The organism is Bacteroides sp. An19 (assembly GCF_002160215.1).
Taxonomy (GTDB): Bacteria; Bacteroidota; Bacteroidia; order Bacteroidales; family Bacteroidaceae; genus Phocaeicola; species Phocaeicola intestinalis.
In genome coordinates this window covers 1-101,292 of record NZ_NFKD01000009.1, presented here as the reverse complement: position 1 = coordinate 101,292, position 101,292 = coordinate 1, and the positions used below count along the sequence as shown (strand labels likewise).

Here is a 101,292-nt window from a genome sequence, read left to right as displayed (position 1 = left end):
TATTGCACGATAACTCATACCCTCCTGACGTAATTGGTACGCCAAAGATAAATACTCTTTCTTTAAAGTTTTTCTCATATTTCTTCTTTTTATGAGTCAACTTTTTTTAGGATAAGACATTCCCAGCCGATGGTAATGCTTTGTCCGGTTTTCTTGCGGCTGTATTGTAGCGTTCCGTTCCAGATGTCGTCTTTCTTCAGGTAGGCCAAGTCCACGAACGAGATGCCCTGCAGGTAGACAATCAGCATGAACATGTCCCTTGCGAAGGCGATGGCGGAGTCCTCCGGCAGCCGTAGATGCCTGATGGCACGCAACGGACCCAACGGAATGGCGCGCTTGGCTGTCTTGGCGAAGCCGGTGAATACGTGACGGAAAATGTCCTTGTCGGTTGTCAGTCCGGCTTCTACGGCCTTGCGGTAGAGGGTGCGCAAGGTGCGCAGGTAGCACGACGAGGAGTTGCGCTTCACGCCCTTCCCTTTCAGCCATGCCTCATACAGGTTCATGGTCTCGGCGTCCAGCGCGTCGATGGCAATGTCTTCGCCACCCCGGAAGCGGAAGAAGCTCGCCAGAGCATCGTGGTAGGTCTTGGCGGTTCCCGTCCTGCCGACCCGCAGCTTTTTCGCTGTCATGCCGTGGATAAAACTAAACCACGTCTGGCAGGGCGGCAGGCGACGGAATGCCGACACGATGTCGTCCGCCGTGTATTCCACCATTGCCAGTTCCTTTTCCGTAATCAGCGAGGTAATCTGTTTGCAGTCCCACCGCAGTTTGGAGGCAATCAGTTGCAGTTCCGCCCGCCGTTCCGGTGTGCCGGTGATGCGGATGAACGAAGTCCGCCCGTCCCATTCTTCGGGCATGACGCGGTAATCGGTGTAAACTGTTCTCGTGCTTCTGCGGTGAGTCACTTGGAAATACATAGTGCCAGGCTTGCCTTCAGCGGTGGAAGGGCGGAATTTCAGTTTGAATGTTGCCATAATTTCTGATTTTTAGTTTGTTATTAAACTGAAAATACACAGTGTAACCATTGAAAAACTCCGTCATTCCGTGCCGTATTGTTTGCAGATGGTTTAGTCTTTTTCTACTTGTCATGGCTCAAACAACAGGGCGAGTTCCACCCGTCGGCGCCTTTCTATGCTTGGGATAACCCGGCCTTTCCATTTCCGAAAAGACACATATTCCTTATGGATCTCCCTGTTGCCGCGTTCCAGCTTGCGTATCAGTCTGCTTTTGGGATGCTTCCCGCCTCCCAAAAGACGGTACGGGCCCACCTGATAGGCAAGGCAGGCAAGCAGTGTCGAGTCACGACCGAAGCGGCGGAACATACGGCACAGCTTCCGCATATCGGCACGGAGCAGGCTGTCGCCCTGTGCGCGGCTTATCTTATGGGTCAGCCGTTCACCGGGCAACAATTTGTGCCCGTATCCTATGTAAGGCAGATGCTTATGGCTTCCATGCCAACCCTCGTAATGCTTGGTGCAGAGTATGGCACGCTCGAACGGTGGCAATTCGTATATTCTCAACCGCTTTCCTTTGTCGGAAGCTTGCGCTGTCAAGTTGAGTGAAAACAGGAACAGCAGGGATAAAACACATAAAACCAATCTCATCTTGCCCCTTTCTTGTTTACCACGTCCTTTATCATCTCCTTCACGTCCTGACCTACTTTCACAAAATTCCGGTACAGGATGCGTTCCCTTTCTTCTTTCGATGGAAAAGTATAGAACTTGGGAAGCGGCACATACCCGTCTTCCTCTTTCTTAATCTCTTCCATGTCGAAATCTGTCTTGCAGAAAAATTTCGAAGTCTTGAACTCTTCGGCTTCCTGTATATTCATGCTGCCGCCCCGTCCGGTTTTGGTCTTCACGAAATCACGGGCTACCTGTCCGCATATCCATCCCGTAGGCAGGTCGCTTATCTTCGAGGCCGGCACGAGATTGTCCATGTTCTCGTTCAGGTTGATGCTGGTCTTGTCGCGGTCGATGGTCACGCCACGTTTCAGCTGTACCACCTTGCCAAAGATGTCGTTGCTCAGCCATTCAAGCGTTTCTTTAGAGCGGGCGGAGCCTGAAACCACGTTGCCCACTGTGGTGATAATCTTCTGCATACCCACTTTCCCGTAATCGGCTTCCAACTGCGGCAGTTCCTGAAAGCCCAATGCCACGCTCACTTTGTTGCTTCGTGCCGTTCCGATAAGTCGGTCTATCTTGTGAAAATACAGCGTGGGCAGCTCGTCCACGATGATACTTACGGGGATGTTCTTTCCCTGCCCTGTATTTACACGTGTCACAAGTCTGTTCAGTATCAGGGCGTTCAACGCCCCGATGATGCTTTCCATCTCCGGGTCGTTGGCTATCAGCAGGTAGCTGGGATTTTTCGGGTCACTCACTTTCAGGTCGAAGTCGTCTCCGTCCTTATGGAATATCCAGTACGATTCCTTGGTGGCAAGTCGGGAAGTATAGACACGCAGCGTACCGATCATGCCTTCCAACTGTTCCATAGCCTTGTTCTGGAATGCCGTCTGAAACGGGCCAAGCAGCGGTGCCACCTCGTTGTCGGTCTGCAGCACCTCGAAGATGGTCTGGTAGCTTTCATTGAGGAACGACAGGATGTGCGGCATATCCGAGTATTTGCCCAGCCAATAGGCAGGTTCCACGATGTTGCCGCCCTTGCGGTCGCGCACCACGCCCGTAGGCTTCCAGAACTTGGTCTCCTTGTCCTGCACTTTCTCCGCATACAGTTTGTTGCCGTCCTTGTCGTAAGGCTCCCGTTCGTAGTTCACGAAGAAATAGATGCAGGCGGCCAAGAAGTTCACTGCCGAGGTCTGGAAGAACTGGTCGCTACCTCCGCCACCTTCTTTCTTGCCTTTCTGCAAAGACTCCAGCAATGTTTCCGCCGTTTCGCTGGCAGCGGCAAGGTTGGGGATGTACTTCGCCTGTATCGGGTTCACCCTGCGACTGTATTCCACATTCACAAAGTTGATAATATTGAATTTGCATCCTTTGGGCAGTTTGCCCAGCTTCTGGTTCTTTTTGTAATGGTAGTACAGCTTGGTCGCCAATGTAGGGAACTTATAATCGTAAACTACTAAGGCAAAGCCTTTTGCGGAATGTTGCCGGATGAACGGCTCGATGATGGAAAAGGTCTTTCCGCTACCCGGAGTGCCGACCACCCAAGTTCCCCTAAACGGATTGCTGATGTTCACCCATCCCTTGCGGAACTTGCCTTTGTAATAGTAACGCATGGGCACATTGACCGAGTATTTGTTCTCCACTAACTCCGTGCATTGTTCGAAGCTCTCGTTCTCCAGGTTGAAGCGGTCTTTCAGCAAACCTTCCTTCAGGTATTTGGAGATGTTGTCCAATGCCACGTGAACCAGTATCGTACCGACCACCGATGCCGCCATGTAGAGGATGACGTTCAGGCGCATGGAGTAAAGGCGGACATCCATTTCATACCCGAACAGCCACACCGCAAGCACCAACAGCCCAATGCCCGACACCAGCGGGTAAAGCACCTGCCTCCGTGCATCGAACTCCAAGTGTTTCTTGTTCCTCGTACCCACGCAGGTGATGCAGATAAGCAGGAAGGTGGCAATCTTGCTGTACACAAGGTTGCCGTCATGGTAGATGAGCCACGTCTTCATGCGGTCGTGCACGTCACACACGATGCCGTTCCAATAGTCGAACACAGCCGGGTCGAACGCATACATGAAAAACTCCAGCAGGACGGACACGTACACCACCGTCCGGAATATCTTGTAAGCGCCTTGCAGTTCCTTGCTTTCTTCCATCTCGTACTTTCCTTAATCCTTAATTATTCATTCATCATTCTTCATTATACAGAGTGACTATCGCCCTCACCTTGTGCCCTTGCAGTTTGGGCGTTTCCTGTATGGCACCGCTCCCCATCGAGAACAGCCAAGCTTTGGCGGTTTCCTGCCCCTCCACTTCGGTACTCGTCCAATACCAACATCCATCGGCTTCGTTCGGCAGCGGGTCGCCGCCGCAAGCCTCTATGTAGGGATTTACAAACTCCTTGGCGGCATAGAGCAACCGCATCTGCGCCACCGAAGGTACGTAGGCACTCTGCCCGTACCGCCACATATCAAACACCTGCATGGCCATAGGTGAAGAAACATCGTCTGTGTCATACAAGGCAAAGGTATTCTCGTTTCCATCGTAAGTCGCCAAGTCGGCAGACGTTCCTTGCGCAATGCCCAAACTGTCAGCAAAGGCTTCCGGGGCAAGGTCGTGCAAATAGACCGCATAGCCTGTGCCATTTATTTCTTCATCGTGGTTCACATGGAACACCACGGCTATGGCTTCCTTGCCGGAACCCGCATAATCTTCGTAGCTTCGTGTCTTGCCGTCCGTGCAAAGTATATGTCCTACTTTCATCGAGGTGTCCAACGGGTCGTGATGCCCGTCACAGCCCACAAGGACGGCAACCAGCATTAGCACTACTGCCGCCCACGCTTTTCCTATCTTCTTCATCTTTCCTTTCATACCTTAATTATATATTCCGTAAAATTTGTCTGCTTCACGTGCCGGATTCTTCATTCTTAATTCTTCATTTTGTCGGTATCTTCACGCCGATGACAATGCCTGTCCGGAACAAATCTTCCCCTTTTATCATCAGGTCGCACTTGGCCTGCCAAAACAGCTTCCAGCCCTTGCGCAACGCATAGCTATGCTCATACCCCACATGGATGCCGCCCAGCACCTTGTCCCTATCCGAGCCCAGCGACCCGCCCAAGCGCAGGTTGCCGTGGTGATTACGGCTACGGAACACGCAGGGTTTGTAGGCAGCACCCACACCCCACGTATTGTAATGGTTCCAGAACAATTCGGGGCAGACGTGTCCGCAATCCTCACATTCGTCCCATTTCAGATAGACATTTCCGAAGAACTCCCACGCATGGTGGTAGTTCGTTTCGTACTCATAGCCGATGGTCAAGTCCATGCCCCTTTCATACAGCAATCCCGTTCCAATTAGTATTCTGCCATGCCGGTCATCAGCAAAGCCGGGCAGTATGGCTGCCAACAAGAAAACCAGTGCGACAAAGCCTTTTCGCACAGCCAAATTCTTAATTATTAATTCTGCATTCTTCATTTCCCTTACTCCTCCTGTAATAAGACCTCATTGAAACTGTCCGCGCAAAGCACGTCCTCATAGTCAATGTTCAGGGCGATAGTACGTCCTGAAATCTGTTTTTCGCTGACCTCGATAGTCAGTACCTTGTCATTGGGAAAAGTCATTTTCCTTACCACCAGTACATTGCGGTATCCGTGCAGGAACGATCCCTTTTGTTCCAGTTCCATTTCCGGCTTTAGCTCGATGACCTGTGAGTTGGTGGCTTTCGATACTTTCTTATCTGCCAGCTTGACGCGGATTTCGTCAATATCAAAGCGGATGTCCGTGCGGTTCTCAATGGAGAAGTCGATAAAGAAGTAGTCACCTACAGCGTAGATGTTGTTCAGTCGCATGGTCATCCGGTGCTGCCTGCGACTTACGTTCCGGTAGCGGGCAGGCGAAAGCCATACCTGACGGGCGAACCGGTACATGTCTTCGGTAGAAAGCGATACCGCCGGATTGTGGTAGGCGGTCATCTCTACCGGTTGTACCTCCTTGTCTGTCACGGCCTCCTGCAAACGGGTCGTATAAAGCAGTGCGTATTGTGTGCGGTAGCGTTCCGTTACAATGGTGACGATGGCAAGCACTTCGCCGTCTTCATGTCCGGCCTCCTTTGGTTTCAGGCGGATGGTGTTGTTTATCGGCTGGTCACCCGCTATCTTGTCCGTGGAGATGTCCACGAAGCGGATAGGTTCAGTGGCGGTAATGACAGTCGTCACCTGCTCGTTCACTGTCAGCTGTTCCATTTCATTGTAGGTCTGCTGCGCCTTGGCCGCGTGTCCTGCCAGCAGTGCGGCAACGGCCAGGATTCCTGATGTCAGTTTCATCTTCTTATTGCTTATGGTTGTTGTGTCTAACGATTATTGTCCCTTTTATCCCTGCCGTTCACCAGATAGACGAACGTGCCGTATTTCAGCTTCGCCTTGTTCTTGCGCACGGCCTTTGACAAAGCGTTGCTCGTGCGCTGATAGGCGTTCTGTATGGCCTGCATTCCCCATTGGGCAAAGGTGTTCCCGGTATTTCCGTTGTTAATGCTCATCGTGCTGCCGAGGGCGTTGGATGCCACATCCTGCGTGGTTTCCCTGAAGGAACTACCGGGTACATAAAGCCCCTCCAACCCATCCGTATCGTAGAGGGAGAGGTTCACTTTCACCAATTCGTCCTCCACCAGCAAGCTCTTGATGCTCCCTTTCACGCGCTGGCTGCCGAAGCCGCTCATCGTGGCATACAGGTACGAGCCTTTGGTCACCACCTTGCCGTCTATCTCCACGTCGTCCAACAGGCGCAAGCGCACCCGCGAGCCTTCCACCGCCTTGATGTCCTCGTCGATGATGGCCTTTATCAAGCGGGGTTCCGGTTCGTTTTCGGCCAAGGTGTTGAAGTAGTCCGAAGAGGTCTTCACTTTTTTTACCACTTGCTCGTTCTCGGCATTCTCGGCAAGCTCGTTCACGGCATTTTCGTTGATTTCCACCTTGCCGCCTATGGCGACACTGCCGGTGGGGGCGAGGTTCTCCGTGTCCGTGCTGTCCACGTCCTGCAATCCTTTTTGCCCTTGCTTTCTGGCTTCTGCCAGTGCCTTGTCCAACTCCGCCAAGGCCTCCTTGCGCCGTTGCTCGCTTCGCGCTAGGCGTTCTTCTTCGCTCAACGGTTGCACCCCGGTGGTGTCCGCCACCATCGCTTCGCCTCTTTCGGCGCTTTGCCGCAGGCGTTCCTGCATCTCACGCAAACGTTCCAGTTCCTCCGACCTTGCGGCTGCTTCCGAATCGAGCAGGGCAAGGTCTTCATCGGTATAGCGGGAATCGTAATCTTCTTTCTCTGTTTCATTGTTGTTCCGTTCAATGTTTTCTACAGCGGAATAGTCCTGTATCCGGCCGTAGGACTTAACCATGCTCTCATACTTGCCTCCGATACCGTCATCGCGCATCTGCGCCTCCGGCAATTCCGGGTTCAGGTACTCGGTGGTTTGTAGGGAGGTGGGCGATTCTGCTACCTCCGTGTCGAATATGTCAAACACTAAATACCCCGTCACCAGCAACAAAGGGTAGAGGATGGCCGGCAACACGTACTTGGGTTGTCTGAAGTTAATCCTGTCCGTCATCATGGTTCATAGGTTGTTTTTGTTTCAAAAGAATCTCCTGCCGTTCGGTGGCCGTGGCGTGCCTGCCATTGTCCGGTAATATGCATACCGATACCATGCGATACACATTAAGTGCCAGGCATCCCAATACGATGCCGAACACGATACCGAGAAACCACTTCGGATGCTTGCAGGCAAAGCGTTGCGCACACCCTGCCATCTTGTCTATCCGCAGGAAACGTGCGGCTTTCCGTCCTGCCTCCACTTCCTTCTTATACCGTTTCTCATACTTCGGGTCGTCCTTGTCAGGCATCTTCTCTCCGAAAATCAGTTTCTTCCATCCCATAATCGTTATGTTTTTGAATTTGAATTGTCAATTATCAATTGTTAATTGTTAATTGGTTAGTAGTTGTTCTTCGCCCGTTGCTCAATGTCTTTGTTGAGCAAGGTACGCCAATTCACAATCAGCAGCCCATGCGGGTTGTTGTCCGTCCGTGGTACACGTTTCAGTTGTCCAGCTGTCACCAATTCACGCATCAGGATGCTGGTGCGCCGCTCAATGCGCTGCCGTCCATAATAGGTAAACTCCATCTTTTCCTTATCGAATTTGATGCTGTCGCAGAAAATGCTGAACACGGCACTCGTACCCATAATGTTGTTGTAGAATCCTTTTTCCTTCAAAGTGTTGTACTGAGCCAATCCCGTTTCATCCACTAAATACATCGCCTTCTCCATCGTGTACTGGATATACTTGTCGTCCGGTGCAAGGGTGAAGAAGTAGTGGTGGAACATTTCGACATGGCTGCGGGCTTCTACATCGAGCGTTTCTTCCATCGAGGTGCGCTGCACCAGTATCGGCACATTGCCGTCCAGCACATAGATTTTCTGCTGTGCATCGGCTACCATGCCCCTTGCCGTCCAAATGCTCGACAAACTGATGACCACGCATCCCACGATGACCGCCACACAGACAATCCCCACCAGTTTGATTTTGTTCTCTAAGTTTTTTATGACCATAATCTTAACAGTTATAATCGTCGTTCACTATTCTTCTTTTATCTCATCAACGAGTGCATAGCCCCGGTGGCCGACATTTTCGCCTGTTGCGCCACGCCCTCACCGAAGTTTCTCGTGCTGAATGCCGTGTCACCCTCCGGTATCATCCATGCCGCAAGGTCTGGTACAAGGTTCAGGCATTTCAATGCCACGATGCTGGCCGCCATCAGGTAGCCCGCCGAGAAGAACGAGTTTTGCAAGTATGCCGCCATCGTTGTCTCGCTGGCGGTTATCGCCGTCAGGTTCTCCACTTGGATACACAATACGATGTCAAACAGTAGCAGCACATAGAAGCCCACGAAGTACAACATCGCCCCATAAAAATGTACCGTTAAGTACCTTGTCATCCATTTGGCCCAAGCCCCTTCCCATTTGGGCAACAGCGAGAAAGCCCATTGTATCGGGCCGAATATCGTCAGCATTCCAAGTAATATTTGCTGACAGTAAATGGTCGCCCACCAACCGATTCTATATACAATTAAGGCGATTACCATCACGATTTTATCCAGACAGACGGTCGCCCCGCTCACCAAGGAGGTGAACCACAGGCGGCTGGCATCTTTCTCCATTTCCGTCACTTCTTCGACACCCGTCTGTTCCATCGTCGATTCCACCAACGCCGGGTCCATCGTGCCCGAACGGGCAATGTCGGCTTGTGCCTGAAGGCTGGTGTACATGGTATCACGCACGTAAATGAGTTGCTGCACTTCCTCGAATTTGTCCGTAATCTGCAAAGCTTCAGCTTGGTAGAGGTCGTGGGTGTACGAGCCTATGGCGTTTGGGATATAGGACAGGAAGTCCAACACGCACCAACTGCTCCCGCTGTTGGTAATACTCGTGTCGGCGGGCGGATACCACCACGACATGATGACCGCCACCGCCAACGGCTTGAACAGTTTCATCACGTCCAATGGTTCTTTCTTCACCATCATCTTGTACGCCATGCCCGCCGCCATGATGATGGCGAACAGGGCAGCCAATGCCATGCACATCTGCAAGATCCACCAATTACTCCAGACGGGTAAAACCATTGGAAAACATATCTAACTTAATCGGTTAAATAGCACTGATTTATAGTTAGTTATGACTGTAGGCCGTTTTTTGATTGGATAGTTATATTTGCCTAATTTGGGATATAAAAGCACGTTTTTTGTCCCGTTTTTGTCCCGCCGTTAATTACCTTTGTAACGCTTGCAAGTGACTGATAAACAATATAGTAACAAATCCAAGAATCGGATAACACAGAAAAGAAAATGGGACGAAAGAAGAAAGAAATCAAAATCAAGGAGCCTGTCCGCATACGCGAAAAGAGGCTCAACGATGGCAATGTAAGCCTGTATCTTGACATGTACTATCGTGGCGCAAGGAAGAAAGAGGGTCTGAAACTCTACCTCGTGCCTGAAACGGATGCCGCCGCCAAGTTGCAGAACAGGAACACGCGCAAGCTGGCAGAGCAAATAAAGGCGCAACGCATCCTCGACATTCAGGAAAAGGGTCTTGTGAACTGGGAGGACGTGAAAAAGGCACGGATGACGCTCAGCGCATGGGTGGCGAAGTACACCGCCGAGGAAAACGGGTTAAGCCCGGTCAGCATGAGGTCGAAGCGAAACGCACAGGCAAGGGTGGAAGAATACCTATTATATATAGGCAAGCCAACCCTCGCCCTGAAAGAGGTTGACAAGGATTTCTGCAAGGGCTTCATCGCCTTTCTGAAAACCTGCACGTTCAACCAAGGCAAAAAGACGTTGAGCAGTACGACCTGCCGCATCTTCATGAACCGCCTTGCAGCCGCGCTGAACAAGGCCGTAAGCGAAGGACTGATAGACCGCAATCCTTTCAAACTGTTGGAAACAAAGGAGAAGCCGCAGAAGTTGAGCGCCATGCGTGAGTTCTTGACCATTGAGGAGCTTCGCCAACTGATGGCCACACCGTGCCGCTACGACATTGTGAAAAAGGCATTTCTGTTTTCCTGCTTCACAGGGTTACGGTACAGCGACATGATGACCTTGAAATGGGGCGAGATACACACGGCGGCGGACGGAAAGACGCTTTACATCGAACATCAACAAGTGAAAACCAAGAATACGGTGACGATACCGCTCTCCAACGAAGCCTTGAAATGGATGCCCCGAAAGTCAAAGGACGAAGAAAGGGTATTTCACCAGTTGCGCATCACCTCTACCACGGTGGAAGTGGTGTTGGGCGAATGGATGCAGGAGGCTGGCATCACGAAGCACATCACCTACCATTGCAGCAGGCATACGGCGGCGACCCTGTTGCTGACCCTCGGCGCAGACCTTTATACGGTGAGCAAGATACTCGGACACCGAAGCATCCGCATGACCGAAGTCTATGCCAAGATAGTGGATAAGAAGAAAATCGAAACGATGAACCTCGTGAACAATATGTTTGTATAACCCAAAATAGAAAGGAAGAATTTTATGAAAGTAGAAATCAAAGTGAGAATGTTGACAGCCGGGAACCGCAGTCTGTATCTGGAATACTATGAAACAGGCTTTCGCAAGAGGGAGAACCTGCATCTATACCTTGTTCCCGATGATGCGCCCAATGCAATGGTGCTAAACGAGCAGACCTACCGAAAGGCGCAGGAGATACAAGCGCAACGCATCTTAACCCCTCCGTCTTTCGAGAAAAAGAAAAAGGGGGAAGAATACGGAGCGGCCAAGTCCATGACCTGGCTCCAGTGGTGCGGTGATTATGTACAGTGCGCAATACTGAACGGCAACTGCAAAAAGATGATACAGCACAAGGATGTTGTGCGCAGACGGATTGAGGCTTATTTGAAACGAGCCAAGAAAACGGATATTCTGTTGAAAGACGTGGATAGGGACTTGGTATGTGGCCTGTTTGGATATATGCGCAATTACAGCAACCGAAAACAGATAAAGGCAAATGGTGGCAAGCTGGCGGCTTATACTCTCGTGCTGTTTGAGGAAACGGTAAAGGCTATTTTCAACAAAGCCATACGTGACGGTCTAATGACTTTCAATCCCGTTCAGGAACTTACAAGGGAGGAGCGTTTTCATGCGCCGGACAAACACCGTGAATACTTGACGGCTGACGAACTGAAACGCTTTCTTGCCGTACAGCCGCAAACCTATATGGAAGAAGTGGTGCAGAGGGCTTTCGGCTTCTCGTGCATGACGGGGCTTAGGCTCGGTGACATGCAACGGCTACGGTGGAGTGACATCAAGGACGTGAACGGCGTACAAACGGTGTCGGTCATCCAGCACAAAACCAAACGGCCTGTTGCCGTGCCGCTTAATGCGTTGGCTCTTTCGTTGCTTCCGGCACGACCCGAAAACGGAGAGGACGGCATCATCTTCCCGTTGGTGAAGAAGCCCGACAACGTGGCGAAATACGTGCGCCGCATCAAGGACAAGGCAGGGATAGAAAAGGACTTCACTTATCACAGCAGCCGCCATTCGGCGGCAACGCTGGCGATAACGGCAGGTGCAGAACTCTACTCGGTCAGCAAGATTTTGGGGCATGGCAGCATAGCATCCACGCAGGTTTACGCAAAGGTGAACATGGAAAAGAAAGTTGAAGCAATGAACCTGACAAACGGTGTGTTCTAACTTGAATGATAGCCCAAACAGGGGGGTGTTGAAATGACATCCCCCTATGTTTGAAGTAGAAGTTGTTTAGAGGGCGCTAAATCAACGACCCCTATAATGTTTCATATTTATTGAGAAGAAAACATTTTTGCAAAAACACAACTCGTTGGTTGTGCTTTCTCGAATAATTGTATTACCTTTGCATCCAGACAAGATAAGGTAATCTTTCAATGAATACAACGACAGATAAAATGCCTTGTATGGCTTTGGAAGCCGTAAGGCAGGAAACTGGTGTGAAACAGGATAAAAAGGATTGGGCGGAATACTCGCAGTTGATTGCCGCCGCCATGTCAAAACGTATGACGGAACTCGGCTTGACACAACAGATGCTTGCCGAAAAGATGAACTGCACCCAGCAATACATATCCAAAGTGCTGAAAGGCAAAAAGAATATGTCGTTGGAAACCATTTGCAAGATAGAAAACGCATTGGGAATTGAGATTATCAGAAGTCTGAATGATAATAAGTAACGCATAAAAGGTAGAACAGGAATATGTCTATACAAAGTGAAGCGGCATTGGAAGCCGGACTTATCGCCACGCTCCAGCAAATGGACTATGAATATGTCCAAATTGCCGAGGAGGACAATCTTCAAGCCAATTTCAAGAGGCAGTTGGAGATACACAACCGTAAGCGGTTGGCGGAGCATGGCCGTACCGAATTTACGGATGAGGAATTTGACAAGATACTCATCTACCTTGAAGGAGGCACACGCTTTGAAAAGGCGAAGAAGCTCCGCGACCTTTATCCGCTTGACACGGCGGACGGCAAACGCATCTGGGTGGAGTTCCTTAACCGTCAACAGTGGTGTCAGAACGAATTTCAGGTTTCCAACCAAATCACGGTGGAAGGGCGTAAGAAGTGCCGCTACGATGTGACCATTCTTATAAACGGTCTGCCTTTGGTACAGATTGAATTGAAACGTCGGGGCGTAGAGTTAAGGGTGGCATACGACCAAATCCAACGCTATCATAAGACTTCTTATCACGGGTTGTTTGATTACATTCAACTGTTCGTGATTTCCAACGGTGTCAACACACGCTACTTCGCCAACAATCCAAACGGAGGCTATAAGTTCACGTTCAACTGGACGGACGCAGCCAATGTGCCGTTCAATGAATTGGATAAGTTTGCAGCCGCATTTTTGGAGAAATGTACGCTCGGCAAAATCATAGGAAAATACATCGTGCTGCATGAGGGCGACAAGTGCCTGATGGTGCTTCGTCCGTACCAGTTCTATGCCGTGGAGAAGATATTGGATAAGGTGAAGAACTCCAACGACAACGGCTATATATGGCATACAACAGGAGCCGGAAAGACCTTGACTTCATTCAAGGCGGCACAGCTTGTTTCCGAACTGGACGATGTGGATAAGGTAATGTTTGTGGTTGACCGTCACGACCTTGACACCCAAACCCAATCGGAATATGAAGCCTTTGAGCCGGGTGCGGTGGACGGCACGGACAACACGGATGAGCTGGTGAAACGGTTGCACAGCAATTCTAAGATAATCATTACGACTATCCAAAAGCTCAACGCCGCAGTCAGCAAAACGTGGTATAGCAACAAGATTGAGGCCATACGTCACTCCCGTATCGTGATGATATTCGACGAGTGCCACAGGAGCCACTTCGGGGAAAGCCACAAGCGCATAATGAAGTTCTTTGACAACGCCCAAGTGTTCGGCTTCACTGGTACGCCCATCTTCACGGAGAATGCCATTAACGGGCATACCACCAAAGAGATATTCGGCAACTGCCTGCACCAATACCTTATCAAGGATGCCATAGCCGATGAAAACGTGCTGGGCTTCCTTGTGGAGTATTATCACGGAAGCGAAGAAGTGGAAAAGGGCAATGCCAACCGCATGGAGGAGATAGCCAAATTCATCCTTAATAATTTCAATAAGTCAACCTTTGACGGTGAGTTTGATGCTCTGTTTGCCGTGCAATCCGTACCGATGCTTATCCGCTATTACAAGATATTCAAGTCGTTGAAGCCGAAAATCCGTATCGGCGCAGTATTTACATACGCTGCCAACAGCAGCCAGGACGATGAACAGACGGGAATGAATACGGGGCAGTATGTCAGCGAAAGCACAGGCGAGGCGGACGAACTGCAAGCCATCATGGATGACTACAATGAAATGTTCGGCACAGCGTTCACGACCGAGAATTTCCGTGCTTACTACGATGACATCAACCTGCGCATGAAAAAGAAGAAAGCGGACATGAAGCCGCTTGACCTCTGCCTTGTCGTGGGTATGTTCCTGACGGGCTTCGACAGCAAGAAACTCAATACGCTCTATGTGGATAAGAATTTGGTATATCACGGATTACTGCAAGCGTTCAGCCGCACGAATCGTGTGCTGAACGAGAAAAAGCGTTTCGGTAAAATTATATGCTTCCGTGATTTGAAAAGCAATGTTGATACGGCCATCAGGCTTTTCAGCAACTCCAACAATCCCGAAGAAATAATACGACCTCCGTTTGAGGAAGTGAAAAAGGAATACCAACAGTTGGCAACGGATTTCTTGCGGAAATACCCAGAGCCAAGTAGCATTGACCTGCTACAGAGCGAAAAGGACAAGAAAGACTTTGTGCTTGCTTTCCGTGACATCATTCGCAAACATGCGGAAATCCAGATATACGAGGACTACAGCGAAGATGCTGATGATTTGGGGTTGACCGAACAGCAATTTAACGACTATAAGAGTAAATACCTTGACATTACGGTCGGGTTTATCGAGCCTCCTGTCTATCCTTCGGTTGTCGCTGAAGATCTGGCACCTTATGGTGATGAACAAGGACTGGAAGATATTGATTTCTGCCTTGAACTCCTGCATAGCGACATTATCAATGTGGCATATATCCTCGAACTGATTGCCAACCTTGACCCGTACAGCACGGACTATGCAGAACGGCGCAAGAACATCATAGATACGATGATAAAAGACGCTGAAATGCGTAACAAAGCGAAACTTATTGACGGCTTCATCAAAAAAAATGTGGACGAAGATAAGGAGAACTTCATGATGCAACGGCAAAAGGCGGACGGTACAAACGAACTGGAAGAACGCCTGAACCGATATATCTCCGCTGAACGAGAAAAAGCCGTGAACTCATTGGCACAGGATGAAGGTCTTGCCACAGACGTGCTTGACCATTACCTGAAAGAATACGACTACCTGCAAAAAGAGCAGCCAGAGATTATACAGAAAGCTCTCAAGGAAAAGCATCTTGGACTGATTAAGACCCGTAAAGCTCTGACACGGATAATGGATAGGTTGCGTAGTATAATAAGAACTTTTAGTTGGAAATAAAATGTATTGTAAATTTTGTGGAAAAGAAATCTCGGATGATTCAAAATTTTGTTGCTATTGTGGTCAACAAGTTAGTGAAGTACATAATAATTCTAAGAATGAACATTCAGATGTCAAAAATGATTCTCAGGTTATACCAGTAGAAATAAAGAAAACCGTAAACGTAAGCATTTCAAAAAAAGAGCATGTAAAGAAATCGACAATAGCAAATGAGATTATTGCTAATCTAAAAATGTGTGGTTTTGCTTTGGTCGTATTAATCACCTTTGTTGTAGGTTTCTATTTATATCATGCAAATGACATAAAACCAATGGATGAGTACAATCCTTGGGGTTATAGTTGTTATGATAGGGTTGTCCCTGGTCTTGTAGAAACTCCATGGGAACATATTTATTACGATGATATTTATGCTTCTCTTCCTTATTCAGAATGGGGTGAATTAGAAAAGAAAACTGGTATTCCTGCTAGAGATTTTTCTACGCCAAGTAATCTCAATTTATTTGGATATGTAAAACCCCAAGAGGCTCTTAAGCGTGCAGAAAATATGGCTGATGCTAAAAACATACCAATTTCAATCAGAGAGAAAATGAAAAAGTCTGCTAAAGAAAGTGCAGAAAGTATTAAGGAAAACGTCAGGGAACTTGGTACATTGTATAGAAAGGAAGGATTTGAAAGTGATCGAAATGAAAAAGTTAAATGGTGTGCTATAATATCTTTTTGTTTTTTTATATTAGGAAGATATGTAATTAAAATGGGAAAATGGATAGTTATAAACAAATCTGAAAACTAAATATGAGCGAAGAATTACAACAGAAACTCCGTGACCAACTTTGGGAAGTAGCCAACAAGCTGCGTGGTAATATGTCAGCCAGTGATTTCATGTATTTCACTTTGGGCTTCATCTTCTACAAATACCTTTCGGAGAAGATAGAAGCATACTCAAACAACGCCTTGGTGGATGACGGCGTATCGTTCAAAGACTTATGGGATATGGAGGATGAAGATGCCGTTGAACTACAAGAGGAACTGAAAAAGCAATGTTTGGAAGGTGTCGGTTACTTTATAGAACCGACTTACCTCTTTTCATCCGTGATTGACCGAATCAAAAAGAAAGAGAATATATTGCCAATCCTTGAACGGTCGCTGAAACGGATTGAGGACAGTACATTGGGACATGACAGTGAGGAAGATTTTGGAGGTCTGTTCTCAGATATTGACCTCGCTTCACCCAAGTTGGGTAAGACGGCTGATGATAAGAATACGCTCGTCAGCAATGTGCTGTTGGCATTGGACGATATAAAGTTTGGTGTGGAGGCATCGGAAGAAATAGACATCCTTGGCGATGCCTACGAGTATATGATTGGCCAGTTTGCCGCTGGAGCCGGAAAGAAAGCCGGAGAGTTCTATACACCGCAAGAGGTTAGTCAGATATTGGCTGAAATTGTGTCTATCGGTCATGCGCGGCTTCGCAATGTGTATGACCCGACTTGCGGTAGCGGCTCGTTGCTTCTTCGTGCGGCAAAGGTGGGTCATGCCGTGGATATTTATGGGCAGGAAAAGAACCCGACAACTTACAACCTTGCCCGAATGAATATGCTGTTGCATGGCATTAAGTTCAGCAACTTCAAGATAGAGAACGGCGATACATTAGAATGGGATGCCTTTGGCGATACGCAGTTTGACGCAGTGGTGGCAAATCCTCCTTTCTCCGCAGAATGGAGTGCCGCCGATAAGTTCAACAACGATGACCGTTTCAGTAAGGCCGGACGGCTTGCGCCGAAGAAAACAGCCGACTACGCCTTTATCCTCCATATGATTTACCATTTGAATGAGGGTGGCACAATGGCTTGCGTAGCTCCGCATGGGGTGCTGTTCCGTGGAAATGCAGAGGGGGTAATCCGCCGTTTCCTCATAGAGAAGAAGAACTACATAGATGCTATCATTGGTTTGCCTGCCAATATCTTCTATGGTACGAGCATACCGACTTGCATCCTTGTGTTTAAGAAATGCCGCAAGGAAGATGACAACATCCTGTTCATTGATGCCAGCAAGGAGTTTGAGAAAGTCAAGACGCAAAACAAGCTCCGTCCGCAACATATCCAGAAGATTGTGGAAACCTACCGTGACCGCAAGGAAATAGAAAAGTACAGCCACCTTGCTACGCTGCAAGAGATAGCCGACAACGATTATAATCTGAACATCCCTCGTTACGTTGATACGTTTGAGGAAGAAGAACCGATTGACATCAAGGCTGTAATGGCGGAAATCAAAGAATTGGAAGCTAAACGTGCCGAGTTGGATAAGGAGATTGAAGTTTATCTGAAAGAATTGGGCATTGTATAATTCTGAATGTGAAATTTGAAGTCGCAAATTGCGACATCAAGGTTTATAAGCTATGGCGAAAGACAGGGAAAAGATAGAGGGTAAGGCAAGCGAACCGGTCGCAAATTGCGGCCAGTTACCAGAGGTTATTGACATAAAGCCGATGATTCGGGTAATCAGAGGCCAACAAGTCATAATTGACAGGGATTTGGCTCTGTTATACGGTGTGGAAACCAGAGTGTTGAACCAAGCTGTAAAACGAAACAGTGAGCGATTCCCAGATGACTTCATGTTTCAACTCAGCAAAGAGGACGTTGAAATCTTGAAATCACAAAATGTGACTTCAAGTTGGGGCGGCGACAGAAGATTGCCTTACGCATTTACAGAACAAGGTATTGCCATGCTTAGCTCTGTCTTGAAATCACAAACTGCCGTAGATGTGAATATCCGCATTATGCGAGACTTTGTGTCCATGCGCCGTTTCATTGCCACTAATGCCCAACTGTTCCAACGGCTTGAAACGATAGAATATCATCAACTGGAAATGAAACAGCATCAAGAGGTAACGGACAAGCGCATTGACGAGGTTTTCAAGCGACTTGACGCAAACATTCCACCCATACAAGGCATATTCTATGATGGACAAGTGTTTGATGCTTACCGTTTCGTGTCTGATTTGATGCGAAAGGCCAAACGTTCAATCGTGCTTATTGATAACTATGTGGATGACACCGTGCTTACCTTGCTTGACAAGAGGGAGAACGGAGTGACGGCAACCATCTACACACAACGTATCAGTAGCCAGTTTCAGTTGGATGTTGACCGTCACAACGCCCAATATCCACTCATAGAGATAAAGCTATTTAATAAAGCGCATGACCGCTTCTTGCTTGTGGACGATGAGGTTTACCACATAGGAGCATCCATCAAAGATTTGGGTAAAAAGTGGTTTGGCTTTACCCTGATGCGTGACATCACGGCAACTGAACTTATCAACAAAATTAAAGAGTAATGACTATGGCAGACAATAAAGATAAGAAAGTCCTTAATGTTCCGGCTTTGCGATTCCCGGAGTTTAGTGGGGAGTGGGATGAATATGCTATTGGCGAGATTTTGTCTATTGGAAATGGGCGTGATTATAAGCACCTACATAATGGAGACATTCCTGTATTTGGAACAGGTGGATATATGACCTCAGTAGATGATTTTCTTTATGATGGAGAGTCTGTATTTGTTGGTCGCAAAGGGACTATCAATAAGCCATTATATTACAACGGGAAGTTTTGGACTGTTGATACCTTATTTTATACTTATAATTTTACCGATGTACTTCCTAAATTTGTATATTGCTTATTCCAAACAATAAACTGGTTAAAATATAATGAAGCATCAGGTGTTCCCAGTTTATCAAAAGCAACTATTGAAAAAATCAAAGTTCGTATTCCATCAATGGATGAGCAGGACAAATTGTCAAATCTATTATTCTTGCTCGACAAACGTATAGAAGTACAGAACAAAATCATTGAGAAATACGAATCCTTAATTCAGGCGATTATTTATAAAGCAAAGATAGATGGGATAAGTAAAGGTACATGGCGAAGAATAGACCTATGTAAAGTTTTGCAAGAGCGGAATGAGAAGAATGTTAATGGAAGAACAATCTGTTCTGTTTCTGTCAGCCAAGGGGTAGTGAATCAGATTGAGTATCTTGGACGTTCTTTTGCTGCAAAACAAACGAGCCATTATAATGTTGTCAAATACGGTGATATTGTTTACACGAAAAGTCCGACTGGTGATTTCCCGTATGGCATAATAAAGCGCAGCAACATTAGAGATGATGTAGCTGTTTCGCCTTTGTATGGAGTTTATATTCCTGTTAATGATAGTATAGGTGTGATTTTGCATTTTTATTTTATGCGACCAAGCAATGCCTTCAACTATTTGCATCCACTTATACAAAAGGGTGCAAAGAATACTATAAACATAACTAACGGAAGATTTTTGGAAAATTCCATCCCTCTCCCGATTTCAGAAAATGACACCAACACTATAGCTGGAACCTTGAAATCTATTCAAGAAAAAATTGAGATAGAAAAAAGTTTATTGCAATCATACACCAAAGAGAAAGAGTATCTGTTACGTCAGATGTTCATATAAACAACTGGCGTAGCAGATAACACTTTTGATTACAAAGCAATCTCATTATCTGTTTTTCAACAATTAGTTTGTCTGAATAGTTTTTGAGGAATGAGTATATTATGCGTTGCTTTTCTATCACCGGGAAAGAAAATTTTTTCTTCATAAAGTCACTTTTCTGCAAATTGAAACGTGTACTACCTTGTGCCAATGGGTAAACGGCTTTTCTAAATGATTGTGATGAAACATAGTAAGCCAAAAATGGAGGATATATTTTAGCTTCATCGGTTATATGAATACCAAAGCAAAAACTATTCAGATACAAAGGATAAGTTTCTCCCAAATATACGGCACCCATTCCAACTTCTTCCGGCGTTTCAGAAGATAACGTAAGAAGAATATCTCCATAACGGACAACTGATTGTTGTTCTGTTTCATTGATTTTCACCAAACCTACATCGGTTGAATCAATGATTTGATTCTGATAGACATTCATGTAAGTTATGAACGGATAGCCGTCACCAAAATCTTCTGCACTTTTCCCTGATAACCCTGAATATGATTGTCCAAAGTCGCCAAAAGATAATGTGACTTGCTGCGTTTCTCGTTCAATCAAAGTATCGCACATCGCCTGAATTAAGGATTTTCATAGTTATATTAAGGGGATTATCGAAACTGTCATTTCTTTGCAAAAGCCTAATACATTTATAAAAGATTGCCTTGAATGTAATTCATCCATATTGCAAGAAAGCCAAGTTGCAGAATATGGCGCTTCCCCTGTCTATGGAGCAACTGGTATAACAGGCTATACAGAAGCAGCAGATGTAAACGGTGAATCCATTTTGATAATCAAAGATGGTTCAAGTGTTGGTACGGTTAAGTATGTGACTGGAGAATACAGCTACATCGGAACTCTCAACCGCCTAATAGCAAAAGATGGCTATTATTTAAAATACATATACTTCGCCTTGCAAGGATTTAGTTTTGAACCATATAAAACAGGAATGGCTATACCACACATTTATTTTAAAGATTATGGTAAAGCTAAGATTTACTGTACATCCCTTAGTTTGCAAACATTGATTGCTCAAAAACTTTCCCTTATAGAGAATAAAATGGAGGTAGAAAAACGAATAATTTTATGCTATCAACTGCAAAAATCTTATCTACTTTCACGAATGTTTATCTAAACATCTGTGACAATAAAAACTCTTTTTGCTTCTGCAACTTCATTTGGAATATTACTTCATTTTCCAATTTTTCAGACAAAGTAGATAGCAATTTTGCAATTTCATCCTGTTTGACAGAACAAGGAACAGGGCATGGAATGTGATTTATATCTTTTAGATATGCAGTTCGCATTGTTCCTTCTGTTACAATTCGTTCAACGGCCTTGGTAAACGCTGTTGATGTCATAAAGTAATATAGAAACTCCACGTTTATATCTGCTTTGGGAACAACGCCCAAAATGCCTTGTTTTGTACAAACAGGGAACAGATTTATTGATATTGCTCCAATAGTAGCACCATTGGAATAGATTATAGAATTTGCGGGAACAATCCAAGCTGATGACTTTTGTAGTCCAAGTTCTGTAATACAATCTTTATTAGTCTTTATATACTTGTTTTGTAAGTCATCTATTTTTATAAATGGAATAGTCCCGTTATCATAATATTCAGGATTTGAAGTTGCAGGAGTTCCACCTTCACCAGCCCGAACATAGATTTCTTTGAATGGTACTTTAGGAAATTCGTTAGCTGTAAAAATGGAATCAACAATCCCCTTAATTAAGGTTTCAAGTTTCTCAATGATTTTGTTTTGCAATTCCATGCGCTCATCAAGCATAGACAACAATTTTACTATCTTCTGTTGTTCCTGCAAGCATGGATTATATGTCTTAATAGCCTTTATATTATCACCATATAAATGTACAACAGATACACCTTGTGCTAATTTGGCTATATCAATCTTCCGCTTGCCATTTAGCTGATAGGCCATAAACGCACCATCATCTTTGTGTAAACGGATGATATTCAAATCTCCTCCCAATAATATATTATCAAATGGAACACACCGAGCGACAGCTATATCTATGGCAGTTTCACCCGAACATGGAATAATTACATCATTTCGTTTACTATGCTTGAGATTTGATGATTCTATATTCGTTTTGCTTATCACTTTATGGATAATTTCAGATTTATATTTGGTATAAAGTTCACCATACAAAATACAAGGCTCACCATCTTCCGATAATTGTTCTTTGGATATACCAACTCCTTTAGATAATTCCGCAATCTCATCTAACCGTTCTTCTTTCCATTCTCCCGTAAACTCCGGGAATCGCAAAGCCGGAACATCACACACTATATTTCTCTAATTATAAGAACCAATTATTTAGAAATCATGATTCATAAAACAGTTAGAGAAATTGCGACAGCTTGGAAAGAGTACAAGCGTCCTTATGTGAAGCAGTCCACGATGGCAGCTTATGTGTTAATTTTGGAGAACCACGTTCTTCCTTATTTCGGAGATGGTGATTCGCTCCGCGAACAGGCAGTACAGACTTTTGTCTTGCAGAAGTTGGAACGTGGTTTGAGTGTCAAAACAATCAAGGACATTTTGATAGTCCTTAAAATGGTGATGAAGTTCGGGGTCAAAAACGAGTGGATGACCTATTACGAATGGGATATAAAGTACCCCACGACCTCCACCAGCAAGGAACTGGAAGTACTGTCTGTCGCCAATCACAGAAAGATTCTGAACTACATCCAAAGCCACTTCACTTTTATGGGGCTGGGGATTTATATCAGCCTTAGTACCGGATTGCGCATCGGAGAAATTTGCGCATTGAAGTGGAGTGACATCAATGTAGCAGACGGCACAATAACCGTAAGTCGTACGATTGAACGCATCTATATCATTGAGGGTGAGAAAAAGCATACTGAACTTATTATCAACACACCCAAAACAAAAAACTCCTACCGTGAAATACCCATGAGCAAGGAATTGTTAGCCATGATTAAGCCATTGAAAAAAGTGGTCAATGAAAATTTTTATGTACTTACCAATGATGAGCATCCAACAGAACCACGCACGTATCGTAACTATTACAATGGTTTGATGGCGAAGCTCGACATCCCCAAACTAAAATACCACGGCCTGCGTCATAGCTTCGCCACCCGTTGCATTGAAGCTGGGTGCGACTATAAAACAGTGAGCGTGTTGTTAGGCCATTCCAACATTTCAACCACGCTCAACCTATACGTCCATCCTAATATGGAACAAAAGAAACGTTGCATTACCAAAATGTTCAAATCATTGGGGAAATAAAGTAATTGTATTCTGTCATTTGCATATAGCCCATAAGATTACAGCAAGATAACTGACAGCCAAAGCTATTACCAAAAATATGAGCCAACGGTTGGAAAGCCAAATGCCTTCATTGCTTTGGAGGCGTTTGGCCATTTTATTGCTGTGCTTCTCCAACAGTTCTTCTTCGGCTTTGATGTGTCGGACAGTGCATTGGTGTACTTTCGTCAGCTCATCGGTGCCGATTTTTGCACGGATGACTGTGTGCTGTTCCGCCTTGACAATGGCGTTGCTGATGCCCTCCACTATGTTGTCCGCACTGTCTTTTGCCGCAACCAAGGCATTGAAGGCAGTCCGTTCCCGTTGAACGGTATGCTTCAAGCTACCGTGTATGCCGTGCAGTTCTTCTTTGAGCGAATTGATTTCACTAAGCAGATTACGAAGTTCAATTAGTTGACAGTTGACTTCCTGAAGCAGTCCTTCAAGTTCCTGTTTGTCCTGTTCCAACTCATCTTCAGGTGTATAATTGGCAAGCCGTTCACGTAGTGCCGCTGTATCGGGTCGTTTCATTGCATTGCTGTTTTTAGTTCGTTTGTCATTTACGTTTCATTCCGCCTTTGGGATGCCTGCCGATTCTGTTTGAAGCGGCCATCGCACATCTACGGGCAAACTCAATCTCATCCTCTTTTGGGTCGCGTCCCCATTTCAAGTCTGACTGCGAACCGCCGCCACCTCCGCCCGATGTCACTTCATAGGGTGATGTTATCAAGGTGAAGTAAGCCATTGCCAAGTTCTGCAAGTCCTGCCAGTTGGCCAATTCCCGGTAATCAAACTCGTCATTGAAAAAATCAAGCACCTTGTCCGGGAGATAACGTTTGTAGGTCTTTCCGTCATGTTCAAACTCCGTGGGCTGGCTGTTCAGCTTATAGGCTGTATAGTCCTCGAATATAGGATTGCTTTGGCGTATAATAGGCTGTGGCTTTTGTTGCGTACCATTGGGAATGGACGGCTTCGGCGTAGATACAACTGGTTGTTTGGTAGCAGGACGGACTTGTTGCGCCTTGCCTTGATGCAGCTTCTCCCATGTCTGCCTGATACGGGATGCAGTCAGGTTGCGCCCCTTTCCAAGTTCCGAAGCCTTGAATTTCGTGTTGCCTTTAAGAAGCACATAGCCACGAATGACATCTTTCTTATCTTTCCGCAAATATAACTTGTAACCTTTGGCGGCAAGCCTTTCTTGATAGCCGTCCCATGACCATTTGTCAAGCTCGCGCAAGGCTTCCATGCAGTCGGCACTGACTTGGGGTATGTTCGTTTCGTGTATGTGCTGTGCCGTAGTCCATCCCCTTTGCCGGGCAATCATTTCAGCCGCCCGTTGTGCGCGTAAGTGTATGGCATGGTCGTTGTTAATGTTCCCGTCCTCGTCCACACGACTGACGATGGCATGAAGATGCGGTATTCCGCTGTTGGATTCCTCATGCAGCCATATGGAGGACTTGCTGCCTGATATGTTCGTCTGCGCGGAAACCACCTTGCCGTCCTTGTCGCGGATTTCCTGAATGTCGAAAGCGGCGGCAAAGTCCTGCCACAGTTGCCGCCAATCTTCCAAAGTGAAGTTCTCGGTATTCTCCATCGCCGGGCTTATCTCCATGCGGATGACATTGTTCTTGATGTTCGGATGGTTCATCGTGGCAAACTTCATTTCCGTAAAAATGCCTGTCGCGTCCATGCCCTGTGGCATAAAGTTGTCACAGATACGGATAATCCTTTCGGGATGCTTCTTGTTCCTCGATTCTCCCGACATATACAGCATCGCCCTTATGCCGTGGGCTACGGCTTTTGCCTTGGCTATCATGCTTAGTCCTCCTTTGCATCTTCATTTGTTGTTCCTGCCGGATAACTGTTGGCTGTCTGTGCGAACTGCAAGAAGTCGGTGACACGGTCTGTGACATACGCCACTTTCTCGTACCAATCGAGCATAGTCGGCTGGTGCCGGAAAAGTTTTATCTTCTCGTTGTCGGTCAAACCGTGCAGGGCGTTAGCGAAGTTCACCATGTCCGTCCTGCAAGCCGCAAGCTGCCTAAGACCGTCCAGTTCCTTGTCGGAAAGCCTTTGCCGTGGCTTGTAGCCGAGTGCCCTCGCACGGATGAAATCGCTGCGTGTCATGCCGCACTGGTCAGCGGTACTTTTGATTTGTGCAAGCTCCTCTTCCGTGACTTTGGTGACAACCACCCTGTCACGTCTTATAACAGACTTTCCCTGACCAAATTGTTGTTTGGAAGTATCTTTTTCATGTGCCATAACTAATGTCGCTAAAATAGTCGTGAAACGGTATCTACAAAAGGGATGGTGCGAGCCTGCGAGCGGCAAGGACAACAGGTTGCCAGACTGTTGCGAGAGTGTCGTGGTAATACCGTCCGAAGGCGGTAATACCTCGGCATATCTCGCAACTGAACGCTGACGCTCCACGCCATTCCTCCCTTGCGTTAGCCATCGGAAAGCCTTATGTGCGCCGGATGGTTTGCCGGATAGAGGAACAACGGAATCGTGGGAAATCAGCCAGTCTGCCCGTTTGCCGCCATTCAGAGCGGTTCTATCCTTTCCCTTTGTTTGTGGATGAACCGATTAGAAACTACGCTGCCATCCTTTGCCATCCATTGCAGGAGGCATGGAAAGGTCATTACTGACGCAACTCTTGAACGGTAAGTGTCTATGAGTTCCAGCTTTGCCAGTTCGTCCAACAGACGGCGTATGCGCTTCCTGCCCATGTTCCATTGCGTTGAAAGCTGTTCCTCGGAATACTGTGCTTGACAGACTGAAAGCATAAGCGGTCGGTGGAAACCTTTGGCCGTACCGTCAGCAAGAGCCATCCTTGCCAAGAGGTCGCCAAACAATGTGAAGTTACTGATTTCCCTGCCGTCATCATCGCTCGTTGTTCCGTACAGCCATTGCAATGCACCTGCGGAGAATACGAACGCAAATGTTTCAATCCCTGTCGGGCGCAAGAAACTGTATTTTTCCTTGTCCATAAAATTTTGTTTCTATAAGTGTGATATATGTGATATAAATGTTATGCTTCTGTTGTAAGAATTGAATGAAGCCGTAAAAAAGTATGTACGGAATAGACTGTTAGCTTTTCGTTGTTCCCTGCACGGCTTCATCCTTTTGTGTAATGCGTAAGCGAAAAACTGTTTTGCCGATAAGCAGCACCCGTTCCTAAACATGTTCCAATCCGAAATAAGGGAAGGAAAGGAACGGAATGCAGCCATATCCATATTGGATTTCATATTGGCAATTCAGGTTTTCCCAAAGCATACGGTCACTTTCCTGCGCCACTGGTGCCAGTATTATTGGGGAACGGTTGCCCTGATGCAGGACGTTTGTCAAGTGAGGAAACGGCACGGCTGATGTCCGCCACATCCACGGCGATTGATAGCAACGACCTGTTTACTGAAACTAATTGCCGCTTGTCGCAAAACTCCGCCACACGCTCCAATAACTGAAACGCACGGTTCAGCCGATGTTCCTGTGCATTGTCCGCAGTCATACGCTCGTTGTCCTTTCCGCTGTTGAGATAGCGGTTGAGTGCAAGGCGGTCATCCGATGAAATGTTTGTTGCCGTGGCCTTGCCGTCAGCGATGGCGATGCTCACGCGCAATGCGTCCGCCTCATAAACGCTTAGGCTTTCCAAAAACGAGCGAATGGCCTGCACGTCCTTTCCGCTGGTTTCACGTTTTCTACTTTCGTACTTCTTCCCGGTGGAAACGACCGAAACAGCTCCGGCCTGTTCCAAATTTCTGTTCTCTTCCATATTACTTTAATTTTAGTGTAAATGATAATGCTCTACTGTCTTTCGTTCATTTCCTGAATCTTGGCGGCTGCTTCCTCCTTGATTTCGTCAACGGACTTCGACTTTGCTCCGCGCACCCAATCAAGCAATGCTTTCTTCTCAAAGAAGATGAGCTTACCCGAAGGCTTGAAATAAGGCAAGTGGTTCTCATGTGTCATCTTGTAAAGGGTGCTTTTGGCTATGCCGAGAAAGGTTGCCGCTTCCTCCAGATTCAATACCTCCTTGGCCGCATAGCAAAGGTTCTCCAGTCGGTTCACCCGTTCTTGGAGTTCCGCAATCCTGCGCTCCTGTTCGAGGTTCATTTTCGAGTTTCTGTTTTCTGTCATAATCGTTCTATTTTATTGTCTTGTTAATCAATTTCGGTCGCAAATGTATATGGTTTGATTTGTAATTCGGCCAAAAAGGAATGGGATAATCATCTGAATTATAATCATTTAATTCTTTGAAAATCAGCGATTTTTCGGTATTGTACAAAGTCTGCATTGTCGCATTGTCCGGCGATTGTTCCATGTTGTATTTTTGAATAACACGTTGATTGAACATCCATTTGGAAGCACTAAAACTGGCAAACGGCTTGGACACTTCCGATGTGTATTGTACAGCGGTGGAGTTGCCGTAGTGTACAAAAGCCGCAAAACAGATTTTAACAGGGCTTTTACACCCAATCGCAAAAATGGAATACCGACATTTGATGTATCTTCCTGAAAATGTCCAATTTCTCGGAAAGTATTGTCTGACAGCATATTTGTAGTAAATTTATGGGGTTATGCTTGGTATTCACGGGACAAAATCGTACCTTTGTGTCGTGAAAGGGTATTCACGGCAAGGGATGTCCGACAAAGAGCGTTCTTGATTTTATTTTCCAGTGGTTTTGTCCCGTTTTTGTCCCGTCAGGGATTTGTATCACGATACAAGTATTTACAATATCGCTGAATATCAATGATTTGTCAATGACAGAAGCGGTAAAAATGCGCTAACCACCAGTAACCACCAAAAGGGTCCCTGCGCCCCCGTAAAGGTGGCATCTGTCAGGAACTCGTTGGTCTGGAATATCACATCGTCAATCTCCTCTTCCAAGAGGTGGATGCCGAAATCCGAAAGTATATCGTCGCCCATGTCGTTATGCTGTCATTTCGTTATCTATTGGGGATTTCTCCCGTTCCATCACCGGCAGGATGCCGTCCGCTTTCAGTTTTTCATAAATGAACATCCGTCCTTTCTGCGTCCATTGGGTGCGCATCACCGATTTGCCACTCTCCAAGGAAAGTGTGGCGCTATGCACATAGCCCTTGTCCTTGTAGGCGGCATACAAAATCCATTGCTTGTTGTCCTTGTACTGGATGCCTTTCTCGTGCAGGATGGCATTCATTTTCCGTCCCGACATTCCATAGTCCTGCGCGATTTGTGTAATGTCGAGCAGTCCCTTGCATTGTAGCACCAAGTCCACATAACTGGTCCGCTTGCCCAATTCCTCTATCTGTTCCTGTTGTTGGCCGATTAACAGTTTTTGCTCCTCACACTTGGCTTCCACTTCCAGGCGGTTTTTCCGTTCCTCCTTAATGGCATTGGCCAAACCAATCAGGAAGTCCGGCTCCGTGACCACCCGCTGTAAGGCTGCATCGGTCAGATAGCCCCCGTGCTTGCGGATGCTCGGCAATACTTCCTCGCATACCCAATCCTGAAACTTCTCCGCTTCGGGCAGTTTGCTGCGCATCACCAAGCGGTAAACATCTGCCTCAGTTATATACTTTGTGGGTAGCATAACTACTGTACCATACTGATTTTCAGAGGGGGTTGTTAAAACTACAACCCCCTTACAGTGTATGCGGACAGCCTGTGGGGCATCTGAATACCCCAATGCCTTTGCCACATCGTTCCCTTTGAACAACACTTTCCCATTCTCCGTTTCTACGGTGTTGATGTTCCCGAACTGTGGGTGGTTGAACACCTGAATTGCATGATCCTTGCTCATTGTTTTATATGTATATATTGGTTATTGAATCATCTTTTCCCTGCTTTCGGCTTAATCCCCTGTTGCCCGCCAACCGGCCTCCCGCCAACGGTTCATCGCCGCTATGGCTATTTGTGCCCGGTTGTCTTCAATGGTAGCTGAAGCGTCCAACAACTCAGCGACCTTGGTGGAGTTGGCCAATCGCACCAAGTAGCGCACCAAGGTTTCGTTCTTGCGAAGAATGTCCGCATGGATGCGCAGATATTGCTTTTTCCGTTCAGCGTTCGGCATATAGGCATCCTGCACGGATTTCACGGCACAGAGGTACAGGCGGTAGTGCTCCCTCCAGTGTTCCTGCCCGTTGCCGCTTCCCCCGGCTTCAGCTATACGGCGGATTTTGCGTTCGAAGTTCTCCAAGGCGGAATTAATCTTGTCGCCTTCCGCCAGCCATGCCACATCCAAGGCCCCGCCGCTACGGTCAGCCACATTCAAGGCCTCAATCCGGGCACGTTGGGTCATGGCGGAATCCAACGCCTCGGCATCGTCAACCTGGTTGTACAGGTTGATGCCCGCCGCCGTGCGGAAGCCCAATTTGTTCTTTGCCGCCGCGCTCTTTTGATAGGAGTTATGCAGCAGTTGGTAATAAAATGCCGGTGTCAATCCTCCCGACCCGATTTCAGCCACCGTTATCTGGTTCATCTTGGCAGCATCGTGGTTGTAGGTTACGCTTTGAGCAAGTGCCTTGGGTGCAAGGCCGAACATAGCCGCCCCAATACCTATTATTATATATACCGCTCGTTTCATTTCAATTTTCTCGTATTTGGTTTCTCGCATCTTGTTTTTCGTTTCCATGCCTCCATTCCCTTTCATCGGTTATACGGATTCAGCCCGGAATCCCTCCACCGCCGGAAAGCCTCGTTCGCTATCTGCGACTTGTCCTTGGCCAGATAAATGCTTTCTTTCCAATACCCCATGCGGAGTTGGATATACCGCCATATTTCAAAGTAGGCTTTGTTCAAATGCCGCTCGATGTTGTCCAGTCCTTGGTTGATGCTTTCCAATACCAGCAGCAAGTCCGAGGTGGAGCAAGCCGCCGCACCGGTGGCATACAATACCAAGTCGCTCATCGAGCGGTAGAGTTGCTTGCCGTCTTCCGCAATCCTTTCCACGCACCTTAGGCTGATGCCGATAATCAGTGTGTCATGCAGTTCCATCCTGTTCCGCTCCACCACTTTTGTATAATAGTCATTTAGTAAATCCTTGTAGTCCCCGACTCGGTCGCTCACGCTATTGTAGGTGGAATACACGTTGAGCGAGGTACGCAGCGACTGGTAGAGGATGTCAATGACATCAAAAGCCCTTGTGTACTTGTCCAAATCCACGTTCAGTTCCTTGAAGTCCACCGCCGCTTCGCTGCTGTATTCGTGCAGGAGTTGGTTGCTCAGTTCCAGTGTCGAACGGGCCAGTAACAGGCTTCGCTGTTGTTTGTGGTCATTTATATAGGCTTCCACTGAAACGATGTCAAAGTTCCATTGTGCCGACATCTCCAACGAAAACGCCGTCACCATCATCAGAAGGATGATATGCCTGATATTTCTTATAGCCAGCTTCATTCCGTTTCCCCCCTATTTTCATCCGTTTCCTCGTATTTCCCGTTGTAATCCACCGAGTGCAGGCTGTTCGCCGCGCCACGCAACCATCTGCGTCGGCATTCCTCTACCAGAGTAAGCCTGCGTCCCCGCTCCTCGTTGACAAAAGGCGTGACGTCCTTCAGCACGTCAATGATGCCGAGCTTGTAGTTCATCATCTTCTCCAAGGCAACGAGGTCGGCGTAGATGTTTGTCAGCCGGGCTTCCACCTGACGGGCGATTTCCAGCCGGTCGGATGCCCACAGCAGGTGGTAGGTGTCCGTGGTCGTGTCTTCCTCCACCGGTTCCGATTTCACATATTCCGTGGTGATTTCGCACGAAGGGTATTGATGCGCAATTTCCGACAGGCGGCCATTGACCAATGTCGCCTTTTCTGACTCGCTCATGGCAGGGTCAAGTTCGATGATGTCCACCACTTCCGTGTCCGAATACTCCGCCGTCAGTTCCCAGTTTATCTGCATGATGGCACGGTGTATCTTGATGCCGAGGAAATACTTGGGCTTGCGGGCAATGGAAAGGGTTGCCTTGAAGGTGATGGTTCCGTTGATGTTCGGGGCGGTGGCTTCCCGCAGGTAACTGTAGCCGCTCCACCAGCCGTCACCCTGCCACGTCAGGCTATAAGCGTTCTTGCACTCCTGCATGATGGCCGGGATGCGGTAATAGTCGTCCGTAGGCACGTCGTTCTCCGCCGCCGCTTCCTCCTTGGCTTGCGCCAGCTCCTCCTGCTTCTTCCGGATAGAGGACAGGTCGGATTCCAGCCGGGTGATTTCATCTTTGTTGCGGTTGTACTGTTGCCGCAAGGAGGCTGCTTCTTCCACCGTGGCCGATGCGATTTGTTTCACCAACTCGGCGTTCTCGGCTTCCAAGGCATCTATCTGCGACTGCAAGGCCGCCGCTTCCGCATTGTATTCGTTTTCCAGTTCGTCCAGACCGGACAAATCCAGTTCGTCATCCCCGGACACGGTAGTCTGCATGGCGCAGTCCTTGGAGTGGCTGTTCAGACTACCGCCGCAGGTGCGGCACTTGTATTGGGTGCTTCCGCTGCCCAATGTCACCCCGTCATGGCAGGTCACGCTGACGATCACGCTCTCGCAACCTTGTAGCCTAGCTTCGTCCGTGGCCTGGTAATAGTGCTTGGCATCGTAGCCGATAACATACACATGGCCCTCCTCGTTGTCGTTGAACTCCGACAATCGGGCGTTAAGTTGCGCCTTGAAGGTATTCAAATCCATCTTGTAGGAATCGAACACGTCTTCATACACCACTTCCTCGTGGTTCCAGCTTCTGGTTACTTTTATGCTGTAAGCGTATGCCTTCTGTATCAGTTTGCTGCCCCGGTTGATGTTGTAAGCGGAGCGATAATAGCTGATGCCGTAGGTATAGCCGTCATTCGCCCGGTTCATCTGCTCCACCTGCGCCCTCGACCAGCCGGCATACCGTTCCGAATTGCTGAGTATCTGCTCGGTCTGTGCGTTGTTAGGATAGAATCCGGCATCGGAAGTGTTGAAGCGCGTCCACTCTCCGCCGTAAATTATGCTGTTGTCGTCCGTGGGCGGCGTGTAGTCGCACAGGGTTTCCGTGCCGGCATCCCTGCGGTAAATGTACAACCGTTGGGTGTAGTATTGCCCGGCCGCTTCTTTCAGGTAGTCGCTTATCCACGAAGTCAGGTTGTAGTTGCTGGCCTGGAACAGGTTGGCCACTCCCTCCGGTCCTCCGACCATCGAGAGCAGCGTATTGCCCACGGAATGTTCCATTTGTCCGTACAGGTCGTAAGCATTCCCGGCCACTCGTGCAATGTCGCTTATCTTCCCGTTCAGCAGGTCATGAAAACTGCTCCCGCCCAGAATGGCATCCGAAAAATTGTCCGCCCCGGCCTGAGCCAGTCCCACCCCCATGTTATACAGGTTGTCAATGTCCGTTTTCAGGTTTTCCTTGGTGAAATTGTGCCGGATATTGCCCAGATCGTCGAAGAAGGCATCCCAGTCGATGCCGCCGCTTTCCGACAGTTTGAACAATGGGGCAAACTGCGGGGCGATTTCCAGGAACACTACGTCCCGGAACGACAATGTGCCGTTCGTCACCACCGATTCAAATTGCATACAGAGGGCCTTTACCTCGGCGCAGACTTTCATCAGGTAACTGCCCCAGTACAGGGCTGTCTGAGGGGAATGGAGCATCTGGCCTGCCACCGTCCAGATTTTCGGCATAATCTTCGCACTTACGAGGTTATAGATGCGGCGGTAATAGTAGTTCTCCGTACCGTCGCTCCAAATGCCCAGTTCCGTCAATGCCTTACGGTCGAGGTATTTTGACAGGAAGATACCCGCCGCAGCCACTTCCGCAGCACTATACTTGTCGAGTATGCCCTTCACCTGCTCGGTATAATAGGCTTCCGTGGCCGTTTCCGTGGCATAGGCCGCCGCCATTGCCGCCACAGTCTTCTTGTCGTAGTTGACACGCACGTACTGTGCTTCCGCCAAAAGGACGGAAGCACAGGCGCATACCAATAGGACAAGAAGTCTTTTCATAGATTATCAGGGCTTGATGTTTGTATTGTTCGGGTTGTTGCCCGGATTTTCATTCTTCCCTGTTTTCATGTCCCGGTCAAGGCAAAGCGAATACTCCCCAGAACACCATTGCTGGTCAGGGGCTTTGTAGGTGATGTAGCCGCGTTCCTGCAATTCCTCACTGGCAGTCAACACTCCCTTTACGCTGAATCCCCTTACTTTGCACAGCAGGCTGGCAGGATGCACATAGAACACGTCAGGTTTCTTCTCGTTCTCCCACACATAAATGAGGTAGAAGAACAACACGGTGGCCTCTTTCGAGAAGTTGCTGATCTCGTTGGCCTTCCAAAAGTCGTGGATGAATTTTTCTGCTTCCATAATGTCGATTATTTGTAGATGATTATTGTGTGATTACTGAATGGTTTTCCGACGGTTCCGTTCCAGATGCAGCACACGGCCTGCCTTGTTCACCTCCTGGGCGAACGCCAAGGACTTGTCGATGCCCGAAAGTTGCCAATCACGGCAATAGGCTTCAATGGCCTCCTGATGGCTGCATCCCAATTCCCGCTTGTAAAGTTTCAGGGCTTCCTTTTCAGCCCGCTCCGTAGTGTAGGTCATGTAGCATTCCCTCGGTTCTTCCACGCCGTACACCTCGCTGGCCGTGCCACGACGTATGAACACCTCCCGGAAGAACGAGCGACCCTCCTTGTTTTCCAAGCGGTTGATGGTGAATATCTTCTTGCACTCCACATCGGTCAGGCCGAGTATCGCCTTAATGCCGTCGAACCGCTCCCGGAACTTGCTTTGGTCGAGCAGCATCACCACATCGGAGTTGTTGATGATGGCCTCCTTCACGATTTCCGACCCGATGATGTCCTGTATCTCCTGCGTCACCACGCCAACGCTTGCCCAGAACTTGCGGGCGGTCTTGTACATGAACTTGATGTACTCGGCCATCAGCGGAGAGGCGATGGCTTTCCACGCTTCCTCAATCACCAAGACTTTGCGGTTCTTTTTCAGGCGCATTTTTTGCAGAAATACGTCCATGATGATGAGCGTCACGATGGGGAAAAGCAGCGGGTCATCTTTTATCGCATCGATTTCGAAGACAATGAAAGTTTCATCGAACAGGGTGCCGTCCATTTCCTCGTTCAGCGTCTTTTCGTGGTTGCCGCCTCGGTAAAAGTCCTTCATCATGTAGCGGTAGGTGGAGAGGTCGATACCCGCAAGGTTGTTCTCGTGGCAGATGTCGGGAATGCGCTGCACGGAGTATTCATAGAACGTGTTGAACGAAAGACCCTCCACCTTCAGCTCCTTACGGCGGCGTTCTATCTCGTCGATCTCCCTTTCGATGCGGGCCAGCCGTTCCTCTTCCGTATCCCTGCCATCACGAGAGTTGTTGCGGTCGTCCACCAGCAGGCTCTTGCGCAGGTCTTCCCGCTGGGGAGGGGTGAAGCCGTCAAAACCGTTGAAATAAACGTCATAGTATTCGGTGATTACTTGGTCGATGAGCCTGTCCTCCGTCTTGCTGACCGTGCCCTGGGAGCCTTTCCATATCAGGAGCACAAGGTTTTTCAGGAAACCGGTCTTTTCCACATTCAGTTCTTGGCGATTGATGCGGAAAGGGTTCATGGTGATAGGCTTCTCCTCCGTATAACTGATGTACTTGCCGTTCAGGTATTCGCACAGTCCCTCGTAGGAGTTACCCGTATCGACCATCACCACGTCCGTGTTTTGTTCGTGCAGCTGGCGCACCATGCTGTTCATGTGGAACGACTTGCCGCTTCCGCTTGGCCCCAGACAAAAGAAGTTGGAGTTGTCTGTCAGCTTATTGCGACCTTCCTTGCCAGTAATGTCGATGGGCACGGGCACGCCTTGCCGGTCTGTGTAGTATATCTTCAGCGGGGTGTCCTCGCTGTGCTGGATGCGTTCCTTGTACATCAGGCAGGCGGCTGCATCGCCGAGGGTGAGGAAGCGGTCGTAGTCCGGACTCATGCCGTAACAGTTGCCGGGAAACGAAGCCACGAACAGTTCCAGCTGGTTGTACGCCCGCTTGCTGATGTGGATGCCGAGCCTGCCGAAGCTGTTCTCCAAGTAGTTGGTGGGCTTTTGCAGGTCGGTACCCTTGTCACAGCACACCATGAGGTTGTAGTGCATATAGACAAGCTGCTTGCTCTCCCTCGCCACCACGTCCTGCACGCGCTTGATGTCCTCCACGGCCATCAGGTTCGATGGATTGGGGATGCTGGCATGGCGGTTCTTCTTCTTTTCCAGTGCGGCAAGCTCCTTTTTCTGGCCGGGCATGAAAATCATCTGGTTGTAAACCACCGTCCGTGCGTCGGGTATGCTGTCTATCATCGACACCAAGTCCACGGGCATCTCGGTGTTGTTTACCTCGATGTTGGTGAACGGGCGTACCAGCGAGGGCAATCCTGCGCTGTCCACATCGACGATGGAAAACACCTTGCATTTCCTGCCGCCCATCTCCACGCATTCCTCGCCCGCCTTGAAGCTGTCCATCGCCACGGGCTTGCCCAAGAAGTCCATCGTGAAGTAGTGGTCAACGTAAGTACTTGCTTCTGCCTTGTCCAGGAACTGGGTACGGATGCCTGCGTCGCGCAACTGGTCTTTCACCTTGCGTATCTTCACCAGGAAGTCCTTCCACCGTTTGTCATCATAGGAGAACAGGTTGCCCTTGCGGTTCTCCTGCGTCACGGTCAGGTAGGTGCGGTTGTCGGTGTACTGCCTGCCCTTGAAATAGCGGAAATAGGATTCGCTCAGGAACTCGTGCCTGCCATTACCTGTTTCCTCGAAGCCCTGCCTCGTGAAGATGTCCTGCTTGTGCAGGGCATAGCCCTCGCCGAGTGTCTGGGCAAGGGCGGTGAATAAACGGGTATATTCATAGTAACTGTCGATGTCAGCGGAGAACTTCTGCACCGGATTTTCGATGCGCAGGATGGCGGAATATTCCCCGGTCTTGGTGTAGAGAATGCCGATGCCGTCTACGTCCTCAATGGAGAAATAGATTTCCCGAAATATACGTTTGCGCTTGCAGCCCGTGCCGAATGCCCGGACGGAGATGGCCATGCCCGCCAAAAGTGCCGTGAATGTCAATAGTACGTATAGTGTCATGGGGTCTTCTTCATTTTAGAATAGGTAGAAAAGTCGTAGTTTCGCCTGGGTATACCGCTTAGATAACCTTCCGGTCACGATGCCGTGGGAGAAGTCCATCAGATAAAAGGTGTCCTTGTCACTTTCGGAGCAAGTGAGGTATTCGCCTTGCAAGGGGGGTATCAGGCCTTTCAGCGTGGAGGGCTTGGCACATTCCAGCAGGTAATAGAGCTTGGCCAATTCACCGAGTGAGGGCACATAACCGCCGGGATGCCGTGCCGTCTCTTGCAGCATGGTTCGCCTGCCCAAAGGAGAATTTCGCTTGGTTTGTCCATCGGCTTCCACCAGTCCTTGCGTGAGGGTTGCCCCATCAGTATAGCCCAAGGCGCAATCGCTCGAATAGGGCATTCCTGGCTTGTAGATGACCTTGTCATCCTCGCCGATGCCGGTGGTCGGATTGACAATGCCTTCTTTTCGTTTCCCGTCAATGGTCGGGAATCGCCTGCCGCTTGAAACGCCGTTTCCGGAGAATACGAACGATCCCGGACAATCAGATAAGGCAACCGCCTTGCCGTGCTTGCCGTCCGTTTCCATGACCACGCCCATGGAAAGAGTGTCACGCTTCGCCTGTATCGTTCCGTCCCTTTGCAGGTAATGCCCCGTTTGCACGGAATCAACCGGCATCATCCGGAATTTATATGCCAGGCTACGCTCCGGCTCTACCCAACTGCTGTTGATGGCCACGCCCTCGTTGCCTTTGCGGATGGAGAGGTGCGTCATGCTTCCTGCCGTTAATGGTGGCAACATGGTACGCAACACATGGTCTTTGCCGTTGATGCGGATAATGATAGTAACGGAGCAGGCGGTTTCGGTCGGAATCAGGTAAAGGTCATGCTTCCTGCCGTTGTTCAGCAGGCAGTCCGTACTTCCTGCTTGTAGGCTGCCGTTGGCTTTTTTATCGAGCCATCTGCCTGTGTAAGGCTGATAGCCACCTTCAGTATAGATGTCATCCCCGATGAGGGTGATGCCGTCCAACCGGTCACGCAGGTCATCGCCCTCACAGACGATGCGTAGCAATGCCATGGAACTTTGCAGCCTGAATGTCGGTTGGATGGTAGTCCCGATGATGCGGCTGGTTTCCACTCCATAAAGGTTTTCATCGAACGGGGCGATCAGGCGGAGAGTATCGTTTGTTCCTAGTCCTTTTCGGAAAGGATAGCAAACGCTGACGGTCGCCGTCGTGTCGGAAGTGAGTGCATGACGGTTTGCCGACACATACACGTCTCCCTTCCGGGTGAACATCGCTCCTGCTAATGCCTGCCTTTCTTCGGGTATGGTAGTGCTTACGTCCATATATACGCCAAGGTGGGGCCATGCAGGGGTTGTTGCCTCCATACCCTCAATGCAGACTTTAATTGGTTTGCGGGCTTTTTGCCACTCCATGCGTGTTTTCTCGCCCGATTCGATGGCGGCAACCGTGGGCTTGGGTTGCCTCTCTCCGCCGCAGGAGGCGAGCAGCAGCCCGATACATATCATTAGAAAGACTTGCATCCGTTCGTTGTTTTGTATGGTTATTTAATCATTTCCGTATTTGCTGTTTTTATGGAGTAATATCATATCCCGCATCAAGGCCGCTTTAATCTTGGCATGGGCGTTTACAGCCCTTTGGAGCGGGCATAGACAAACACACCTTTGTCGTTCTTCTTGCTGTGAAGCCCCTTGCGCTGTTTGAGCAGGATGAGTGCCGCGCCGCAGCCAAGTGCGGCCACCAAGACTATCAGCCCGGCAAGGAAACCGGAGAGGCAGTAAGCCACGATGAAGCCGACAATGGCACCACCGATGGCCCCTGCCGCCCAGTAGATGTACCTTCCCTGAATCCCCATGAATTCAAGAGGCCGTTGCAGCCCCTTGAACATGGGGTATTCCAAAGGACGGGTGTCACCGTGCATTCCGGGCATGGCTTAGCTGGTGATGCCGAAGAACAACGGGAGTGCCTGTGCCGCAGCCACAAGGAAAATACAAGCTCCCACGATCATCATGATGGACTTCTTGACGTCCTGCTCCTCGTTGTTCATCTTGATGTACACGCTGATGGCTCCCACGATGGCCACGACACCGGCGATGGCGTAACACAGCTTCACCACGTAAGGCACGTACTTGGCGATTTCGGTCGTCACCGTGCCGAGGGCGGTGGTGCCCGCCGTATAGTCGCCGGCGGCGTTCTGGGCGAGTGCTGCTGTGGTGCCTGCTAGCAGCATGAGAGAGAGCATTTTCAATCTCCCGGAAGGGCAAAGTCCCTTCATCCACTTTCTGATTTTTCCTTTAAACATTCTTTTTACCTTAAAAATTAAACACTATGTGAATTGTCTCGTTTCTTCCTGTCATACCCGGTAGCCGAAGAACGCCGGGAACACGATGGATGCGCCGATGATGAACAGGCAAGCACCGACTACCATCATTATCTCCCTCGTGATGCCTTCCTCCCTCGTATTCATTTTGATGTAGATTTGCAGGCTGGCATAGATGGCGACGATGGCGGCAATGGCGTAGAGCAGGTAGAGCACATACAGCATCATGGTCACCACGTAATCATGCATAAGAGCCAATGCGTCAGCACCCCAGCTATAATCCACGCCACCGCATTTGGCCGAGACGGGTAAGGCCGTGCACACGCCAAACAACAAGCCTGTCCACCTGCGCATCTTACAACTCATTTCTTGTTATCTTCATTGGGGTTTTGAACAGGGTCTCCCGCCTGCCCTCCAACAATTCGTGGAGTTCAGGAGCGGTCACGCCGTTCTCGCTCGTTATCTCGGCTTCATACAGGGCCGACTGGATGCGGTCCGCTTTTTCTTCGGCTGCACTCCGTGGCTCTTCGGTCGGCTGCCCGGCAGCATCTTCTTCCTCACTTTCTATCGGGTCGGCCGACGTATCTCCTGAACTGCCCACATGGAAGCTGTCACCTGATTCGCTGACTTGCACGGATTCCTCTTCCTCCATGCCTTCCAAGTCAAACACCTCCTCGGTAGAGTTGGTGCGTCCTTTTTTGCCCTGCAAGTCCTTGGCAATGACCACCGCATAATAGATAGCGTAGGCTATTGTCAGCACAAAGGCAAATATCATAAATGGACTCATTGCTTTGTCTGGTTTATAGGTTTACAATCTCGTTTTGCCTGCAAAAGAATAATGGAAAAGCCGTCTTGTGAAACCTCTGACTGAAATACTGTGCTGTTTTAACTTGATTTTTCTTCGTGCGGAGAAATCATACTTTCAATCATACTTTGACAACCTTGCTAAAGACAGTTATACTTACTACGCCTGTTCAGTTATACTTGCCTGACCAACGAAGTAAATCTTCTATGGGCAACGAAGCGTATTAGCCGTCCACGGCTGTTGTTTTTCCTGTGCGAAGGTAAGGCGGTCGGGAAGCTGCAAGGCGCAGTTCCGGGAGGGCGGCCAGCTTCCTCCTTGCATTCGTTCCCTCCTTCCCGCCTTGGCTCTTGCACGTAAAAACAAGTCCCTTTGGACGGGTAAAAGCCCGACGGCAGGGAAGGAACAAGAAGTCTAACATTAAATTATCAAAACGATGAAACAGATTATTTGGTCAAACGACAGCTTTATGGACGACGAGGCACGGGAGTATTACCAAGACTGCCAGCGTGAATATTTGGAAGATGACGGTTACACGGTGAGCGATGAAGAATGGGGCGAGGAAGTGTGCAGGTGGCTCGATGACGAACGCATGAACCTCAATGTGCAGGTGGACGGCGTGATAATCGCCTTTGGCGACCTGGGTCTGTGGCGTGGCCGCAGGCAGGGATACCAGATTTTGGGCAGCAACGTTGCCGACATCTTGCACAGCTCTTACATAGACAGCGAATGGTACGGCGATTGTTACAACATCCGCGGGCGCATGACGCACCACGACGGCACCAACTATGCGCTTTACCGGGTGGCGAAAAGCCGGGAGGATGCTGAACGTATAGCCGAAAGGATTTACAACCTTGAAATTGACGAGAAAGGCTTCCGCAAGCTCACACGCTCACTCTATCCATACGTTGCCGATGTCTACGGTTGGATAGTCAGGTGGCGTAAACCGGCATAAGGACTGAAAACAAGGAAGGACAGCCGTTCCCCTATGTGATAGGGCGGTTGTCCTTCCTTGCGATAATTGGCAAGCCAAAGCTTGCTTATACCTTTTATTATTTGTCTAACCTGTTATAAGCAGCTTGCTGATAAACTACTCTACAACAAGAAGTGCTTCAAGTTTTGCCGCTTCGTCTTTCAATTTTTGGGGATTCTGTTTTGCCAACTTAGCAAGATTAACAAGTTTCCATTTAACAGACGGGTAATCTTTGAAGTATTCAAACTCATACCCATTCCATTTCGGTTCGCCAAGTTCGAAACTGACCAAAAATCTCTTGTCATCATCAGTCATCAACCGGTTGACTTCGGTTATCAGTTTAGTCCTTGTTCCCTCAAATTCCTCGTATGTGAAAGGAATGTCCGTCATGCCATCAAATTGGTTTACCATTGCCTCACGTTGGTCTATAAGCCGCGGGGAAAACGATTCATGGATAGGACGGTCGCTGCCAAGCAAGTTAAAGATAAGTCCTTCCCTGCAATCTGCCATCGGCAAATCCATATATTTCACATCAAACAGGTCACGGGGATGTTGCCGGGAAAGAGCCGCCGCAATCTTCCCGCCGTATAGCTGTGTCAGTGGAACTATGTCAGCCTCGCAGTAGAGTCCGAACTCCTCTTGTGCCTTGTCGCTCAGTGGCATGGTTAATGCTTCGCCACCGACAAGGCCTCTCTTGGTCTGGTTCACCTCCACCTTGACTTGTTTGCCCCGGTATTCGCAAAGTAGTTTGCAGATGTCGTACTTAGGCACGATGTGCATCCCTTTGAAAGCCTTTTCGGCTTTCTCTTTGATGGATTTCAAGTGCAGGTTGATGTCTTCCAAACTTTGGTTTCTGTCTGCTAATGGAATATATGTCAGGTCTATATCAACCGAATAGCGAGGTAAGTTCTTAAGAAATAGGTTGATGGCAGTGCCACCATGCACGGCAAATACGCCCTCTTCCATGACAATTGGCATCAGTCGCAACAGAAGTTCCACTTTCTGAGCGTATATCTGTGTATTGGCGTTGTTTCTATTCATATTCAGCAAGTTCTTTGGGTATGGTCATATTATATTTTGCGATGTATTTTCCAGTGGGCACTATCATATATCGTGATGTGCTCAATGTTACAGAATCAAGTTTTAGAGCCTTGAACCAAGGGTGGGCCGCTTTTTCTGCCATATAGACAAACAGTCGTTTTACCTTTTGCGAAGTGCATGATTCAAGCAACGATTGCACCAGTTTAGGGCGAAGCGTGGTCAGGCTCTCCATGATGTAATACATATCCAGCAAGGAGGAAGCTGCATCCGGCAGATGAAGACATTCCAAAAATGCCCTTTCAGGGGAAGAAACGAGCAAACTGTTACTTTCAACAACCATTGGTTCGACTGCCTTCAAGTCTGTTCCAAGGAAAGAGGTTGTCATGTACTTGACAGCCATGTCCCAATTCCCTTGAACAATCCATAAGGGCAGTTTGTTTTCCTTGTCGGTAAACAGGTAGGCTTTAGGCTTGCCGAGGGAAAGATAATGTGAATACCCCCTTAATTCCAAAGCGGTATAAGCGCCCACGATGCACTGTTTACCAAGTTGCGAATTGTAAGCCGCCACCGTTTGCAGCAATGTGGGCGATTTGCCTTTCAAAGCATAAACGCCTTTGGATATACGAGTGAGCCAACCCCTCTTCATGTACGAATGTTGCTCCTTGGAGTTAAGTCCCTGTTTCGTGAGCCAATTCCCGAAAAACAATGAACTATTTGGATGCGATTCCAATATTTGCTGTATTTTTGTTGCCATATTCGCCTTTATTATGAATTTGACGATATTTACCATGCAAAAATACTGCATCCATCCCGAACTGCCAAATATTCCAAGGCAATTCTTTGTGATTCTTGCGGAATATTTTCATTCAAATTCGCATAAATAAGGAATTGCAGACTCTGTAATAAGCAAATCCGTATTATTACGGCATCTTTTTCTTACCAACAAGGATGTCATTGAGGTCTTTGTAGAGCGGGTAGGTTTCCATCATGTCATGCACGGCATCGCCTTTGATTTCCCGTAGCATGTCCACCACACGCCGTCCGGCATCGTCATTGTCGAGATAGCAATAGATGTGCTTGTAGGTTTTCAGCCGTGACAATGCCTTGGGCAAGTTGTTTGCCAAGTTCAACACCAACAGGTCTGCGCCATAACAGGGTACGGACAACCGTTCCCGTTTCCGCAAGGTCAGAAAGGACAAATAGTCCATGAACCCTTCGAACAGGCATACGCAGTCTGTTTGTCCTTGGGAAATGAATGACACCGCTTTCGGAGCAATACACCCCTTATAATAGGGATTGCGTATCTCATAGCCTCCCGCCTCGTTGGGGAATGCAATGGCATAGTAACTATTTCCATGGCAGGTGTAATGCGCTTCCCAACATTCTTGACTGGCTATTTCCATATCTATGCCTCGTTTGGAAAGGTAGGAAAGCAATGGTAAGGATTCCAACAATTCCAACCGCAGGTTTTGGAATACGGTTGCTTTCAGTTGCGTCCTATCAGGAGCTGATTGTTGCGGATGCGGAACGAATGTCCGTATCCTGAGAGGTGCAGCAGGAGCAGCCTGCTCAATCATTTTTAATATTTTAGGAATGTTGTGGGTGCGGTACACCAATACCGCAAGGTCGATAATGTCGCCGCTCTTGGCTGTAGCGAAGTCATACCATATATTGCGGTTCTTGTTTACTTTGAAGGACAGATCTTCGTCCTCTCGGTATGGTGCGTAGTACCATGCGTAACATGATGTTACCTTGACCGGATAAATCCCTATTGCCAATAAAAAATCCACAATTGGAATTTGTCGGATCAATTTAATGTTCATCCGCTTTATGATAGGCATTTCTGTTCAATTTTAGATTTCCATCGCTAATTCAATGCTTCTTTTGTTACTGCACAACCAACTGTCGAGCTCTTTTCGGTTAAAGAATATCAACTTTCCATGGGGCTTATAATGAGGAACTTCTTTTCCATTCAACAGTTTATATAATTGACTGCTTGAAAGTCCTGTATAAAGGCAGGCTTCCTTAAAGTTTAAGGTTTCCTTTGAATAAGAAAGCATCCGTTCTAACCTGTCTATCTGTGACTGTATGGCACATAATCTTAAGAAACAAGAAGAACAATTTGGTGAATTTGTATGACTTTTGCTTTGTACCATAATTTCAAATTCTTAAATATTACAGAGTTTACCTGCAATATAATTATTGTACGTATTTTGGCTGATTATTCCATTAGATTTCATGTATTGAATATAATTTTTGGATGTACGCTCTTTGACATCCAACATCTCACACAACAATTCTGATAATTCACTGTATGACAGGGATTTTCTTGTGTAGAATATTTCTTTGGCAACATTGATTAAATCGTTGCGTTTACGACGCTCCTTATCTTCAACGGGTTTTTCTCCTGCAAAAATGTGCATGTCTTTATCCGTATCCCAAGAGAACTGCAACAAAGGAACATCCAGTGGGCTTCCATCACGTACTTTTATAGCCTTCACTACCGAATAAACAGGATTATCATCTTTCTCTATGGAAATAATTGCAGCTGCCTTACGTTGGAGTTCCGATCCGATATGCCCTCGTAATTTGATCCCGTTCGGTACAAAATGCAACACACAGATAATACAGGTGCGGTAGATGCCTGCTAAACGATAAAGCTCGTCTACAATGGCGACGCTCTCAGCTTCGTCGTTTGCAGAACGTATCAGATCAGCTATGCCATCAATGACCACAAGGTGGATACCACCGAACCTATGGTAATACAAATCCATACTATCCCTTATTATATCCAACCGTTCTTTTCTGGAAAGAGAGGCAAGATAGAATGAATGATAACTGTCGGGCATATGGGACAAACCACTTCTTTTCAAGGTTTTTGTCATATTCTTATATAGCTGGTATTCTGATTGTTCCGTGTCATAATGCAGGATTGCTTTGTGCTTGAAATTCGGAGTGATGTCAAGTCCCAATGTGTCAATCTCAGAATATTCGTCTACCTCTATCAGGGTTCCTGCAATGATCGCTGAAATAAAATTGCTTTTGCCTGTACCTTCTCCACCCGTAACGCATAATAGATTGTCATAGGTACCAAGTGGAACATTGTTGACTGAGACTACAGTTTTTGAATTTTGCGGGGGATTGTTATAATCCATTTCACATGATTTTATTAGCATGAGTGTATTTGAATAATATTTTTCAAGCGCACCCGTTATTAATGCCTGGAGGTCTGATTTTGTTTTGCCGGATGCGAAAAAATCTGAAATGTCTTTCTCCTTTTTAGTTCCGGGTAAAGGCAGTTCGATCCTTATGACATTATGCCCTGATAATGTTGAGCATTGTCGCAAAGATTCTCTTTTACCCGTTTCGTCAGAATCATACAAGAATATGATATGCCTGAACTTTCTCTCTAACATTTCTATGATTTGTATAGGTATTGTAGCTGTTTCACTATTGAAGCACAAAGCATGGAATCCCTTCGCATACAAAGACATTACATCTTTCTCACCACCCGTAATAAAAACGATGTCACCTTTATTGGGCAATTGTTCAAAGCCAAAGCAATAGGTATCTGGCATTTCTCCGCCATATAGGAAACGGTATTTCTTGTTCATTGGGCGGTATATCTTGACGTACCCTAATCCCTTATATGCAAAAACAGGGTCTATTTCGGAACTTTTGATTTTGAAAGGTTCGTTATTCCTGTTTACGCTTTTGAATACATTGACCGATGATACATGAAAAGTGTCCAAAACAACTTTAGTAATGCCGTATTGTTGCCAATATTCCAATTCGGAACATGTGAAGGTCTTCTCTACAATTTCATATATTGGGACGTCCACCTCAATGATTTGTATCGTGGCTTCTTTATTACGCCTTATCGGATGAAGGGATTGTTTTGAATCTGTAACAACATCCAGATGAAGGTCTTTTGCTATCAGATTAATTATACTTACAAAGTCCGTCTTTAAATTCATCCCTTTCAATGTAGCCACAAACCAAAAACAATCTCCGGAATAGCCTTCATTGCCAAAGTCTTTCATCTTAAACATCATCGAATGCTTGTCAAAATAGATGTTACACGAAGCGTTTTTATCTTCATATAGGGGATTCCTAAAGTTTTTTCCGGGCTTGAAGGGCATTCCTAAATAGTATTTGAATACATCCAACCCTCGGTTAGTCCTCTCAAGTATCTCGTCTTTGCTTATCATTTCGTTTTATCTTTAGTGACATAGCCGTTCAGAATCACATTGTCTTTAAACTCCATGAGCCTTTTCAAGGCTTCTTCTTTAGGCGTAGCTGGAACCTTGACTTGGTAACATTTTATGGCGACGAAAAGAGATTTGTAGTAATATCTCACATCACCCGAATTAGCGTAGTGATACTTTACCAACCCGTTTTTCCTCCACCTGTACAGGGTGGATTCTGATATTCGCAAGACCTCCATTACATCTTTGCTGCTCATTTCCAAAGCATCGTCAATATCCTTGTTCAACTCCACAGTTCGCTCAATATAGCTTTCTATTCTATCCAATTGCTCTTTCAATTTCAGAAAGGCTGCACTGTCAATTGTGATAACTTCCATATTTATAAGTTTTTATTATTTCTTTTGCATGGAAACTAGAACTTTTTCCAATTTTTGTAGCTCTTCAATGCGTTGTACACCTATCTGAATAGTCACAGAATAAGTGTAGGCTGTGGGGCTTGCATCTCCTGCAAATAATTCAGCAATGGACATCTCCAACACTTTGCAATACTTTTCTATAATGCATAGTTTTACATTGCCTGCATCGCTCTCAACCCTGGATACAGTCGAAGGCGAAACATCCAGTTGTTCAGCCACATACTCTTGCGAATAGTTCTTTTCTTCACGTTTCCTTTTCAGTTTTGCACCGATATTGTCCATATTTTACAAATTTAGTGGCACCTGCAATTGGTTGTATTGCACAATATGCAAACATTTGCAGAGTACGCACCAAACCTTTCAACAGGTGCAAGTTTAATATATATGTAGGAAGATAATAAATACAAGTGAGAACCAGCTGCATGAATATGAATGGGATGTTACATGGATTCTTATTCATACAGATGATGAATAATTTTTATTGTAGTTAATTTCCTCTTTCATAATAATGGACTAAAACGCTAATTTATCAGCAAAATTACTATATCTTATGCCAAAGTTACATATATTTTTATACCTTTGCATAATAATCCACAACATCCTATGGTAGATAAAGATATAAACAGATTAAAAGTAGTGCTTGCGGAAAAAAAACGTACTGCTAAATGGTTGGCCGTAATGCTCGGCAAAGACCCTACAACAGTTAGCAAATGGTGTACGAATAAATCCCAACCATCTTTGGAGATGCTCATGAGAATAGCTGAAGTGCTACAAGTAGACGTTAAGGATTTATTAGTCTCCAATATTCCTTCAAGGGCTGAAAAAGTAATCATCATACAAAATTCATAATATGAGGATAAAGGACATAACAATAAGGAACTTTCGTGGTTTTACAGAACGATCTTTCATTTTTGATTCAAGAATGAATGTTGTTTTAGGAAATAATACAACAGGTAAGACCACGTTACTTCATGCCGTGCAAATAGCATTGGGCGCTTTTTTGCAAGAGTTGACTCTCGTCACCGGCTGTGCCAGAAACACGAAAGATAGCGATGTCGTAAGGAAATACAGTGAATTGACTAAAAGTTTTCAAAAACAGCAGGCGAAACCAGTTTTTGAAGTAAATGCTTGCTTCATTGATGGAAACTACAATTTCACATCAAAGGAATACTCCTGCCAAGAAAAGGACATCAAATGGCTTAGACTTGGTTCCAAAAATTCTCGTAAAAATGCTGGGGAATTGAAAGATATGGTGGCTAATATGGAACAGAAACGACGTGATGCTGACATAACAAAAACAACATCGGTATTACCGTTAATGATATCATTCGGTGCTTCCCGTCTTGAGAACAACTATAATGGGGCAGAAAAAACAAAAGCACGTGCTTCGAGGGAAGAAAAGGCATATAAATGTGCGTTGGATGAAAAAGTGGACTTCAAAAGTGCATTTGACTGGATTTATAGATTTGATAAGGAACTGGATAAAGGGCGTGAATTTGCAGGATCTGACATTGCCTTTCTGAATGCGTTATCTGATGCCATACCTGCATTAAAAGTAATTGAGATTGACCGGAAAAACAATGAGTTTACTGCCGAAATACAGATGGCAAAAGATCCACAACCCTACTGGCTCACGTATGACATGATGAGCGACGGTTTTAAGTCGATGATAAACATCGTCGCAGAAATCGCCTATCGGTGTATTGAACTCAATGGTTTTTTAGGTGTAGACGCGGTAAAAAAGACACCGGGAATTGTCATGATAGACGAGGTGGACTTGTATTTACATCCTCATTGGCAAAAGCACATCCTCTTGGATTTGCAGACCGCATTTCCAATGATGCAGTTTATTGTGACTACTCACTCGCCGTTTATCGTGCAAAGTGTGAAAAGCCAGAATGTAATTACTTTGGACGGGGTAAAGGGTATTGATGACCCGAACAAACGGAGTATTGAGGAAATCGTTATAAATGAGATGAATATGGATACTGTCAGAAGTGCCAAATACAATGAAATGGTAGAAAAAGCGGAAGAATACTACCGGCTTGTGAAGGAAGAAAAGGCAGACACGCCAGATGCTCTAAAGGTCAAGAAAGAGTTGGATGAGATAGAAAGCCTGTTTTCTGACGACCCGGCTTATGTGGCACTTCTTAGAGCAGAAAGGAATGTGTTATGAGGCCTGTTGAGAAATGGAATCCTGAGAATGAGCCACGCATCAATGATAATTATCCCAATTATAAAGATGCAAAGCACCCTTTATGCATGAACTTGGGAACGATATGTTCTTATTGCGAAAAAGCTTATGACGATGAACGAGACTTGTAGGTTGAACATATCCAACCTAAAAAATACAAAGTTGCTGATGGCAACTATATCTATGCCCATCTTGAAACCGCATGGAGTAATTTCTTGCTTTCCTGTCCAACTTGCAACGGAGCAGACAACAAAGACACAAAAAACGTTGTGTATGGAAGTTGCCACTTGCCACACCTCAACAACACTTTTCTGAGCCTTTGCTATAAAGCAGGAGGCGTGGTAGAAGTTAATCCTTCTTTAAGCGGAAAATCAGCGAACAATGCCCGTGCGTTGCTTGAGCTTGTGGGACTAAATAAAGGACCGAAAGATTCAAGTGCGAAAGACTATCGATGGAGGATAAGGTTGGAAAAATGGAACTTGGCAAACATCTATCTGGAAAAATATATAGCTGGATCAATTGATGCTTATACGATTGTCGATTTAGTCAAGGGGCATGGTTGCTGGTCTATATGGTTTACTGTATTTAAAGGACATGATGAGGTACGGAAAGCCCTTATAGAAGAGTTTCCAGGCACAGCAGCTTCTTGCTTTGACGCACAAAACCATTTTGAACCAATCTGTCGGAATCCACTGGATGACGAGGATCCTGTATAATTCTTAATGCAAGTTAAAGCGATATAGACAACATCCAATGGTTCCCTTATTCACCCTTAGTGCATGGTGCAAGCCTCCTTATATAAGGGGCTTGCACCATGCACTAAAAGTGTAGCAGAAATAATCCTAAAAAAATTATTTTCAAACATTTGGAGATTAGTTCGAAAATAACTACTTTTGTACCCTAAAGAAGTGACGATAGAGGTCGTCAGATGGACTTCAGGAAGCATTCAATGCTGTGCTACAAGATTGCTACAAAACGCCAATACGGTGTAACGCAAAAGCGTAATATACAGAGAGTTAGGGTAAAGGTTCATTACCCTCTCTCTCCGCTGAACAGAAGCGCTTTCATGATTTTTTTCAGAAAGCGCTTTTTATTTTGGAGAGATGCCGGAGTGGTCGATCGGGCCGCACTCGAAATGCGGTGAACGGGTAACTGTTCCCAGGGTTCGAATCCCTGTCTCTCCGCTGATAATCTTTTAGAGATTAACAAGTTATAGGAATTAAGCATAAAAACTTAGTTCCTATTTTTTTGTTCGGGAAGAGGGATTTGTGGCGTTGTTTTGAAATGTTTAGAATCACAATCTCACCACCAGAAAGTTGTATATATCATATACTTTATATACCTTTGCGAAAAACGAAACGAATATTATGGATACTACGGTTAAAGCTACTAGAAGAAAAATAATAGACATACCAGAAGATATTTTCCGGTATCTGTCTGTAAAAGCAGCCATGCAAGGCACCAATTTAAAAAGATACATTGAGGGACTTCTTGCGAAAGACGTAGAGGATATGCTAGCCGGTATGGATGACAATGATGCATACCGGTGGCTTTCAAAAAATGAACCTGACGGGCATGTAAGGGTCGGGGAAAAAGAAAAACAGGATTTTGAAAACTGGCTGGGTATTGAAAGGAAATGAAGGTAGAGTATTCAAAGGCATTTGTTAAGGCAGTCAGAAAATTATCCGGCAAAGTACTTGATTCTGTCAGGAATGCCATACAGGGAGTCATGGAAGCCCGATGTATTGATGAAATAACTGATTGCAAGAAGCTGGTCGGCTATGATTTCGTTTATCGCATACGCATCGGCAGTTACCGGGCGTTCTTCACCTTCCATGTCCATATTGAAAATGATGTGGTGATGTTCGAGTATCTGTTGCCAAGAGGAGAAGCCTATGATAAGAAGAATCAGGAAAAACTGCGCCGTATAGATGAATAAAATAAAGAGAAAAAAGAAAAGCCGTCATCAGAACTCCTCGCTCTGACTCGGCTCCTCACTGTTCCATCCGTTTCAACCATAGAGACGAAAGCTGCTATGGCTACTCCTGATTTTCCAGCCCTCGAATTGATTCCTGACCATCTTCTGAAATTCAGGCTCAACCCGGCATATTTTTCATTATTTTCTTTGAAACTGCCATTTAAATACACAATTTCACACCATTCAAAGTATAAATGCCTATGATTTGATGGGAGAACATGTACGCATACAGTTTCATGATGAGATATATAAAACATTCGGAGACAAACGTAAAACCTTGTTTATACCACGTTATGTCATTTTCGATAAAAAAGGACAGATTCGTTTCAACGCAGCAGCTTCTCCCGAAAATATAGAGCAGCTCAAAGCGTTCGACCGCAATTCACCCTGCAGCCACCCGTTTTCTGTATTCGCTGGGCGTATATCCTGCCACTTTCTTAAATACCCGGTTGAAATGTTGGGAATATTGAAAGCCCAATTCATCGGCAATCTGGTTTACGGTCTTCTCCGTATCGGCGAGCATGTCTTTGGCAGTATCTATGATTTTACCCTGGATGTATTCCTGCGGATTTTTTCCCGTTTCTTTCTTAATAAGGTCTCCAAAGTAGTTGGGAGAAAGAAATACCTTATCGGCAAAATACCGTACGGTCGGCAGTCCGTTGGTACGCGACTTTCCACTTTGAAAATAATCGTCGAGCAAAGCTTCGAAACGGGTCAGCACATCCTTGTTTGATTTCTCGCGGGTGACGAATTGCCGGTTATAAAAACGCATACAATAGTCAAGCAGCAACTGGATATTTCTTGCAATCAACCGTTTGCTCAACTTGTCTATCGGATGCGTCAGTTCTATTTTTATTTTAGCCAGACAATCGAGGATGATGCTTTTCTCTTCGTCCGAAAGGTGCAGGGCTTCGGTAGAATTGTAAGAGAAGAAAGAATAAGACTTGATTTCCTGTCCGAGCGATGTGCCTTTAATCAGATCGGGATGAAACACAATGCCGCGTGCCGTGGGCTTCATGCCTTCCAGCATTTCCGTTTCCGACACCTGCCCCGGTGCGAAACTGGTAATCGTGCCTTCCCGATAATCATAAACCTGCCTTCCATAACGGATATCGCCACATTTGGTTTCTTTCAAGAACAGGGCATAGATGCCGTAATTGATAGTGAAACGTGTAGGGAATCGGGTGGCTTCCGAAAGGTCGATGACATTCACCAACGGGTGAAGTGTTTCCAGTCCGAACAGTTTGTTGTACTCTTCTACCGTATCCATTTTTATCAAATCTGTTTTCATATTCGTATCATCATTACATTCTTGTATCGCAAAAATAAAAGTTTCTACCGTAACTTGTATCGGCGTTGAACCGTAATCTGTAAATGAGTTACAAATCTCCGTAAATAGGTTATGTCCTTTAAGTTAGATACCGGCTATTTTTGCAAAAAAAGAAAAGCGATGAATGATAATGGAAAAATAAATCGCAGGGACTTTATCAAGAGTTCCGTGCTGACCGGAGGAGTATTGTTCGCACAGGCAGCGATACCTGCCCGTGCCATGGATTTTCTTTCGGAGAAAAATGGAGATAAGAATGATATGTTTACAGAAGACGGATTAGTAAAAGGAGTATGCGACATCCACCTGCACTGCCGCCCCGATTCGCGGGAACGCTCGGTAGATGAATATGGTTTCATGCAGGATGCCATGCGTGCCGGATACCGTGCCGTGATGTTCAAGTCCAATGACTTCAGTTGTCACGACAGGGCATATATCATCCGGCAAGCACTGCCGGAAGCGGAATGTTTCGGCAGTTTCTGCATGAACCGTGTGCATGGGGACAAGGTAAATCCGTTTGCCGCACAGAAAGCCGTAGAAACAAGTGGAGGACTGTGCCGGTGCATCTGGATGCCGACACTTGACGCAGCCTATCATTACCAATGTGAAGGCAGGAAAGAGAAAGGCATTCCCGTGTTGGATGATAACGGACAGGTATTGCCCGAAGTCATTCGCATAATGGAAATCTGTGCGGAAGCCGGCATCATCTTTGCCACCGGACACGCTTCGCCGCAGGAAAGCATCACGCTCGCCCGTAGGGCAAAGGAAATAGGTGTGGACAAATTTGTCGTCACTCATGCCAATTCTCATTTCTGGAAAATGACTGCCGACCAGATCAAGCAGTGCATCGACCTTGGTGCGTACATCGAATATTGCTACCTGCCCTGCCTGTGGGGAAAAGGCACAAAGATGCCGCAATATTCCCGGCAAAGCATCGGGGAGTTTGCCGGTTTTGTTCGCATTGCCCCGTCACGGAGTTTCATTTCCACCGACTTAGGACAGGCGGTGATGCCACACCCCATTGAGGGTATGAGGGATTGCATCCTGAAACTGCTGGCAGAAGGCATCCCTCAAAGCGACATTGACTTACTGGTACGCCACAACCCGGCGTGGCTCATTGGATTGACTCATCTTTAATTCTTCATTTTTAGTTCTTCATTCTTCATTTAAAAATTATGGATAGAAGAGATTTCATCAAAAGCGGATTATTCGCTGCGGCTGTCGGTGCCGCAATGGGACCGAAAGCCATTGCGCAAGAAGCAAACAGACGTGTGGAGCAGGAGCAGAAAGCAAAAGATATTCTGAATTACAACTCGCAGATGCAATACCGCCCGATGGGCAGAACAGGGGTAAATGTATCGGCATTAGGTTTTGGCATGTTGCGCCTGCCAATGAAGAACGGGCATGTGGATTTCGACCAGACTACCCCGATGGTACACCGTGCCATCGAAGGCGGAGTGAACTACATTGATACCGGACGTGTCTATATGGGAGGCGAAAGCGAGCAGGCAGTCGGCAAGGCACTTGCAGGAGGCTGGCGCGACCGGGTTTATGTCACTTCCAAAATGCCGTGGTGGGAGATGCAGAATGCAGACGATTTCGAAAAGTTCTTCGACCAGTCCCGGCGTGCGATTGATACGGATGTGATTGATTTCTACCACATCCACATGATTATGCACCGGGCATGGAAAGACTATGTGCTGCCGTATCGGCTTATCGAGAAGATGGAGAATCTGAAGGCGCAAGGGAAAATACGCTTTATGGGATTCTCTTTCCACGACAGCCTGCAACTGTTCAAACGGGTAGTCGAATATACACCGGCATGGGATTTCTGCCTTATCCAGCACAATTACCTTGATTATGAATACGAGGCAGGTGTGCTCGGCCCGAAATATGCCGCTGCCAACGGTATGGGGCTGGCGGTAATGAAGCCTGTCCGCACCGGCTTCCTTGCCAACCTGCCACAAGTGATGCGCGATGCGCTTGCCTCTACCGGTATCCGAAAACCCGATGCGGAGTGGGCACTGGATTACCTGTGGGACATTCCCGAAGTAAGCGTAGCCGTCAGCGGCATGGGTTCCATGGAAGATGTGGAGGAAAATCTGAGTTATGCAGCCAAGGCAAAACCGAATATGCTTACACCTGCCGAACGCGAGGCATTGGGATCAGCCATCTACGCTTACCGCCATGCACCAGGACACATTGACTGTACCGGATGTTACCAGTGTATTCCCTGCCCGCAAAATGTTGCCATCGGTTACATCTTCGCCTATGTCTACAACAACTACCTGCTGCACCGCAACAAGGAGCGGGCAATGATGGATTACACTGTATCCATGTCTCCCGTCCAGCGCGGCGATCCGGCTTCATCGTGCATCGGATGCGGAGAATGCCTGGCAAAGTGCCCGCAGCATCTGGATATTCCCAATCTGTTGGCAAAAGTAAAGGAAACAATGGGAAAATAATCCGTAAATCGGTTACAACCGTCAGTAAATATGTTATCTCCTTTCCACCGGCAGTCTGCTACCTTTGCATCAGAATCATTAAATATAACCTACAAAATGAAAACGAACAACAACTACGACATGTATATCCCTACCCGTGTAATGTTCGGTGCAGGGATGCTGAACAAACTGAGTGAACAACCCATGCCGGGACGGCGTGCCCTCATTATCATCTCTAATGGTAAATCCACCCGCGCCAACGGCTATCTTGCCCGCACGGAAGAGCAGTTGCACAAAGCCGGTGTGGAGACCTGCATCTTCGACGGTGTAGCTCCCAATCCTACCGTAGGCAACGTCAATGCCGGTGCAAAGACTGCACGCGACAATGGGTGTGATTTTCTCGTTGCGTTGGGTGGAGGCAGTGTCATGGATTGCGCAAAGGCTATCGCGGTCATGGCTACGAATGAAGGCGAACTGTGGGATTACGTGCCCATTGGTTCAGGAAAAGGACAGCCTATTGCCGTAAAGCCGTTGCCTATCGTTGCTATTACCACCACGGCAGGTACAGGGTCGGAAACGGACAACTCCGGCGTTATTACGAAGGAGGACACGTTTGAGAAAGCCTTCGTGGGTGATGCATCCCTGTTTCCCGTCCTCTCCATCGTTGATGCAGAACTAATGAAAAGTGTACCGGCAACATTCACTGCCTATCAAGGCTTCGATGCTCTGTTCCATAGCACGGAAGGATACATTGCGAAAGGTGCCAATCTGATGAGCGACATGTATGCCCTCGAAGCCATCCGCAACATTGCCGAATACCTGCCCCGTGCCATCAAGGACGGCAACGACCTCGAAGCCCGTACCCGTGTGGCTTTCGGCAATACGTTGTCCGGCGGCGTGATGTGCCTGACACTTATCACCAGCGAACACGCCCTGGAGCACGCACTCTCTGCTTATCATCCCAATCTGCCTCACGGTGCCGGTCTGATTATGGTGAGCCGTGCCTATTATAAATATTTCATCGAGCACCATGCCTGCGACGACCGCTTCATCCGAATGGCACAGGCAATGGGTATGCCGGAAGCCACGAAACCCAAAGACTTCCTGACCGCCCTCACCCGTCTGCAAGAGGCGTGCGGCGTTGCCGACCTGAAGATGTCCGACTACGGCATTACTCCCGACGAGTTCGAGACGCTGATGCGTAACACCCGTGAGGTAATGGGCGTGATGTTCACCAGCGACCGTGTCCAGATGTCGGACGAAGATATCGTGAACGTCTATCGGGAATCCTACAAATAAGAACGACTCCCATTGGGAACAGCGGGGAAAGCACTTCTCCATCAGGATTGACGTTGTCGACTACATGGTAAGTAATTTTAGAAAAAGGAAAAAACGATGAATAGACTGCATCTCGTCCTCCTGTTGCTGCTCTCGGTCTTTATGACAGCAGTTCAGGCACAACAAAGAGTTTCAGACAATCAAATGAAAGCAAATATGGGAAATAACACAATCAGACTGACCATCAAGGACGGTAAGACATTTACCGCCACTTTAGCGGATAATTCGTCCGCAGATGCTTTGATAGAATTGCTATCAAAAGGAGACGTCACCGTGGAAATGGAAGACTACGGCAACATGGAAAAAGTGGGACCGCTGGGTACCAGCCTTCCGCGCAATGACCGACAGACATCGACCGGTCCCGGCGACATTATCCTTTATCAGGGGAAATACCTGGTAATTTATTATTCGACTAATTCGTGGAACTTCACCCGCATAGGCAAGATAGACAATGCCGATGGTGCGCAATTGAAGTCTGCATTGGGAAACGGTGATGTAACGGTAACGCTCTCATTAGGCAAATAATAACGATGAAAACAAGAACATTAGGAAAACAAGGACTGGAAGTTTCGGAAGTAGGACTGGGCTGCATGGGATTTACGCAGAGCTATCCTCCCTATCCTGACCGGAAAGAAGCCATCGCCACGTTGCGCGAGGCGGTAGAGTTGGGAGTTACATTCTTTGATACGGCAGAGGTGTATAGTGCGTTCAAGAACGAAGAGTTAGTGGGCGAAGCTTTGGAACCGGTCCGCGACAAAGTAGTCATCGCCACGAAGTTCGGCTATAACTTGGTGGATATGCCCGACCTTAATACATCGGCACGCCCCGTAAGCCTGTCAAGCAAACCCGACACCATCCGCCGGGCGGTGGAAGGTTCGCTCCGCCGCCTGCGTACCGACCACATTGACCTCTACTACCAGCACCGGGTAGACCCGGATACGCCGATAGAAGAAGTGGCGGATACGGTTGCTTCGCTCATCAAAGAGGGCAAGGTGTTGTATTGGGGCTTGTCCGAAGCCGCCCCTGCCACGGTGCGCCGTGCCCATGCCGTATGTCCGCTTGCGGCAGTACAGAGCGAATATTCCCTGTGGTACCGTCAAGTGGAAAAGGAACTGCTCCCTACCTTGGAGGAGCTGGGCATCGGCTTCGTGCCGTTCAGTCCGCTGGGGAAAGCCATGCTGACCGGACGCTTCGACCGCAACACCACGTTCGACAAGACGGATTTCCGTTCCTCCATTCCCCGTTTCCAGCCGGAGAACCTGCAACACAATGTAGCGTTGGTAGAGTATGTGAAAGAACTTGCCCATCGGAAAGAAACCTCTCCGGCACGTATTGCCATCGGCTGGCTCCTGGCACAGCAACCGTGGATTGTCCCTATTCCCGGCACGAAACGTATTGAACGCATCAAGGAGAATATCGGCGGAGCGGACATTCGCTTTACCACGGAAGAGCTTGCCGATATCCGCCGTCATCTGGACAGCATCGAAATCATCGGAGCACGATATCCCGAAGACCAGGAGGCGTTGACCGGCAAATAGTCATACAATTTTCAAACGGAAGAGAATATGAAAAAGAACATCGGCCAGACATTGGCATTGTATCCTACTCCCGCCGTAGTAGTGGGTACGGAGGTAAACGGAAAGGTAAACTGGCTGCTCGTTGCCCATGTGGGCATCATCGGGCACGACCGCATCCTGCTGAGTATGCACAAGGCGCATTACACCAACCAAGGTGTGAAAACCACAGGCAAGGTGTCCGTCAATATGGTAGACGAAGCCATGCTGCAACGTGCTGACTATGTCGGTTGCGTCAGCGGAGCGAAAACGGACAAATCGGAAGTTTTTGTCTGGCATCCGGGTGAAGCCGGAACTCCTGTCATTGATGAAAGTCCGTTGGTGATGGAATGTGAGGTGGTAGATAATTACGGAACGGATACGTTCGATAACTTCATCTGCAAAATCACGAACACCTATGCCGAAGAAAGTATTCTCAATGACAAAGGGAAGCCGGACTACAGCAAAGTGAAGCCCGTCCTCTTCGAAATGCCCAACTATACCTATTTGCGGACGGGAGACGAAATCGCTAAATGTACGACATTTGGAAAAACATTTAATCCTGAGAACTGATGAAGCGCCGGGATTTTCTCCGTAAATCCCTGCTCGCAGCTACAGGGAGTATGATCTTGGGAGGCGGCATCATGAAAGCCGTAGAAAATTTGAACACTAAAAATAGTAGTAGAATGAAAATAGTAGTATTGACCGGTAGTCCCCGCCGGAATGGAAATTCGGCTTATCTGGCGGAACAGTTCATCAAAGGCGCACAGGAAAAAGGACATGAGATATACCGTTTCGATTGCGCCTTCAAACAAGTGGAACCTTGCCGTGCCTGCAACCGTTGCGGCATGGACGGTCCGTGTGTGATAAAGGATGATTTTAATGAACTGCGTCCGCATCTCATCGCGGCAGACATGGTAGTGTTCGCCACACCGATGTATTATTTTGGCATTTCAGCACAGATGAAACGGGTAATCGACCGATTCTATGCCATCAACGGGCAAATTAAAGGCCATTACAAGAAGGCTGCTTACCTGATGACCTATGCCGATACGGCGAAGAAGGAAGCAGAACCGATGCTGCTGCATTACCGCACATTAATGGAATATCTCGGCTGGGAAAGTGTGGGTGAGGTGGTCGCTTCCGGGGTATGGACGGCAGGTTCCATTCGCAACACCCGCTATCCCGAACAGGCATATCAGTTAGGAAAAAGTCTATAGACAGTAACATGATGAATATGAAACAATCTGTAATTATATTCGCCTTATTGCTGGCAGGACTCATGCCGGCAAAGGCACAGAACGACGAAACAATGAACAGAATAGAAACGTGCAAGGAAAATTACCGTACCCTTTTCGGCGGTGAAGCCCTGACCGGACATGGCACAGACCCGGAGATGATGGACATCCTTCAGAAATTTATCTTCGGCGAAGTGTTTACTACGGGAAACTTGAGCTTGAAACAGCGCGAAATGATTACTTGTGTCACCCTTGCCACGATGCAGACGCTTCCGCAACTGAAAGTCCATGCGGGAGCCGCCCTGAACGTGGGCGTCACCCCTGTGGAATTACGGGAAGCGATGTATCTGACAGCACCGTTCATCGGTTTCCCCAAGATGCTCAATGCCGTCGGAACGGTGAACGAAGTATTCAAGGAGCGCGACATCAGCCTTCCCTTGGAGAATCAGACCACCGTCACCGAAGCGAACCGTCATGAGCAGGGCGCAGCCATTCAGGACAAACTCTACCACGGAGGAATCTCTGCCGTGATGGAAGGCGTGCCCGGCGGAATGGGTGAAGAGGTAGCACGCTTCCTGACCGACTATTTCTTTGGCGAGATATACACCCGTAACGGACTTGACTTGAAAACCAAAGAACTGCTCGGCTACTGCATCCTGACGACACTGGAAGCGGAAAGCCAGTTGCAGTCGCATTTCCACGGAAACATCCAGGCAGGCAATACGCCCGAAGAAGTGACCGCAGCGGTCATCCAATGCCTTCCCTACATCGGTTTCCCGGCAGCCATCAAGGCATTGCGCATCATCAAGCAGGAAGCGGCCAAACCGGCTGCACCGGCTACGGATAACCTGGTACGCCTTTCGAAAATAACAGTAGACCCGGAACGGTTGGATGAATACAACGCCTATCTGAAAGAGGAAATAGAAGCCTCCATGCGGCTGGAGCCGGGCGTGCTCACTCTTTATGCCACAGCCGAAAAGGATGCGCCCCACAAGATTACCATCCTCGAAATCTATGCCGACCGTGCCACTTACGAAAGCCATTTGAAGACTCTCCATTTCCAGAAGTACAAACAGGGTACGCTGGATATGGTAAAGGATTTGGAACTGGTGGATACGACACCGCTGATTCCGGGACTGAAAATAAAGTAATTTTTTTCATGCCAATCAGGAGTTAAAAGGGAGTTATAGGTAGTTATCGCCCGCAGGGCGGGCTGGAAGTTAGATGCCAATACCTTTTTGCGCCGGTTTCAGAAGTAAGACTATTGGCCTGTAACTCCTGAACGAAGTGATAACTCCTGTGAAACATAACTACGTTTAACTCCTGATTCGCATTTTTCATTTAAAAGGCAATATGGAAGACTTGAACAAGAAAGAAGGTTTCAGCCGTCGCGGTTTTCTGAAGACGGCGGCTGCTGTGGGAGCAGCTCTGGCTGTCTCCCCGGCATTGGACAAAGTACAGGCTGCCACTCGTGCGGTTACCGGAAGCAAAACTGCATCTGCCGGAGATGCCAAAGCCGCAACGATTACCGCTCACCGCACGCTCGGCACAGGCAAGGCGGCTTTCGAGGTGTCGGCATTGGGATTCGGTGTGATGGGCATGACCTACAACCGCAGTTATCATCCCGACAAAAAGCAGTGCATCCGCCTGCTGCACGAGGCGATGGACCGTGGCGTGACACTGTTTGACACCGCTATCATCTACGGTCCGCTGAACAATGAAGAACTGGCAGGCAAAGCATTGGGAGAGTTTCGAGGTAAGGTGAACGTGACGACCAAGTTCGGTCATGAAGTTATCGACGGGAAAGCCACCGGACGACAGGACAGCCGCCCCGCCACTATCCGCCGCTATTGCGAGGAATCGTTGAAACGCCTGCGCACCGATGTCATTCCGATGTTCTACCAACATCGCTTCGACCGCAACACGCCGGTGGAGGACGTAGCGGGGACTATCGCCGATTTGATAAAGGAAGGCAAGGTCTTGCATTGGGGCATGTGCGAGGTCAGCGCAGAGACTATCCGCAAGGCGCACGCCGTCTGTCCGCTGACCGCCATCCAGAGCGAATACCACCTGATGCACCGTGAGGTAGAGAAGAACGGTGTATTGGATGTATGCCGTGAGCTGGGTATCGGTTTCGTGCCTTACAGTCCGATGAACCGGGGCTTCCTCGGCGGCGACTTAAATGAATATACCGAGTTCGACCCGCACAACGACAACCGCACCACGCTGCCCCACTTTACACCGGAAGCCATGCGTACCAATTATCGCATCGTGAATGTGCTGCAACGCTTCGGACGCGAACGGGGCATGACCGCCGCCCAGCTTGCCCTTGGCTGGCTTTTGCAGAAAGAACCGTGGATAGTACCCATTCCCGGCACCACGAAGCTCTCGCACCTCGAAGAAAACCTGCGCACACTGGACTTCACCGAGTGGAAACAGCTGGAGGATGCCGTAGCCGCCATTCCCGTAACGGGCGACCGCTACAATGCCGAACAACAGAAACAAGTGGGATTCTGAAATTAAAAATCCCTTGCCTGCCGTTCCGCTTGCAGGGGATCTTCAGAACTTCTTATACCATGCGGCGGAATGGATTGGTGTATTTTAATGAAACATAACTATTCACCACAGAGTACCACAAAGGAAAAATTTAAAAGACTCTGTGTGCCCCTGTGTCCTCCTTCGTCTGGTGTAAGATTAATAATCTTCCGCTTGTAAGATTAATAATCTTGCAGCCTGAAGATTAATAATCTTACAGCGGATGAGCCTATATGCGTTTGCCGACGCACCTATATCCGCAGACTTCCGCAACCGGATGCGTCTTGCAATGATATTATCTGGAAGGGCGGCAGTCAGTAAGAAACTGCTTTGAATTTATCGTGTGATGATTGGGGATGATTTTTCAACCGCAAAATTTTGCGTCTCTATTATGAGGGAAATAGTGAGTTTTCTGACGAAGAACAGAAGGATCCCCAAATCGCCCAAAGCACACACGAAAACGGATACATCAAGACGAGAATAACTTTTTGGAGAAATTCAAAACAAGAAAATGCACATTTTAATGCCGCTTAAAGTATAAATCTGATTAGAATTTCCGTGCGATGTTCTGCATATCATTAATAAGCTTGCACGTATGATACCCATCAGCTACAGCATGACTGACGAAGACAGAAATCGGTATCTCCACACGTCCATTCGCCTCGAAATATTTCCCGAATTTAATGAGCGGAAAAAGAAACGCACTTTCCGTATAAGTATCTTGTGCAAAGGCTGTAAAACTCAGCCACGGCAGGCATGAGATGGGACAAAAATTAGCTGGTTGTTCAGGACGTGCTTTAATGACTCCTGTCACATTGCGGTATTTTTCCATATCTTCCACAACGGTGTGGTAGAACGTATCGAAATCATCATAATATTCGCTCCAGATATCTGTAAATGTCCTGGTTTCCGGGTGAAACAAGGTGTAACATGGAACAACCTCTTCCCAATATCCCAACTCTCCATTTACGTTAAAACTCATACGAAATTCTTTGTTCTGATTGACAGCTTTCATAATGACATAAAGCATCGTAGGAAAGAACCTGATTCCTCTTCTTTTCTGTTCGCTTACAAGGTGGGTAATGTCAATGTTGGCATTGAGGTTGTATTTACATTTGATTTGGGAATAGTAGTAATCAAAGTAAATAGTTCGTTCCCACGTAGATTTGTCTATGATATGAAATGATGCGCTCATATTATTTTTGTTTACGAAGATAGCAAAAATCGGAAAGCAGAGCAAGGAAAAACAGTGATTTCCCTGCTTTGACCCTCACAACAAAACACTTTGAGCCGAAGGGCAAAAACGATGTTACACATTCGCACTATCTTTGTAGAAAACAATGACACCCAGCCTGTGGATACGTTCGTCACAGACTGACAATTGCCATACTATGCTAACAGAGTGGCTGAAAGAGATTAACAATGGCTCAACAGATAATAATCATTTGAAATAAAAACATTACGTTATGAACAAGATTTTATTATCCATCGCGGCAGTACTTGCCATCTGCTTTACCGCCTGCGCCCAAAAGAAAGACAAACCTAATGTAAGCAACACATCATCCAAGACGTTGGTCGCTTATTTTTCAGCAACCGGAACCACTGCCCAAGTCGCTCGTAACATTGCAGACATTACCGGAGGAGAACTGTTCGAAATTGCACCTCAGAGCCCTTATACTGAGGCTGACCTCGACTGGAACAACCGCCAGTCACGTAGTTCAGTAGAGATGGACGATGCCCAATCCCGTCCGACACTTAAAGCAACGGAAACGGACATTGCCGGATATGATGTCGTTTTTATCGGCTATCCTATCTGGTGGAACCTTGCTCCAAGAATCATCAACACATTCATTGAAAGTCATGACCTGAAAGGCAAAACCCTCATTCCGTTCGCCACTTCCGGTGGAAGCAGTATCAGTAACAGTGTTTCCGAATTGAAAAAATCCTATCCAAGCCTGAACTGGAAAGAAGGAAAGTTGCTGAACGGAATGAACAACGATGCCATACAAAATTGGATAACCAACCTTAACAATCAATAAAGACCGGCAATAACGCTTGAAACGATACTGTTTCTTCACATTCTTCCCTCATCAGAGTAACTATAATAAGAACCGTCTGTCACAATCAAGTGGTCAAGCAAACGTATGTTCATCAGCGCAGAAGCTTGCTTTACCGATTGAGTCAGACGGTCATCGTCAGGACTAGGAGAAATATTGCCGGAAGGATGATTGTGACAAAGCACCAGTGATACCGCACGTTTCAATAAAGCCTCCCGCAAAATACAACGCACATCTACCTGAGTGGAAGCCAGTCCACCCTGACTGATACGGACACGATCTATAATTTTCGAAGACTGGTTAAGCAGCAATATCCAACATTCCTCAATTGGCAAGTCACACATCAACGGGTAAAAAAGCTCATAAATATCACGGGACGTACGAATTTGCTTCCGCTCTTTAGGCTCCTCTTCCATGCGTCGCTTTCCCAATTCTGAAGCAGCAAGAATCGTCACGGCTTTTGCCAGGCCAATACCTTTAAAATGGCATAAATCCTCAATATTAGCTCTCCCTAATTCACTCAGGCTGTTGTGATAGCAGTCAAGCACTTTCCGCATCAGTCCCACAGCCGAATCTTCCTGACTGCCAGAGCCTATCAGAATAGCAAGCAGCTCAGCATTGCTTAATGCTGCTGAACCTTGCTGTATCATCCGTTCACGTGGACGGTCTTCTTCTGCCCACTGATTAATAGTCAATTTGTTTTCCATTATTGGTAAAAATTCTTCTCGAAAGCTGCGAACTCCCCTTGCCGGCATACACAACGTTTCCACCATGCACAAAGGAATCCCAAACCATATCCTGTTAATTGGATAAACGCAGCAACAACAGAAAGTATACCAATCCAGACACTTTTATTTTGCACCGAAGCATCAATAAAAATAATCAAAGAAAATACCAACAACAATGACAAGCTCCAAATACAGAACGGAGCAACCAGCAGAAGAGCAATCACCCCCAAAACAAATACAGCCGGTAACCCGTGTACCAACTTCAGCGATTCTGGATACTTCTTATAAAGATTAATACGTGCAATCCCCGAATTGTATACTTGCTTGAAAAATTTATGCCAGTCCGTACGGCGCTTATGCCACACCCAGGCTTCAGGAAAAAGCCGGCAATGATAGCCATTTTGGAAAATCCGGATGCTGAAGTCAATATCTTCACCAAAACGCATCTTCGAAAATCCTCCCAATGCCTGATAAACCTCTCTCCGTACTCCCATATTAAAACTACGGGGATAGAACTTATCCATTTTCCTCGTACCTCCCCGAATACCTCCAGTTGTAAAAAAAGAAGTCATGGCATAATTAATAGCCTTTTGGATGGAAGAAAACGAATCATTCGCACGGTCCGGTCCCCCAAAAGCATCAGCAGGGTTTCTTTGCAGTTCAGCCTCTATCGCATCAAGATAACCTGGAGGCAACACACAATCAGAGTCCAATATAATCAGGTATTCGCCATGACTGCGCTCCGCTCCATAATTCCGCGTTTGTCCAGGACCTGAATTAGATTTTACAAAATAATGTATATTTAATAATTCTGCGTACCTGTCTACCACAGACTCACAAGAATTTGAAGACCCGTCTTCTACCACGAGCACTTCAAATTCCGTATAATGTTGTTTTGTCAAACTATCTAACAATTCATCCACTTCATCCGGACGATTGTAGACAGGAATAATCAACGAATATTTCATCCTTTTTTCAGTTTAGCACGTACTACTTCAAATACAGCCGGCAACAAAGAAATAAAGATAATAGCCACAAGCAGCAATTTCAAGTTTTCTTGTACAAAAGGAAGATCTCCAAAGAAATGTCCCGCATAGGCAAACAAGGCAACCCACAAAGCGGCACCAATCAGGTTATAACACATAAAATAATAATAATGCATCTTACCCATACCAGCTACAAACGGAGCAAAAGTGCGGACAATAGGGACAAAACGGGCTATAATAATGGTCTTGCCTCCATACTTCTTAAAAAAATCATGGGTCTTATTCAAATAACTTTGCTTGAATATTTTCGAATTAGGATTACTAAATAACTTCTGCCCTAGAAAATGCCCAATCATATAATTGCACGAATCCCCCAATACTGCTGCCAGAAAAACGACAAGTACCAATGTATGTATTTCCAACGGCATATCCGGTAAAGCGGTAATGGCACCTGCAACAAACAACAGAGAATCGCCAGGCAAAAATGGAGTAACTACCAAACCTGTTTCACAAAAAATGACAAGAAACAAAATAGCATATGTCCAAGTATGATAATTCTGCACAATATCAATCATATACCTGTCGATATGCAAAACAAAATCAATAATAAAATCCATTATACGTAATTAATTAAACAAACTTATAAATCAAAAACAAAAGGACACTGCACAGAAACAAGCATATCGCATGACCCTCCTGCAGTGTCCTTAACGTTGAAATCTTTAATCTATATATTTAAATACTAAGGCTTGAGACCTTCCATTGCCTGTTTAGCTGTAGGATTCTCCGGATCTATTGCAAGAATCTTTTCCCAATAAACCTTAGATTGTTCATATTCCTCTTTCAAGAAATAATAATACCCCAAGTAACTTTCACATTCGATAAGCACATTCTTTGATGCTTTCGGATTCTGCTCCAAAATAGCAAGTGCCTTTTCGTAATAAGGTTTTGCCAATCCCATTGTAGTTTCAGGATCAAGCATAGCATTTGTACGCGCACGCCAAAAATTACCCAAATAATTATCAGGCACCCGTTCAGCAACCTGGGCAAAAATAGTATCAGCTTCCATCAAATACGCTTTACGCTGGATAGTATCTACAGCGGCTACAGACTGATTGGCTGTAGAATCACCCGGAGTCGGCGTCATCGCACCCGCAGCCATATAATACAAACGGCCAAACATGAACAAGTCTGTCACTTCAGCCTTATCCTTCATACCGTCTAAATACAACTGATAAAAACGGATGGCCTCCGGATAATTTTGCGCTTTCTGTTGTGCTTCTGAAGCTTCTTTAGCTATTTCAGGATGTTCACTCTTTTCATCTGCTTTCATGGCCTTATCAAATTCGACCATAGCCTTATCTACTTCATTATTGGCTGCGTACAGACGTCCCCGATACAAATAATCCATATATACATAATCCGGATTGTTCGGGTCAGCAAAGAATACATCTGAAGCCTGAATACCCTCTGTATATGCCTTCGTTTCATACAAGTCATACATTTTCAAGCGCTTCAACAAATGATTGTCTGCTTCCATAGCCAAACCTTTATTGACCATGTCTAATGACTGTGCATAATCTTTATTTAAATAAAGCAACATCGAATAGCGTGAATAATCCTGCACATCCGGATTTCCTTTTTGCATATATTCATCAAAGACCTGTTTAGCTTTACCATAACTACCCATCTGATAATAAGCATTTGCCAATTCTCGGTCAACACGAATTTCTGTCGGATGTTTTTCTTTCAGCTTCAGCAACATATTTACTGACAACTGAGGATTTACACCAATATATGCATTTGCATACTTATAATATGCATCATAACAATCCTCGTCAAACAAGATAGCTTGTTCATAATAACCGCAAGCTGTACCCACATCTTTCACAGACAGAGCAATATCTCCCTGCAGAACATAACTCTCTCCATTTTTCGAATCCACTTTTCTTGCACGTTCTGCATATTCTTTCGCTGCATCCATTTTACCATTGTCTAAATATGCTTTACCAATGGCAACCAACAAAGATACATTCTTTTTATTTTTACCTTTCAGAAGTTCATCGAAAGCATCTTCAGCAGCATCTGGATTATCTTTAATCATTGCAGCAATCTTGTCAATCTGCTTTGTCATATCGGGAGTCAAAGGCTCCTGAGCATACAGAGAAGCAGACAACAAAAAGCTCAAACAAAATGCACTCAAAACTCTAGTTTTCATAATCATATATTAATTCCTTATTAAAACTCATCTTTCACATTCACTAAACGAACAGGCTGCGTTGCCGGCACAATACCCGACTTCAGGATAATTCTTTGTCCTTTGTCACTTGTAAGGAAAGTCATCAAACCGGTTGGCAAAGCACTACGTGGATCGTTTATTAAAATAAAGACATCATGAACCAATGGATATTCTCTCAAAGCAAGATAAGCCTGATAGGGCTTATAACTGTTTCCTACCGTCGCATGTCCTGAATTGCTGACAGACATCACCTTTACACTTTCATTAAACGTAAGGTGAGTAGAATCTGCTGCATTACCTACCCAGTTAGCTCCGATAACTCCCAACGCATTAGGAGTCTTAGATACATACTCGATAACTTCCTCATTCGATTTCAATGCTGTCAAATTTGAAGCCAACGGCTCGCCTTTACAGATTGAATCAATAGCATAATGTATAGTTCCCGAATTAGGATTATCAAACACTACATTCAAATCACCTAAACGAGAGGTCGGATATAACTCTTTCCACGATTTTACTTTACCAGTCAAAATTTGACGGAACTGCCCTACTGTTATCAACGAATCTTCATTCTCCAGATTCGTAATCAGAGCAATGCCACTCACTGCCATTCGAATGGACTCTGGAAAGAATTTGCGCGTATGAAAAGAAGCCAGTTCTTTATCACTCAAGCGCCGGTTTGCAATCGCCAGCCGCACACTATCTTGCAAAAGCAAATTAATGGCTTCCACCTCACTACAATAAATAGGAGTTACTTCAGCCTCTGGAGTCAATGCCAGATACACTTGCAATTCTTCTTCCATAATCGGCCGCAGCGATTCATCTACTGCAATCTTTATGGAACCCGAATACAAAGTCTGACCATCGCCCGCCTGCTTCTGACTACAAGAAACCAACGCCAAAAGTAAACAAACACAACCTAAAAGACTTCCTTTCATACACGCTTCCTTAAAATATTACTGCAATCTAAATACAATCGGACAAGTGTAATATACCGGTACATTACGTCCATTCTGCTTACCCGGAATCCACTTCGGCAAAGATTGTACTACACGTACAGCTTCTTTGTCACAATAGGGATCCAAAGAACGCAAAACCTGCACATCTTCCACATTACCTTCTGCAGTCACGACAAATCGCAAAATAACACGTCCCTGAATACCGTTTTCCTGAGCAATAGCCGGATAACGCAGATTCTTCGAAATGTATTTCATCAATTCAGCCGGACCACCGGGGAACTGCGGCATCTGTTCTACCATCGTGTAAGGTTCTTCTTTCTCTTCAGGAGCTTGTGTAATCACTTCTTGCAAATCAGCGATATCAGCACCTTCCAATTCGTTGTTACCCTTCACATCGGCAATAGAAATCTGCACCTTTGATTCGGTCAACTCGTCCTGACTCTTCAATTCATCTTCGTCTGCTACTTCTTCATCTTTCTTAATGACCGGAGCAGTAAATTTGATGGTACTCTTCAACTGAGGAGGAGGAGCGATCTGTTCTACCGGTTTTACCAACTCTTCTTGCTTAACTTCTGGTTCTTCCAATTGTGAAAGCTGTGTTACTTCCAACATTTCCTCTTCCTTTTCCGGAATAGCCATCTGTATCAGTCGAGGAAGGTAGAAACCTACAGCAGCAACGACAATTACAATAATGATAGCAGCCAACTGACGTCTACCAAAATCACGGCGCATTTTATACGCACCGTAAGCTTTATTTTTATCTTTGAAAATGAGCTCACACCATTCCAAAGAAATCAAATCTATTTTTGCCATATTCTTTTCTTTTTAAGGTGTTACACATTTCAACTAGCTGCTGCATCTCTGGTCAGCTGACCCTTGGAATTATAATTGTCGATCAGGAACTGATCTCCTTCCGTAATGTCAACAATCACATATTTACCGATACTGCAAATCTGCATTTCATCCAACGCGTCAATCAGGTTCTTGTAAGTAGATTTATCGGTTGCCTTAATAATCACAGTCGGTGTATTTTTGGCAGCCTTTACTTCCGATACCTGCTTTTTGTACTCGTCTTCCGTAATTTCCAGATTAGCCTTCTTCTGCTTCAACTCTTCTACTTTCTTCACGGCTTCGTAGTTCTTGCGGAGCAATACTTTACGGATACCATTGGCAGTATAATCGGTTTCTTTCAAAGAAGTATAATCCTCGTAATTAGGTTCGCCTTCATAATAATATAGCTTATTATCTGCATCCAACAGCATTGTAAGAGCTTGCGAAGCCTTTACTTTATTCTGCTGGTCTTCAGTAATATTCTCATCATTGGTCGGCATACTAATTTCCATCGTCTGAGGTTTGCTCAACGAGGTACAGAGCATAAAGAAAGTAATCAAAAGCATGTTCATATCCACCATCGGCGTGAAGTCGACGCGAACAGCCATTTTTTTCTGCTTTGATCCTTTACCTTTTTTGCCTCCACCATTATCTTGTATTTCAGCCATATTTAAAATTCTCCTTTTTTATTCGTCAGACACTTGTTTCAATGAAGTAATCAGATTGTATCTGTTTTCCTTCAAATCTTGAAGAGAACTCATCACGTTCTTAATGACAGAATAAGGAGTACTTTGGTCGGCCTTGATAGCAATACGCAAGTCGCGGTTTGTTGCACGTGCATTACGTATCCAAGCCTTAAATTGGTTGTCCACACTGTCACAAGGAATTCCGTAATCCTTCAATATCTTGTCCTGCTCTTCGCCTGGAAGTGCGAGGAACTGCTTCATATTCTTCATTGGAACGCCGAACGTTTGGAATACCGAGAACTTTTTCACTTCTTCCGGAGTGAAACTCAGACCATATTCTTTTCCTACGGCTTCCAATGTAGCTGCCATATCCTGCTGTTTGTCAAGACTCATAAAAATCTTGCCACTCGGTTCGACAAGAATCTGCAGAATGTTCGTTTCCGGAATCTTGATTTCGGAAACCGAACCCGGAGTAACGACCTGTACCGGCTCTTTCTTAATGAAGTTACCTGTCAACATAAAGAAAGTAAGCAGCAACACGGTCACGTCACTCATGGCAGTCATGTCGATAAACATGGACTTCTTTTTTATTTGAACTTTACCCATAATTAACTATTTATTAAAAATTAGTTATAACGTTTTCCGTCTTACACAAAGACCAATAAGTGTCTCTTGTTTATTTATGGGTAGCGTTGAATGTCTGTACGATAGAGAAGCCTACTTCGTCAAGGCTGTAAGTCAGTTTATCAATCTTGTTAGTAAAGTAGTTGTAAGAAATAACTGCCAACGCACCAGTCAAGATACCGAATGCAGTGTTGATCAAGGCTTCAGAAATACCGGTTGACAACGCAACTGAGTCAGTACCACCACCAGCAGACAGAGCGGCAAATGAACGGATCATACCGATAACTGTACCGAGCAATCCCATCAATGTACCCAATGTAGTAATCGTACCGATAATCGGCAAGTTCTGCTGCAACATCGGCATTTCCAATGCAGTAGCTTCTTCCAATGATTTTTGGATAGCCAATACCTTCTGGTCTTTATCCAATTCAGCATTTTGTTCCATCTCACGATAAGTCTGCAAAGTTGCACCTACTACATTTGCTACAGAACCGCGTTGCTTGTCGCACAATGCCTGAGCAGCTTCCATATCATTCTTTGCCAGAGCATCTTTAATCTGAGCAACGAATTTAACCAATTTACCACGGCCAAAAGCAGCACGGATAGTGAAATAACGCTCAACGCTCAATGCCAACACAGTCAACAATAAAGTCTGGATAACCGGTACTACAACACCACCTTTGTAGATAGTACCCAACATGTTACCCGGCAGCGGGTGGTTGTTCGGGTCATTGTTCATGAAGTTAGACGGATCGCCCAACACGAACTTGTAAATACACAATGCAACAATAAAGCATGCGATAATAACTAAACCAGCAGCTTCAATTCCCTTAAATCCTTGTTTTTGTTTTTTAGTAGTTTCCATAAAATTACTCTTTTAATATTAATTAGAAATTTAATTGAATGTCGGTCTTCTTACTGGGACAACACACTTGCACCGTCTTCTTAGTTTACGTTAACAAAGATATCAGGCAGGCTTATTGCCCCAAATGTTTTTTACAGCTACAAAGAAAAAAGAAATTCATGACATATCAAAATCAAATGCCGTTATTTTGGCTTAAATTTTAAATTTTATTTGAATATCCCCCTCTTTTACTACATTCTCGCTAAAAATCGCCTCATATTTTGCCATAAAATACGACTAAACGACTTTTCAATCTTGAAAATATACCCGTTTTACGCGATTCGAAACATTGGTCAAAATCTCGTAAGGTATCGTATCAAGAGCATTCGACAACACCGTCACGGGCAGGTCATCTCCAAAGACAACCACCTTATCCCCTTCCTTACAGTCTATACCTGTCACATCAATCATACACACATCCATGCAGATATTGCCTATATACGGGGCTTTCTGTCCATTCACCAAACAGTAGGCATTACCGTTCCCCAAATGCCGATTCAATCCATCAGCATATCCTATAGGAACAGTGGCAATGCGTGAGTCACGGTGCAACACTCCCTTCCGGCTATAGCCAATAGTTTCATCTGCTGATACATTATGAATTTGCAAAATTGTAGTTTTCAGCGTACTTACGTTATGCAAGACACGATTGGTATAAGGATCAATCCCATACAATCCTATACCCAACCGTACCATATCAAATTGTGCTCCCGGATAGCGTTCGATACCCGCCGTATTACAAATATGACGTAAAATCTTATGCGTAAATCCGGCCTGCAATTCGGCCGAAGCGGCTTCAAACGTTTCAATCTGCTTTCGTGTAAAAGCATCGAAACGAGAAGAATCACTTCCCACCAGATGTGAAAAGACCGAACGTGGTATTACTGCCGACTGACGATTCAAACGTTCAACCAACGGTTTCATATCGTTATACGGATCGAACCCTAAGCGGTGCATGCCCGTATCAATTTTAATATGGATAGGGAAATTAGACACTCCTTCCCGTTCGGCAGCTTTAATCAGATCTTCCAAAATGCGAAAGCCATAAATATTCGGTTCAAGGCGATAGGCAAACATTGTCTTAAATGCCGTCACTTCTGGATTCATGATTATGATAGGGCAAGTAATGCCTGCCTTCCGCAAATCAGCTCCTTCATCTGCCACAGCCACAGCCAGGTAATCAACCCGGTGTTCTTCCAAAGTCTTTGCCACTTCAAACGGACCAGCCCCGTATGCCGATGCCTTGACCATACACATCAATTTAGTCTCAGGTTTCAGTTTATTGCGGTAATAATTCAAATTATCGACCAAAGCATTCAGGTTTATTTCCAGAATTGTTTCGTGTACTTTCAACTCCAACAAATCCGTCACCTCATCAAAATGAAAAGCTCGCGCCCCCTTCACCAGAACGACATCGTCCCGTAACGAAGCAAGCACACCGGAAGCTATCAGTTCTTTCGTAGTCTGGAAAAATTGTTTATCCTTCACTTCGAAACGAGCCGAAGCAGCCGAAATCTCTTCGCCCACTCCTATTAACCGGTCTACTCCTCTACTATGAACCAAGTCTGCGACTTGGCGATAAAGCAATTTTCCCGGCTGCCCAGTCTCCAGAATGTCCGACAGAATCAACGTACGACGGCGCATTTTACCTTCAGACCGCCTTGCCATAAAATCAAGTGCTATGTCTAACGAAGCAAAATCTGAATTATAACTATCATTTATCAACACACAGCCGTTTTTACCCTCTTTCACTTCCAGCCGCATAGCTACCGGTTCCAGACAAGCCATCCGTTCGGCTATTGTCTCAGGCGAGACCATCAGATATAAAGCTACCGCCAGGCAATTCAGTGAATTTTCAATGGAAGCATCATCAATATACGGAATACGGTATTCTTTAAAAAATCCCAAATACCTATATTTCACAGTCGTACCCGTAGCATCTTTTTCTATTTTCTCGACAAAAAGAGGGCGTTCCACATCTTTCATTGACCAGGCAATTTCACGCGCTGCGAACAACGATTTCGCCACACAACTGCTTATCAGTTCATTATCGCCATTATAAATAATTACATCACAATCCTTAAACAAGAGCAATTTCTCCATACATTTCTCCTGCAAAGAAGTAAAATTCTCCTGATGAGCACCACCTATATTAGTCAACACACCGATAGTGGGACGGATAATAGGCTCTAAGGCTTCCATTTCCCCCATTTCAGAAATACCTGCTTCGAAAATACCCAGTTCCGTATGTGAATCCATCATCCAAACCGACAAAGGAACACCGATCTGAGAATTATAACTGCGCGGCGAACGTGTAATTCTCCGTTCCGGGCTTAGCAACTGGTAAAGCCATTCCTTTACCACCGTTTTCCCATTACTTCCCGTAATGCCCACAACAGGGACATCGAATTGCTCACGATGCTTAGCAGCCAAACGCTGTAAAGCTTTCAGCACATTACTCACGACCAGAAAGTTTATATCTTTACAGCCCTGCATCTTTTTCGGAATTTCAGTAACTACAAAATTATATACACCCCGTGCATACAATTCTTCAATATACTTATGGCCGTCATTGCGTTTAGTCTTCAGCGCAAAAAACAATGTTTCTTCCGGAAAACATAACGAACGACTATCAGTCAGTATCCAATCAACCTGTGCCGGACGGTCTCCGACACGATTTGCTCCTATTACGGAAACTATTTCTTCAATCGAGCTTGACATAGATTAATTTCATTTTGGACATCTAAGTACGCGAATTTTTCTTTTAGCGCTTCTATGTTTAACAGTATTTGACTTAAAAAACGCTGATATTGCTTCGAATCAGGGTCAAACGGACGATGTTCCAGTCCTTTTTTCACCACTTCCCAATCTTTAAGGAAGCGGTGGGTAGCCGGCGGAAAAAAAGTCTGCCCAAAACATTCCCATATATAATGGACAGCTTGGAATGACGGATGCAACATATCATCAGCATAAAAACGGTAATCACGTAATTCATCCACCATGATTTCATAAGAAGGAAAATAAAAACAACGGGCTGGATAGGCGTCTATCAGTTTTTGCACGGCCAACAACAACACAGATTTACTGATTTGATTACCATGCATACCATCTTTTACATGACGGATAGGACTCACTGTAAACAAAAAGTGCAAATCAGGCTTCAACGCTGACAACCTCTCCACCAACAAGGAATAAGCCCCTACGATTTCATCTACTCCCAACAACCGACGGTTAAAACAATTCCCAGGCAATTTATGACAGTTCCCCACTACCTGTCCGTTTTCTTTCCACTCATATACCCAAGCGGTTCCCCAAGTGAACATCACCCAATGTGCCTGATGCAGACATTCTCTAGCATGTAGCAACCGGGCATTGATTTTAGTCAGACATTCTTCGGGATTGCGCGACGAGAAACTGCTATGATGCATCAAGCTATACCAAACACCCTGATATTCCTTCAGATTTTCCTTATTATATATAGAAGGACAATCCACCTGCGAAATAGCCTCAGCTATCGAACTTGGATTGTATAACACACCAAACGGGTTCACATCACACCTGAATTTATAATCCATAAACAACTTCCCGATATTTTCAGCAAAGCAAGATCCCCACAACATCAACACATCCGAATGATTGACTGGAGGCATCCCTACAGGTAAATCCACTTTTGTTCTAAACTCCATAAACAGACTATATTCGTTATTTTTGGTACAAATGTAAACACTCTACACATATTTATTGTACTTTTGCACCATTAATATTGAAAAGAAATCAGATGGAACAAGCTACTTCTTACGAATTGTTGAACAAAATAGATAGTCCAAAGGATTTGCGCCATCTTCCAGCCGATTTACTTCCGGAAGTTTGCAAAGAGCTTAGGGAAATGATTATTGACGAACTTTCCCGTAATCCTGGGCATTTCGGTTCAAGCTTGGGAGTTATTGAATTGACAGTTGCCCTTCATTACGTATTCAACACTCCCTACGACCGCATCGTATGGGACGTAGGGCATCAGGCATACGGTCACAAGATTCTGACCGGACGCCGTGACCGGTTCTGCACCAACCGGAAACTGAACGGTTTGTGCCCCTTTCCCTCACCTGCCGAAAGCGAATACGATACATTCACCTGCGGACACGCATCCAATTCCATCTCTGCCGCATTAGGAATGGCGGTCGCCGCCTCGCGAAAAGGAGAAGACGACCGGCATGTAGTAGCCATCATCGGAGACGGGTCAATGAGTGGCGGACTGGCTTTCGAAGGACTGAACAATGCCTCATCCACTCCCAATAACCTGTTGATTATCCTTAACGACAACAACATGGCCATCGACCGTAGCGTAGGAGGCATGAAACAATACCTGCTGAACCTGCAAACCTCGGAAGGATACAACCGTCTGCGTTTTGCCATCGCTCAAAAGCTGCGTAAAATAGGCATTCTGACAGAAGAACGCCAAAAAAGCCTGCTGAGGTTCAACAACAGCCTAAAATCGGTATTGACCCAACAGCAAAACATTTTCGAAGGAATGAACATCCGCTATTTCGGGCCAGTAAACGGACACGACGTGCTTTCACTGACCAAAGTCCTGAAAGAAATAAAGGACATGAAAGGACCAAAACTGTTGCATATCCATACCGTTAAAGGCAAAGGGTTCAAACCGGCTGAAAAAGAAGCGACCCTTTGGCACGCTCCCGGAAAATTCAATAAAGAAACCGGTGAACGTATCATTCCTGACACTACCGGAATGCCTCCCCTGTTTCAGGACGTATTTGGCAATACCTTATTGGAACTGGCAAGGCAAAACAAGAAAATTATCGGTGTCACCCCTGCCATGCCTACCGGATGTTCGATGAACATATTGATGAAAGCCATGCCCGACCGGGCTTTTGACGTAGGCATCGCCGAAGGACACGCCGTAACTTTTTCAGGAGGAATGGCAAAAGAAGGATTACAACCGTTCTGTAATATCTACTCATCATTTATGCAACGTGCCTACGATAACATCATTCACGACATAGCTATCCAGCGGTTGAACGTAGTGCTATGCCTAGACCGTGCAGGATTGGTAGGAGAAGACGGACCGACTCATCACGGTATATTCGATTTGGCTTATTTGCGCCCTATTCCTAACTTGACCATCGCATCACCATACGACGAGCACGAGCTACGTAAACTGATGTACACAGCACAACTACCCGACCAAGGACCATTCGCTATCCGATATCCACGTGGCAGAGGAACACAGACTGACTGGGAATGTCCGTTTGAAGCCATCGAGGTAGGAAAAGGCAGAAAGCTGAAAGACGGTTCCGACCTTGCCGTTATCACCATCGGTCCTATCGGCAACGATGCCGCACAGGCTATTACCGAAAGCGAGGCACATACAGGGAAGAGCATTGCCCATTATGACTTACGTTTTCTGAAACCATTAGACGAAGCCATGCTCCACGAAATAGGAAAACGATTCCATCGTATCGTTACCGTAGAAGACGGCATCCTGAAAGGAGGAATGGGTAGTGCCATACTCGAATTCATGTCCGATAACGGATATACACCTGTCGTCAAACGACTGGGCATCCCCGACCGTTTCATTCCACACGGACCCGTAGAAGCCTTACATGCCATCTGTGGTATAGACAAGACAACGATATATAACACACTTATTCATTTACTTGAAGTATGAAAATCATTATTGCAGGAGCAGGCGCAGTAGGCACCCATCTTGCCAAACTGCTGGCTGGAGAAAAACAAGACATCATCCTCATGGATGAAGACGAAGACAGACTGGGAAAACTTGGCAACAATTTCGACCTGATGACGGTCAACATCTCTCCTACTTCCATATCCGGACTGAAAGAAGCAGGAACGGCAAATGCCGACTTGTTTATAGCCGTCACTCCCAACGAGAGCCAGAACATGACCGCCTGCATGCTTGCTGCCGGACTAGGAGCCAAGAAAACCGTAGCCCGTATCGACAATTACGAATACTTGCTGCCTAAATACCAGGAATTTTTCGCCAAACGTGGAGTACATTCACTCATCTACCCTGAAATGCTGGCAGCAAAAGACATTGTCGACGCAGTCAAGATGAGCTGGATACGCCAGTGGTGGGAGTTTGCAGGAGGCGCACTCGTGCTTATCGGAACCAAGATGCGGGAAACGGCCGAAATCTTAAACATTCCCCTCTACGAACTAGGCGGACAAAACATTCCATTCCACATCGTTGCCATCAAGCGTGGCAATGAAACCATCATCCCCAGAGGTGATGACTCTATCCTGCTGAACGATATTGTGTATTTTACCACCACAAAAAAATACATACCCTATATCCGCAAAATTGCAGGCAAAGAAAACTATGCCGACGTGCGTAACGTGATGATTATGGGAGGAAGCCGCATCGCCGTGCGCACAGTACAATACATGCCCGAATACATGCGTACCAAAATTATCGAAAGCGACTATGCACGTTGCAATCGCCTGACCGAACTGGTAGACGATAAAGTAATGATTATCAACGGAGACGGACGAGACTTAGACCTGCTGACAGAAGAGGGCATCAAAAACACTGAAGCATTCGTTGCCCTGACCGGAAGCGCCGAAACAAATATCCTTGCCTGCCTTGCAGCCAAACGGATGGGTGTGAGCAAAACCGTAGCACAAGTAGAAAACGTAGACTACATCAGTATGGCTGAAAGCATGGACATAGGCTGTGTCATCAACAAGAAATTCATCGCAGCAAGCCATATTTACCAGATGATGCTGGATGCAGACGTATCGAACGTGAAATGTCTTACCTTTGCCAATGCCGATGTAGCAGAGTTTACCGTCAAGGCAGGAGCACGCATCACCCGTTCGCAGGTAAAAGATGCCGGATTACCCAAAGGAGCTACCATCGGAGGACTGATACGAAACGGAGAAGGTATCTTGGTAACAGGTAACACTACCATTCAGGAAAACGACCACGTTGTGGTGTTCTGCCTGAACATGATGATTAAAAAATTAGAAAAATTCTTCAATTAAGAAGCTGTTTTGAATTTATCGTGCGATGATTTGGGATGAGTTTTTGAGGCATTTTCGCTTCTGTGATGAGGAAGATAGCGGGCTATCTGACGAAGAACAGGAGCGAAAAAGACCAAAAAATCGCCCAAAGCACACACGAAAACGGATACATCAAGCCAAGAAAAACTTTTTGGAGAAATTCAAAACAGCTTCTAAGAGACAGTTCCTAAATCTTGCCCAGGTTTATTTTGTGAATTGTTTTCGAGGATGTTCCGCATTCCCCTATTGCTATACCATCATTGTGGGCATAATTATGGGGCGGAGGCAGCGGACATTGCTTGTCCTTTTCCGGGATAAGATTGTGCCGGCAAAGACAGTTAACTGCGTTGCCAGTCCCAGTACCAGTAGGACTGCAGTCCTACTGGTACTGGGACTGGGCAAGGACTGCAATGCATCTTATCATGCAGTTGATATATGCTGGAATAATGATTGGTCAGATGCAGACATTCTCATTTCTGGACATCCATACACCTTCCTCCACCCGACAAGCCACACCAGCATACACATACCGATTGCATCAAATTACACAGTCCAGCCTTGCACCTGTCCTGACCAACAAGAATTGACAACAGACTGTCTTCACACCTCCAAACCCCTCCTCTGAACCGCTTTTACCATTAGCCCAACATAGAGATTCTTAAATATTTGCCCGCTTGTCTACTTTTTTATGCAATTTTGCTTCCTGTTAATTAAAAATAAATACGTATCTTTGCCTCCAGTTTTCAGACTGGTCAGCAATGAAAAAACGGACAAAACCCACACTAATACTTTATGAATCCTTTATAGTGCCACCTATAAGGGCAGGAATGGTGTGTGCCTTTTCCGAGACCGGCCGTAATCGCACACGACAAGAGAATTATCATCAAATATAATTATATATATGTTTTTCACGTTTTTAGTTGTAGCTATCCTGACAGCCGTTGTGCTGGTGGTAGCGGCACTGACGATTTCAAACCTTATCGCGCCTCACACGTTCAACCCGCAAAAGGGTGAACCATATGAGTGCGGTATCCCGACCCGCGGACAGTCATGGGTACAGTTCAAGGCAGGCTATTACCTGTTTGCCATCTTGTTCCTGATGTTCGACATCGAGACCGTATTCCTCTTCCCGTGGGCGAATGTAGTGACTGAAATCGGTGCCTACGCATTAGTGTGTGTATCATTCTTCTTGTTAGTATTAATTTTGGGCTTGGCATACGCCTGGCGGAAAGGAGCGTTGGAATGGAAATAAAGAAACCGAAAATCCGCTCTATGCAGTATGATGAGTTCAAGAACAACGACTATCTGGAACGCATGGTCCAGCAGTTGAACGATGATGGTGCAGGTGTTATCCTGACCACTTTCGATGACCTGATCAACTGGGGACGAAGCAATTCTGTATGGGGATTGTTGCTGGGAACAAGCTGCTGCGCCATCGAATTCATGGCATTGGGTGCCGCACGTTACGACATGGCACGTTTCGGATTCGAGGTAACACGTAACTCCCCTCGCCAAGCCGATGTACTGGTGGTAATGGGTACCATCACCTATCGTACTGCTCCTGTAATGAAACGTCTGTACGATCAGATGGCAGAGCCCAAGTATGTAGTTGCCGTAGGCGGATGTACCATCTCAGGAGGTCCGTTCATCAAATCCTACAACGTAGTAAACGGTATCGACAAAGTAATTCCTGTCGACGTATACATTCCCGGCTGCCCTCCACGTCCTGAAGCCTTCTATTACGGTTTGATGCAATTGCAACGCAAAATGAAGGTAGAACGCTACCTGGGAGGTGTAAACCGCAAGACCGAAGCAAATGATGAGGTAAACGATAACGAAACAGAAAAGGCGAAAGGAGGTCAGGTATGAAACGTGACGACGTAATGAAGACAATACAAGGAGCAGAAGTGTGTCCGGGAAATGCCGGAGTCATCAAAGTGCCATTAAGCGATTTCCGTCACGTGGCAGAAGGATTGAGAAACGACCCGCAAAGCCCGATGGATTTCTTGCGCGACATTGTAGGCATGGACTGGGGTGAAGAAGGTCTGGGAGCCATCTACTTCATGGAATCGACCGTAACGGGCGATACCATAGCCATCCGCACCGCAACAACCGACCGCCAACAGCCGTTGCTTCCCACTGTAAGCGATTTATGGAAGACCGCCCTCATCAAAGAACGCGAGGTATACGACTTCTTCGGCATCCTGTTTACCGGCCATCCGGACATGCGCCGTCTTTTCTTGCGGGAAGACTGGATAGGCTGGCCGCTGCGCAAAGACTACGATATGAAATCAAACCCTTTGCGTTTGGACAATGAAATCAATGCGGATATTACCAAAGAATACCGTCTGCAACGCGACGGAACCCTGCAAGGCATTGACCACCGTGTGTTCGGTGAAGATGATTTTGTCGTAAGCATGGGTCCCCAACACCCGTCTACACACGGTGCATTACGTATGCGCATCGCGCTTGACGGAGAAGTGGTCAAGAAAGTCGATCCCGTATTGGGATACATCCACCGCGGCATCGAAAAGATGAACGAAAGCCTGACTTATCCGCAGACATTGGGCATGACCGACCGTCTGGACTATCTGAGTGCCCACCAAAGCCGCCACGCACTGTGTACATGTATCGAACAAGCTGCCGGCATCGAAATCTCGGAACGTGCACAATACATCCGCACCATCATGGACGAGCTTCAACGTATCGATTCTCACTTGCTGTTCTATTCTTGTCTGGTATTGGATATGGGTGCCATGACTCCGTTCTTCTACGGATTCCGTGAAAGAGAGATGATACTCGACATCTTCGAGGAAACTACAGGAGGACGTCTGATTCAGCACTATAACGTAATCGGCGGCGTGCAAGATGATATTCACCCCACTTTCTGCCAGAAAGTGAAAGATTTCATCAAGCATCTGCGTAAAGTCATCAAGGACTATCACGATATCTTTACCGGAAACGTCATTGCTGATACCCGTATGAAAGGCGTAGGTATCCTGACCAAAGAAGACGCTATCTCAATGGGATGCACCGGAGGTACAGGACGTGCTACAGGATGGGCAAACGATGTGCGCAAACGCCACCCGTATGCATTGTATGACAAGGTGGATTTCAAGCAAATCACTTACAACGAATGTGATACTTTCGCACGCTACATGGTACGTATGGACGAAATCATGGAATCATGCCGCATCATCGAACAACTGATAGACAACATTCCGGCAGGTGAATTCCGCGTAAAGACCAAACCGATTATCAAGTTGCCGGAAGGTATCTGGACATCGGCAGTAGAGGCAAGCCGTGGCGAATTTGGTGTCGTAATCGAAAGTCATGGTGACAAGACTCCTTACCGTATGCACTTCCGCTCGACAGGATTGCCACTGGTACAGGCGATGGACACACTTTGCCGTGGCTGGAAATTTGCCGACCTGATTGCCATCGGTGCTTCGGTAGACTTCGTTATCCCGGATATCGACCGATGAGAAAGAAGAAACAACGTTCGGCGCAAGCCTATTAAAAATTAAGAATAAACCAATATGAACCAAGCATTTTTAGATTACTATAACCTGCAACCGCTCTTGGCCGCCATCCACTCTTGGCTGTGCGGTATAATGCCGGAAGGTCTTGCCATTTTCCTGGAATGTGTCGTTGTGGGTGTTATTATTTTGGTATTATATGCCGTGCTTGCCATCATCCTTATTTATATGGAACGTAAGGTCTGCGCGGCTTTCCAGTGCCGTATCGGTCCCAACCGTGTAGGTGGCAAAGGAGGTCTGCTGCAAGTTCCTGCAGACGTTATCAAGATTCTGATCAAGGAAGTATTCAAGCTGAAGAATGCCGACCAGTTCCTATACGGTCTGGCTCCTTTCCTTGTTATTCTTGCCTCCATCTTGACGTTCTCCTGCCTGCCTTGGCACAATGGTGGAGAAATTCTGAGTATGAACATCGGCATCTTGTTTGTGCTGGCAGCCTCTTCCATCGGTATCCTGGGCATTTTGCTTGCCGGCTGGAGTAGTAACAGCAAATATACCCTTATCGGTGCCGTGCGAAGCGGTGCAATGCTCATCAGCTACGAAATCTCTATCGGAATCACGGTACTAACCATGGTGATGCTAAGTGGAACAATGGATATCCACGAAATCGTAATGAGTCAAGCCAACGGCTGGAACATTTTCAAGGGACATATCGTAGCCATCGTAGCATTCATCATCTATCTGATTGCAGGTAATGCCGAGGCAAACCGTGGCCCGTTCGACCTTGCCGAAGCAGAACAAGAACTGACAGCCGGATACCATACCGAATATTCGGGTATGCATTTCGGATTCTTTTACTTGGCAGAATACCTGAACCTGTTCATCACATCGGGAATCGCCACTACCCTCTTCCTGGGAGGATGGATGCCGTTACACATTGCCGGTCTTGACGGATTCAACGCTGTAATGGACTACATTCCGGGTATTGTATGGTTCTTGGGAAAAACGTTCTTCGTCGTATTCCTGCTGATGTGGCTGCGTTGGACTTACCCACGTCTGCGTATCGACCAAGTACTGACCTTGGAATGGAAATACATCATGCCGTTGTCATTGCTCGTCATGCTGGTGATGGCTGTATGCAAAGTTTATGGACTCGTTTTTTAATACAGAATTAACATGGAAAGTTTCAGCGACTATATAAAAGGATATGCTTCAGGCTTAAAAAGCTTGCTTATCGGCCTGCGCACTTCGATGAAAGTGTTTTTGGAACCGAAAATTACCGAGCAATATCCTGAAAACCGTCATACGACCCTGCACATCCCCGAACGCCACCGTGCCAAGCTGACGATGATTCACGATGAAGAGAACCATCATCACTGCATCGCGTGCGGACTGTGTCAGATGAATTGCCCGAACGGCACAATCAAACTCACGACAGAAACGCGTGAAGATGCCGACGGAAAGAAGAAAAAAGTATTGGTCAAATATGAGTACAATCTTGGCTCGTGCATGTTTTGCAACTTGTGTGTGAATGCCTGCCCTCATGGTGCCATTGAGTTCACCAACGATTTTGAAAACGCGGTGTTCGAGAAAGACAAGCTCGTCTTGACCCTTAACCACGAAGGTTCAACCCTCGCTAAATAATCAAAATAGAATATGGAAATACTATCATTTCAAAATATCGTATTCTTCGTAGTGGCACTCGCCATTGCAGTGTGCTCGGTACTTGCTGTAACCACAGGCAAACTGTTGCGTGCCGCTACCTACCTGCTGTTTGTTCTCTTCGGAACCGCGGCGATATTCTTTATGCTGGGCTACACGTTCTTGGGTGCTGTCCAGCTGATGGTGTATGCCGGAGGTATCATTGTATTGTATGTATTCTCTATCGCATTGACCCGTTCGGACAAAGACATGAAATACAAAGTAAGCAAAGCCAAGCTATTCAGCCTGCTCGCTACCACAGTAGTAGGTGCCGCATTGGTTCTCTTGCTGCTTTTCACCAATGGATTTGCCCTCAACACTATCCCGCTGGGAGAAGAACTTCCCTCACGCGAAGTTGGCTTGGCTCTTGTAGGAACGGATAAATATCAATTTGTATTACCTTTTGAGGTAGTCAGTGTCTTGCTGCTGGCATGTATGATTGGTGGCATCCTGATCGCACGAAAGGAAAAATAAACAGGAGGTTCAATTTATGGAAATACATGTAATACATTACTTGGTCATCAGTACCATCATGATGTTTTGTGGTATTTACGGATTCTTTACCCGCAAAAACCTGCTGGCACTGCTCATCTCCGTCGAGCTTATGCTGAATGCAACGAACATTAACTTTGCCGTATTCAACCGTTATCTTTTTCCAGGACAACTGGAAGGACATTTCTTCACGTTATTCGGTATTGCCATCGCAGCAGCTGAAACAGCCGTAGCGATAGCCATTATCATCAATGTGTACCGCAACGTGAAACAAGTCCTGACCGATGACATCACCGACATGAAAGGATAACTAAAACAATTATCGATTATGGAATATACAATACTGATACTCGCGCTGCCCGTTCTGAGTTTCCTGATATTGGGACTGACGGGTATGTACATGAAACATCGCGTAGCGGGGCTCATCGGCACATTGTCACTGACAGCTGTTACGATTCTGAGCTACCTCACCGCTTACGAATACTTCACGGCTCCACGCACGGCAGAAGGAGTTTTCCAGACGCTGATGCCTTGGAATATCCAATGGCTACCCTTCAACACCTCGCTGCACATTGACATGGGCATCTTGCTCGACCCGATTTCGGTAATGATGCTGGTTGTCATCTCGACGGTCAGTCTGATGGTTCATATCTACTCATTCGGTTACATGAAAGGAGAAGTGGGATTCCAGCGTTATTATGCATTCTTGTCGCTTTTCTCATTCTCTATGCTGGGATTGGTCCTTGCTACCAACATTTTCCAGATGTACGTGTTCTGGGAGTTAGTGGGTGTTTCTTCTTATTTGCTTATCGGATTCTATTATACGAAGCCAGAAGCCATTGCAGCAAGCAAAAAAGCATTCATCGTTACACGTTTTGCCGATTTGGGCTTCCTCATCGGTATTCTGCTTTACGGTTTCTACATGGGAACCTTTACTTTCACTCCCGAACAGGAACAGCTGATGAAATGCGGTATGGTACTGCCGTTAGCCCTCGGACTGATGTTCATTGGTGGTGCTGGTAAGAGTGCCATGTTCCCGTTGCACATCTGGTTGCCCGATGCCATGGAAGGTCCTACACCAGTCAGCGCCCTTATCCATGCTGCTACCATGGTGGTTGCCGGTGTTTACCTGGTAGCCCGCATGTTCCCATTGTTTATCGGTTATGCCCCCGAGACACTACATCTTGTAGCATACGTAGGTGCATTCACAGCTTTCTATGCGGCATCTGTCGCCTGTGTGCAAAGCGATATCAAGCGTGTGCTTGCCTTCTCAACCATTTCTCAAATTGGTTTCATGATGGTAGCACTGGGAGTTTGTACTTCTGCCGACCCGCATGAAGGCGGTTTGGGCTATATGGCTGGTATGTTCCACCTGTTCACTCACGCCATGTTCAAGGCTTTGTTGTTCCTGGGTGCCGGATGTATCATCCATGCCGTACATAGCAACGAAATGTCTACCATGGGCGGTTTGCGCAAGTATATGCCGATTACCCACATCACCTTCCTGATTGCCTGCCTGGCTATTGCAGGTATCCCTCCGTTCTCAGGTTTCTTCTCAAAAGATGAAATCTTGACCGCCTGCTTCCAGTTCAGTCCGGTAATCGGTTGGATTATGACGATTATCGCCGGCATGACAGCATTCTACATGTTCCGTCTGTACTACGGCATCTTCTGGGGAACAGAGAATAAGGAACTGCACGAACATCATACCCCGCACGAAAGTCCGCTGAGCATGACTTTCCCGCTGATGGTACTTGCAGCCATCACTATTGTTTGTGGTTGGATTCTTCCGTTCGGTCACTTTGTTTCAGCTAACGGTCATGCTTACGACATCCACCTGAATACCCAAGTGGCAGTAACCAGCATCGTGGTAGCCCTGATTGCTATCGCACTGGCTACATGGATGTATGCACGCGACAAGCAACCGGTTGCCGATATGCTGGCAAAACGTTTCCCGACGTTGCACCGTGCCGCTTACAAGCGTTTCTACATGGATGAAATCTGGTTGTTCGTAACCAAGAAAATCATTTTCCGCTGCATCTCTACTCCACTTGCCTGGTTCGACCGTCACGTTATCGACCAATTCATGAACTTCATGGCTTGGAGCACCAACGCGGCAGGTGAAGCAGCCCAGCCTATACAGAATGGTAAAATCCAGAGCTATACCATGTGGTTCCTGGGTGGAGTTATAGTATTAACCGTCATGTTATTAGTATTATGAATATATTAAGTCTTTTCGTATTAGTACCTCTGCTGATGCTGTTGGGTTTATGGATAGCCCGCAACCTGAATCAGGTAAGAGGAGTGATGGTAGCCGGATCCAGTATCCTGCTGGTTCTTGCCGCATACCTTACCGTTTCTTATATTGGACTTCGAAACGGGGGTGCAACCGAAGAAATGCTTTTTACCGATAGCATCAGCTGGTATGCCCCATTACACATTGCCTACTCAGTAGGTGTCGACGGTATTTCGGTAGTAATGTTGCTGCTGAGTGCCATCATCGTGTTCACCGGAACATTCGCTTCGTGGAAGCTGAAGCCGCTTACCAAAGAATATTTTATGTGGTTTACTTTATTAAGTACCGGTGTATTCGGATTCTTTATCTCTACCGACCTGTTCACTATGTTCATGTTCTACGAGGTGGCATTGATTCCGATGTACCTGCTTATCGGCGTATGGGGAAGCGGCCGCAAAGAATATTCTGCCATGAAGCTGACCTTGATGTTAATGGGTGGTTCGGCATTCCTGCTGATTGGTATTCTGGGTATCTTCTATGGTGCCGGAGCAGAAACCATGAACGTGATTGAAATCGCCAAACTGAAAATACCGACTGAATTCCAACAGGTATTCTTCCCAATGGTATTTTTGGGATTCGGTGTACTGGGAGCCCTCTTCCCATTCCATACATGGAGCCCTGACGGTCACGCTTCGGCACCGACCGCCGTATCTATGCTCCATGCCGGCGTATTGATGAAACTGGGAGGCTACGGATGCTTCCGTGTGGCAATGTACCTGATGCCTACCGGTATGGCATATTGGGGTGATTTCTTCTTGGTATTGACTACTATCTCGGTTGTTTACGGAGCATTCAGCGCCGTCGTACAGACCGACTTGAAATACATCAATGCCTACTCATCTGTAAGCCACTGCGGCTTGGTATTGTTTGCTTTGCTGATGGCTACCCGTGTCAGCTCGACAGGTGCTATCCTGCAGATGCTGAGCCACGGTTTGATGACAGCCTTGTTCTTTGCCCTCATCGGTATGATTTACGGACGCACACATACCCGTGACATCCGCCAGTTAAGCGGCTTGATGAAAATCATGCCCTTTTTGGCAGTAGGTTATGTGATTGCCGGTCTTGCCAATCTCGGTTTGCCGGGCTTAAGCGGATTTATTGCCGAAATGACCGTCTTTGTCGGTTCATTCCAGCATACAGACCTCTTCCACCGCACCTGTACCATCATCGCTACGATGAGTATCGTCATCACAGCAGTGTACATCCTGCGCGTTGTTGGAAAAATCCTGTATGGAACCTGCAAGAATCCGGAACACCTGAAACTGACAGACGCCACATGGGACGAACGCCTTGCCGTTATCTGCCTTATCGCAGCTGTTGCCGGACTTGGACTTGCTCCGTACTGGGTAAGTGACGTCATCAGCGGAAGTGTCGAACCTATCATTTCACAATTAATACATTAATCAAGACATTATGGATATAAGTGCAATATTTTCCGCCATGCAAGCAGAAATCAGTCTGGCAGTGATACTGATTATCATCTTGCTTGCCGACTTAATACTGAAACAGCCTAACCACAAGGCGTTACAGGGTTTGGCATGCGGACTTTTAGTAGTGCAAATCGCACTGAACATCATGCCGGTCACAGGCGAAGCTTTCGGAGGTATGTTCCGTACGACTCCGATGGCTTCCATCGTCAAGACCGTTCTCACTGTAGGCACCTTGCTGGTATTCATGCAGGCAGACTCATGGATTAATCGCGAAGACACCCGCCACAAATCCGGCGAATTTTATGTGCTTACACTCTCTACCCTGCTGGGTATGTACTATATGGTAAGTGCAGGCAGCTTCCTGCTTTTCTATGTAGGTTTGGAACTTGCCAGCATCCCGATGGCTTGCCTGATAGCCTTCGACAAATACCGGCATCATAGTGCAGAGGCAGGCACCAAGTTTATCTTGAACGCCATGTTCTCATCGGCATTGATGCTATATGGCCTATCGTTGGTTTATGGCACGTGCGGAACCATGTACTTCGATGACCTGCCTGCCTTGCTTACAGGCACTCCGCTGCAAATCATGGCAATGGTCTTCTTCTTCGCCGGTTTGGGCTTCAAGCTGAGTCTGGTACCGTTCCACATGTGGACACCCGATACCTACCAAGGTGCGCCAACTGCCATTACTGCATACCTGTCGGTTATATCGAAAGGTGCAGCAGCATTCGCTTTGATGAGCATTTTGGTCAAAGTATTCGGTCCCATGATTGATAACTGGAGCCTGATGCTGTCGGTAGTTATTGTTGTAACCATCACCATTGCCAACATCTTCGCTATCCTGCAGCACGATCTGAAACGCTTCATGGCATACAGTAGTATCTCACAGGCAGGTTACATTATGTTGGCTGTACTTGGAGCCGACGGACAAGGTATGGCTTCATTGGTTTACTATGTCATCGTGTACATCGTGGCAAATCTTGCCATTTTCGGTGTCATCACTACTGTAGAACAACACAACGGCGGACGTGTAGACCGCGATGCCTATAACGGCTTCTACAAAACCAACCCGCACCTGAGCTTCATCATGACACTGGCACTCTTCTCGCTAGGAGGTATTCCGCCGTTTGCCGGTTTCTTCTCGAAGTTCTTCGTGTTCGCTTCAGCTTTCCATGCCGGACACTGGCTGGTAGTATTCCTGGCATTGGTCAACACAATCATCTCATTGTATTACTACCTGCTCATCGTGAAAGCGATGTACATTACTCCGAACGACAACCCGCTGCCCACTTTCCGTAGCAGTGGTATGACACGTGCCTGTCTGGTTATCTGCCTGTTGGGTATCGTTCTACTGGGTATCTGCAGCTCAGTTTACAATGTATTGAACGAAATGGCGATGCTATAAATTAGAAAATTCAAATAGCCCAAAGAGCATATATATTTAAGCTCTGCAAATCAGGAAGAGGCAAGGAAACCAATGTGTTTACTTGCCTCTTTTCACACCTGAAAGACACAAGCAAACACAGATTTTTTGCTTATTGCTTATGTGCTTCTCTGTGTTGTCTGTGAATTCATGTGTCCTGTGACAACATCAACAAAAAGCATAAATCCATACCACACATTGTATAACAGCTGCGCATTCTCCCATCACAGCCAATTATACAGCAAAAACACAAGCGGTATAAAAGAAATTCACATTTTTCAAGAAAAAAAACGACTATTATTTTGTGAATATCAAAAAAAGCCTTACCTTTGCACCCGTTATCGAAAGAGGACGATACACAATCGGAATGTAGCGCAGTTGGTAGCGCACTACGTTCGGGACGTAGGGGTCGGGCGTTCGAGTCGCCTCATTCCGACATAAAGACGAAGATAGGAATAATTCTATCATCGTCTTTATTTTTTAGACACTTCATGAAGTCCCCTGCCGAAAGCCTGTGTATCAAAATCGTCATAATGGGACTACAAATCGGTCATTTTGCGCCTTTTTGTTTTTTAATACATTCATTTTTCGATATTTCTTTCTATTTTTGTATGGATAATATAAGAACCTTATCAAATTAATACCTTATAAAATGAAAGAAAGAATTTTAGTAACTGGCGGTACGGGCTACATAGGTTCGCATACCGTAGTAGAATTGCAAAACAACGGGTACGATGTAGTGATTGTGGATAACCTGTCAAACTCACGCGCCGATGTGGTGGACAACATTGAAAAAATAACTGGCATCCGCCCCGCTTTCGAACACGTAGACTGTCTGGACTATGCCGCACTGGAAAACGTATTCACGAAATATCCAGGCATAAAAGGAATTATTCACTTCGCTGCCAGCAAAGCCGTAGGCGAGTCTGTACAGAAACCTCTGCTATACTACCGCAACAATATCGTCTCGCTTATCAACCTGTTGGAACTAATGCCACGCCATGGCGTAGAAGGCATCATTTTCTCTTCATCATGCACTGTATACGGCCAACCGGACCATTTACCCGTTACCGAAGAGGCTCCTATCAAGAAAGCTGAATCCCCCTACGGAAATACCAAGCAAATCAATGAAGAAATCATCCGAGACACCATCGCTTCAGGATCACCCATACACGCCATCCTGCTACGCTACTTCAACCCGATTGGAGCTCATCCGACAGCACTTATCGGCGAACTACCCAACGGTGTACCGCAAAACCTCATCCCTTACCTGACCCAAACAGCTATCGGCATCCGCGAAAAACTTACTGTATTCGGTGATGACTATAACACACCGGATGGCTCGTGCATCCGCGATTACATCTACGTAGTAGACCTGGCAAAAGCACATGTCACAGCAATGCACCGTATTCTGGACGGCAAGCAGAAAGACACAGTAGAGGTATTCAACATCGGTACTGGAAAAGGCGTTTCTGTATTGGAATTGATTCACGCTTTTGAAGCTTCGACAAGTGTAAAACTGAACTACCAGATAGGCAAACGGCGCGCAGGAGATATCGAACAAGTATGGGCAGACCCGACATACGCCAACAACGAACTAGGCTGGAAGGCAGAAACTTCACTGGAAGACACACTGCGCTCGGCATGGGAATGGCAACTGAAACTGCGTGAAAACGGAATCCAGTAAAAAATTATCCACCAATAAATCCTTGTAAATGTAATAGGGGCAGGAAAAGACCTGCCCTATTACATTATAAGCCGGAAACATGTATCTCTGCAGACTGGCTGCCGCTCTTAAACCCAATAACGCATTGCAATCGCATACAGATTTCCGAATAGAAAATTTACAATTTGCTTTTCAGTTACCTAAGCAGCATTGACTTAGAAGCTGTTTTGAATTTATCGTGCGATGATTTGGGATGAGTTTTTGAGGCATTTTCGCTTCTGTGATGAGGAAGATAGCGGGCTATCTGACGAAGAACAGGAGCGAAAAGGACCAAAAAATCGCCCAAAGCACACACGAAAAAGGATACATCAAGCCAAGAAAAACTTTTTGGAGAAATTCAAAACAGCTTCTTACAATTTTACCGTCAGTTTCTTGCCAGTATAGTTTACTGTCTTTTCCTTGCCATCGGGAGTACGCACGATAAACTTACGGCTTTCCAGCATACCTGGGTATGACCCTTTACGTGCACCGATAGTCAGACGACGGGAAGCCTCATCCCATGTCATCGGGATTTCGGTATAAGCACCTTTTTCGTAATTGTAATTGTCAAACTCGTCTTCATAAAGCGTGAAATCTCCATCGGCACCGGGATAGACACAAAGCGTCAATACATCCCACGGTTTTTCTGTAGCATATTGTACATCAGGTCCCAGCGGCACAATGCTACCTGCCTTGATATAAAGCGGAATGAGGTCGAGAGTAGTCTCACGTGCAAACTCTTGTCCTCCGTCCAGTTTTTCGTTAGTCCAGAAATCATACCATACCGTACCTTCGGGCAGATAGACAGGAGCTGATTTCTTCTGAGTAAAGTCGAAGGTACCCGTTTCATCTCCAGCCTTTCCAGCATTGTCACGGTTCCATCCACTTTGTTCATCGACTTTCAACACCGTTTCGGGAGTATACTGTGCTTCGAGTACCGGTGCCACGAGGAATGCCTTGCCGAACATATATTCATCATTCATGTCCCACACCTGTTTGTCTGCAGGAAAATCCATTACAAGCGCACGCATGAACGTAGACTGACGATGGCTGACCTCCCAAGAAGTAGAATAAATATAAGGCAACAACGTATAACGCAAACGAATCATTTTCTCGATGGCATCATACACCAGTTCACCTTTTTTCCCGAACTGATAAATTTCACGAGGTGCATCTGCACCGTGCGAACGCATCATCGGTGTAAAGGTACCGAACTGCATCCAGCGCACAAAAAGTTCCTGATAAAGCGGATTCTTGGGAGCCGTCCCGTCATTCCAGCTCTTATTATATTGTCCGGCAAAGAAGCCACCGATATCATTGTTCCAGTGTGGCATACCGCAAAGCGAGAAGTTCAGTCCTGCCGGCACCTGTTTACGCAAGTTTTCCCAAGAAGAACCCACATCGCCCGACCATACATTGGCGCCGTAGCGTTGCTGGCCTACAAATCCAGAACGTGTAAGTATAAACACGCGCTTATCTGAGGTTGTGGCACGCTGATGATCGTAAACACCTCCCACGCACATTAATGGATAGGCGTTGCGCACTTTACGGAAAGTACCCAGATAGGTCTTCTGGTCAAGGTCGCCCGGCTTAAAGTCCAGATGGTCCGGATCGGTAGAGTCCATCCACCAAGCATCCATGCCATACTTGAAAATACCATCGTTCAAATATTTCCAATAAATGTCACGAGCTTCAGGCGAATAAGCATCATATACCTTTACTCCCGACGGATATTCAGGATCGGGCGGCCAACCTTCGGTACCTGATGCAGGCCAAGTCTTGAAATCATAAAGCAAATCTTTGGAAGCCAGCTCCCGATAAGGCTTCGTAGCAGGACCGAACGAAGACCAGATAGAAATGGCCATATGAGCGTTCATGCCGTGCACATCGTCAAGCATTTTCTGCGGGTCGGGGAAAAGCGGGTTGGTAAAGTCCATGGCATTCCACAAATAATTGTGTCCCCAATACTGCCAGTCCTGAATGATACCGTCCAAGGGTACACCCAGTTCACGATACTTGCCCACAACTCCTACTACCTCATCCTGGCTTTTATAACGTTCCTTGCTTTGCCAGAAACCGTAAGTCCATAAAGGAAACATCGGAACCTGGCCGGTGAGCTCACGCATGTCGGCAATCACTCCATCCGCATTTCCGCCATACATAAAATAATAATCAACGCACGTTCCTACCTCGAAATCGAAAGAAGTTCCATCGGCATTGTCGGTAAAAGTAACAGGAGAATAATTATCCCAATACAGTCCATAGCCTTTAACCGACTGGAAGAACGGACTGGAGTCTTCCAGATTGCTTTGAATAAGATATTTCTGCTGGTTACGCTGGCTCATTTTGCCCGTCTGAAGCTGTCCCAACCCATAGATTGCCTCGTCTTTATCCAGCCGGAATGCCTGACAGACACGGTAGTATCCCTTATCGGCTCCCTCCTGATAAGGTTTGAAAGAAGGTTCTCCCTGCTCTGTCAACAAGGCATTACCTTGCAAATCGGCAAAGCTCAAGGTGCCTTCCTGCTTATCAAGCGTGACCGTGACGGCGGCACTTTTCAATATTACGGCATCATCCGTCTCGTTTACCTTAAACTTTATATCTTCGGTGGGAGAAAGAACCACTGCAAGACTCTTCTCCTCCGGCATTGTTGCCTGCGGATATTTCACCACACGCACAATGGAGGGAGTATAAAACTGCACCTCACAGCTAAACTTCTCACCCGGCACCTCCAGCTTTACGCCATGTGCCGTCCGGCTCACCTCTTGAGCCACAGATAACCCTGAACTGCACAGCAACAGGGCTAACCCTACAAATCGGAATGTTTTCATAATTACATTTTAGATATTAGATGTTTGTCAATTGGTTTACAAAGGTAACGGATTTCGACTGTTACGAAGATGCACACACGTTGCAAGAAACTATACAAATGTTGAAATCGGGCTGTTTTTCAATGTTTTTCTTTCCGTTGAGCATATTGTGAAGGACGAACGCCGAACTCTTCCTGAAAACACTTGCTCAGATAACTTGACGTACTGAACCCTACCATATCCGCCACTTCAGCCACTGTATAGCCCTTGTCAAGCAAGCACGCCGCCTGCTTTAAGCGTACCGATCGGATAAAGCCGGTAGGTGTCTTTCCCACCAAGGAAGTCAATTTACGATAAAGCCCTGTACGGTCCATCCCCATATCGCGGCTCCAAGCTTCCACTGAATAACCCGGATTATCCAGATTGGACTCTACACATTGCAAAGCCTTACGCACAAAAGCTTCATCTGCCGCAGTAAGCAAAGGACCTGCTTCCTTTTGCGACTGGACAGCCCTCGGATGAAGCTTGCGTTCTTCCTGCAAGACCAGCAAATGCCGCATATCCATCAACAAGGATTCCAGATCTATCGATTTTTCATCGGCTGGCAAAGGAAGCAATACCCCCTCTGCCAACTGGTCTATCAGTTTTTTCATTTCCTCTGCTTCCTGCCTCACTCCCTGAAGCTGTTGGCGGACCTCTCCTTCACCCAACGATACAAGCACACTGTCCAGGGGAGAAAGTATCCTGTCTACGGGTTCTTGCAGTTCGCTATGGATATTCTTCAAAAACACGCCTTTCATCTCATCCAGTTTTTCTTTCTGTTCACGCACCAGGCTACGACGCTTACGCCGTGCATAACTTACAGCCAGTAACCATGTCAAACCTACTCCCAAACAAACATACAATCCGTAAGCATAAGGCGTACGCCAAAAAGGAGGTCTTATTATTACACCAAATTCGGCATAACGTCCTGTCCATGGTTCGCCTCCCCGTGTTGCCTGTACCTTAAATCGATAACTGCCCGGAGGCAAGTCTGTATAAGTGACATAACCACGGCCGTCTGATGAACACATTTCCTGCTCTTCGGCATCTATCCCCACCAAAATATAACGGTAATGCGTCTGTGTAGGATTGACATAGTTCAGTGCTGAAAACTCCAGTGAGAAAAAATTCTGGTCATAAGCCAAAGCCACTTCCCCTGAAGAAGGCAAAGGGTGCTTTTGCCCGAACAAACTGAATCCTACAAACACAGGCACAAACGGAGAAGGTGCGGCCACAGAATGAGAGGCACCCATCACATTGAATCCATTAATGCCACCCCAATACAGCGTACCATCGGAAGTCCGGAAAACCGAACGCGGACAAAACTCGTTTCCGATAATCCCATCGTCTTGATTAAAGTTAACAAATACATAACGCCAAGTCCCGTCATCTGCCGGACGTACAGTCAGACAAGACAGACCGTTAGCTGTGGAAACCCATAATGTGGAATCGGAAGTCTCGATAATAGACTGTACTGCATTATTTACCAAACCATCGGTCGTATAAAACGTACGCCTCCTGCCTGTTGAAGGATTCCAAAGCACCAGTCCGTCTTCCTGTCCAATCCATACATCCCCTCTGCCATCTACACAAAGTGCGTTACAAGGATGCAAAGATGGAATATAAGATAACACACGCCCTTGACGGTTACGTACAAACAGACCCTCTATCGTAATCCCCACCAACGAATCCTTACCTAATGGCATCTCCTGTAAAATCGCCGGACCACCTTGCACCAGACTTCCCAATTCTTTTTTCAGGATAGGAATATCCATCTTCTTTAAAGGAGATACAGCATCTGCAGGATCATACCGGAACATTCCTTCGGTGGTCTCTACCAATATCTGCCGATTATCTGTTTCATGAAAACCCGTCACCTGCAAGGCCTCATCACCGGGAACAGGAAACAACGTACGTCCCACGTTCCGGAAACGGAAACGTGCCGGGTGATAATACAATACCCCCCGGTTCAGAGTACCTACCCATAACCCGCCTTGGGCATCGTTGTAAACCGTACTGACTTCGGTCTCAATCCTTCTTCCGTCGACCAGTTTCAAGACAGGTATGTAATGCTTCTCCTGTAAATCAGCTCCAATAAACCATAATCCTTCCCGACAACTCAACCAAATATTACCTTCACAATCCAAGGCAATATAGTTCAGCCAATAATCGGCACGAAGCACTTCAGTCCACATCTGGCGACGGCAATCGTAATAAAGCAATGCTCCTCCATGCACGCCGTTGCACAGCTGGTACAGTCCTCCCGCAGATGCCAGCATATACGAAGTGTTTCCATACCAGCCTTCTGACAAGACCTCTCCCAACGACCGACGACATACTTCATCTCGCGTATGCAAGTCATAACACAACAGAATTCCCGAACGGTAAAACAGATAAAGGTGGTCGTCCACTACTTCTAAATCATAAAGCACATCTTTTTGTCCGCACGTCAAAGCAGACACGTGCAACAAAAACGGTTCCGCCTGCAATGCTTGCCCTGCGACACGCATCAGACAATCGGACTCAGTAAGCAGCCAGAAGTTTTTTTCCGTATCCATAAAAAAATCTTTCAACGGCTCCCGTATTCCCCATTTTCCAAACAAACTGTCAGGATGCTCCAACATCTGTCCAGTCCTGCCGTCTACCACCATCAAAACCTGCTGGTTTTTCATCCATACCCGTCCTGCTGCATCGGTATACGAATGATGAAAACCGGCATAATCCGAAAGGCGGCAGATATGACGGGCATCGTAGTGCAAATAATCGAAGCCCGTCCCGTCGTACAGGTTAAATTGCCCCGCCGTAGTAATCATCATACGTCCATCCTGCAGCTGGGTAATGTTCCGCACCTGATTGCCCGACAAACCTTGAGTAGCATCAACAGGCGAAAACACCACAAAAGGGCTTTCGGCAAAAGCCTTTCCTGCCATCAGCCCCACACATGCGAATAATATACGTATAATAAAGAATAAATACTTCATACACTCTTTCAGTCTTCTCTCAACGGTTTTCACAAAGGTACGTTTTTCTTCACCCATTTCCAAGTCTCCTGCTCCTGCATTCTTGATTTATCGCAAGATTTCAGGGCTAAACGCCCGATTCTTCCCATCGGAAAAGAACAATGTTTCCGGCTTTCGGCTAACTTTGCACCCCGGTAATTAGTACAATCTTGTATGGCACAATCAAAAGAGATGACTTCGGGGCGTTCCCTGCCGTTGATATTCAACTTCACCCTGCCCCTTCTGCTGGGCAACCTGCTTCAGCAAACCTACTCACTGGTAGATGCCGCCATCGTGGGCAAATTCTTAGGCATCAATGCTTTGGCATCGGTAGGAGCCAGCACTTCGGTGGTATTCCTGATACTGGGGTTCTGCAACGGATGCTGCGGAGGCTTCGCTATCCCCGTGGCACAGAAGTTCGGTGCAAGAGATTATGTCACGATGCGCCGTTACGTATCTGTAAGCCTGAAAATAGCCGGAGTCATGTCGGTGGCGATAACCGTCATTACCAGTTTGCTTTGCGCCTTCATCCTACGAAGCATGCAAACTCCTGAAAATATCTTCGAAGGAGCTTATCAATACCTGCTCATCACATTCATCGGTATTCCGTGCACATTCTTCTACAACCTGCTTTCGAGTGTTATCCGGGCTTTGGGAGACAGCAAGACCCCTTTCTGGTTCCTGCTTCTTTCTACCGTATTAAACATATTCCTCGACCTGTTCTGCATTTTGGTATTGGGCTGGGGAGTGGCAGGAGCTTCAATAGCTACGGTAGTATCTCAAGGCGTATCCGCACTCTTATGCTACCTTTATATGAACCGTAAGTTCGAGATATTGCGCACCACAGCTTCCGACCGCCGATTCCGTCCCGAACTTGCCAAGCAACTTTTGTCTATCGGTGTACCGATGGGACTTCAATTCTCCATTACCGCCATTGGCAGTATCATGCTGCAAAGTGCCAACAATGCATTAGGCACGGCGTGCGTTGCGGCATTTACGGCTGCGATGCGTATTAAAATGGTATTTATGTGCGCCCTCGACAGTTTAGGCATGGCGATGGCTACCTATAGCGGACAAAACTACGGAGCAGGCAAACCCGACCGTATCTGGCAAGGAATCAAGTCGGCAGTAGGCATGATGATGATTTACATTATAGCAGTAAACATCATCATCTGGGGTTGGGCAGATAAGATAGCCCTTCTGTTTGTCGACCCAAACGAAACGGAAATCATTAAAGATACGGCTCTCTTTGTCCATATCAACGTTTCTTTCTTCCCCTTGCTCGGATTGCTGAGTGTTCTTCGCTACAGCATTCAGGGAGCCGGCTATACCAAACTCGCCATGTTTTCGGGTGTATCCGAAATGATAGCCCGTGTGTTGGTCAGCCTCATCGTAGTTCCGGCATTCGGATTCTTAGGTGTATGTTTCGGCGACCCTACCGCATGGCTCTTCGCCTGCCTCTTCCTGATTCCTGCCTTCTCGTATGTTTACCGGCGGCTGAATCTCATCGTAGCGAAAGAGAGAAATTAATTTTTTCACCACAGATTACGCAGATTAAGAAGCTGTTTTGAATTTCTCCAAAAAGTTTTTCTTGGCTTGATGTATCTGTTTTCGTGCGTGCTTTGGGCGATTTTTTGGTCCTTTCCGCTCCTGTTCTTCGTCAGATAGCCCGCTATCTTCCTCATCACAAAAGCGAAAATGCCTCAAAAACTCATCCCAAATCATCGCACGATAAATTCAAAACAGCTTCTAAATCAACTATCACGATGAACCATTCATATCACATTGATTGATTTAATCTGCGTAATCTGTGGTGAACTTCAAATTTGGTCACTTTTACATTTTTCGCTATCTTTGCGCACAAAACGCTGTAATCAAGTAAACTATATGAAGAATATCCGAAATTTCTGCATCATCGCCCATATTGACCATGGGAAATCCACACTTGCCGACCGCTTGCTGGAATACACCCAGACTATCAAAATCACCGAAGGGCAGATGCTCGACGACATGGACCTGGAACGGGAACGCGGCATCACCATCAAGAGCCACGCTATCCAGATGGAATACACCTACGGAGGCGAAAAATACATTCTCAACCTCATCGATACCCCAGGGCACGTAGACTTCTCATACGAAGTGTCACGCTCCATCGCTGCGTGTGAAGGAGCCTTACTGGTAGTGGATGCCTCGCAAGGAGTACAGGCACAGACTATCTCAAACCTCTACATGGCACTGGAACACGACCTGGAAATCATCCCCGTAATGAACAAATGCGACATGGACAGCGCTATGCCCGAAGAGGTAGAAGACGAAATCATCGACCTGCTGGGATGCAAGCGTGAGGAAATCATCCGTGCTTCGGGAAAGACCGGTATGGGCGTGGAAGAAATACTGAAAGCAGTTGTCGAACGGATACCTTGTCCGCAAGGTGATGAAAACGCACCACTCCAAGCATTGATTTTCGACTCTGTCTTTAACTCGTTCCGCGGCATCATCGCCTATTTTAAAGTAGAAAACGGCATCATCCACACCGGCGACAAAGTAAAATTCTTCAATACAGGAAAAGAATACGATGCCGATGAAGTAGGCGTACTGAAAATGGATTTAGTACCACGCAAAGAACTGCGAACAGGTGATGTAGGCTACATCATCTCGGGCATCAAGACTTCACGTGAGGTTAAGGTGGGCGATACCATCACCCACATCGACCGCCCATGCGAGAAAGCCATTGAAGGCTTCGAAGAAGTAAAGCCGATGGTATTTGCCGGTGTTTACCCTATCGAGGCGGAAGATTATGAAAACCTGCGTTCCTCACTGGAAAAACTCCAGCTGAATGATGCCTCGCTCACTTTTCAACCCGAATCGTCTCTCGCACTTGGTTTTGGCTTCCGATGCGGATTTCTGGGCTTGCTCCACATGGAAATTGTACAGGAACGGTTAGACCGCGAGTTCAATATGAACGTCATCACCACCGTGCCCAACGTATCATATATGGTATACGACAAGCAAGGAGGCGTACAAGAAGTGCATAACCCCGGCGGTATGCCCGACCCGACACTTATCGACCACATCGAAGAGCCCTACATCGATGCCTCCATCATCACCACGACCGACTATATCGGTTCTATCATGACGCTCTGTTTGGGCAAGCGTGGCGAACTGGTGCGCCAAGACTATATTTCGGGCAATCGCGTGGAACTGCATTACAAGATGCCACTGGGCGAAATCGTCATCGACTTCTACGATAAACTGAAAAGTCTTTCAAAAGGATATGCCTCGTTCGATTATCATGCGGCAGGATTCCGCCCCTCAAAACTGGTGAAGCTGGACATCCTGCTCAATGGCGAACCGGTAGATGCGCTCTCTACCCTCACCCACGTAGACAATGCATACGAACTGGGACGCCGTATGTGCGAAAAACTAAAAGAACTCATTCCACGCCAACAGTTCGAAATAGCTATCCAGGCAGCTATCGGCTCAAAAATCATTGCCCGCGAAACCATCAAGGCTGTACGTAAGGATGTAACGGCAAAATGTTATGGAGGCGACGTGAGCCGCAAACGCAAATTACTTGAAAAGCAAAAGCGCGGAAAGAAACGTATGAAACAAATCGGCACAGTGGAAGTACCGCAAAAAGCTTTTCTGGCAGTGCTGAAACTGGATTAAACAAGCAGGCCGAACGCAAAGATACAATATGAATGTCCGCATTCCTCCCCAATCATTATACCATCATTTTGGGCATAATCATTGGGGATGGCCGCTGCGGACATTACTTGTTCTTTTTCCGGACAAGACTGTATCGGCAAAGAAAGATACAGTCCTCGCATAATCCTAATCTACCAGGACTGCAGTCGTAGTAGATATAGGACTGGAGTACTGGTTATATAGGACAACAGTCCTGACAGCATAGGACTGGGACAGGACTGCAATTCATCTTGCCACGCAGTTGATAAGTAGATGTTGAGAATTAGTTTATATAATGTGTCTGCTCAGAAACACAGATTAACACAGATTTTCGCGGATTCTTTTAATTTACTATTTTCCGATTTACGAAGTACGATTTAAAGCTCAAATAGTAGATAGCAAATTGTCAAATCGTAAATTACAATAATCTGCGCTAATCCGCGAAAATCTGTGTTTCTGGCAATATCATTTAATTTTGCACACTTACTTATATGCTAGAAACTGTTTTGAATTTCTCCAAAAAGTTTTTCTTGTCTTGATGTATTCGTTTTCAGAACAGTTTCTTAGAACTTACAGAATCTGAAGAGCTATCTGTGCACATGCCTCAGCGTCAGCCAGCGCATGATGATGTTTAGTCAAGTCGTATCCACAACAAGCCGCTACAGTCTGCAACTGATGGTTAGGCAACTGCTTGCCAAAAACACGCCGCGAAGCACGGCATGTACAATAAAAGGTATAATCGGGATAATCCATTCCATATGTGCGGAACACTGCCTTTAGGCACCTCTCATCGAAAGGACTGTTGTGAGCCACTAAAGGCAAATCCCCTATAAGCCGGGCTATTTCCGCCCATACCTCCGGAAAGAGCTGCGCATGGGCTGTATCTTGGGAGGTCAATCCATGCACGCGCGTATTCCAATATGCATAATAATCAGGACACGGACGTATCAAACGGTAGAGCTTGCCGACTATCTTTCCTTCACGTACCACTACCACCCCGACACTACATACACTGGATGGACATTCATTGGCTGTTTCGAAATCGATGGCAGCAAAATCTTTCATAGAATGAATATCAAGAAAAAAATAAAGGATTAATTTAAATGGAAGTGGGCGTTGACGGATTCGAACCGCCGACCCTCTGCTTGTAAGGCAGATGCTCTGAACCAGCTGAGCTAAACGCCCGAAGGGGGAAATTTGACTAATATAGCTTTGGTGAAGTGGGCGTTGACGGATTCGAACCGCCGACCCTCTGCTTGTAAGGCAGATGCTCTGAACCAGCTGAGCTAAACGCCCCAAAGCTTCATGAAAACGAGAGTATTTCGAGTGGGCGTTGACGGATTCGAACCGCCGACCCTCTGCTTGTAAGGCAGATGCTCTGAACCAGCTGAGCTAAACGCCCGAAGGTCTCGTTCTCATTTGCGGTTGCAAAGGTACAGCTTATTTTTGAATCTGCAAACTTTTGAGCATTTTTTTTCAAAAAAAATCAAATCCGACAAATCCGACAAGCTTCATCAATACATAGATCAGTAGATTTGTTTTTAATGAATTCCGCATTTTGCCTAATTGGCTATAGGGACGTTTGCGGAATTCAATTGTTTTTTTAGAAGCTGTTTTGAATTTATCGTGCGATGATTTGGGATGAGTTTTTGAGGCATTTTCGCTTCTGTGATGAGGAAGATAGCGGGCTATCTGACGAAGAACAGGAGCGAAAAAGACC

98 protein-coding genes, 5 tRNA genes and 1 pseudogene are annotated in these 101,292 nt (G+C 46.5%); 45 read left to right on the top strand and 59 right to left on the bottom strand.

Annotated features, from left to right (window positions below; all coding sequences use genetic code 11):
* Window positions 1–89: 89 nt before the first annotated feature.
* The 10 genes from B5F25_RS06305 to B5F25_RS06260 all read right to left on the bottom strand — a co-directional run bounded on the left by B5F25_RS06305 (window position 90) and on the right by B5F25_RS06260 (window position 9,294).
* On the bottom strand, window positions 90–974 hold the full coding sequence (locus B5F25_RS06305; protein ID WP_241148367.1) for a site-specific integrase: 885 nt from the start codon (window positions 972–974) through the stop codon (window positions 90–92).
* Window positions 975–1,085: 111 nt separating this feature from the next.
* The gene (locus B5F25_RS06300) at window positions 1,086–1,604 is read right to left on the bottom strand and encodes a glycoside hydrolase (RefSeq protein ID WP_087248320.1); all 519 of its coding nucleotides are present in this window, start codon (window positions 1,602–1,604) and stop codon (window positions 1,086–1,088) included.
* Entirely contained in the window at window positions 1,601–3,787 is a 2,187-nt protein-coding gene (locus B5F25_RS06295; protein ID WP_087248318.1) for a type IV secretory system conjugative DNA transfer family protein, read from the bottom strand. Before B5F25_RS06295 ends, B5F25_RS06300 begins: the two co-directional genes overlap by 4 nt.
* 34 nt (window positions 3,788–3,821) lie before the next feature.
* The gene (locus tag B5F25_RS06290) at window positions 3,822–4,490 is read right to left on the bottom strand and encodes a DUF1566 domain-containing protein (protein ID WP_087248338.1); all 669 of its coding nucleotides are present in this window, start codon (window positions 4,488–4,490) and stop codon (window positions 3,822–3,824) included.
* A 76-nt stretch (window positions 4,491–4,566) separates the two neighbouring features.
* A complete protein-coding gene (locus tag B5F25_RS06285) occupies window positions 4,567–5,109 on the bottom strand; it encodes a hypothetical protein (protein WP_087248316.1) in 543 nt (180 codons plus the stop codon).
* Between the two features lie 5 nt (window positions 5,110–5,114).
* The gene (gene traN, locus B5F25_RS06280; RefSeq protein WP_087248314.1) at window positions 5,115–5,957 is read right to left on the bottom strand and encodes a conjugative transposon protein TraN; all 843 of its coding nucleotides are present in this window, start codon (window positions 5,955–5,957) and stop codon (window positions 5,115–5,117) included.
* Window positions 5,958–5,983: 26 nt separating this feature from the next.
* Window positions 5,984–7,231, bottom strand: a complete 1,248-nt coding sequence (gene traM / locus B5F25_RS06275; RefSeq protein ID WP_087248311.1) for a conjugative transposon protein TraM — start codon at window positions 7,229–7,231, stop codon at window positions 5,984–5,986.
* On the bottom strand, window positions 7,212–7,553 hold the full coding sequence (locus tag B5F25_RS06270) for a hypothetical protein (RefSeq protein WP_087248309.1): 342 nt from the start codon (window positions 7,551–7,553) through the stop codon (window positions 7,212–7,214). The genes traM and B5F25_RS06270 overlap by 20 nt, the downstream gene beginning before the upstream one ends.
* Window positions 7,554–7,609: 56 nt before the next feature.
* Entirely contained in the window at window positions 7,610–8,224 is a 615-nt protein-coding gene (traK, locus tag B5F25_RS06265) for a conjugative transposon protein TraK (protein WP_013619318.1), read from the bottom strand.
* 38 nt (window positions 8,225–8,262) lie between these two features.
* Entirely contained in the window at window positions 8,263–9,294 is a 1,032-nt protein-coding gene (locus B5F25_RS06260) for a hypothetical protein (RefSeq protein WP_343206226.1), read from the bottom strand.
* Between the two features lie 222 nt (window positions 9,295–9,516).
* On the opposite strand from B5F25_RS06260, the gene B5F25_RS06255 reads away from it, so the two are divergent.
* From B5F25_RS06255 to B5F25_RS06220, 8 genes are all read left to right on the top strand, one after another.
* Window positions 9,517–10,680, top strand: coding sequence for a site-specific integrase (locus B5F25_RS06255; RefSeq protein WP_087248305.1), 1,164 nt, complete (start codon window positions 9,517–9,519; stop codon window positions 10,678–10,680).
* A gap of 24 nt (window positions 10,681–10,704) precedes the next feature.
* Window positions 10,705–11,862: a site-specific integrase gene (locus tag B5F25_RS06250; protein ID WP_087248303.1), complete on the top strand. Its 1,158-nt coding sequence runs from the start codon at window positions 10,705–10,707 to the stop codon at window positions 11,860–11,862.
* 209 nt (window positions 11,863–12,071) lie between these two features.
* Window positions 12,072–12,371, top strand: coding sequence for a helix-turn-helix transcriptional regulator (locus tag B5F25_RS06245; protein ID WP_087248301.1), 300 nt, complete (start codon window positions 12,072–12,074; stop codon window positions 12,369–12,371).
* A gap of 23 nt (window positions 12,372–12,394) precedes the next feature.
* Complete coding sequence (locus tag B5F25_RS06240) at window positions 12,395–15,223, top strand: type I restriction endonuclease subunit R (protein WP_087248299.1); 2,829 nt, start codon at window positions 12,395–12,397, stop codon at window positions 15,221–15,223.
* A 1-nt stretch (window position 15,224) separates the two neighbouring features.
* Window positions 15,225–16,013 (top strand): zinc ribbon domain-containing protein, encoded by a 789-nt coding sequence (locus tag B5F25_RS06235; protein ID WP_087248297.1) that lies wholly within the window; start codon window positions 15,225–15,227, stop codon window positions 16,011–16,013.
* Between the two features lie 2 nt (window positions 16,014–16,015).
* Window positions 16,016–17,566 (top strand): type I restriction-modification system subunit M, encoded by a 1,551-nt coding sequence (locus B5F25_RS06230; RefSeq protein WP_087248295.1) that lies wholly within the window; start codon window positions 16,016–16,018, stop codon window positions 17,564–17,566.
* Window positions 17,567–17,618: 52 nt separating this feature from the next.
* Window positions 17,619–18,557 carry an ORF6N domain-containing protein gene (locus tag B5F25_RS06225; protein WP_087248293.1) on the top strand — a complete coding sequence of 313 codons (939 nt, stop codon included), beginning with the start codon at window positions 17,619–17,621 and terminating at the stop codon, window positions 18,555–18,557.
* A 5-nt stretch (window positions 18,558–18,562) separates the two neighbouring features.
* On the top strand, window positions 18,563–19,702 hold the full coding sequence (locus B5F25_RS06220; protein WP_140406871.1) for a restriction endonuclease subunit S: 1,140 nt from the start codon (window positions 18,563–18,565) through the stop codon (window positions 19,700–19,702).
* Here the strand turns inward: B5F25_RS06220 and B5F25_RS06215 are convergent.
* Window positions 19,695–20,309 (bottom strand): restriction endonuclease subunit S, encoded by a 615-nt coding sequence (locus B5F25_RS06215; RefSeq protein ID WP_068856330.1) that lies wholly within the window; start codon window positions 20,307–20,309, stop codon window positions 19,695–19,697. The two genes, B5F25_RS06220 and B5F25_RS06215, sit on opposite strands and share 8 nt — an antisense overlap.
* Before the next feature lie 58 nt (window positions 20,310–20,367).
* On the opposite strand from B5F25_RS06215, the gene B5F25_RS06210 reads away from it, so the two are divergent.
* Window positions 20,368–20,871, top strand: a complete 504-nt coding sequence (locus B5F25_RS06210; RefSeq protein ID WP_241148366.1) for a restriction endonuclease subunit S — start codon at window positions 20,368–20,370, stop codon at window positions 20,869–20,871.
* Here B5F25_RS06210 and B5F25_RS06205 read toward each other — a convergent pair.
* Window positions 20,864–22,048, bottom strand: coding sequence for a restriction endonuclease subunit S (locus tag B5F25_RS06205; protein ID WP_241148365.1), 1,185 nt, complete (start codon window positions 22,046–22,048; stop codon window positions 20,864–20,866). The genes B5F25_RS06210 and B5F25_RS06205 overlap by 8 nt on opposite strands.
* Window positions 22,049–22,087: 39 nt before the next feature.
* Between B5F25_RS06205 and B5F25_RS06200 the strand changes: the two genes are divergently transcribed.
* Window positions 22,088–23,014, top strand: a complete 927-nt coding sequence (locus B5F25_RS06200; protein ID WP_087248285.1) for a site-specific integrase — start codon at window positions 22,088–22,090, stop codon at window positions 23,012–23,014.
* A 15-nt stretch (window positions 23,015–23,029) separates the two neighbouring features.
* Here the strand turns inward: B5F25_RS06200 and B5F25_RS06195 are convergent, their stop codons facing one another.
* The 19 genes from B5F25_RS06195 to B5F25_RS21080 all read right to left on the bottom strand — a co-directional run bounded on the left by B5F25_RS06195 (window position 23,030) and on the right by B5F25_RS21080 (window position 39,632).
* Complete coding sequence (locus B5F25_RS06195) at window positions 23,030–23,563, bottom strand: hypothetical protein (RefSeq protein WP_087248283.1); 534 nt, start codon at window positions 23,561–23,563, stop codon at window positions 23,030–23,032.
* Between the two features lie 25 nt (window positions 23,564–23,588).
* The gene (locus B5F25_RS06190; protein ID WP_087248281.1) at window positions 23,589–24,848 is read right to left on the bottom strand and encodes a relaxase; all 1,260 of its coding nucleotides are present in this window, start codon (window positions 24,846–24,848) and stop codon (window positions 23,589–23,591) included.
* Window positions 24,849–24,850: 2 nt separating this feature from the next.
* Window positions 24,851–25,294, bottom strand: coding sequence for a hypothetical protein (locus B5F25_RS06185; RefSeq protein ID WP_206423531.1), 444 nt, complete (start codon window positions 25,292–25,294; stop codon window positions 24,851–24,853).
* A gap of 281 nt (window positions 25,295–25,575) precedes the next feature.
* Window positions 25,576–26,022, bottom strand: coding sequence for a hypothetical protein (locus B5F25_RS06180; protein WP_087248279.1), 447 nt, complete (start codon window positions 26,020–26,022; stop codon window positions 25,576–25,578).
* Between the two features lie 290 nt (window positions 26,023–26,312).
* Complete coding sequence (locus B5F25_RS06175; RefSeq protein ID WP_087248277.1) at window positions 26,313–26,804, bottom strand: hypothetical protein; 492 nt, start codon at window positions 26,802–26,804, stop codon at window positions 26,313–26,315.
* A gap of 32 nt (window positions 26,805–26,836) precedes the next feature.
* Window positions 26,837–27,169: a helix-turn-helix domain-containing protein gene (locus B5F25_RS06170; protein ID WP_087248275.1), complete on the bottom strand. Its 333-nt coding sequence runs from the start codon at window positions 27,167–27,169 to the stop codon at window positions 26,837–26,839.
* A gap of 610 nt (window positions 27,170–27,779) precedes the next feature.
* Window positions 27,780–27,959 (bottom strand): hypothetical protein, encoded by a 180-nt coding sequence (locus B5F25_RS06165; RefSeq protein WP_087248273.1) that lies wholly within the window; start codon window positions 27,957–27,959, stop codon window positions 27,780–27,782.
* Window positions 27,960–27,963: 4 nt separating this feature from the next.
* Complete coding sequence (locus tag B5F25_RS06160; protein WP_087248271.1) at window positions 27,964–28,815, bottom strand: phage antirepressor KilAC domain-containing protein; 852 nt, start codon at window positions 28,813–28,815, stop codon at window positions 27,964–27,966.
* Between the two features lie 51 nt (window positions 28,816–28,866).
* On the bottom strand, window positions 28,867–29,598 hold the full coding sequence (locus B5F25_RS06155) for a DUF5045 domain-containing protein (protein ID WP_087248336.1): 732 nt from the start codon (window positions 29,596–29,598) through the stop codon (window positions 28,867–28,869).
* A 62-nt stretch (window positions 29,599–29,660) separates the two neighbouring features.
* Window positions 29,661–30,407, bottom strand: coding sequence for a hypothetical protein (locus B5F25_RS06150; RefSeq protein WP_206423530.1), 747 nt, complete (start codon window positions 30,405–30,407; stop codon window positions 29,661–29,663).
* The gene (locus tag B5F25_RS06145; RefSeq protein WP_087248269.1) at window positions 30,404–32,971 is read right to left on the bottom strand and encodes a hypothetical protein; all 2,568 of its coding nucleotides are present in this window, start codon (window positions 32,969–32,971) and stop codon (window positions 30,404–30,406) included. Before B5F25_RS06145 ends, B5F25_RS06150 begins: the two co-directional genes overlap by 4 nt.
* 6 nt (window positions 32,972–32,977) lie before the next feature.
* Window positions 32,978–33,328 carry a hypothetical protein gene (locus tag B5F25_RS06140; RefSeq protein WP_013619312.1) on the bottom strand — a complete coding sequence of 117 codons (351 nt, stop codon included), beginning with the start codon at window positions 33,326–33,328 and terminating at the stop codon, window positions 32,978–32,980.
* A 33-nt stretch (window positions 33,329–33,361) separates the two neighbouring features.
* A complete protein-coding gene (locus B5F25_RS06135; RefSeq protein ID WP_087248267.1) occupies window positions 33,362–36,082 on the bottom strand; it encodes a DUF87 domain-containing protein in 2,721 nt (906 codons plus the stop codon).
* Between the two features lie 15 nt (window positions 36,083–36,097).
* Window positions 36,098–37,612 carry a hypothetical protein gene (locus tag B5F25_RS06130; RefSeq protein ID WP_087248265.1) on the bottom strand — a complete coding sequence of 505 codons (1,515 nt, stop codon included), beginning with the start codon at window positions 37,610–37,612 and terminating at the stop codon, window positions 36,098–36,100.
* Window positions 37,613–37,716: 104 nt separating this feature from the next.
* Window positions 37,717–38,019, bottom strand: coding sequence for a DUF4133 domain-containing protein (locus B5F25_RS06125; RefSeq protein WP_041584104.1), 303 nt, complete (start codon window positions 38,017–38,019; stop codon window positions 37,717–37,719).
* A 3-nt stretch (window positions 38,020–38,022) separates the two neighbouring features.
* A complete protein-coding gene (locus tag B5F25_RS06120; RefSeq protein WP_041584103.1) occupies window positions 38,023–38,391 on the bottom strand; it encodes a DUF4134 domain-containing protein in 369 nt (122 codons plus the stop codon).
* 51 nt (window positions 38,392–38,442) lie between these two features.
* Window positions 38,443–38,763, bottom strand: coding sequence for a DUF4134 family protein (locus tag B5F25_RS06115; RefSeq protein ID WP_087248263.1), 321 nt, complete (start codon window positions 38,761–38,763; stop codon window positions 38,443–38,445).
* A gap of 1 nt (window position 38,764) precedes the next feature.
* A complete protein-coding gene (locus B5F25_RS06110; protein ID WP_087248261.1) occupies window positions 38,765–39,196 on the bottom strand; it encodes a hypothetical protein in 432 nt (143 codons plus the stop codon).
* 241 nt (window positions 39,197–39,437) lie between these two features.
* Complete coding sequence (locus B5F25_RS21080; RefSeq protein WP_140406869.1) at window positions 39,438–39,632, bottom strand: hypothetical protein; 195 nt, start codon at window positions 39,630–39,632, stop codon at window positions 39,438–39,440.
* Window positions 39,633–39,647: 15 nt separating this feature from the next.
* On the opposite strand from B5F25_RS21080, the gene B5F25_RS06105 reads away from it, so the two are divergent.
* Complete coding sequence (locus B5F25_RS06105) at window positions 39,648–40,166, top strand: hypothetical protein (protein WP_087248259.1); 519 nt, start codon at window positions 39,648–39,650, stop codon at window positions 40,164–40,166.
* Window positions 40,167–40,301: 135 nt separating this feature from the next.
* Here B5F25_RS06105 and B5F25_RS06100 read toward each other — a convergent pair whose 3' ends face one another.
* From B5F25_RS06100 to B5F25_RS06070, 7 genes are all read right to left on the bottom strand, one after another.
* Window positions 40,302–41,225: a nucleotidyl transferase AbiEii/AbiGii toxin family protein gene (locus B5F25_RS06100; RefSeq protein WP_087248257.1), complete on the bottom strand. Its 924-nt coding sequence runs from the start codon at window positions 41,223–41,225 to the stop codon at window positions 40,302–40,304.
* Window positions 41,218–41,979: a type IV toxin-antitoxin system AbiEi family antitoxin gene (locus tag B5F25_RS06095; RefSeq protein ID WP_087248332.1), complete on the bottom strand. Its 762-nt coding sequence runs from the start codon at window positions 41,977–41,979 to the stop codon at window positions 41,218–41,220. Before B5F25_RS06095 ends, B5F25_RS06100 begins: the two co-directional genes overlap by 8 nt.
* A gap of 166 nt (window positions 41,980–42,145) precedes the next feature.
* Complete coding sequence (locus B5F25_RS06090) at window positions 42,146–43,048, bottom strand: toprim domain-containing protein (RefSeq protein WP_087248330.1); 903 nt, start codon at window positions 43,046–43,048, stop codon at window positions 42,146–42,148.
* Window positions 43,049–43,078: 30 nt separating this feature from the next.
* Complete coding sequence (locus B5F25_RS06085) at window positions 43,079–43,285, bottom strand: helix-turn-helix domain-containing protein (protein ID WP_239480707.1); 207 nt, start codon at window positions 43,283–43,285, stop codon at window positions 43,079–43,081.
* A gap of 108 nt (window positions 43,286–43,393) precedes the next feature.
* The gene (locus tag B5F25_RS06080; protein ID WP_087248253.1) at window positions 43,394–45,436 is read right to left on the bottom strand and encodes a toprim domain-containing protein; all 2,043 of its coding nucleotides are present in this window, start codon (window positions 45,434–45,436) and stop codon (window positions 43,394–43,396) included.
* Window positions 45,433–45,810: a helix-turn-helix domain-containing protein gene (locus B5F25_RS06075; protein ID WP_013619299.1), complete on the bottom strand. Its 378-nt coding sequence runs from the start codon at window positions 45,808–45,810 to the stop codon at window positions 45,433–45,435. The genes B5F25_RS06080 and B5F25_RS06075 overlap by 4 nt, the downstream gene beginning before the upstream one ends.
* Before the next feature lie 15 nt (window positions 45,811–45,825).
* Window positions 45,826–46,131: a helix-turn-helix transcriptional regulator gene (locus B5F25_RS06070; protein WP_013619298.1), complete on the bottom strand. Its 306-nt coding sequence runs from the start codon at window positions 46,129–46,131 to the stop codon at window positions 45,826–45,828.
* Window positions 46,132–46,452: 321 nt separating this feature from the next.
* On the opposite strand from B5F25_RS06070, the gene B5F25_RS06065 reads away from it, so the two are divergent.
* The 6 genes from B5F25_RS06065 (at window position 46,453) to B5F25_RS06040 (ending at window position 49,982) form a co-directional block, all read left to right on the top strand.
* Window positions 46,453–46,698 (top strand): helix-turn-helix transcriptional regulator, encoded by a 246-nt coding sequence (locus B5F25_RS06065; RefSeq protein WP_013619296.1) that lies wholly within the window; start codon window positions 46,453–46,455, stop codon window positions 46,696–46,698.
* Between the two features lies 1 nt (window position 46,699).
* Window positions 46,700–48,025 (top strand): AAA family ATPase, encoded by a 1,326-nt coding sequence (locus tag B5F25_RS06060; protein ID WP_087248251.1) that lies wholly within the window; start codon window positions 46,700–46,702, stop codon window positions 48,023–48,025.
* A 356-nt stretch (window positions 48,026–48,381) separates the two neighbouring features.
* A complete protein-coding gene (locus B5F25_RS22410; protein WP_241148364.1) occupies window positions 48,382–48,759 on the top strand; it encodes a hypothetical protein in 378 nt (125 codons plus the stop codon).
* A gap of 381 nt (window positions 48,760–49,140) precedes the next feature.
* Window positions 49,141–49,227 (top strand) — tRNA-Ser (locus B5F25_RS06050).
* Between the two features lie 183 nt (window positions 49,228–49,410).
* Window positions 49,411–49,683 (top strand): hypothetical protein, encoded by a 273-nt coding sequence (locus B5F25_RS06045; protein ID WP_013619293.1) that lies wholly within the window; start codon window positions 49,411–49,413, stop codon window positions 49,681–49,683.
* Window positions 49,680–49,982, top strand: a complete 303-nt coding sequence (locus tag B5F25_RS06040; RefSeq protein WP_087212232.1) for a hypothetical protein — start codon at window positions 49,680–49,682, stop codon at window positions 49,980–49,982. The genes B5F25_RS06045 and B5F25_RS06040 overlap by 4 nt, the downstream gene beginning before the upstream one ends.
* Window positions 49,983–50,403: 421 nt before the next feature.
* Here the strand turns inward: B5F25_RS06040 and B5F25_RS06035 are convergent, their stop codons facing one another.
* Complete coding sequence (locus B5F25_RS06035; protein ID WP_087212235.1) at window positions 50,404–51,312, bottom strand: helix-turn-helix domain-containing protein; 909 nt, start codon at window positions 51,310–51,312, stop codon at window positions 50,404–50,406.
* A 159-nt stretch (window positions 51,313–51,471) separates the two neighbouring features.
* Between B5F25_RS06035 and B5F25_RS06030 the strand changes: the two genes are divergently transcribed.
* The 9 genes and pseudogenes from B5F25_RS06030 to B5F25_RS05990 all read left to right on the top strand — a co-directional run bounded on the left by B5F25_RS06030 (window position 51,472) and on the right by B5F25_RS05990 (window position 60,438).
* Window positions 51,472–52,485, top strand: a complete 1,014-nt coding sequence (locus tag B5F25_RS06030; RefSeq protein WP_164496633.1) for a DUF6282 family protein — start codon at window positions 51,472–51,474, stop codon at window positions 52,483–52,485.
* Window positions 52,486–52,523: 38 nt separating this feature from the next.
* The gene (locus B5F25_RS06025) at window positions 52,524–53,813 is read left to right on the top strand and encodes an aldo/keto reductase (protein ID WP_087248247.1); all 1,290 of its coding nucleotides are present in this window, start codon (window positions 52,524–52,526) and stop codon (window positions 53,811–53,813) included.
* A gap of 96 nt (window positions 53,814–53,909) precedes the next feature.
* Window positions 53,910–55,091, top strand: coding sequence for an iron-containing alcohol dehydrogenase (locus B5F25_RS06020; protein WP_087248245.1), 1,182 nt, complete (start codon window positions 53,910–53,912; stop codon window positions 55,089–55,091).
* A gap of 96 nt (window positions 55,092–55,187) precedes the next feature.
* A complete protein-coding gene (locus tag B5F25_RS06015; protein WP_087248243.1) occupies window positions 55,188–55,655 on the top strand; it encodes a cyclophilin-like fold protein in 468 nt (155 codons plus the stop codon).
* Window positions 55,656–55,660: 5 nt separating this feature from the next.
* Window positions 55,661–56,668: an aldo/keto reductase gene (locus tag B5F25_RS06010; RefSeq protein WP_087248241.1), complete on the top strand. Its 1,008-nt coding sequence runs from the start codon at window positions 55,661–55,663 to the stop codon at window positions 56,666–56,668.
* A 27-nt stretch (window positions 56,669–56,695) separates the two neighbouring features.
* Window positions 56,696–57,220: pseudogene (locus B5F25_RS06005) on the top strand (flavin reductase family protein); the annotation flags it as partial.
* A gap of 149 nt (window positions 57,221–57,369) precedes the next feature.
* Window positions 57,370–57,903 (top strand): flavodoxin family protein, encoded by a 534-nt coding sequence (locus B5F25_RS06000; RefSeq protein WP_087212256.1) that lies wholly within the window; start codon window positions 57,370–57,372, stop codon window positions 57,901–57,903.
* A gap of 17 nt (window positions 57,904–57,920) precedes the next feature.
* The gene (locus tag B5F25_RS05995) at window positions 57,921–59,072 is read left to right on the top strand and encodes a carboxymuconolactone decarboxylase family protein (RefSeq protein WP_087248328.1); all 1,152 of its coding nucleotides are present in this window, start codon (window positions 57,921–57,923) and stop codon (window positions 59,070–59,072) included.
* 202 nt (window positions 59,073–59,274) lie between these two features.
* Window positions 59,275–60,438: an aldo/keto reductase gene (locus B5F25_RS05990; RefSeq protein WP_087248237.1), complete on the top strand. Its 1,164-nt coding sequence runs from the start codon at window positions 59,275–59,277 to the stop codon at window positions 60,436–60,438.
* A 565-nt stretch (window positions 60,439–61,003) separates the two neighbouring features.
* Here the strand turns inward: B5F25_RS05990 and B5F25_RS05985 are convergent.
* Complete coding sequence (locus B5F25_RS05985; protein WP_087248235.1) at window positions 61,004–61,651, bottom strand: CatA-like O-acetyltransferase; 648 nt, start codon at window positions 61,649–61,651, stop codon at window positions 61,004–61,006.
* Window positions 61,652–61,922: 271 nt separating this feature from the next.
* Between B5F25_RS05985 and B5F25_RS05980 the strand changes: the two genes are divergently transcribed.
* Window positions 61,923–62,495 carry a flavodoxin gene (locus tag B5F25_RS05980; protein WP_087248233.1) on the top strand — a complete coding sequence of 191 codons (573 nt, stop codon included), beginning with the start codon at window positions 61,923–61,925 and terminating at the stop codon, window positions 62,493–62,495.
* A 35-nt stretch (window positions 62,496–62,530) separates the two neighbouring features.
* On the opposite strand, the gene radC is transcribed toward B5F25_RS05980, so the two are convergent.
* The 11 genes from radC to B5F25_RS05925 all read right to left on the bottom strand — a co-directional run bounded on the left by radC (window position 62,531) and on the right by B5F25_RS05925 (window position 74,156).
* Window positions 62,531–63,220, bottom strand: a complete 690-nt coding sequence (gene radC / locus B5F25_RS05975; RefSeq protein WP_022039697.1) for a DNA repair protein RadC — start codon at window positions 63,218–63,220, stop codon at window positions 62,531–62,533.
* Window positions 63,220–64,209 carry a glycosyltransferase gene (locus tag B5F25_RS05970; protein WP_087248231.1) on the bottom strand — a complete coding sequence of 330 codons (990 nt, stop codon included), beginning with the start codon at window positions 64,207–64,209 and terminating at the stop codon, window positions 63,220–63,222. The genes radC and B5F25_RS05970 overlap by 1 nt, the downstream gene beginning before the upstream one ends.
* Window positions 64,206–64,844: a DedA family protein gene (locus B5F25_RS05965; RefSeq protein ID WP_022039695.1), complete on the bottom strand. Its 639-nt coding sequence runs from the start codon at window positions 64,842–64,844 to the stop codon at window positions 64,206–64,208. Before B5F25_RS05965 ends, B5F25_RS05970 begins: the two co-directional genes overlap by 4 nt.
* Before the next feature lie 125 nt (window positions 64,845–64,969).
* On the bottom strand, window positions 64,970–66,451 hold the full coding sequence (locus B5F25_RS05960) for a tetratricopeptide repeat protein (protein ID WP_022039694.1): 1,482 nt from the start codon (window positions 66,449–66,451) through the stop codon (window positions 64,970–64,972).
* 14 nt (window positions 66,452–66,465) lie between these two features.
* Entirely contained in the window at window positions 66,466–67,404 is a 939-nt protein-coding gene (locus B5F25_RS05955) for a substrate-binding domain-containing protein (protein ID WP_022039693.1), read from the bottom strand.
* A gap of 18 nt (window positions 67,405–67,422) precedes the next feature.
* On the bottom strand, window positions 67,423–68,238 hold the full coding sequence (locus B5F25_RS05950; RefSeq protein ID WP_022039692.1) for an energy transducer TonB: 816 nt from the start codon (window positions 68,236–68,238) through the stop codon (window positions 67,423–67,425).
* A gap of 29 nt (window positions 68,239–68,267) precedes the next feature.
* A complete protein-coding gene (locus tag B5F25_RS05945; RefSeq protein WP_022039691.1) occupies window positions 68,268–68,924 on the bottom strand; it encodes a biopolymer transporter ExbD in 657 nt (218 codons plus the stop codon).
* Between the two features lie 18 nt (window positions 68,925–68,942).
* Entirely contained in the window at window positions 68,943–69,548 is a 606-nt protein-coding gene (locus B5F25_RS05940) for a biopolymer transporter ExbD (RefSeq protein ID WP_087211778.1), read from the bottom strand.
* Between the two features lie 70 nt (window positions 69,549–69,618).
* On the bottom strand, window positions 69,619–70,431 hold the full coding sequence (locus B5F25_RS05935; RefSeq protein WP_022039689.1) for a MotA/TolQ/ExbB proton channel family protein: 813 nt from the start codon (window positions 70,429–70,431) through the stop codon (window positions 69,619–69,621).
* A gap of 288 nt (window positions 70,432–70,719) precedes the next feature.
* On the bottom strand, window positions 70,720–73,191 hold the full coding sequence (locus tag B5F25_RS05930) for a bifunctional UDP-N-acetylmuramoyl-tripeptide:D-alanyl-D-alanine ligase/alanine racemase (protein WP_087248229.1): 2,472 nt from the start codon (window positions 73,189–73,191) through the stop codon (window positions 70,720–70,722).
* On the bottom strand, window positions 73,167–74,156 hold the full coding sequence (locus B5F25_RS05925; protein ID WP_087248227.1) for a GSCFA domain-containing protein: 990 nt from the start codon (window positions 74,154–74,156) through the stop codon (window positions 73,167–73,169). The genes B5F25_RS05930 and B5F25_RS05925 overlap by 25 nt, the downstream gene beginning before the upstream one ends.
* A 92-nt stretch (window positions 74,157–74,248) precedes the next feature.
* Here B5F25_RS05925 and dxs point away from each other — a divergent pair, with 92 nt between their 5' ends.
* From dxs to B5F25_RS05850, 16 genes are all read left to right on the top strand, one after another.
* The gene (dxs, locus tag B5F25_RS05920; RefSeq protein ID WP_087248225.1) at window positions 74,249–76,156 is read left to right on the top strand and encodes a 1-deoxy-D-xylulose-5-phosphate synthase; all 1,908 of its coding nucleotides are present in this window, start codon (window positions 74,249–74,251) and stop codon (window positions 76,154–76,156) included.
* A complete protein-coding gene (gene trkA, locus B5F25_RS05915) occupies window positions 76,153–77,493 on the top strand; it encodes a Trk system potassium transporter TrkA (RefSeq protein WP_022039685.1) in 1,341 nt (446 codons plus the stop codon). Before dxs ends, trkA begins: the two co-directional genes overlap by 4 nt.
* Before the next feature lie 25 nt (window positions 77,494–77,518).
* Window positions 77,519–78,136, top strand: a complete 618-nt coding sequence (locus B5F25_RS21575; protein WP_162614360.1) for a hypothetical protein — start codon at window positions 77,519–77,521, stop codon at window positions 78,134–78,136.
* A 276-nt stretch (window positions 78,137–78,412) separates the two neighbouring features.
* The gene (locus B5F25_RS05910; protein ID WP_022039683.1) at window positions 78,413–78,763 is read left to right on the top strand and encodes an NADH-quinone oxidoreductase subunit A; all 351 of its coding nucleotides are present in this window, start codon (window positions 78,413–78,415) and stop codon (window positions 78,761–78,763) included.
* Window positions 78,754–79,380, top strand: a complete 627-nt coding sequence (locus B5F25_RS05905) for an NADH-quinone oxidoreductase subunit B (RefSeq protein ID WP_087210640.1) — start codon at window positions 78,754–78,756, stop codon at window positions 79,378–79,380. The genes B5F25_RS05910 and B5F25_RS05905 overlap by 10 nt, the downstream gene beginning before the upstream one ends.
* Entirely contained in the window at window positions 79,377–80,996 is a 1,620-nt protein-coding gene (locus B5F25_RS05900) for an NADH-quinone oxidoreductase subunit C (RefSeq protein WP_022039681.1), read from the top strand. The genes B5F25_RS05905 and B5F25_RS05900 overlap by 4 nt, the downstream gene beginning before the upstream one ends.
* Before the next feature lie 129 nt (window positions 80,997–81,125).
* Entirely contained in the window at window positions 81,126–82,151 is a 1,026-nt protein-coding gene (gene nuoH, locus B5F25_RS05895; RefSeq protein WP_191764353.1) for an NADH-quinone oxidoreductase subunit NuoH, read from the top strand.
* A 12-nt stretch (window positions 82,152–82,163) separates the two neighbouring features.
* Entirely contained in the window at window positions 82,164–82,631 is a 468-nt protein-coding gene (locus tag B5F25_RS05890) for a 4Fe-4S binding protein (RefSeq protein ID WP_022039679.1), read from the top strand.
* Window positions 82,632–82,643: 12 nt separating this feature from the next.
* Window positions 82,644–83,162: an NADH-quinone oxidoreductase subunit J gene (locus B5F25_RS05885; protein ID WP_022039678.1), complete on the top strand. Its 519-nt coding sequence runs from the start codon at window positions 82,644–82,646 to the stop codon at window positions 83,160–83,162.
* 16 nt (window positions 83,163–83,178) lie between these two features.
* Window positions 83,179–83,490 (top strand): NADH-quinone oxidoreductase subunit NuoK, encoded by a 312-nt coding sequence (nuoK, locus tag B5F25_RS05880; RefSeq protein ID WP_022039677.1) that lies wholly within the window; start codon window positions 83,179–83,181, stop codon window positions 83,488–83,490.
* An 18-nt stretch (window positions 83,491–83,508) separates the two neighbouring features.
* Window positions 83,509–85,401: an NADH-quinone oxidoreductase subunit L gene (gene nuoL, locus B5F25_RS05875; protein WP_022039676.1), complete on the top strand. Its 1,893-nt coding sequence runs from the start codon at window positions 83,509–83,511 to the stop codon at window positions 85,399–85,401.
* On the top strand, window positions 85,398–86,879 hold the full coding sequence (locus B5F25_RS05870; RefSeq protein ID WP_087210630.1) for an NADH-quinone oxidoreductase subunit M: 1,482 nt from the start codon (window positions 85,398–85,400) through the stop codon (window positions 86,877–86,879). Before nuoL ends, B5F25_RS05870 begins: the two co-directional genes overlap by 4 nt.
* 10 nt (window positions 86,880–86,889) lie before the next feature.
* Window positions 86,890–88,311 carry an NADH-quinone oxidoreductase subunit N gene (locus B5F25_RS05865; protein ID WP_022039674.1) on the top strand — a complete coding sequence of 474 codons (1,422 nt, stop codon included), beginning with the start codon at window positions 86,890–86,892 and terminating at the stop codon, window positions 88,309–88,311.
* A 381-nt stretch (window positions 88,312–88,692) separates the two neighbouring features.
* Window positions 88,693–88,765: transfer RNA gene (locus tag B5F25_RS05860), tRNA-Pro, on the top strand.
* Window positions 88,766–88,981: 216 nt separating this feature from the next.
* Entirely contained in the window at window positions 88,982–90,016 is a 1,035-nt protein-coding gene (galE, locus tag B5F25_RS05855; protein WP_087248222.1) for a UDP-glucose 4-epimerase GalE, read from the top strand.
* 222 nt (window positions 90,017–90,238) lie between these two features.
* Window positions 90,239–90,439, top strand: coding sequence for a hypothetical protein (locus tag B5F25_RS05850; RefSeq protein ID WP_158100023.1), 201 nt, complete (start codon window positions 90,239–90,241; stop codon window positions 90,437–90,439).
* Here B5F25_RS05850 and B5F25_RS05845 read toward each other — a convergent pair.
* Together B5F25_RS05845 and B5F25_RS05840 are read right to left on the bottom strand one after the other, a co-directional pair.
* The gene (locus B5F25_RS05845; RefSeq protein WP_087248218.1) at window positions 90,406–92,865 is read right to left on the bottom strand and encodes a TIM-barrel domain-containing protein; all 2,460 of its coding nucleotides are present in this window, start codon (window positions 92,863–92,865) and stop codon (window positions 90,406–90,408) included. The two genes, B5F25_RS05850 and B5F25_RS05845, sit on opposite strands and share 34 nt — an antisense overlap.
* Before the next feature lie 119 nt (window positions 92,866–92,984).
* Window positions 92,985–95,900 (bottom strand): helix-turn-helix domain-containing protein, encoded by a 2,916-nt coding sequence (locus B5F25_RS05840; RefSeq protein WP_239414015.1) that lies wholly within the window; start codon window positions 95,898–95,900, stop codon window positions 92,985–92,987.
* Window positions 95,901–96,059: 159 nt separating this feature from the next.
* Between B5F25_RS05840 and B5F25_RS05835 the strand changes: the two genes are divergently transcribed.
* Window positions 96,060–97,415, top strand: coding sequence for an MATE family efflux transporter (locus tag B5F25_RS05835; protein WP_087248216.1), 1,356 nt, complete (start codon window positions 96,060–96,062; stop codon window positions 97,413–97,415).
* A gap of 24 nt (window positions 97,416–97,439) precedes the next feature.
* Here the strand turns inward: B5F25_RS05835 and B5F25_RS21570 are convergent, their stop codons facing one another.
* A complete protein-coding gene (locus B5F25_RS21570; RefSeq protein ID WP_158100024.1) occupies window positions 97,440–97,610 on the bottom strand; it encodes a hypothetical protein in 171 nt (56 codons plus the stop codon).
* Window positions 97,611–97,772: 162 nt separating this feature from the next.
* Between B5F25_RS21570 and lepA the strand changes: the two genes are divergently transcribed.
* On the top strand, window positions 97,773–99,554 hold the full coding sequence (lepA, locus tag B5F25_RS05830; protein ID WP_087248214.1) for a translation elongation factor 4: 1,782 nt from the start codon (window positions 97,773–97,775) through the stop codon (window positions 99,552–99,554).
* A gap of 588 nt (window positions 99,555–100,142) precedes the next feature.
* Here the strand turns inward: lepA and B5F25_RS05825 are convergent.
* The 5 genes from B5F25_RS05825 to B5F25_RS22210 all read right to left on the bottom strand — a co-directional run.
* The gene (locus B5F25_RS05825; protein ID WP_087213452.1) at window positions 100,143–100,637 is read right to left on the bottom strand and encodes a 3'-5' exonuclease; all 495 of its coding nucleotides are present in this window, start codon (window positions 100,635–100,637) and stop codon (window positions 100,143–100,145) included.
* A gap of 45 nt (window positions 100,638–100,682) precedes the next feature.
* A tRNA-Val gene (locus tag B5F25_RS05820) sits at window positions 100,683–100,757 on the bottom strand.
* Between the two features lie 36 nt (window positions 100,758–100,793).
* A tRNA-Val gene (locus B5F25_RS05815) sits at window positions 100,794–100,868 on the bottom strand.
* A 31-nt stretch (window positions 100,869–100,899) separates the two neighbouring features.
* Window positions 100,900–100,974: transfer RNA gene (locus B5F25_RS05810), tRNA-Val, on the bottom strand.
* A 74-nt stretch (window positions 100,975–101,048) separates the two neighbouring features.
* The coding region (locus B5F25_RS22210) for a hypothetical protein (protein WP_206423529.1) at window positions 101,049–101,292 on the bottom strand (244 nt) is incomplete at its 5' end.

Coding starts and splice junctions, on each gene's coding strand:
- B5F25_RS06305 (WP_241148367.1), bottom strand. CDS start 974: ATGGCAACATTCAAACTGAAATTCCGCCCTTCCACCGCTGAAGGCAAG.
- B5F25_RS06300 (WP_087248320.1), bottom strand. CDS start 1,604: ATGAGATTGGTTTTATGTGTTTTATCCCTGCTGTTCCTGTTTTCACTC.
- B5F25_RS06295 (WP_087248318.1), bottom strand. CDS start 3,787: ATGGAAGAAAGCAAGGAACTGCAAGGCGCTTACAAGATATTCCGGACG.
- B5F25_RS06290 (WP_087248338.1), bottom strand. CDS start 4,490: ATGAAGAAGATAGGAAAAGCGTGGGCGGCAGTAGTGCTAATGCTGGTT.
- B5F25_RS06285 (WP_087248316.1), bottom strand. CDS start 5,109: ATGAAGAATGCAGAATTAATAATTAAGAATTTGGCTGTGCGAAAAGGC.
- traN (WP_087248314.1), bottom strand. CDS start 5,957: ATGAAACTGACATCAGGAATCCTGGCCGTTGCCGCACTGCTGGCAGGA.
- traM (WP_087248311.1), bottom strand. CDS start 7,231: ATGATGACGGACAGGATTAACTTCAGACAACCCAAGTACGTGTTGCCG.
- B5F25_RS06270 (WP_087248309.1), bottom strand. CDS start 7,553: ATGGGATGGAAGAAACTGATTTTCGGAGAGAAGATGCCTGACAAGGAC.
- traK (WP_013619318.1), bottom strand. CDS start 8,224: ATGGTCATAAAAAACTTAGAGAACAAAATCAAACTGGTGGGGATTGTC.
- B5F25_RS06260 (WP_343206226.1), bottom strand. CDS start 9,294: ATGGTTTTACCCGTCTGGAGTAATTGGTGGATCTTGCAGATGTGCATG.
- B5F25_RS06255 (WP_087248305.1), top strand. CDS start 9,517: ATGGGACGAAAGAAGAAAGAAATCAAAATCAAGGAGCCTGTCCGCATA.
- B5F25_RS06250 (WP_087248303.1), top strand. CDS start 10,705: ATGAAAGTAGAAATCAAAGTGAGAATGTTGACAGCCGGGAACCGCAGT.
- B5F25_RS06245 (WP_087248301.1), top strand. CDS start 12,072: ATGAATACAACGACAGATAAAATGCCTTGTATGGCTTTGGAAGCCGTA.
- B5F25_RS06240 (WP_087248299.1), top strand. CDS start 12,395: ATGTCTATACAAAGTGAAGCGGCATTGGAAGCCGGACTTATCGCCACG.
- B5F25_RS06235 (WP_087248297.1), top strand. CDS start 15,225: ATGTATTGTAAATTTTGTGGAAAAGAAATCTCGGATGATTCAAAATTT.
- B5F25_RS06230 (WP_087248295.1), top strand. CDS start 16,016: ATGAGCGAAGAATTACAACAGAAACTCCGTGACCAACTTTGGGAAGTA.
- B5F25_RS06225 (WP_087248293.1), top strand. CDS start 17,619: ATGGCGAAAGACAGGGAAAAGATAGAGGGTAAGGCAAGCGAACCGGTC.
- B5F25_RS06220 (WP_140406871.1), top strand. CDS start 18,563: ATGGCAGACAATAAAGATAAGAAAGTCCTTAATGTTCCGGCTTTGCGA.
- B5F25_RS06215 (WP_068856330.1), bottom strand. CDS start 20,309: ATGTGCGATACTTTGATTGAACGAGAAACGCAGCAAGTCACATTATCT.
- B5F25_RS06200 (WP_087248285.1), top strand. CDS start 22,088: ATGATTCATAAAACAGTTAGAGAAATTGCGACAGCTTGGAAAGAGTAC.
- B5F25_RS06195 (WP_087248283.1), bottom strand. CDS start 23,563: ATGAAACGACCCGATACAGCGGCACTACGTGAACGGCTTGCCAATTAT.
- B5F25_RS06190 (WP_087248281.1), bottom strand. CDS start 24,848: ATGATAGCCAAGGCAAAAGCCGTAGCCCACGGCATAAGGGCGATGCTG.
- B5F25_RS06185 (WP_206423531.1), bottom strand. CDS start 25,294: ATGGCACATGAAAAAGATACTTCCAAACAACAATTTGGTCAGGGAAAG.
- B5F25_RS06180 (WP_087248279.1), bottom strand. CDS start 26,022: ATGGACAAGGAAAAATACAGTTTCTTGCGCCCGACAGGGATTGAAACA.
- B5F25_RS06175 (WP_087248277.1), bottom strand. CDS start 26,804: ATGGAAGAGAACAGAAATTTGGAACAGGCCGGAGCTGTTTCGGTCGTT.
- B5F25_RS06170 (WP_087248275.1), bottom strand. CDS start 27,169: ATGACAGAAAACAGAAACTCGAAAATGAACCTCGAACAGGAGCGCAGG.
- B5F25_RS06165 (WP_087248273.1), bottom strand. CDS start 27,959: ATGGGCGACGATATACTTTCGGATTTCGGCATCCACCTCTTGGAAGAG.
- B5F25_RS06160 (WP_087248271.1), bottom strand. CDS start 28,815: ATGAGCAAGGATCATGCAATTCAGGTGTTCAACCACCCACAGTTCGGG.
- B5F25_RS06155 (WP_087248336.1), bottom strand. CDS start 29,598: ATGAAACGAGCGGTATATATAATAATAGGTATTGGGGCGGCTATGTTC.
- B5F25_RS06150 (WP_206423530.1), bottom strand. CDS start 30,407: ATGAAGCTGGCTATAAGAAATATCAGGCATATCATCCTTCTGATGATG.
- B5F25_RS06145 (WP_087248269.1), bottom strand. CDS start 32,971: ATGAAAAGACTTCTTGTCCTATTGGTATGCGCCTGTGCTTCCGTCCTT.
- B5F25_RS06140 (WP_013619312.1), bottom strand. CDS start 33,328: ATGGAAGCAGAAAAATTCATCCACGACTTTTGGAAGGCCAACGAGATC.
- B5F25_RS06135 (WP_087248267.1), bottom strand. CDS start 36,082: ATGACACTATACGTACTATTGACATTCACGGCACTTTTGGCGGGCATG.
- B5F25_RS06130 (WP_087248265.1), bottom strand. CDS start 37,612: ATGCAAGTCTTTCTAATGATATGTATCGGGCTGCTGCTCGCCTCCTGC.
- B5F25_RS06125 (WP_041584104.1), bottom strand. CDS start 38,019: ATGCCCGGAATGCACGGTGACACCCGTCCTTTGGAATACCCCATGTTC.
- B5F25_RS06120 (WP_041584103.1), bottom strand. CDS start 38,391: ATGTTTAAAGGAAAAATCAGAAAGTGGATGAAGGGACTTTGCCCTTCC.
- B5F25_RS06115 (WP_087248263.1), bottom strand. CDS start 38,763: ATGCGCAGGTGGACAGGCTTGTTGTTTGGCGTGTGCACGGCCTTACCC.
- B5F25_RS06110 (WP_087248261.1), bottom strand. CDS start 39,196: ATGAGTCCATTTATGATATTTGCCTTTGTGCTGACAATAGCCTACGCT.
- B5F25_RS21080 (WP_140406869.1), bottom strand. CDS start 39,632: ATGTTAGACTTCTTGTTCCTTCCCTGCCGTCGGGCTTTTACCCGTCCA.
- B5F25_RS06105 (WP_087248259.1), top strand. CDS start 39,648: ATGAAACAGATTATTTGGTCAAACGACAGCTTTATGGACGACGAGGCA.
- B5F25_RS06100 (WP_087248257.1), bottom strand. CDS start 41,225: ATGAATAGAAACAACGCCAATACACAGATATACGCTCAGAAAGTGGAA.
- B5F25_RS06095 (WP_087248332.1), bottom strand. CDS start 41,979: ATGGCAACAAAAATACAGCAAATATTGGAATCGCATCCAAATAGTTCA.
- B5F25_RS06090 (WP_087248330.1), bottom strand. CDS start 43,048: ATGAACATTAAATTGATCCGACAAATTCCAATTGTGGATTTTTTATTG.
- B5F25_RS06085 (WP_239480707.1), bottom strand. CDS start 43,285: ATGCTTTCTTATTCAAAGGAAACCTTAAACTTTAAGGAAGCCTGCCTT.
- B5F25_RS06080 (WP_087248253.1), bottom strand. CDS start 45,436: ATGATAAGCAAAGACGAGATACTTGAGAGGACTAACCGAGGGTTGGAT.
- B5F25_RS06075 (WP_013619299.1), bottom strand. CDS start 45,810: ATGGAAGTTATCACAATTGACAGTGCAGCCTTTCTGAAATTGAAAGAG.
- B5F25_RS06070 (WP_013619298.1), bottom strand. CDS start 46,131: ATGGACAATATCGGTGCAAAACTGAAAAGGAAACGTGAAGAAAAGAAC.
- B5F25_RS06065 (WP_013619296.1), top strand. CDS start 46,453: ATGGTAGATAAAGATATAAACAGATTAAAAGTAGTGCTTGCGGAAAAA.
- B5F25_RS06060 (WP_087248251.1), top strand. CDS start 46,700: ATGAGGATAAAGGACATAACAATAAGGAACTTTCGTGGTTTTACAGAA.
- B5F25_RS06045 (WP_013619293.1), top strand. CDS start 49,411: ATGGATACTACGGTTAAAGCTACTAGAAGAAAAATAATAGACATACCA.
- B5F25_RS06040 (WP_087212232.1), top strand. CDS start 49,680: ATGAAGGTAGAGTATTCAAAGGCATTTGTTAAGGCAGTCAGAAAATTA.
- B5F25_RS06035 (WP_087212235.1), bottom strand. CDS start 51,312: ATGAAAACAGATTTGATAAAAATGGATACGGTAGAAGAGTACAACAAA.
- B5F25_RS06030 (WP_164496633.1), top strand. CDS start 51,472: ATGAATGATAATGGAAAAATAAATCGCAGGGACTTTATCAAGAGTTCC.
- B5F25_RS06025 (WP_087248247.1), top strand. CDS start 52,524: ATGGATAGAAGAGATTTCATCAAAAGCGGATTATTCGCTGCGGCTGTC.
- B5F25_RS06020 (WP_087248245.1), top strand. CDS start 53,910: ATGAAAACGAACAACAACTACGACATGTATATCCCTACCCGTGTAATG.
- B5F25_RS06015 (WP_087248243.1), top strand. CDS start 55,188: ATGAATAGACTGCATCTCGTCCTCCTGTTGCTGCTCTCGGTCTTTATG.
- B5F25_RS06010 (WP_087248241.1), top strand. CDS start 55,661: ATGAAAACAAGAACATTAGGAAAACAAGGACTGGAAGTTTCGGAAGTA.
- B5F25_RS06000 (WP_087212256.1), top strand. CDS start 57,370: ATGAAAATAGTAGTATTGACCGGTAGTCCCCGCCGGAATGGAAATTCG.
- B5F25_RS05995 (WP_087248328.1), top strand. CDS start 57,921: ATGAAACAATCTGTAATTATATTCGCCTTATTGCTGGCAGGACTCATG.
- B5F25_RS05990 (WP_087248237.1), top strand. CDS start 59,275: ATGGAAGACTTGAACAAGAAAGAAGGTTTCAGCCGTCGCGGTTTTCTG.
- B5F25_RS05985 (WP_087248235.1), bottom strand. CDS start 61,651: ATGAGCGCATCATTTCATATCATAGACAAATCTACGTGGGAACGAACT.
- B5F25_RS05980 (WP_087248233.1), top strand. CDS start 61,923: ATGAACAAGATTTTATTATCCATCGCGGCAGTACTTGCCATCTGCTTT.
- radC (WP_022039697.1), bottom strand. CDS start 63,220: ATGGAAAACAAATTGACTATTAATCAGTGGGCAGAAGAAGACCGTCCA.
- B5F25_RS05970 (WP_087248231.1), bottom strand. CDS start 64,209: ATGAAATATTCGTTGATTATTCCTGTCTACAATCGTCCGGATGAAGTG.
- B5F25_RS05965 (WP_022039695.1), bottom strand. CDS start 64,844: ATGGATTTTATTATTGATTTTGTTTTGCATATCGACAGGTATATGATT.
- B5F25_RS05960 (WP_022039694.1), bottom strand. CDS start 66,451: ATGATTATGAAAACTAGAGTTTTGAGTGCATTTTGTTTGAGCTTTTTG.
- B5F25_RS05955 (WP_022039693.1), bottom strand. CDS start 67,404: ATGAAAGGAAGTCTTTTAGGTTGTGTTTGTTTACTTTTGGCGTTGGTT.
- B5F25_RS05950 (WP_022039692.1), bottom strand. CDS start 68,238: ATGGCAAAAATAGATTTGATTTCTTTGGAATGGTGTGAGCTCATTTTC.
- B5F25_RS05945 (WP_022039691.1), bottom strand. CDS start 68,924: ATGGCTGAAATACAAGATAATGGTGGAGGCAAAAAAGGTAAAGGATCA.
- B5F25_RS05940 (WP_087211778.1), bottom strand. CDS start 69,548: ATGGGTAAAGTTCAAATAAAAAAGAAGTCCATGTTTATCGACATGACT.
- B5F25_RS05935 (WP_022039689.1), bottom strand. CDS start 70,431: ATGGAAACTACTAAAAAACAAAAACAAGGATTTAAGGGAATTGAAGCT.
- B5F25_RS05930 (WP_087248229.1), bottom strand. CDS start 73,191: ATGTCAAGCTCGATTGAAGAAATAGTTTCCGTAATAGGAGCAAATCGT.
- B5F25_RS05925 (WP_087248227.1), bottom strand. CDS start 74,156: ATGGAGTTTAGAACAAAAGTGGATTTACCTGTAGGGATGCCTCCAGTC.
- dxs (WP_087248225.1), top strand. CDS start 74,249: ATGGAACAAGCTACTTCTTACGAATTGTTGAACAAAATAGATAGTCCA.
- trkA (WP_022039685.1), top strand. CDS start 76,153: ATGAAAATCATTATTGCAGGAGCAGGCGCAGTAGGCACCCATCTTGCC.
- B5F25_RS21575 (WP_162614360.1), top strand. CDS start 77,519: ATGATTTGGGATGAGTTTTTGAGGCATTTTCGCTTCTGTGATGAGGAA.
- B5F25_RS05910 (WP_022039683.1), top strand. CDS start 78,413: ATGTTTTTCACGTTTTTAGTTGTAGCTATCCTGACAGCCGTTGTGCTG.
- B5F25_RS05905 (WP_087210640.1), top strand. CDS start 78,754: ATGGAAATAAAGAAACCGAAAATCCGCTCTATGCAGTATGATGAGTTC.
- B5F25_RS05900 (WP_022039681.1), top strand. CDS start 79,377: ATGAAACGTGACGACGTAATGAAGACAATACAAGGAGCAGAAGTGTGT.
- nuoH (WP_191764353.1), top strand. CDS start 81,126: ATGCCGGAAGGTCTTGCCATTTTCCTGGAATGTGTCGTTGTGGGTGTT.
- B5F25_RS05890 (WP_022039679.1), top strand. CDS start 82,164: ATGGAAAGTTTCAGCGACTATATAAAAGGATATGCTTCAGGCTTAAAA.
- B5F25_RS05885 (WP_022039678.1), top strand. CDS start 82,644: ATGGAAATACTATCATTTCAAAATATCGTATTCTTCGTAGTGGCACTC.
- nuoK (WP_022039677.1), top strand. CDS start 83,179: ATGGAAATACATGTAATACATTACTTGGTCATCAGTACCATCATGATG.
- nuoL (WP_022039676.1), top strand. CDS start 83,509: ATGGAATATACAATACTGATACTCGCGCTGCCCGTTCTGAGTTTCCTG.
- B5F25_RS05870 (WP_087210630.1), top strand. CDS start 85,398: ATGAATATATTAAGTCTTTTCGTATTAGTACCTCTGCTGATGCTGTTG.
- B5F25_RS05865 (WP_022039674.1), top strand. CDS start 86,890: ATGGATATAAGTGCAATATTTTCCGCCATGCAAGCAGAAATCAGTCTG.
- galE (WP_087248222.1), top strand. CDS start 88,982: ATGAAAGAAAGAATTTTAGTAACTGGCGGTACGGGCTACATAGGTTCG.
- B5F25_RS05850 (WP_158100023.1), top strand. CDS start 90,239: ATGATTTGGGATGAGTTTTTGAGGCATTTTCGCTTCTGTGATGAGGAA.
- B5F25_RS05845 (WP_087248218.1), bottom strand. CDS start 92,865: ATGAAAACATTCCGATTTGTAGGGTTAGCCCTGTTGCTGTGCAGTTCA.
- B5F25_RS05835 (WP_087248216.1), top strand. CDS start 96,060: ATGGCACAATCAAAAGAGATGACTTCGGGGCGTTCCCTGCCGTTGATA.
- B5F25_RS21570 (WP_158100024.1), bottom strand. CDS start 97,610: ATGATTTGGGATGAGTTTTTGAGGCATTTTCGCTTTTGTGATGAGGAA.
- lepA (WP_087248214.1), top strand. CDS start 97,773: ATGAAGAATATCCGAAATTTCTGCATCATCGCCCATATTGACCATGGG.
- B5F25_RS05825 (WP_087213452.1), bottom strand. CDS start 100,637: ATGAAAGATTTTGCTGCCATCGATTTCGAAACAGCCAATGAATGTCCA.